105 protein-coding genes, 3 pseudogenes and 1 riboswitch (1 of these 109 cut by a window edge) are annotated in these 112712 nt (G+C 70.6%); of the genes and pseudogenes, 48 read left to right on the forward strand and 60 right to left on the reverse strand.

Annotated features, from left to right (window positions below):
- The first annotated feature begins 117 nt into the window (after window positions 1–117).
- On the forward strand, window positions 118–1776 hold the full coding sequence (locus QF037_RS43025; protein ID WP_307034954.1) for a cellulase family glycosylhydrolase: 1659 nt from the start codon (window positions 118–120) through the stop codon (window positions 1774–1776).
- A 98-nt stretch (window positions 1777–1874) separates the two neighbouring features.
- Here the strand turns inward: QF037_RS43025 and QF037_RS43030 are convergent, their stop codons facing one another.
- Window positions 1875–2234 carry a winged helix-turn-helix transcriptional regulator gene (locus QF037_RS43030; RefSeq protein WP_307034955.1) on the reverse strand — a complete coding sequence of 120 codons (360 nt, stop codon included), beginning with the start codon at window positions 2232–2234 and terminating at the stop codon, window positions 1875–1877.
- A 68-nt stretch (window positions 2235–2302) separates the two neighbouring features.
- Here QF037_RS43030 and QF037_RS43035 point away from each other — a divergent pair, with 68 nt between their 5' ends.
- The 3 genes from QF037_RS43035 (at window position 2303) to QF037_RS43045 (ending at window position 5299) form a co-directional block, all read left to right on the forward strand.
- On the forward strand, window positions 2303–2884 hold the full coding sequence (locus QF037_RS43035; RefSeq protein ID WP_307034957.1) for a carboxymuconolactone decarboxylase family protein: 582 nt from the start codon (window positions 2303–2305) through the stop codon (window positions 2882–2884).
- A 190-nt stretch (window positions 2885–3074) separates the two neighbouring features.
- A complete protein-coding gene (locus QF037_RS43040) occupies window positions 3075–3683 on the forward strand; it encodes an ATP/GTP-binding protein (RefSeq protein WP_307034959.1) in 609 nt (202 codons plus the stop codon).
- A 95-nt stretch (window positions 3684–3778) separates the two neighbouring features.
- Window positions 3779–5299 carry a carboxylesterase/lipase family protein gene (locus QF037_RS43045; RefSeq protein WP_307034961.1) on the forward strand — a complete coding sequence of 507 codons (1521 nt, stop codon included), beginning with the start codon at window positions 3779–3781 and terminating at the stop codon, window positions 5297–5299.
- 15 nt (window positions 5300–5314) lie between these two features.
- Here the strand turns inward: QF037_RS43045 and ppk2 are convergent, their stop codons facing one another.
- Window positions 5315–6118, reverse strand: coding sequence for a polyphosphate kinase 2 (gene ppk2, locus QF037_RS43050; RefSeq protein WP_307034962.1), 804 nt, complete (start codon window positions 6116–6118; stop codon window positions 5315–5317).
- 184 nt (window positions 6119–6302) lie between these two features.
- Here ppk2 and QF037_RS43055 point away from each other — a divergent pair, with 184 nt between their 5' ends.
- Window positions 6303–7280 (forward strand): ABC transporter substrate-binding protein, encoded by a 978-nt coding sequence (locus tag QF037_RS43055; protein WP_307034964.1) that lies wholly within the window; start codon window positions 6303–6305, stop codon window positions 7278–7280.
- Here the strand turns inward: QF037_RS43055 and QF037_RS43060 are convergent.
- Window positions 7275–7502, reverse strand: coding sequence for a twin-arginine translocase TatA/TatE family subunit (locus QF037_RS43060; protein ID WP_307034966.1), 228 nt, complete (start codon window positions 7500–7502; stop codon window positions 7275–7277). The two genes, QF037_RS43055 and QF037_RS43060, sit on opposite strands and share 6 nt — an antisense overlap.
- A 148-nt stretch (window positions 7503–7650) precedes the next feature.
- Between QF037_RS43060 and QF037_RS43065 the strand changes: the two genes are divergently transcribed.
- Together QF037_RS43065 and QF037_RS43070 are read left to right on the forward strand one after the other, a co-directional pair.
- A complete protein-coding gene (locus QF037_RS43065) occupies window positions 7651–8067 on the forward strand; it encodes a BlaI/MecI/CopY family transcriptional regulator (protein WP_307034968.1) in 417 nt (138 codons plus the stop codon).
- Window positions 8068–8073: 6 nt separating this feature from the next.
- Complete coding sequence (locus QF037_RS43070; RefSeq protein ID WP_307034970.1) at window positions 8074–9006, forward strand: M56 family metallopeptidase; 933 nt, start codon at window positions 8074–8076, stop codon at window positions 9004–9006.
- Between the two features lie 20 nt (window positions 9007–9026).
- Here the strand turns inward: QF037_RS43070 and QF037_RS43075 are convergent, their stop codons facing one another.
- Window positions 9027–9482, reverse strand: coding sequence for a tellurite resistance TerB family protein (locus tag QF037_RS43075; RefSeq protein ID WP_307034972.1), 456 nt, complete (start codon window positions 9480–9482; stop codon window positions 9027–9029).
- Between the two features lie 283 nt (window positions 9483–9765).
- Here QF037_RS43075 and QF037_RS43080 point away from each other — a divergent pair, with 283 nt between their 5' ends.
- On the forward strand, window positions 9766–11091 hold the full coding sequence (locus tag QF037_RS43080) for a hemolysin family protein (protein ID WP_307034973.1): 1326 nt from the start codon (window positions 9766–9768) through the stop codon (window positions 11089–11091).
- Entirely contained in the window at window positions 11088–12101 is a 1014-nt protein-coding gene (locus QF037_RS43085; protein ID WP_307034975.1) for a hemolysin family protein, read from the forward strand. Before QF037_RS43080 ends, QF037_RS43085 begins: the two co-directional genes overlap by 4 nt.
- Before the next feature lie 14 nt (window positions 12102–12115).
- Here the strand turns inward: QF037_RS43085 and QF037_RS43090 are convergent, their stop codons facing one another.
- The 5 genes and pseudogenes from QF037_RS43090 to QF037_RS43110 all read right to left on the reverse strand — a co-directional run bounded on the left by QF037_RS43090 (window position 12116) and on the right by QF037_RS43110 (window position 16558).
- The gene (locus QF037_RS43090; RefSeq protein WP_307034978.1) at window positions 12116–13441 is read right to left on the reverse strand and encodes an alpha/beta fold hydrolase; all 1326 of its coding nucleotides are present in this window, start codon (window positions 13439–13441) and stop codon (window positions 12116–12118) included.
- A 300-nt stretch (window positions 13442–13741) separates the two neighbouring features.
- Window positions 13742–14278 (reverse strand): AAA family ATPase, encoded by a 537-nt coding sequence (locus tag QF037_RS43095; protein WP_307034980.1) that lies wholly within the window; start codon window positions 14276–14278, stop codon window positions 13742–13744.
- A gap of 10 nt (window positions 14279–14288) precedes the next feature.
- A pseudogene (locus QF037_RS43100) lies at window positions 14289–15139 on the reverse strand (SDR family oxidoreductase).
- 29 nt (window positions 15140–15168) lie between these two features.
- Window positions 15169–16041, reverse strand: a complete 873-nt coding sequence (locus tag QF037_RS43105; RefSeq protein ID WP_307034982.1) for a fructosamine kinase family protein — start codon at window positions 16039–16041, stop codon at window positions 15169–15171.
- Window positions 16042–16099: 58 nt separating this feature from the next.
- Window positions 16100–16558: a GNAT family N-acetyltransferase gene (locus tag QF037_RS43110; protein WP_307034984.1), complete on the reverse strand. Its 459-nt coding sequence runs from the start codon at window positions 16556–16558 to the stop codon at window positions 16100–16102.
- Window positions 16559–16582: 24 nt separating this feature from the next.
- On the opposite strand from QF037_RS43110, the gene QF037_RS43115 reads away from it, so the two are divergent.
- On the forward strand, window positions 16583–17155 hold the full coding sequence (locus QF037_RS43115) for a GNAT family N-acetyltransferase (RefSeq protein ID WP_307034986.1): 573 nt from the start codon (window positions 16583–16585) through the stop codon (window positions 17153–17155).
- 126 nt (window positions 17156–17281) lie between these two features.
- Window positions 17282–18232, forward strand: coding sequence for an expansin EXLX1 family cellulose-binding protein (locus QF037_RS43120; protein ID WP_307034988.1), 951 nt, complete (start codon window positions 17282–17284; stop codon window positions 18230–18232).
- 16 nt (window positions 18233–18248) lie between these two features.
- On the opposite strand, the gene QF037_RS43125 is transcribed toward QF037_RS43120, so the two are convergent.
- Window positions 18249–18836 carry a TetR/AcrR family transcriptional regulator gene (locus QF037_RS43125; protein WP_307034990.1) on the reverse strand — a complete coding sequence of 196 codons (588 nt, stop codon included), beginning with the start codon at window positions 18834–18836 and terminating at the stop codon, window positions 18249–18251.
- A 152-nt stretch (window positions 18837–18988) separates the two neighbouring features.
- Here QF037_RS43125 and QF037_RS43130 point away from each other — a divergent pair, with 152 nt between their 5' ends.
- From QF037_RS43130 to QF037_RS43150, 5 genes are all read left to right on the forward strand, one after another.
- Window positions 18989–20050, forward strand: coding sequence for an oxygenase MpaB family protein (locus QF037_RS43130; protein WP_307034992.1), 1062 nt, complete (start codon window positions 18989–18991; stop codon window positions 20048–20050).
- 238 nt (window positions 20051–20288) lie between these two features.
- Window positions 20289–21524, forward strand: coding sequence for a cation:proton antiporter (locus tag QF037_RS43135; RefSeq protein WP_307034994.1), 1236 nt, complete (start codon window positions 20289–20291; stop codon window positions 21522–21524).
- Between the two features lie 105 nt (window positions 21525–21629).
- On the forward strand, window positions 21630–21884 hold the full coding sequence (locus QF037_RS43140; RefSeq protein WP_307034996.1) for a DUF3040 domain-containing protein: 255 nt from the start codon (window positions 21630–21632) through the stop codon (window positions 21882–21884).
- Window positions 21885–21971: 87 nt separating this feature from the next.
- Window positions 21972–22856, forward strand: a complete 885-nt coding sequence (locus QF037_RS43145) for a PfkB family carbohydrate kinase (RefSeq protein WP_307037665.1) — start codon at window positions 21972–21974, stop codon at window positions 22854–22856.
- 178 nt (window positions 22857–23034) lie between these two features.
- Window positions 23035–24195: an MFS transporter gene (locus QF037_RS43150; protein WP_307034997.1), complete on the forward strand. Its 1161-nt coding sequence runs from the start codon at window positions 23035–23037 to the stop codon at window positions 24193–24195.
- 213 nt (window positions 24196–24408) lie between these two features.
- On the opposite strand, the pseudogene QF037_RS43155 reads toward QF037_RS43150, so the two are convergent.
- The 3 genes and pseudogenes from QF037_RS43155 to QF037_RS43165 form a co-directional block, all read right to left on the reverse strand.
- Window positions 24409–24995: pseudogene (locus QF037_RS43155) on the reverse strand (substrate-binding domain-containing protein); the annotation flags it as partial.
- Window positions 24996–25077: 82 nt separating this feature from the next.
- Window positions 25078–25626 (reverse strand): DUF1062 domain-containing protein, encoded by a 549-nt coding sequence (locus QF037_RS43160; RefSeq protein ID WP_307034999.1) that lies wholly within the window; start codon window positions 25624–25626, stop codon window positions 25078–25080.
- Between the two features lie 214 nt (window positions 25627–25840).
- Window positions 25841–27088: a MalY/PatB family protein gene (locus QF037_RS43165; protein ID WP_307035001.1), complete on the reverse strand. Its 1248-nt coding sequence runs from the start codon at window positions 27086–27088 to the stop codon at window positions 25841–25843.
- 93 nt (window positions 27089–27181) lie between these two features.
- Between QF037_RS43165 and QF037_RS43170 the strand changes: the two genes are divergently transcribed.
- A complete protein-coding gene (locus tag QF037_RS43170) occupies window positions 27182–28240 on the forward strand; it encodes a P1 family peptidase (protein ID WP_307037667.1) in 1059 nt (352 codons plus the stop codon).
- A 19-nt stretch (window positions 28241–28259) separates the two neighbouring features.
- On the opposite strand, the gene QF037_RS43175 is transcribed toward QF037_RS43170, so the two are convergent.
- Window positions 28260–28838, reverse strand: coding sequence for a hypothetical protein (locus tag QF037_RS43175; RefSeq protein ID WP_307035003.1), 579 nt, complete (start codon window positions 28836–28838; stop codon window positions 28260–28262).
- A gap of 239 nt (window positions 28839–29077) precedes the next feature.
- Here QF037_RS43175 and QF037_RS43180 point away from each other — a divergent pair, with 239 nt between their 5' ends.
- A complete protein-coding gene (locus QF037_RS43180; RefSeq protein ID WP_307035005.1) occupies window positions 29078–29614 on the forward strand; it encodes a hypothetical protein in 537 nt (178 codons plus the stop codon).
- A gap of 26 nt (window positions 29615–29640) precedes the next feature.
- Here QF037_RS43180 and QF037_RS43185 read toward each other — a convergent pair whose 3' ends face one another.
- Window positions 29641–30036, reverse strand: a complete 396-nt coding sequence (locus QF037_RS43185) for a GNAT family N-acetyltransferase (RefSeq protein WP_307035007.1) — start codon at window positions 30034–30036, stop codon at window positions 29641–29643.
- Between the two features lie 309 nt (window positions 30037–30345).
- On the opposite strand from QF037_RS43185, the gene QF037_RS43190 reads away from it, so the two are divergent.
- The 3 genes from QF037_RS43190 (at window position 30346) to gap (ending at window position 33752) form a co-directional block, all read left to right on the forward strand.
- Window positions 30346–31599: a sulfite oxidase gene (locus QF037_RS43190; protein ID WP_307035009.1), complete on the forward strand. Its 1254-nt coding sequence runs from the start codon at window positions 30346–30348 to the stop codon at window positions 31597–31599.
- Between the two features lie 88 nt (window positions 31600–31687).
- A complete protein-coding gene (locus QF037_RS43195; protein ID WP_307035011.1) occupies window positions 31688–32644 on the forward strand; it encodes a GlxA family transcriptional regulator in 957 nt (318 codons plus the stop codon).
- A gap of 109 nt (window positions 32645–32753) precedes the next feature.
- Window positions 32754–33752, forward strand: coding sequence for a type I glyceraldehyde-3-phosphate dehydrogenase (gene gap, locus QF037_RS43200; protein ID WP_307035013.1), 999 nt, complete (start codon window positions 32754–32756; stop codon window positions 33750–33752).
- A 108-nt stretch (window positions 33753–33860) separates the two neighbouring features.
- On the opposite strand, the gene QF037_RS43205 is transcribed toward gap, so the two are convergent.
- Entirely contained in the window at window positions 33861–34535 is a 675-nt protein-coding gene (locus tag QF037_RS43205; protein WP_307035014.1) for a hypothetical protein, read from the reverse strand.
- A gap of 388 nt (window positions 34536–34923) precedes the next feature.
- Here QF037_RS43205 and QF037_RS43210 point away from each other — a divergent pair, with 388 nt between their 5' ends.
- The gene (locus QF037_RS43210; RefSeq protein WP_307035016.1) at window positions 34924–36129 is read left to right on the forward strand and encodes an MFS transporter; all 1206 of its coding nucleotides are present in this window, start codon (window positions 34924–34926) and stop codon (window positions 36127–36129) included.
- A 14-nt stretch (window positions 36130–36143) separates the two neighbouring features.
- Here the strand turns inward: QF037_RS43210 and QF037_RS43215 are convergent, their stop codons facing one another.
- The 10 genes from QF037_RS43215 to QF037_RS43260 form a co-directional block, all read right to left on the reverse strand.
- The gene (locus QF037_RS43215) at window positions 36144–36611 is read right to left on the reverse strand and encodes a hypothetical protein (protein ID WP_307035018.1); all 468 of its coding nucleotides are present in this window, start codon (window positions 36609–36611) and stop codon (window positions 36144–36146) included.
- Window positions 36612–36658: 47 nt separating this feature from the next.
- Window positions 36659–37180 carry a hypothetical protein gene (locus QF037_RS43220; protein ID WP_307037839.1) on the reverse strand — a complete coding sequence of 174 codons (522 nt, stop codon included), beginning with the start codon at window positions 37178–37180 and terminating at the stop codon, window positions 36659–36661.
- 202 nt (window positions 37181–37382) lie between these two features.
- Window positions 37383–39053 (reverse strand): dipeptide ABC transporter ATP-binding protein, encoded by a 1671-nt coding sequence (locus QF037_RS43230; protein ID WP_307035020.1) that lies wholly within the window; start codon window positions 39051–39053, stop codon window positions 37383–37385.
- Entirely contained in the window at window positions 39050–39973 is a 924-nt protein-coding gene (locus tag QF037_RS43235; RefSeq protein WP_307035022.1) for an ABC transporter permease, read from the reverse strand. Before QF037_RS43235 ends, QF037_RS43230 begins: the two co-directional genes overlap by 4 nt.
- On the reverse strand, window positions 39970–40929 hold the full coding sequence (locus tag QF037_RS43240) for an ABC transporter permease (RefSeq protein WP_307035024.1): 960 nt from the start codon (window positions 40927–40929) through the stop codon (window positions 39970–39972). Before QF037_RS43240 ends, QF037_RS43235 begins: the two co-directional genes overlap by 4 nt.
- Before the next feature lie 3 nt (window positions 40930–40932).
- Window positions 40933–42552 (reverse strand): ABC transporter substrate-binding protein, encoded by a 1620-nt coding sequence (locus QF037_RS43245; RefSeq protein ID WP_307035026.1) that lies wholly within the window; start codon window positions 42550–42552, stop codon window positions 40933–40935.
- Between the two features lie 214 nt (window positions 42553–42766).
- The gene (locus QF037_RS51145; RefSeq protein ID WP_373463886.1) at window positions 42767–42883 is read right to left on the reverse strand and encodes a putative leader peptide; all 117 of its coding nucleotides are present in this window, start codon (window positions 42881–42883) and stop codon (window positions 42767–42769) included.
- Window positions 42884–42917: 34 nt separating this feature from the next.
- Window positions 42918–43030, reverse strand: a riboswitch (SAM riboswitch).
- A 77-nt stretch (window positions 43031–43107) separates the two neighbouring features.
- Window positions 43108–43833 (reverse strand): hypothetical protein, encoded by a 726-nt coding sequence (locus QF037_RS43250; protein WP_307035028.1) that lies wholly within the window; start codon window positions 43831–43833, stop codon window positions 43108–43110.
- A gap of 36 nt (window positions 43834–43869) precedes the next feature.
- Window positions 43870–44226 carry a hypothetical protein gene (locus QF037_RS43255; RefSeq protein ID WP_307035030.1) on the reverse strand — a complete coding sequence of 119 codons (357 nt, stop codon included), beginning with the start codon at window positions 44224–44226 and terminating at the stop codon, window positions 43870–43872.
- Window positions 44227–44283: 57 nt separating this feature from the next.
- Window positions 44284–45126, reverse strand: coding sequence for a helix-turn-helix domain-containing protein (locus tag QF037_RS43260; protein ID WP_307035031.1), 843 nt, complete (start codon window positions 45124–45126; stop codon window positions 44284–44286).
- Window positions 45127–45243: 117 nt separating this feature from the next.
- Between QF037_RS43260 and QF037_RS43265 the strand changes: the two genes are divergently transcribed.
- The 3 genes from QF037_RS43265 to QF037_RS43275 all read left to right on the forward strand — a co-directional run bounded on the left by QF037_RS43265 (window position 45244) and on the right by QF037_RS43275 (window position 47240).
- The gene (locus tag QF037_RS43265; RefSeq protein ID WP_307035033.1) at window positions 45244–45840 is read left to right on the forward strand and encodes an NADPH-dependent FMN reductase; all 597 of its coding nucleotides are present in this window, start codon (window positions 45244–45246) and stop codon (window positions 45838–45840) included.
- Between the two features lie 56 nt (window positions 45841–45896).
- The gene (locus tag QF037_RS43270) at window positions 45897–46331 is read left to right on the forward strand and encodes a VOC family protein (RefSeq protein ID WP_266897285.1); all 435 of its coding nucleotides are present in this window, start codon (window positions 45897–45899) and stop codon (window positions 46329–46331) included.
- A 387-nt stretch (window positions 46332–46718) separates the two neighbouring features.
- Entirely contained in the window at window positions 46719–47240 is a 522-nt protein-coding gene (locus QF037_RS43275) for a bifunctional DNA primase/polymerase (RefSeq protein WP_307035035.1), read from the forward strand.
- Between the two features lie 60 nt (window positions 47241–47300).
- Here QF037_RS43275 and QF037_RS43280 read toward each other — a convergent pair whose 3' ends face one another.
- From QF037_RS43280 to QF037_RS43325, 10 genes are all read right to left on the reverse strand, one after another.
- Window positions 47301–47597 (reverse strand): hypothetical protein, encoded by a 297-nt coding sequence (locus QF037_RS43280; RefSeq protein ID WP_307035036.1) that lies wholly within the window; start codon window positions 47595–47597, stop codon window positions 47301–47303.
- 205 nt (window positions 47598–47802) lie between these two features.
- Window positions 47803–48621: an enoyl-CoA hydratase/isomerase family protein gene (locus QF037_RS43285; protein ID WP_307035038.1), complete on the reverse strand. Its 819-nt coding sequence runs from the start codon at window positions 48619–48621 to the stop codon at window positions 47803–47805.
- The gene (locus QF037_RS43290; protein ID WP_307035040.1) at window positions 48618–49865 is read right to left on the reverse strand and encodes a cytochrome P450; all 1248 of its coding nucleotides are present in this window, start codon (window positions 49863–49865) and stop codon (window positions 48618–48620) included. The genes QF037_RS43285 and QF037_RS43290 overlap by 4 nt, the downstream gene beginning before the upstream one ends.
- 89 nt (window positions 49866–49954) lie before the next feature.
- Window positions 49955–51331, reverse strand: coding sequence for a cytochrome P450 (locus QF037_RS43295; RefSeq protein ID WP_307035043.1), 1377 nt, complete (start codon window positions 51329–51331; stop codon window positions 49955–49957).
- Window positions 51332–51340: 9 nt separating this feature from the next.
- Entirely contained in the window at window positions 51341–51901 is a 561-nt protein-coding gene (locus QF037_RS43300) for a GTP-binding protein (RefSeq protein ID WP_171145029.1), read from the reverse strand.
- 5 nt (window positions 51902–51906) lie between these two features.
- Entirely contained in the window at window positions 51907–52293 is a 387-nt protein-coding gene (locus QF037_RS43305; RefSeq protein WP_307035045.1) for a DUF742 domain-containing protein, read from the reverse strand.
- Window positions 52286–53110, reverse strand: coding sequence for a roadblock/LC7 domain-containing protein (locus QF037_RS43310; RefSeq protein ID WP_307037669.1), 825 nt, complete (start codon window positions 53108–53110; stop codon window positions 52286–52288). Before QF037_RS43310 ends, QF037_RS43305 begins: the two co-directional genes overlap by 8 nt.
- Before the next feature lie 20 nt (window positions 53111–53130).
- The gene (locus QF037_RS43315; RefSeq protein WP_307035047.1) at window positions 53131–54297 is read right to left on the reverse strand and encodes an ATP-binding protein; all 1167 of its coding nucleotides are present in this window, start codon (window positions 54295–54297) and stop codon (window positions 53131–53133) included.
- Between the two features lie 315 nt (window positions 54298–54612).
- Window positions 54613–55197 (reverse strand): dihydrofolate reductase family protein, encoded by a 585-nt coding sequence (locus QF037_RS43320; RefSeq protein WP_307035049.1) that lies wholly within the window; start codon window positions 55195–55197, stop codon window positions 54613–54615.
- 125 nt (window positions 55198–55322) lie between these two features.
- The gene (locus QF037_RS43325; protein WP_307035051.1) at window positions 55323–57017 is read right to left on the reverse strand and encodes an ABC-F family ATP-binding cassette domain-containing protein; all 1695 of its coding nucleotides are present in this window, start codon (window positions 57015–57017) and stop codon (window positions 55323–55325) included.
- Between the two features lie 435 nt (window positions 57018–57452).
- On the opposite strand from QF037_RS43325, the gene QF037_RS43330 reads away from it, so the two are divergent.
- Window positions 57453–57656, forward strand: a complete 204-nt coding sequence (locus QF037_RS43330) for a cold-shock protein (protein WP_037751662.1) — start codon at window positions 57453–57455, stop codon at window positions 57654–57656.
- Window positions 57657–57747: 91 nt separating this feature from the next.
- Here QF037_RS43330 and QF037_RS43335 read toward each other — a convergent pair whose 3' ends face one another.
- Both QF037_RS43335 and QF037_RS43340 read right to left on the reverse strand, forming a co-directional pair.
- Entirely contained in the window at window positions 57748–58665 is a 918-nt protein-coding gene (locus tag QF037_RS43335) for an NADP-dependent oxidoreductase (RefSeq protein WP_307035053.1), read from the reverse strand.
- A gap of 156 nt (window positions 58666–58821) precedes the next feature.
- Window positions 58822–59922: an LUD domain-containing protein gene (locus QF037_RS43340; RefSeq protein WP_307035056.1), complete on the reverse strand. Its 1101-nt coding sequence runs from the start codon at window positions 59920–59922 to the stop codon at window positions 58822–58824.
- Between the two features lie 149 nt (window positions 59923–60071).
- On the opposite strand from QF037_RS43340, the gene sigJ reads away from it, so the two are divergent.
- Entirely contained in the window at window positions 60072–61010 is a 939-nt protein-coding gene (gene sigJ, locus QF037_RS43345) for an RNA polymerase sigma factor SigJ (protein WP_307035059.1), read from the forward strand.
- An 86-nt stretch (window positions 61011–61096) separates the two neighbouring features.
- Complete coding sequence (locus tag QF037_RS43350; protein WP_307035061.1) at window positions 61097–61606, forward strand: hypothetical protein; 510 nt, start codon at window positions 61097–61099, stop codon at window positions 61604–61606.
- Here QF037_RS43350 and QF037_RS43355 read toward each other — a convergent pair.
- Window positions 61599–62213 (reverse strand): RICIN domain-containing protein, encoded by a 615-nt coding sequence (locus QF037_RS43355; protein WP_307037671.1) that lies wholly within the window; start codon window positions 62211–62213, stop codon window positions 61599–61601. The two genes, QF037_RS43350 and QF037_RS43355, sit on opposite strands and share 8 nt — an antisense overlap.
- Here QF037_RS43355 and QF037_RS43360 point away from each other — a divergent pair.
- Complete coding sequence (locus QF037_RS43360) at window positions 62127–62414, forward strand: FG-GAP repeat protein (protein WP_307037672.1); 288 nt, start codon at window positions 62127–62129, stop codon at window positions 62412–62414. The genes QF037_RS43355 and QF037_RS43360 overlap by 87 nt on opposite strands.
- A gap of 78 nt (window positions 62415–62492) precedes the next feature.
- On the opposite strand, the gene QF037_RS43365 is transcribed toward QF037_RS43360, so the two are convergent.
- Genes QF037_RS43365 through QF037_RS43375 form a run of 3 tightly spaced genes read right to left on the reverse strand, consistent with a single transcriptional unit; the run spans window position 62493 to window position 64940 of the window.
- Window positions 62493–63266, reverse strand: a complete 774-nt coding sequence (locus QF037_RS43365; RefSeq protein ID WP_307035063.1) for a class I SAM-dependent methyltransferase — start codon at window positions 63264–63266, stop codon at window positions 62493–62495.
- 10 nt (window positions 63267–63276) lie between these two features.
- A complete protein-coding gene (locus QF037_RS43370) occupies window positions 63277–64089 on the reverse strand; it encodes an LLM class flavin-dependent oxidoreductase (protein ID WP_307035065.1) in 813 nt (270 codons plus the stop codon).
- Window positions 64086–64940 (reverse strand): alpha/beta fold hydrolase, encoded by an 855-nt coding sequence (locus tag QF037_RS43375; protein ID WP_307035067.1) that lies wholly within the window; start codon window positions 64938–64940, stop codon window positions 64086–64088. Before QF037_RS43375 ends, QF037_RS43370 begins: the two co-directional genes overlap by 4 nt.
- Before the next feature lie 71 nt (window positions 64941–65011).
- Here QF037_RS43375 and QF037_RS43380 point away from each other — a divergent pair, with 71 nt between their 5' ends.
- Complete coding sequence (locus tag QF037_RS43380; RefSeq protein WP_307035069.1) at window positions 65012–65941, forward strand: LysR family transcriptional regulator; 930 nt, start codon at window positions 65012–65014, stop codon at window positions 65939–65941.
- A 543-nt stretch (window positions 65942–66484) separates the two neighbouring features.
- Here the strand turns inward: QF037_RS43380 and QF037_RS43385 are convergent.
- A complete protein-coding gene (locus QF037_RS43385; RefSeq protein WP_307035071.1) occupies window positions 66485–66985 on the reverse strand; it encodes a GNAT family N-acetyltransferase in 501 nt (166 codons plus the stop codon).
- Window positions 66986–67149: 164 nt separating this feature from the next.
- Here QF037_RS43385 and QF037_RS43390 point away from each other — a divergent pair, with 164 nt between their 5' ends.
- Complete coding sequence (locus QF037_RS43390) at window positions 67150–67803, forward strand: ATP-dependent endonuclease (RefSeq protein WP_307035073.1); 654 nt, start codon at window positions 67150–67152, stop codon at window positions 67801–67803.
- 37 nt (window positions 67804–67840) lie between these two features.
- Here QF037_RS43390 and QF037_RS43395 read toward each other — a convergent pair whose 3' ends face one another.
- On the reverse strand, window positions 67841–68200 hold the full coding sequence (locus tag QF037_RS43395) for an excisionase (protein ID WP_307035075.1): 360 nt from the start codon (window positions 68198–68200) through the stop codon (window positions 67841–67843).
- Between the two features lie 68 nt (window positions 68201–68268).
- Between QF037_RS43395 and QF037_RS43400 the strand changes: the two genes are divergently transcribed.
- The 4 genes and pseudogenes from QF037_RS43400 (at window position 68269) to QF037_RS43410 (ending at window position 71813) form a co-directional block, all read left to right on the forward strand.
- Window positions 68269–69243 carry a Clp protease N-terminal domain-containing protein gene (locus QF037_RS43400; RefSeq protein ID WP_307035077.1) on the forward strand — a complete coding sequence of 325 codons (975 nt, stop codon included), beginning with the start codon at window positions 68269–68271 and terminating at the stop codon, window positions 69241–69243.
- A 122-nt stretch (window positions 69244–69365) separates the two neighbouring features.
- Window positions 69366–71105, forward strand: a complete 1740-nt coding sequence (locus QF037_RS43405) for a hypothetical protein (protein ID WP_307035079.1) — start codon at window positions 69366–69368, stop codon at window positions 71103–71105.
- A gap of 44 nt (window positions 71106–71149) precedes the next feature.
- Window positions 71150–71290: pseudogene (locus QF037_RS51150) on the forward strand (S8 family serine peptidase); the annotation flags it as partial.
- A gap of 16 nt (window positions 71291–71306) precedes the next feature.
- Window positions 71307–71813, forward strand: a complete 507-nt coding sequence (locus tag QF037_RS43410; protein WP_307035081.1) for a hypothetical protein — start codon at window positions 71307–71309, stop codon at window positions 71811–71813.
- A gap of 55 nt (window positions 71814–71868) precedes the next feature.
- On the opposite strand, the gene QF037_RS43415 is transcribed toward QF037_RS43410, so the two are convergent.
- Window positions 71869–72510, reverse strand: coding sequence for a cutinase family protein (locus QF037_RS43415; RefSeq protein ID WP_307035083.1), 642 nt, complete (start codon window positions 72508–72510; stop codon window positions 71869–71871).
- 249 nt (window positions 72511–72759) lie between these two features.
- Between QF037_RS43415 and QF037_RS43420 the strand changes: the two genes are divergently transcribed.
- On the forward strand, window positions 72760–73326 hold the full coding sequence (locus tag QF037_RS43420) for a dihydrofolate reductase family protein (RefSeq protein WP_307035086.1): 567 nt from the start codon (window positions 72760–72762) through the stop codon (window positions 73324–73326).
- A 34-nt stretch (window positions 73327–73360) separates the two neighbouring features.
- Here QF037_RS43420 and QF037_RS43425 read toward each other — a convergent pair whose 3' ends face one another.
- From QF037_RS43425 to QF037_RS43465, 9 genes are all read right to left on the reverse strand, one after another.
- Window positions 73361–74587: a PucR family transcriptional regulator gene (locus tag QF037_RS43425; protein ID WP_307035088.1), complete on the reverse strand. Its 1227-nt coding sequence runs from the start codon at window positions 74585–74587 to the stop codon at window positions 73361–73363.
- Between the two features lie 122 nt (window positions 74588–74709).
- The gene (locus QF037_RS43430; RefSeq protein ID WP_307035090.1) at window positions 74710–75726 is read right to left on the reverse strand and encodes an alpha/beta hydrolase; all 1017 of its coding nucleotides are present in this window, start codon (window positions 75724–75726) and stop codon (window positions 74710–74712) included.
- 21 nt (window positions 75727–75747) lie between these two features.
- A complete protein-coding gene (locus QF037_RS43435; RefSeq protein ID WP_307035092.1) occupies window positions 75748–79938 on the reverse strand; it encodes a beta-ketoacyl synthase N-terminal-like domain-containing protein in 4191 nt (1396 codons plus the stop codon).
- On the reverse strand, window positions 79935–81683 hold the full coding sequence (locus tag QF037_RS43440) for a fatty acyl-AMP ligase (RefSeq protein WP_307035094.1): 1749 nt from the start codon (window positions 81681–81683) through the stop codon (window positions 79935–79937). Before QF037_RS43440 ends, QF037_RS43435 begins: the two co-directional genes overlap by 4 nt.
- Window positions 81684–81721: 38 nt before the next feature.
- The gene (locus tag QF037_RS43445; RefSeq protein WP_307035096.1) at window positions 81722–83332 is read right to left on the reverse strand and encodes an acyl-CoA carboxylase subunit beta; all 1611 of its coding nucleotides are present in this window, start codon (window positions 83330–83332) and stop codon (window positions 81722–81724) included.
- A 171-nt stretch (window positions 83333–83503) separates the two neighbouring features.
- Complete coding sequence (locus QF037_RS43450) at window positions 83504–84586, reverse strand: 3-deoxy-7-phosphoheptulonate synthase (protein WP_307035098.1); 1083 nt, start codon at window positions 84584–84586, stop codon at window positions 83504–83506.
- Between the two features lie 270 nt (window positions 84587–84856).
- Window positions 84857–85825: a tetratricopeptide repeat protein gene (locus tag QF037_RS43455; RefSeq protein WP_307035100.1), complete on the reverse strand. Its 969-nt coding sequence runs from the start codon at window positions 85823–85825 to the stop codon at window positions 84857–84859.
- 94 nt (window positions 85826–85919) lie between these two features.
- Window positions 85920–87959, reverse strand: coding sequence for a non-reducing end alpha-L-arabinofuranosidase family hydrolase (locus tag QF037_RS43460; protein ID WP_307035102.1), 2040 nt, complete (start codon window positions 87957–87959; stop codon window positions 85920–85922).
- A 53-nt stretch (window positions 87960–88012) separates the two neighbouring features.
- Window positions 88013–89617: a glycoside hydrolase family 43 protein gene (locus QF037_RS43465; protein ID WP_307037674.1), complete on the reverse strand. Its 1605-nt coding sequence runs from the start codon at window positions 89615–89617 to the stop codon at window positions 88013–88015.
- Between the two features lie 424 nt (window positions 89618–90041).
- Here QF037_RS43465 and QF037_RS43470 point away from each other — a divergent pair, with 424 nt between their 5' ends.
- On the forward strand, window positions 90042–91688 hold the full coding sequence (locus QF037_RS43470) for a glycoside hydrolase family 27 protein (protein WP_307035104.1): 1647 nt from the start codon (window positions 90042–90044) through the stop codon (window positions 91686–91688).
- A gap of 44 nt (window positions 91689–91732) precedes the next feature.
- On the opposite strand, the gene QF037_RS43475 is transcribed toward QF037_RS43470, so the two are convergent.
- The gene (locus tag QF037_RS43475; protein ID WP_307035106.1) at window positions 91733–92866 is read right to left on the reverse strand and encodes a GH12 family glycosyl hydrolase domain-containing protein; all 1134 of its coding nucleotides are present in this window, start codon (window positions 92864–92866) and stop codon (window positions 91733–91735) included.
- Window positions 92867–93096: 230 nt separating this feature from the next.
- Window positions 93097–94119: a LacI family DNA-binding transcriptional regulator gene (locus tag QF037_RS43480; protein ID WP_307035109.1), complete on the reverse strand. Its 1023-nt coding sequence runs from the start codon at window positions 94117–94119 to the stop codon at window positions 93097–93099.
- Window positions 94120–94339: 220 nt separating this feature from the next.
- Between QF037_RS43480 and QF037_RS43485 the strand changes: the two genes are divergently transcribed.
- The 3 genes from QF037_RS43485 (at window position 94340) to QF037_RS43495 (ending at window position 96645) form a co-directional block, all read left to right on the forward strand.
- On the forward strand, window positions 94340–94663 hold the full coding sequence (locus QF037_RS43485) for a hypothetical protein (protein ID WP_307035110.1): 324 nt from the start codon (window positions 94340–94342) through the stop codon (window positions 94661–94663).
- Between the two features lie 431 nt (window positions 94664–95094).
- Window positions 95095–95514, forward strand: a complete 420-nt coding sequence (locus tag QF037_RS43490) for a hypothetical protein (protein WP_307035112.1) — start codon at window positions 95095–95097, stop codon at window positions 95512–95514.
- 165 nt (window positions 95515–95679) lie between these two features.
- Window positions 95680–96645, forward strand: coding sequence for a YihY/virulence factor BrkB family protein (locus QF037_RS43495; RefSeq protein ID WP_307035113.1), 966 nt, complete (start codon window positions 95680–95682; stop codon window positions 96643–96645).
- A 16-nt stretch (window positions 96646–96661) separates the two neighbouring features.
- On the opposite strand, the gene QF037_RS43500 is transcribed toward QF037_RS43495, so the two are convergent.
- Window positions 96662–97312: a uridine kinase family protein gene (locus QF037_RS43500; protein WP_307035115.1), complete on the reverse strand. Its 651-nt coding sequence runs from the start codon at window positions 97310–97312 to the stop codon at window positions 96662–96664.
- A 58-nt stretch (window positions 97313–97370) separates the two neighbouring features.
- Window positions 97371–97805 (reverse strand): ATP-binding protein, encoded by a 435-nt coding sequence (locus QF037_RS43505; protein ID WP_307035117.1) that lies wholly within the window; start codon window positions 97803–97805, stop codon window positions 97371–97373.
- Between the two features lie 206 nt (window positions 97806–98011).
- Here QF037_RS43505 and QF037_RS43510 point away from each other — a divergent pair, with 206 nt between their 5' ends.
- The 3 genes from QF037_RS43510 to QF037_RS43520 all read left to right on the forward strand — a co-directional run bounded on the left by QF037_RS43510 (window position 98012) and on the right by QF037_RS43520 (window position 105476).
- Window positions 98012–98377, forward strand: a complete 366-nt coding sequence (locus QF037_RS43510; RefSeq protein ID WP_307035118.1) for an STAS domain-containing protein — start codon at window positions 98012–98014, stop codon at window positions 98375–98377.
- Window positions 98378–98638: 261 nt separating this feature from the next.
- Window positions 98639–102892: a HAMP domain-containing protein gene (locus tag QF037_RS43515; RefSeq protein WP_307035120.1), complete on the forward strand. Its 4254-nt coding sequence runs from the start codon at window positions 98639–98641 to the stop codon at window positions 102890–102892.
- Between the two features lie 79 nt (window positions 102893–102971).
- Window positions 102972–105476: a SpoIIE family protein phosphatase gene (locus QF037_RS43520; protein WP_373463887.1), complete on the forward strand. Its 2505-nt coding sequence runs from the start codon at window positions 102972–102974 to the stop codon at window positions 105474–105476.
- Window positions 105477–105486: 10 nt separating this feature from the next.
- On the opposite strand, the gene QF037_RS43525 is transcribed toward QF037_RS43520, so the two are convergent.
- On the reverse strand, window positions 105487–106890 hold the full coding sequence (locus QF037_RS43525) for an MFS transporter (RefSeq protein WP_307035122.1): 1404 nt from the start codon (window positions 106888–106890) through the stop codon (window positions 105487–105489).
- A gap of 94 nt (window positions 106891–106984) precedes the next feature.
- Between QF037_RS43525 and QF037_RS43530 the strand changes: the two genes are divergently transcribed.
- Together QF037_RS43530 and QF037_RS43535 are read left to right on the forward strand one after the other, a co-directional pair.
- Window positions 106985–107563: a helix-turn-helix transcriptional regulator gene (locus tag QF037_RS43530; RefSeq protein WP_307035124.1), complete on the forward strand. Its 579-nt coding sequence runs from the start codon at window positions 106985–106987 to the stop codon at window positions 107561–107563.
- A 152-nt stretch (window positions 107564–107715) separates the two neighbouring features.
- Window positions 107716–108147, forward strand: coding sequence for an ATP-binding protein (locus QF037_RS43535; protein ID WP_307035126.1), 432 nt, complete (start codon window positions 107716–107718; stop codon window positions 108145–108147).
- A gap of 5 nt (window positions 108148–108152) precedes the next feature.
- Here QF037_RS43535 and QF037_RS43540 read toward each other — a convergent pair whose 3' ends face one another.
- Window positions 108153–108590 carry an ATP-binding protein gene (locus tag QF037_RS43540; protein WP_307035128.1) on the reverse strand — a complete coding sequence of 146 codons (438 nt, stop codon included), beginning with the start codon at window positions 108588–108590 and terminating at the stop codon, window positions 108153–108155.
- 378 nt (window positions 108591–108968) lie between these two features.
- Here QF037_RS43540 and QF037_RS43545 point away from each other — a divergent pair, with 378 nt between their 5' ends.
- The 3 genes in view from QF037_RS43545 to QF037_RS43555 are tightly spaced (each overlapping or abutting the next) and all read left to right on the forward strand, a layout consistent with a single transcriptional unit that may run on beyond the window.
- Complete coding sequence (locus tag QF037_RS43545; protein WP_307035130.1) at window positions 108969–110738, forward strand: fatty acyl-AMP ligase; 1770 nt, start codon at window positions 108969–108971, stop codon at window positions 110736–110738.
- Window positions 110735–112450: an acyl-CoA dehydrogenase family protein gene (locus QF037_RS43550; protein WP_307035132.1), complete on the forward strand. Its 1716-nt coding sequence runs from the start codon at window positions 110735–110737 to the stop codon at window positions 112448–112450. Before QF037_RS43545 ends, QF037_RS43550 begins: the two co-directional genes overlap by 4 nt.
- Window positions 112447–112712 carry the 5' portion of an acyl-CoA dehydrogenase gene (locus QF037_RS43555; protein ID WP_307035134.1) on the forward strand. It continues 1441 nt past the right edge of the window, so 266 of the gene's 1707 nt are visible here — the first part of the coding sequence; it begins with the start codon at window positions 112447–112449; the stop codon falls past the right edge of the window. The genes QF037_RS43550 and QF037_RS43555 overlap by 4 nt, the downstream gene beginning before the upstream one ends.

Below are 112712 nucleotides of genomic sequence, written 5' to 3' on the forward strand. Positions count from 1 at the left end.
TTACAGCCGAGTATGCGCTTTCTATTGACGTGTACTTGGCATGATGGCTACATGGGAGCGCTCCCATACCCCTCTTCCCGAGCCTGAGTTTCTTGGCGCTCACTCCCTGGAGTCGCAGTGAGAAGAACAAGAAGCACGACTAGAAAGAGCCTCCTGGCCCGCCTGGTGACTGTCCTCCTCGGACTCGTCGTCGTAGGCGCCCTGTGCCCCGCTGCCGCCCTGGCCCAGGCCGAACCGCCGGGCACCCAGGCCACCGGCCTGCACATCAGCAACGGCAGGCTGCTCGAAGGCAACGGCAACGACTTCGTGATGCGCGGCGTCAACCACGCCCACACCTGGTACCCGAACGAGACGCAGTCACTGGCCGACGTGAAGGCGCTCGGCGCCAACACCGTCCGCGTCGTCCTCGCCGACGGTCACCGCTGGACCGCGAACAGCGCCTCGGACGTTGCCAACGTTGTCACCCAGTGCAAGGCCAACAAGCTCATCTGCGTCCTGGAGGTGCACGACACCACCGGATACGGCGAGGAGGCCGCGGCCGGCACCCTCGACCAGGCGGCCGACTACTGGATCGGCCTCAAGAACGTGCTCGCGGGCCAAGAGAACTACATCATCATCAACATCGGCAACGAGCCCTGGGGCAACACCGACCCCGCCGGCTGGACCGCCCCCACCACCGCCGCGATCAAGAAGCTGCGCGCCGCCGGCTTCGAGCACACGATCATGGTGGACGCGCCCAACTGGGGCCAGGACTGGCAGGGCGTCATGCGCGCCAACGCCCAGTCCGTGTACGCCGCCGACACCACCGGCAACCTGATCTTCTCGATCCACATGTACAGCGTCTTCGACACGGCGGCGGAGATCACCGACTACCTCAACGCCTTCGTCACCGCCAAACTCCCCCTCGTCATCGGCGAGTTCGGCGGCCCCGCCGACCAGTGGGGCGACCCGGACGAGGACACCATGCTGGCCACCGCCGAGCAGCTCGACCTCGGCTATCTCGCCTGGTCCTGGAGCGGCAACACCGACCCGATCCTCGACCTGTCGATCGGCTTCGACCCCACGCAGTTGAGCGCCTGGGGCCAGCGCATCTTCAACGGCGTCAACGGCATCGCCCAGACGTCGAAGGAAGCCACGATCTACGGCGGCGGCAACCCGGGCGACACCCAGGCGCCGACGACCCCCGGCACCCCCACCGCCTCCGCGGTCACCGCCACCTCCGCGACCCTGTCCTGGACCGCCTCGACCGACAACGTGGGCGTCGCCGGATACGACGTCGTGCGGGTGAGCGGCGGCACGGAGACGAAGGTCGCCGCCTCCACCGCCAACTCCGCCACGGTCTCGGGCCTCACGGCCAAGACGGCGTACACCTTCGCCGTCTACGCCCGTGACGCGGCCGGCAACCGCTCGTCGCGTTCGGCCACCGTGAACGTGACGACCGGCGACACACCCGCCGGAAACTGCTCCGTCGGCTACCGCGTCGTCGGGGAGTGGCAGGGCGGATTCCAGGGCGAGATCACCATCCGCAACACCGGGACGGCCGCCGTCAACGGCTGGACCCTCGGCTTCTCCTTCGCCAACGGCCAGACCGTCTCCAACATGTGGGGAGGCACACCCACCCAGACCGGTGCCGCGGTGAGCGTCACCCCCGCCTCCTACACCTCCACCATCCCCGCCGCCGGCTCGGTCACCGTCGGCTTCATCGGCACCAAGGGCGCGGTCAACACGGCCCCGACCGCGTTCACCCTCAGCGGGAGCGCCTGCACGACCACCTGACCGGACACCTGAAACGACCGGCGGGGGCGCCGCCCTCGCCGGTCGACGTGTGCGATGACGCGGACCGGACCGGTGGCCGCAGAAGCCGTCTGCCGCGCTCACCCCGCCGCCTCGCCTCCCGTCTCTCCGGCCCACCGCGCACTCCACGCGTTCAGCGGACTCAGCGCCTCGACGAGATCCTCGCCGAGCGGGGTGAGGTGATACGCGTCGTCGCGCAGGTCGAGGAGACGGGCCCCGGTCAGTTCGCCGAGGCGGGTGCTGAGCACGCTGGAGGACATGCGCTCGCACCGCCGCTGAAGCTCGCGGAAGCCCGCGGGGCTCTGGTGCAGCTCCCAGAGGATGCGCAGTGCCCAGCGTCGGCCGAGCAGATCCAGCACCGCCATGACGGGGCGGCCCGACGTGGATCCGCGTACCGGCACGCCTGGCCGCGGCGTCGTGGACTCCGCGTCTGACTCCATGGCCGCTCCTTGTGCTTCGGTTTTGAAAGCAGCATACTGATTCGAAAATCGAAGCAGGAGGGTGCCGTATGCCGCGCATAGAACCGCTCCACCCGCCCTACCCCGCCGCCGTCGACCAGTCACTGCGCCGCTGGATGCCCCCGGACGCACCGCACGAGCCGCTCACCCTGTTCCGTGTCCTGCACCGCAACCCGGACCTGACCTCCCGGATGTTCGTCCTGGGCTCCGGACTCCTCGGCCACGGACTGCTCCCAGCGATGGACCGCGAGATCGTCATCGCCCGCGTCACCGCACGCGCCGGCTGCGCCTACGAGTGGGGCGTGCACGCCGCCTCACTGGTCCGGCAGGCGGGACTCACCGAGGAGCAGATCCGGGCGACGACGGAGACCGACCCCACCGCGACGACCTCCTGGCTGCCCCGCCACACCGCGCTCCTCGCCGCCGTCGACGAACTGCACGACACCGCGCGCCTCTCGCAGCCCGCCTGGGACGCCCTGCGCGTCCACTACGAGGACGACCAGCTCCTCGAGTTCCTCGTGCTGACCGGCTGGTACCGCACGATCAGCCACCTGGCCAACGGACTCCAACTGGAGGAGGAAGCCTGGGGCACCCCGTTCCCGGCCACGCCGGTCGGCCGGCCCGGCGACTGAACCGCTCCACCGCCTCCCGCAGCGCGGCTCGCGTGGTCACCTACACTGCGGCCGGCGGCACGAGTGACGCGGGAGAACTGGACCCGCTGCGTACCCTGGGCCTGACGGGCGTCTCCGGCATCCGAGCCGTCGAGGAACCGCCTCCGTCGCCGCCCCACCCCTTCCACCACGCACGAGAGGCCTCCGAATCATGCGCCGTTACGTTCTCACCGGCACGCCGGGCGCGGGCAAGACGTCGATCCTGCACGGCCTCGCCGCGCTCGGCCACGCGGTCGTCGAGGAGGCGGCGACCGCGGTCATCGCCGGGGCCCAGGCCCGCGGCGAGGACGAGCCGTGGACCCGGGCATCCTTCATCGAGGAGGTCGTCGAGCTGCAGCGGCGACGGCAGTTGGCGGCCGCCGCGACCGACTCCGTCCAGGTCTACGACCGTTCGCCGGTGTGCACCCATGCCCTCGCCCGGTACCTGGGGCGGCCGGTGCCGGTGACGCTGACCGCGGAGCTCGAACGGATCACGACCCAGGCGATCTATGAACCGCAGGTGTTCTTCGTCCGTAACCTGGGCTTCTGCGAACCCACCGGCGCCCGCCGGATCAGCTTCGCGGAGTCGCTGGAGTTCGAGAAGGTCCACGAGGAGAGCTACCGCGCCTTCGGCTACGAGCTCGTCGACATCCCCGCCGCCGGCCTGGAGCGACGCGTCGCCACGGTCAGCGCGGCGATCTCGGCTGCGCGACCTTCTGCATCAAGCCGCATCAGTTCATCGACGATGGGGGAGGAGTGGCAGCGTTCTGCCGTGAGGTGATCCGCCGGGTGGAGGCCTTTTCCGGGTGAGGGGTGTCCCCGGTTCGTCAGGTGGATTAGTTTTCACCAATGCATGGATCCGGTGAGGAGTCGTCGATGAGCACAAGCGAGTATCCGGAGGCCGCTACGGCGGCGGGCGCGGTACGCGGTCGTCGGGAGGGTGCCCTGACGGTGTTCCGCGGAATCCCGTACGCGCGGCCTCCCGTGGGCGAGGCCCGCTTCGCGGCTCCGCGGCGGGTGGAGCGCTGGGACGGCGTACGGGAGGCCTTCGCGTTCGGTCCGCCTCCGCCGCAGGAACCGTTCGGCCCCGAGGCTCCCGGGACCCTTCCGGCCGGTGACGACTGGCTCACCGTGAACGTCTGGACCCCGGACGCGGACCCGGTGGCACGCCGCCCGGTGATGGTGTGGATCTACGGCGGCGCCTACAAGTTCGGCTCCTCCGACGACCCCGCGTACGACGGCGGCCGGCTCTCGCGCGAGGGTGGGATCGTCGTGGTCACCCTGAACTACCGGGTCGGCATCGAGGGCTTCCTGAGGATCGAGGGCGCTCCCGCGAACCGCGGTCTGCTCGACCAGGTGGCGGCGCTGGAGTGGGTGCGCGAGAACATCGCCGCCTTCGGAGGCGATCCGGAGCAGGTCACCGTCTTCGGTGAGTCGGCGGGTGCGGGGTCCATCGCCGCGCTGATGGCGATGCCGGGGGCGCGCGGGCTGTTCCGGCGGGCCATCGCGCAGAGCGTGCCGGGCACGTACTTCTCGGACGCGCTCGCCGCCGACATCGCGGAGACTCTGGCCGCCGGGATCGGGCTGCGGCCCACCGTGGCCGACCTCGCCGGGGTGGACCCGCGCAAGCTGCCCGAGGCGGGGGCCGCGCTGAGCGGCCGTATGCGTGAACACGTGCCTCGCTGGGGCGCCGTCGCCCTCACTCCCACCCCCTTCTCGCCCGTCGTCGACGGCGAGGTCCTGCCCACCGCACCCTGGGAGGCCCTCGCGGACGGCGCTGCCCGTGACGTGGAGCTGATCACCGGACACAACAGGGACGAGTACCGCCTCTTCCTCCTGCTCGGCGGGCTGCTCGGCCGGGTGGACGACGGACTGGCCGCACTGGCCCTGAGCCTGTTCGGCCCGACGCCGGACGCCGAGCAGGCCTACCGGGCGGCCTTCCCCGACGCCTCCACGGAGTACCTGTTCGAACTCGTGCAGTCCGACTGGCTGTTCCGCATGCCCTCACTGCGTCTGGCCCAGGCGCACGTGGCCGGCGGCGGCCGGGCGCACGTCTACGACCTCACCTGGTCCGCCCCCGCGAACGGCGGCGCACTCGGCGCCTGCCACGGGCTGGACGTACCCCTGACCTTCGGGGTGTTCGACGGCAACGGGCTGGGCACTATGCTGATCGGACCCACCCCCTCGCCCGAGACCGAGACCCTCTCCGCCCACATCCGCTCCTCCTGGACCGCGTTCGCCACGACGGGCGACCCGGGCTGGCCCGCCTACGATCCCGAGCGCCGCCTCGTCCGGCTCCTCGACACCGAACCCACGGTCACCGCCTACCCGGAGGAGATCTCACGCCGGCTGTGGGAGCGGCACACCTTCACCGCGCTGCCCCTGACGACGGTGTAGCCCGCCCGGCGTGTGTCACAGGCGTGCCGCGTGATCGGGGACGTAGGTCTGCAGATCGCGCGGTGTGCGCTGATAGCCGGTCGACTCCGGGCGGTCGGGCAGCTCCAGGACCGGTGGTGGCACCTCGTGGTACGGCATCGAGCTCAGCAGATGGGCGATCGTGTTGAGCCGGGCACGGCGCTTGTCGTCGCTCTCCACCACGTACCACGGGGAATCCGTGATGTCGGTGTGCACCATCATCTCGTCCTTGGCCCGCGAGTACGCCTCCCAGTGGGTGATCGACTCCAGGTCCATCGGCGACAGCTTCCAGCGCCGCAGCGGATCCTCCAGCCGGCGCCGGAAGCGTTCCTGCTGCTCGGTGTCGCTCACCGAGAACCAGTACTTGCGCAGCAGGATCCCGTCCTCCACGAGCATCCGCTCGAAGACGGGGCACTGGCGCAGGAAGAGCTGGTGCTCCTCCTTGGTGCAGAAGCCCATCACGTGCTCGACCCCGGCCCGGTTGTACCAGGACCGGTCGAACAGCACGATCTCGCCGGCGGCCGGTAGATGCTCGACGTAGCGCTGGAAGTACCACTGACTGCGCTCGCGCTCGGTCGGCTTGGGCAGTGCCGCGATCCGTGCCACACGCGGGTTGAGATGCTCGGAGACCCGTTTGATGGTGCCGCCCTTGCCCGCCGCGTCCCGCCCCTCGAAGACGACGACCAGCCGGGTCCCCGTGGCCCGCACCCACTCCTGGAGCTTCACCAACTCCGTCTGCAGGCGCAGCAGTTCCTTCTCGTACACCTTGCGCGGCAGTTTCTCCGCCTTCTTGCCGACCATGCCTGCACCGTACTGTCCGGGCGGTGACCGCGCATCGTGGACGGAGCCTTGTCCGGAGTACTGACAGTGTGAAGTGTGGCGTGTAGATTGCGGCCGTCGCGAAAATGCACAAACAAGCCGGGCTGTCGAGCCGCACCAGGGCAGCCGTGGTCTCTTCCCCCACCCCTTCCCCCAGGAGGAGCCCATGCGAAGGCGCATACTCGGGTTCGGCGCAGCGCTGATCACCTTCGTCGCCGTGGCCGGATGCGGATCCTCGGACTCGGACGCCGGTGACTCGTCATCCTCGGGAGGCGGCAAGACCACGACGGTCAAGGTCGGCATCATTCCGATCGTCGACGTCGCCCCGCTCTATCTGGGGCAGGAGAAGGGCTTCTTCAGCAGCCGTGGCATCAAGCTGGAGATGGTCCCCGCCCAGGGCGGCGCAGCGATCGTGCCCGGTGTGGTGAGCGGGCAGTTCAAGTTCGGGTTCAGCAACACGACCTCGCTGATGGTCGCCCAGGTCAAGGGAGTTCCGGTCAAGTCCGTGGTCAACGGGGCGGCCTCCAACGGCAAGGTCGGCGGCGACGTCACCGCCGTGATGGTGAAGAAGGACAGCCCCGTCAAGACGGCCAAGGACCTCGCCGGACGGACGGTGGCCGTGAACACCTTGCAGAACATCGGCGACACCACTGTGCGCGAGTCGGTGCGCAAGGCCGGCGGCGACCCCTCCGAGGTCAAGTTCGTCGAGATCCCGTTCGACCAGATGCCCGCCGCCGTGGACGACGGCCGGGTGGACGCCGCCTGGATGGGCGAGCCCGCGCAGACGGTCGCCAAGGCGCAGGGCGCCCGCGTCGTGGCCTCACCGTTCGCCGAGACGGACCCCAAGCTCACCGTGGCGACGTACTTCACCTCGGCACAGTTCGCGCAGCAGAACCCGGACCTGGTGAAGAAGTTCACCGAAGCCATGACGGAGTCGCTCGAGTACGCCTCCGCCCACCCGGACGAGGCCCGCCAGACCCTCACGACCTACACCAAGATCAGCGGCGATGTCCTGAAGAACCTCATCCTCCCCAGCTGGCCGGCCGACGTCGACATGGCCTCCCTGGAGAAGCTGGCCGCACTCAGCGAGAAGGACGGCCTGTTCGGCGACAAGAAGCCGGACCTGAACGCCCTGTTCTCATGACCGGGCCGTGTCGTCGTCCTGGGGGCGAGGCGTGACGACCTCGCCCTGAATCACCTCGGGGTTCGCCCGTCCCTCGGCCGGGCCGTCGTCCATGGCGTCTTTCTCCGCCTTGAGAATGCGCGCCGACTTGCCCGCCGAGCGGGTCAGTTCGGGGAGCTTCTTCGCCGCCAGGACGGCGATGACGACGATGAGAAGGATGGCGAGCTCGCTCAGTCCGAACATGGGGATCCCTCCGGATCAGACGGGGACGCCGAAGTCGGAGGCGATCTCGGCCAGGCGGGCAGCGTACCCCTGCCCGACCGTGCGGAGCTGCCGGTGTCCTTACCATGGACCGCCTGTGACGTGCGTGGCAGCGGAAGGGAGACAGGACGTGACGGATCACCGAAAGCCCCGGCGACGGGGGCAGGGCGAGCTGGAGGCGCAGGTTCTGTCGGCCCTGCGCGAGGCCGACGGTCCGGCGACGGCGGGCTGGGTGCAGGAGCGGCTCGGCGCGGGCCTCGCCTATACGACGGTGATCACGATCCTGACCCGGCTGCTGGCCAAGGCCGCGGTGACCCGGGAGCGCTCGGGCCGGTCCTTCGTCTGGACCCCGGTGTCGGACCAGGCCGGGCTGGCGGCCCACAAGATGCGCAAGCTCCTGGACGGCGAGAGCGACCGCGAGGCGGTCCTCGCCAGCTTCGTCACCTCGCTCGATCCGGATGACGAGAAGCTGCTGCGCGACCTGCTGGGACAGGCGGAGGGCGAAGGCGACGTGGGCGAAGCGGCCGAGGGCGAAAGGGACCACTGACTTCTCATGGGGGTGTTCGTCTTCCTTCCGCTGGTGCTGCCCTTGACGGCCTGGCCGATCGCGAGACTCGCCGAACAGCGTCTGCATCCACGTATCGCCACCCGCCTGCTGACGGGCGTGGCCGGAGTGATGGCGCTGTGCAGCACGGTCTGTCTGGGGCTGCTGATGGTGGTCGGCACGGCGCAGCTGCCGGGCAACCCCCTGCCCGACGGCTGGTCCGACCCCGAGGTGCGCGAGGCCGTCCCCTACGACGAGGTGGCCGGCAAGGCCGCCATCCCGGCCCTGCTGGCCGTCGCCGTGCTGTGCGGACGGGCGCTGTGGCGGCACGCGCAGGTACGACGGCGCGCCCACCGGGCGCTGGCCGGACTGCCCGCCACGGAGGTCGCGATCCTGCCCGACGGCGAGCCGTACGCGTACGCCCTGCCCGGCGGGACCCGTGGCCGCATCGTGGTGACCACGGCCCTGCTGTCCGCTCTCAGGCCCGCCGAGCGGCGCGCCCTGTTCGCCCATGAGCGCGTGCATCTGGCCGCCCGGCACCACCGGTTCCTGCTCGTCGCCCAGCTGGCGGCGTGCGCCAACCCCTTTCTGCGTCCGCTGCGTACGGCGGTCGTCTACACGACGGAGCGCTGGGCGGACGAGGAGGCGGCCCGGGTCGTCGGCGACCGCCACACCGTGGCACGCGCGATCGCCAGGGCGGCGCTCGTCTCCCGCCGCACTCCCGTGCCGGCACTCGCGGGCTTCGCCCTGCCCGGACCGGTGCCCCGGCGGGTGGCGGCCCTGTTGGCGCCCGCTCCCGGCGGTCGCGGCTGGCCCTCGATGTTCACCGCGGTCGGGATGGCGGCCTGGGCGGCCGCCGCGGGTACGGCGCTCTCCGCGCTGTCGTCCGCCAACTCCGCGGTGACGATGATCGTCATCCTGCGCGCGGCGACGCCCTTGTGACGGCGCCGCCGCGCCGTCCTTCAGAGGTCGAACTCGTGCGGCGGCAGGTCGAGTGCGAAACACGCCTCACGTACGACGGCCTGCTCGCTCTTGTCGAAGTCACCGTCGGCCCCGCCGATGACGATGCCGATCTGCACCACGGCACGCGCCTCGGCCGGCTTCTTCTTCGCCTTGCCGATCTCCTGGAGCACGCTCACCTTGCCGAAGGCGAAGTCCGTGGTCAGCTTGTTGATGTTGTCGTCGAAGCGGCGCTGGAGGTCCATGGCGTCGAAGTTCTGCAGCACCTCGTTGGTGGCGATCAGCTGGGCCACCCGCTGCCGCTCGGAGGGATCGACACTGCCGTCCGCAGCGGCGACCAGCGCGCACATGGCCATGCTCGCGTCGCGGAAGGCGCCGCTCTTGAGGTCGTTCTTCTTCGCCACGAGCTGCATCTGCATCGTCGACGCGGACTCCTTGAACCGGTCCCACAGGGCCATGACTGCTCCAAACGGTCGGTCGGGGCCCGGCCCGCTCCGACGGCGATCCGGCACCCCTTAATATCTACAGCAACGTAGAAACTCGCGGCCGGACCGATAAGTTCCACCGATCCGGAAGGAACTCCCCTCCTGCCGCGTTCGTTCACGCACCGCACACCGACTCAAAGGAGCAAGACGTGTCCGCCACCATGACGGACTCCCCGGGGCGCCGTCCCCGACCACCCCGCCAGGTCCTTCCTGGGCACGGCACGCGACGGGGCGCCCACTCTCGATCGACGCGCCGATGAGTGTCGTGAACGCCCTGCTCGGTCTGCTGGCCGTCTTCGTCCTCACCGCCGGCACCGGCTACTTCGTGGCCCAGGAGTTCGCCTACGTCTCCGCGGACCGGCTCGCCCTCGCCCGTGAGGCCGAGGCGGGCGACCGGCAGGCCGCCCGCGCCCTGACGGTCCTGGAGCGGCTGTCGTTCATGCTGTCCGGCGCCCAGCTCGGCATCACCGTCACCGGCCTGGTCGTCGGCTTCATCGCCGAGCCGTCCGTCTCCGCGCTGCTCGAGCCCGCGCTGACCGGAATCGGCATCCCCGAGGGCGCCGTGGGGGGCATCTCCGTCGTCCTCGCCTTTGTCCTGGCCACCGTTGTCCAGATGGTGCTGGGCGAGCTCGCCCCCAAGAACCTCGCCATCGCCGTCCCGGAGCGCCTGGCCAAGTCCCTGGCCTCCTCCACACTGGCGTACCTCAAGGTCGTCGGCCCGCTCGTGCGGATCTTCGACGGCGCCGCCAACCGGCTGCTGCGCAAGGCCGGCATCGAGCCCGTCGAGGAACTCCACCACGGTGCCACCCTGGAGGAACTCGGCCACCTCATCGGCGAGTCCCACGAACAGGGTGAACTGCCCAAGGAGACCGCCGAACTCATCGACCACGCCCTGGAGTTCTCCGAGCGCACCCTCGACGAGGTGATGGTCCCGCGCGTGGACGCCGTCTTCGTCCGCAAGGACGCCACCGCGGCCGAGGCTGTCGACCTGATCGCCAAGCACGGCCACTCCACCTACCCCGTCCTCGGCGACCACCCCGACGACGTCCCCGGTGTCGTCGGCGTACGCGAGCTGATGCGCCTGCCCGCCGCGGCCCTGGCCACCACCGCGGGCGCGGTGGCCCGCCGCCCGCTGCTGCTGCCCGACACCCTCCCGCTGCCGGACGCCGTCGAGCAGATGCGCGAGCGGGACGACGAGTTCGCGGTCGTCCTGGACGAGCACGGCGGTCTCGCCGGCATCGTCACCTACGAGGACATCGCGGAGGAACTGGTCGGAGACATCGCCGACGAGACCGACACCGTCATCGAGGTCGCCGTCCCCGACGGCGACGGCTGGCTGGTGGACGCCGGCCGCCGCCTCGACGAGATCGCCGACGCCACGGGCATCGAACTGCCCGAGGAGGACGACTACGACACCGTGGCAGGCCTGATCGTGGACCGCCTGGGCCGCTTCCCGGCCATCGGCGACCGCCTCACCGTCGAACTCCTCGACGGAGGAAGCGCGTTGATCGACGTACGCACGCTCGACCGGCACGTGCCGGACCGAGCCCGGATCCAGAAGGTCGAGGAGGAGCGGTCATGAGCTTCCCGATGGCGCTCTTCGTCACCGTGCTGCTGCTGATCGGCAGCGGATTCTTCGTCGCCGCCGAGTTCGCCCTGGTCGCCGCCAAACGGCACCGCATGGAGAAGGCCGTCGCGCAGGGACAGCGCGGCGCCAAGGCGGCCCTGGCCGGCATGCGCGAACTGTCGCTGATGCTGGCCGGCGCCCAACTCGGCATCACCGTCTGCACCCTGGGCCTCGGTTCGGTCTCCAAGCCCGCCATCTCCCACGAACTCGACCCGCTCCTGCACGACCTGGGCCTGCCCACTGCCCTCAGCTACGGCATCGCGTTCGTCTTCGCCATGGTCGTCGTGGTGTTCCTGCACATGGTGCTCGGCGAGATGGCCCCCAAGTCCTGGGCCATCGCCCATCCCGAACGCTCCGCGATGCTCCTCGCCCCGCCCTTCCGCGCCGTGGTGAAGGCGGTCCGCCCGCTGATCGCGGTGCTCAACCGGATGAGCAACGCGCTCGTACGGCTGTGCCGGGTCACCCCGCGCGACGAACTCGCCTCGGTCCACAATCGCGAACAACTCACCCACCTGGTCGAGGAGTCCGAACGCCTCGGCCTGATCAGCGAGAGCGACTCGGAGCTGCTCACCCGCTCGCTCGTCGAGCCCGAGACGCCCGTCGGAGAACTCCAGATCCCGGCCGGGGAGATCACCTCGGTCGACGGTGACGCGGGCATCGACGACATCCTGCGCCTGGCCACCGCCCATGACCGCACGCGCCTGCTGGTGCGGGACGCGGGCAGCGTCCTCGGCTCCGTCCATGCCCGCGACGCCCTGGTGGCCCGGGCCCGATCCAGGACCGCCACCGCCCGCGCCCTGGCCCGACCGGTACCGGAGGTGACGCAGGAGACCACGGTCGCGGACGCGATCGAGCTCCTGCGCCGCAACCGTGCCTCCCTGGCGGTCGTCCGGGACGAGACGGGCAGCCTCACGGGCATGGTGACGCTGGACGACCTGCTGGCCCGCTATCTGCAGCCGGCCTGAGTTCTGCCGGCCGGTCAGAGCTGTGCGGGCATGCTCCAGCAGTTGGAGGCGGCCTTCTTGCCCGACAGCCGGTCCGTCAGCCAGGCGATGGCGTCGCCCTGGTCGGTGAGCAGTGGGGCGAAGTGGTTGAGCAGCGCGCTGCCGACATCGGGCAGGACGACGCCCTTGTACGTGACGTCGGCGCCCTTCTTGCACCAGTCGAGGGCGAGTTGGCGCGCCTGCCGGTGCGGGACGAGGTTGTCGCTGACGCCCGTCGCCAGACGCACGGGGCCGGACGGTTTGAGCGTCCCGATGCGCTGGCTGTCCAGGAACGCCTGCAGTGCGGGCGTCGCCGCGATGATGTCGCTGATGGACCGGCTGTCGGTCGTCCACTTGGTGCTCTTCGCGTAGCCATAGCCGAAGAGGGCGTCCCCGACGCACATGGTCGACAGGTCGGTGAGGGCTGCCTTGCCCGCCGCGTTGAGATGCGCCTCGGCGATGGGCTTCAGGGACGGGTCGGACTGGAGGAAGCCGTTGAGCGACCAGCCCAGCGCGCCGGCGAGTTCGCTGCCGTCGATGGCCTTGGTGACCGAGGCCAGATCGGCGGGCGGTGCGCCCGCGTAGGTCCCGGCGAGCGTGACGTCGGGGGCGTAGGAGGACTGGAGTTCGGCCGCCGAGGCGGTCGCTCCGCCACCCTGGCTGTATCCGAACAGCCCCACTCGGGAGGCGGAGGTGATGGAGGCCCCGCCGACCGAGCGGGCGGCGCGGACGGCGTCCAGCACCGCGTGCCCCTCGTCGACCCGGTTGACGTAGGTGTGCAGCCGGTCGGTCGCGCCGAGGCCGGCGTAGTCGGTGACGACCACGGCGATGCCCTTCGCGAGGAGGCGGTAGATCGCCAGATCCTCGTAACCGACGGACACCGTCTGGCCGTTGAGGTTCAGCGGGTGCTCCAGGCCCATGGACGCTGCGCACTGGTCGCCCTGTCCCATCGTGCCGGGTGCCACCGCGACCAGGGGGCGTGGTCCGTCGCCTGGCCAAGCCGCGGCGGGTTCGATGTAGGCGCCGGTGACGGCCACCGGTCGGCCGTTCGAGTCGGTGGACTTGTACATCAGGCGGGTCGCGGTGCCGGGGAGCGGTCCGTCAAGGCCGGGCAGGCTGAGGGCCAGTGGCAGTGGCTCGGTGCGGATGAGGGTGCCGTTGGCGGCGGGCAGGGTGGCGGGCGGGTTGTAGAACGCCGGGATGGTGACGCCTCGGGAGACGACCTCGTCCGCTGCCATGGCGGCGGTGACCGAGAGGGACTGGGCGCCGAGGCAGGCGGCAGCGGTGACTGCTGCGGCCATGAGCCGTCTGCGTGCGGGCATGGCGAACCTCCTGTGGAAGCGGCTGGCAGAGAGGTGCACAGGTGAAACCGGCACGGGAACGCGGCCGTCCCACGGGCCGGTCCATGCCGCACTGAAGTGGTTCGCCAGGACCTTACCTACGAGTAAGTTACTCGTGGTAGCACTATGCAGGTTACGGTTCGGTAATTTGACAGGATGTCTAATTGTGCACCGTGGCGGCTACACGGTGTCACGGCGCGGAGGTTCCGCTGAGGTTGCGGGACGGCCGGCTGACCCGGCGCAGCGGTTGCTCGGGGCGCCGGCCCGGGGCACTTCGCGGCCTCACTGCGGCGTCGGAGGCGCACGCCTGACGCCGAGGGCGCTCATCACCTGCCCGACCGTCGCGTCCAGCGTGCTGCTCGCCGGGATCACCGTCTCGACACCGCCGGGCAGCAGGTCCAACGGCCGGTACCACGAACGGAGTTCGTCCTTGCCGACGGTGTCGGCGATGGGCTTGGTGGCGTGCCTGGACAGGGTCTCCTCGAAGGGGACGTCCAGGTAGTAGCAGTGGGCGCGGTCAGCGTAGTCGGCGAGCAGGCCGGCGAGCATGTCGCCGTAGTGGGCGACGTACAGGATGCCTTCCAGCACTGTGTGAAAGCCGTGTTCCAGGGCGTGCCGCACGGTCAGGTCGATCAGGCCGATGTTCGCGGCGCCGGGGACGTCACGCTCGCGCAGCACATCGCGGCGCAGGGTGTCCTGACTGACCAGGGCGATGCCCCTGCCGTAACGCTCGCGCAGCCCGGCGGCCACCGAACTCTTGCCGCTCGCACTGTTTCCGCGCAGCACGATCAGCCTGGTGGGTGAGGGGACCGTCGTCACCCGGGGGACCCTACCCTCGGTCGCCGGAATGCCGGCCGCGCCCCGCGTGAAGGAACTCGCGGGCGCCGCGCAGGCGCGTGGCGATGCGCCCCTGTGTGGCAGCGCTGTCGAGGCGGACGTCGAGGGCGCCGGGTACGCGGCTGTCGGCTCGGCGTCCGGCGGGCAGCCGGGTCGGGTCGAGGCCGTCGCGGCGGGCGATGAGGACACCGAGGTCGTGGCGGCTGAGGGCGTCCGGTCCCGCGAGGTGGAACATTCCGGGCCGGTCGGACGCCGCGAGTTCGAGGAGAGCGCAGGCGAGATCCTCGACGTGCACCGGGCAGCGGATGGTGTCGGTGAACAGGACGCCGTCGTCGGTGCCCGTCGCCAGGTTGTGCACCATGCGTTCGTGCGCGGATCCGCCGTTCCCGATGATCAACGAGGTGCGAGCGACCGCGGCGGCCGGCGCCAGGAGCCGCACCGCGCTCTCGGCGGCGGCTTTGGCCGCGCCGTACGGGGTGACCGGATCGGGCAGGCAGCTCTCGCCGTAGTGAATCCGGGACCCGGAGAACACCGCGTCGCTGGAGACGTGCACCAGATGGCAGTCGCGACGCGCGGCGGCCATCGCCAGGCGGATCGAGCCGTCGGCCGTGACCGCCCAGTCGTCCTGTCCACTCGTCGCGTTGATGACGGCGTCGGGGGCGACCGAGGCCAGAACCTCGTCGATCCGCCGGGGCCACGAAGGTCGACGTGGTGCCACGTGACTCCGGGGGTGCTTGCGGGGCGGGAATGGTACGTCGCCGCCGTCTCCCAGCCCGAGGCCGTCGCCCGACGCACGAGCTCCGTTCCCAGAAACCCGCTCCCGCCGATGATCAGCACTCTCATGGCGCCCCACCGTAAGGCACACCGACAGCTCAGTGGCCGGCTTCGGCCAGGAGCCGCCGTGCCGTGCCGAGGGCCTGTTCGGCGTAGGGGCGGCCGAAGAGTACGGCGTGGACCAGGAGCGGGAAGAGCTGGTGCAGGCCGACGCGCTGCCGCCAGCCGGCGGCGAGGGGCGTGGTGTCCTGGTAGCCGTCCAGCACCTCCGTGAGATGGGGGCAGCCGAAGAGCTGGAGCATGGCGAGGTCGGTTTCGCGATGCCCGCCGTGTGCCGCCGGATCGATCAACCACACATGGCCGTCGGCGCCCCACAGCACATTGCCGCTCCACAGATCCCCGTGCAGCCGCGCCGGTACCTCACTCGGCCCGGCGAGGTCGGCCAGGCGCTCGCAGACCCGCTCCACCACGACCGTCTCGTCGCGCAGCACGATGCCACGGTCGACAGCCTGACGCAGATAGGGCAGCACCCGGTGTTCGGCGTACCAGCGGGGCCAGTCGCTCCCCGGCACATTCCGCATCGGGGCGAGCCCGATGTACGCCTCGGCGGCACCGTCGGGCGGAGGCGCTCCGAACGCCGGCGCACCAGCGGCATGCAGCCCGGCGAGTTCACGACCGAACCGCACCGCGGCCGCAGCGCTCGGCGGCCCCTCCGGAACACAACCGGTCACCAACCACCGCTGGTCAAGGCCGTGCACGACCGGCACCCGCACCGCCCTCGCATCGGCCAGCCACCCCAGCCCGGCGGCCTCGGCTCGTGCCGCCCTCGCGCTCCCGGCCTCCTTGACGATCACCGGCCCACCGTCCAGCGCGACTTCGGTGACCTCACCGGTCAACCGCCGCTGTGACACCACCGCCCGCCCGGTCAGCCGTGCGGCCACAGCCCCGGGCCCTTCACCCTCCTCGCGCATCATGCCTCCGCCGGTCCGGTCATCCTGGCCTCCGTCCGCCGTGCCGACCCTGGCGGGATCAACCGTCGCCCAGGCCGTATGCCGGCTTGCGCACCATGAACACGTCGATCGGGTCCTCCGACTCGGTGGTGAACCCGTGCCGCTCGTACAGCCGTCGGGCCGCGCTGCCCTGGAGCACGTTCAACCGGACCAGCAGACCGTCGCGGTCACACCGCTCCAGCAACTCCCGCAGAACGCCCGAGCCGACCCCGCCCCCCTGAAGGTGCGGCGCCACGAAGAAGTGTTCCAGCCGGCGGGCGTCCTCGGCGGGCCGCAGCGCCACGCAACCGGCGAACGCACCGCCCACCTCGATGACCCAGGCGTACTCGGGGACGAAGCTGTCCCGCAGCCGCTGCCGTACCCGCTGCTCGTCGAACCGCCCGAGCCGCACCAGGTCCGGCCGCATCACCACGGCACGCAGTTCGACGATCGCCTCGATGTCGGCCGTCGACGCCGGCCGTAGTTCCCAGTGCGCCATGATCACCACGCTAGGGTAAATCGCATGCCCATCGAGGTACGCCCGGCTTCGGTCTTCGAGGACGTCCGTGCGGTGCTCGGACCGAAGTCGCCCACCGCGAACGTCTGCTGGTGCCTGAGCTACCGGATTCCCTCCAAGCTCAACAACGAGCTGCGCGGCCCCGCCCGCGGGGAGTATGTCGCCGCGCTGTGCCGCGCACGGCCTTCTCCGGGAGTGCTCGCCTACGACGGCGACGAACCCGTCGGCTGGGCCGCTGTGGCGCCGCGCTCGGAGACTGCCTTCGCCCGCAACCGGAAGATCCCCCACCTCGACGACCTGCCGGTGTGGTCGCTGTGGTGCGTTCGCGTGCGCCCCGGACATCGCAAGCAGGGGATCTCGCACGCCCTGATCACCGGAGCCGTCGAATTCGCCCGCTCGCACGGCGCACCGGTGATCGAGGCGTACCCCTTGGACAACGGCGACGCCCGGGTCGATCTGACGATGGCGTACGCGGGTATCCGAAGGAACTTCGAGCGTGCCGGATTCGCGCACGTCGCCGACACGACCTCCGTGCTCGCCGGCCATCCGCGGATCCTGATGCGATTCGATCTGTGCTGACGGCGTATTTCTTCGAAACAGGCGGCAACCTTTTCGGTTCCGGCGGCCACTGAGGGGTCGGAGGCTCTCTTCACCGGGCCTCGCACACAGCACGCGTGCCCCCGAACCACGTAAAGGACCTCATCCGTGGCGTCGTCCTCCTCGCACCGCCGTCGTCCCCCTCGGCGGGGCACCTGGGTGCTCTCCGCGATCGTCGTGGCGACCGTCGCGCTCGTCGCCGCCCTGATCGTGGCCTTCGTCCCCGACGACGGGCACGAGGCCACCGCATCCGCATCCGCCGTGGACGGCAAGGCGAGCGCGGCGCCCACGACACCGGTGCCGACACCGTCCTCGGCATCGCCGAAGGCCTCGGCGACGCCCACGAAGGCCAAGCCCTCCGGCACTCCGTCGCCGACCGCGAGCACCCCGAAGGCCCGGCCCTCGACCGCCACCCCGCGGCAGACGTCCGCCACGGTGGGATCACAGGTCGGACGGATCCGCCCCGGGACCACCTACGAAGGGGTGGCCACCTTCTACGACACCGGCAGCGGTGACGGCGCCTGCTCCTACGGTCCCACCAGCGACACCATGACCGCGGCGATGAACCACACCGACTACGAGACCTCCCAGGCCTGCGGAGCGTATGTGCTCGTGCGCGCCGGTGGTGCCTCCGTGACGGTCCGGATCACCAACGAGTGCCCGCTGCCCTGCGCACCCGGTCAACTCGACCTCAGCCCCCAGGCCTTCGCCAAGCTCGCCGCCCCCTCGCGCGGCCAGATCCCGGTCACCTGGACCCTGCTCAGCCCCGCCACGTCCGAGAAGATCTCGATCCGCTACAAGACCGGCTCCACCCGCTACTGGTGCGGGATCCAGGCCATCGGCCACCGCAATCCGCTGGCCCGTCTGGAGGTGCGCACGGGCAGTGGCTGGACTCGCCTGGCCCGTACCGGGTACAACTACTTCCTCTCCGAGCAGGGCAGCGGGTGCGGCGGATCGATCAGGATCACCGACATCTACGGCGAGCAGCTGACGATCGACGGGATCGCACTGCGTGCGGAGGCCGTGCAGCCGACCGGAGTCCAGTTCGCCGCGCACTGAGGACGAGCCACGGCTGTCAGGGCGTCGGCCACAACGCGCCGAGGATCACCCGCACTTGGCCCGTCAGCCGTGGCAGGTCGAACTTCTCGGGTTCGGTGAGCGCGACGCGGCCGAAGTGTTCCGCACAGGCGACGAGGGCGTGGGCGAGGACCTGCGCATCGAGCCCTGGATCACTCCGGCCGGCCAGGGCGAGGGAGAGCCACTTCTCGACCAGCAGCCGGAACCGCTCGCGGTCCGCCTCGATACGGTCGCGGACGACGACCGGCATGTTGCCCGGCGGCAGCAGGATCAACCGCCAGGTGTCCGGGTCCTGGTGGAGCATGTCGGCCATCCGGCGCACCGCTTCGGAGGCGAACGCCGCCGGGTCGCGCAGCTCGTCGGCGTCGGGAACGGTCCTGAGCAGCCGTTCGAAGGCGCGGGCCTGCTGCCGGTCGAGCAGCGCGGTGAGCAGGGCGTCGAGGTTCTCGAAGGCGCCGTAGACCACCGACCGGGCGACCCCGGCGCGCTTGGCGATGGCATCGATGGAGACCCGGTCGTAGCCGTCGCTGACGATGACGGCCAGGGCCGCGTCGAGCAGTTGCTCGCGGCGTTCCTCGATCGGCACGCGCGGGGCGTAGGGCCGCCGCCTGCGCGGCCTGTCCGGTGAATTCGTGGACGCTGACACCTTGGCAGTTTACGACACCCGTGTCTTAATTTACGACAGCAGTGTCGTAATCGAGGCGCGGTCCACGCCGCGGACGCACAGGGAGCGGCTCCATGGCGAGGTTCAAGCGCAGCGAGGTCCAACCGCACGAGGACTACGGCTTCTTCGGCCCCGGCTCGGTCGTGTGGAAGGTCTGGAGCTATCCGACCGCGCCGACCGTGGGATTCCAGCGGGCTTCAGTCGTGGAGGAGCTCGACCCGCCGCTGGTGGCCGCCGTGCACGGCACCCAGGGCATCTACCAGCGCGCCCGCACGCGCTACGACCGGACCCTGCGGTACTTCGCCATGGTCGCCTTCGCCGGTTCGCGCGAGGTGTCCAAGGCCGCGGACATCCTGGTCAAGGTCCATTCCAAGGCGATCGGCGAACTGCCGTACGGCGGCGGGACATACGACGCCAACGACCCGGCCTCCCAGCTGTGGATCCAGCTCACCGGCTGGCACTCGATCCTCTACGCGTACGAGAAGTACGGCCCCGGCAAGCTCACCGCGCGGGAGGAGAAGGAGTACTGGGAGGCATGTGCGCTCGCCGCGGAGCTCCAGACGTGCTCCCCGGACGACGTCCCCCGCACCCGTGACGGGATCCGGGCGTACTTCGCGCAGATGCGCCCCCGGCTGTCCGCCAGCCCGATCGCGCGCCAGGCCATGAACCACTTGCTGCGGACCGAGCTGGTACTGCCGCCGGTGCCGCTGTGGGCGAAGCCCGTGAGCCTGGCCGTCGCGAAGGCGCAGCGGATCGCCACGATCGCCACCATGCCGCGCTGGATGCGTGAGATGGCGGGGATCAGGCAGTCCCGCCTGCTCGACCTCCTCATCGTGCCCGTCATGAAGGTGTCCTTCGCCCTCGCCCACCTCAACCCCGAGGTCGAACTGCGCCTGTTGGGCCTGCTGTCGCCCTCCACGGTTCCGGTGGTCGCCCCGATCAAGCTGGGCATCCCTCCCCGGAAGGAGGAAGTGCTGACCCCGGCGGAAGCCCGGGCTCGCTACGGCTACGCCAAGCCCGCCGAAGCCCACCTCGAGTTCCGGGCCCGCCAGTCCGCCCGCGTCTTCGGCGACGGCAAGGCCCCCAGCGACCAGGGGCTCATCGAGTCCCAGGACGTACTGGGCCCGCTGGCCTGATCAGCCGTCAGGAGCTGACGTGACGGGCGTCGGCATCTGCCGAAATGAGTGCTGACACCGATGGTCGCGGGTGTGGGGACCGTGTCAGCGTGGAGACGACGCCGATCGAGCCGGTGGTGACACCCGGCCGTGGCGCAGCCCTGAAGACGTCGGCAGCCACGCACCACAAGGAGTACTTGTATCCATCCCCGTCAGATGAAGCGACGCCGTTCTCTCGCGCAGCCGAAGGAGGTGACCCGTGGGACACGCTGACGCCCTCTTGGCCATGGGCGGCGCCTTCCTCGCGGCCGCCCTCCTCGCCCGCCTCGGCGGCAGGATCGGACTTCCGACCATCCCCCTGTTCATGCTGGCCGGGATCCTGCTCGGCCCGCACACACCCGGCATCGTCCTGGTCCAGGACGCCCATGACTTCGAGATGCTCTCCGCACTGGGCCTGGTCCTGTTGCTGTTCTACCTGGGCCTGGAGTTCCACCTCGACGACCTCCGGAGCGGCGGCAAGCGGCTCCTGGCGGCAGGCGGCATCTACCTGGTGCTGAACGTCGGTGCGGGGCTGGGCTTCGGGTTCGCCCTGGGGTGGGGCGCCCGGGAGGCGCTGGTGCTGGCCGGCGTGCTGGGCATCTCCTCGTCCGCGATCGTCACCAAGATCCTCATCGACCTGGGGCGTCTCGGCCGCCCCGAGACACGCCTCATCCTGGGTGTCATCGTGGTGGAGGACATCTTCCTCGCCCTGTATCTCGCGGCACTCCAACCGGTCATCGGCGGCGCTCAGGGCCTCGGGGACGTGCTGTGGCAGGCGGGCAAGGCGTTCGGCTTCCTGCTGGCCCTGGCCGCCGCGGCCCGTTACGGAACCCGGCTGGTCGCACGTCTGATCGCGGTACGCGACAACGAACTGCTCGTGATCAGCTTCCTCGGTGCGGCGGTTCTGGTGGCGGGGGTCTCCGAGGTCCTGGGCGTCGCCGACGCCATCGGCGCCTTCATGGTCGGACTCATCCTCGCCGGCACCCCTTCCGCCGCGCGGATCCGCCGACTCGTACACCCCCTGCGAGACGCCTTCGCGGCCATCTTCTTCTTCGCCTTCGGACTGGCCATCGACCCCGCCGTCGTCGCGAGCGTGGCCGGACCGGTGGCCGCGGCGGCAGCGGTGACGGTGGTCATGAACGTCGTCGCAGGGCTTCTCGTGGCACGCCTGTACGGCTACGGCCCCGAGCGCGCCGCGGAGATCGCCACCACCCTTGTCGCCCGCGGGGAGTTCGCCCTGATCCTGGCCGCGATGGCGACCAGCGCGGGCCTCGACGACCGCCTCGCCCCGTTCATCGCCGGATACGTCCTGGTGCTCGCGGTCCTGGGCCCGGTCGTCGCCGGACGCGCCGAACTACTGGCCCGTGCCCTGGCGTTCACGGGTTCACGGGGGCCGGGCCGCCAACCTGTGGCCGACACTTGTTTGCAGGGGCCACCTGTTAGGGAGAATGCATAGAGAGCCGGGCAGCGCGAGCCGGGACGTATCTCCGACCACGCTCATCGTGAGTCCGGCCAACCGCTCTCCCCAGCCCCGCACAGCGCATGGCGCGAAGGAGAAGGCATGTCCCGATCCGAGGACGAGCGTCTGGTCGCGCTCGAAGCACGCTGCGCGTGTGACGATCCCCTGTTCGCCAGGGCGATGAGCATCGGACGCCCGCGCCGCCCCCGTGAGTTCCGACGCACGGGGGCCTGGTGGGCCCTGGCCGTCACGACGGCCGTCCTGATCGGCGGGGTGATCGTGGCGAACGGGCTGCTCATCGCCACGGGCCTGGTAGGGGTCGGCCTGGCCGCCCAGTTGCTCGATCCGCCGACCTGACGCTCGACGCAACGCTCGACGGCTCCTCTCCCTTCGTACACTGACCCCACGCACCGTCGGCAGGAGTCGCGCGTGAGGGAACCGGTTATGCCCCGACGCCCCGAGGGTCTGTTCATCGGTCTGTGCACCCTCGACGTCATCCAACTCGTCGACCACGCGCCCGCTTCCAACGAGAAGCTGACGTCTCGCCGCCAGACCATCGCCGCGGGCGGCCCCGCGGCGAACGCGGCCGTGGCCTTCAGTCACCTGGGCGGCGCGGCTCGCCTGGTCACCGCGATCGGCTCCCATCCACTGGGCCTCGGCGCCACAGCCGACCTGCACCGACTCGGCGTCACCGTGGCGGACCTGACGCCCGACTCGACCGAGCCCCCGGCCGTCTCCTCCATCATGGTCACGGCGTCCACCGGAGAACGCGCCGTCGCCTCGACCAACGCGACGGGCCACCGCGTCACCCCACCCGACGACCTCGACGCACTCGTGGCAGCCTGCGACATCGTGCAATTCGACGGCCACCACATGGAACTCGCCGTCTCCGCCGCCCACATCGCACGAGCCGTCGGCCGCCCGACCGTCCTCGACGCAGGCAGCTGGAAGGACGGCATGGAGAACCTGCTGCCGTCGATCGACGTGACCGTCTGCTCGGCGGACTTCCACCCACCGGGCACGAACACACCCACCGAAACACTGCGCTTCCTCCATGAGCACGGGGTCCGCTGGTCGGCAGTCACCCAAGGAGCGGAGCCCATCGTCTGGAGGGGCCCCGACGACGGCGGCACGGTGGACGTTCCGACGGTCCCCGTGACGGACACGCTCGGTGCGGGAGACTTCCTGCACGGAGCCCTCACCCACCACCTCGCACTGCGGGGCCACTTGACCTCACAGCACTTCACCGAGGCCCTGCGCGCCGCGGCCGCGGTGGCATCGCGAGCCTGCACCTCGTTCGGAACCCGCGCCTGGCTGCAAGGAGAGTAGGGCCGCACCGCGCCAGCGCCGCACTTTCATCCAAGTGCCGTAGATCTTTGTCCATGGACGGATCAGCCGCCACGCGCAAGGGTCGACGCATGCGCGAATCCGGCAAGGCGACGACGGACAGATGAGAGCCACCGACCCCCGCCCCGTTCTGCACAGTCGCTCCCTCGAACGCCGACGCATGCCAAGTGGGCTCATCGCGCTGGCACTCGGCGGCTTCGGCATCGGACTGACCGAGTTCCTGATCGCCGGACTGCTGCCCCAGGTCGCGTCGAGTCTCGCCGTATCGGAAGCGGCGGCGGGCTGGCTGATCTCCGGATACGCGTTGAGCGTCGCGATCGGTGCCATCGCGCTGACCGCGGCCACGACACGGCTGCCCCGCAAACAGGTCCTGGTCGGCCTGGTGGCATTGTTCGTCATCGGCAACCTGCTGTCCGCGCTCGCACCGAACTATCAGGTGATGCTGCTCGGCAGGGTCGTGGCGGCGTTGTGCCACGGTTCGTTCTTCGGAATCGGCTCCCTGGTCGCGCGCGGTCTGGTGGCACCGGAACGCAAGTCCCGCGCGGTGGCGGTGATGTTCGCCGGGCTCACCCTGGCGAACGTGCTGGGCGTACCGTTCGGCGCGCTCGTCGGTGAACGCTGGGGCTGGCGGGCGGCCTTCTGGGCGGTCACCGCGATCGGCGTACTGGCCCTGGCGGGGATCGCGGCCCTCGTCCCCGCCCGGCCGACGGAGGCAGGCCCCGCTCCGACACCGGCAGCGGACCTGCGCGCCCAGTTCCGCGCCTTCCGCTCCTGGCAGGTCTGGCTGACCCTGACGGCCACCGGACTCGGCTACGGCGGCATGTTCGGCGCGTTCAGCTACATCGCCTACACCTTCACCGAGGTCGGCGGCTTCTCCTCGGCCGATGTCGCCTGGCTGCTGATGGTGTACGGCGTCGGCCTGGTCGCCGGGAACCTGATCGGCGGCCGAGCGGCCGACCAGGACCGGGACCGCGCCCTGGTCCTCGCCCTGCTCGGACTCACCGTCACCCTGGCCGTGTTCGGCCTCCTCGCGGCCAGCCCCACCGCGTCGGTGTTCCTGGTGTTCCTGATGGGACTGTTCGGATTCGCCGCCGTCCCCGGCATGATCACCCGCGTCACCGACGTGGCCCACGGCGCGGCACTGGCCGCCAGCGCCAACGTCTCCGCGTCCAACGTCGGCAACGCCCTCGGCGCCTGGCTCGGCGGCCTGGCCATCAGCGCGGGCCTCGGCTACACCGCACCGCTCTACGTCGGCGCCGGAATCACCCTGATCGCCGTACTGGTCATGGCCGTCGCCGCACACCAGGCACGTCGACACTGAGCGCCTCCCCGCGAGCCCAGTCGAACCACACCACGCGGCGCACATGCTCCGGCCCACGCAACTCGGCCGGCGTCCGCACCACGTCCCAGACCGGCGTCCAGTGGGTCCCCATCCCGGCAACTGCGCTGCGGCTACGCCTGCCGGACATATCGGTCTCCTCCGAGTCGGCGGCCACCGGCTCGGCCCAGGTGATCCACGTCGTTCCGTACGGGTCACGGTGCCTTCCTGGACGGACTTGACGGCGTCCTCGTTGAGGTCGAAGGTGGCGATCCTGGCCTTGCTGCCGGCATCGGACAGGGACTGCACCGCGGTCAGCGCGATGGGCGCGCCGAGGGTGACGACCTAGCGCAGCGGGCTTCCAGGGCGACCTGGCACTGTTCCTGGATGACGCACAGGGCGTGCCTGGCGCCGAGTTGGTCGAGGCGTTCACCGAAGGCCTGACCGGCGATGTTCTCGTCCTGCCTGAAGTACTCGAGCACGCCGAGGTCTTTCCAGTCGTCGACGCCGGAGTTGGAGCCGACGACGGGGATGCCGGCCGTCTTGGCCTTGGCGATGACGTCCTTGAGGGCGTCGGGCTTGGCCGCGGTGATGGCGATGCCGTCGACCTTCTGGTCGATGGCGTTCTGGACGAGGTTGGCCTGGGTTCCGGCGCTGGGGTCGCTGGAGTACACGAGCTTGATGTTGTCCTTGGCGGCCGCGGCCGTGTCGCCTTCCGCGGACTTCTTGCCACCGGAACTGCTGGAGCAGCCGGCCGCGAAGTGGGCGCCGACGAGAAGCGTGGCGGTGAGAGTGGCGGCCTGTGAGGGTGGCCACGCGAGGGCCCGCCCGGCGGATCTTGCCGGACGGGCCCCAGGTCCCGAGGAAGCCTCGGGTCAGCGTGTCTCAGTGCTTCAGCGTGAAGGTGAAGTCGCCGGAGAGCTTGCCGCCCAGCCGGACCGCCGACACGACCCTCCCCTCCGCGATCAGCCGCTCGACCTCGGCCCGCGAAAGACCGCATCCCTCGGCGATGAGGCGCACCGGCCGCACAGGGATCCGCGCCGCGAAGCGCACCGAGACGTCGAGCACCTCGGTGTCCAGGTGATCCGATCCGCCGGTGTCGAGGCGCCAGGCACCGTCCCAGTCGAGGGCGATGCGATTGCGGCGCTGGACGACCGGATCCTGGAGCAGTTCGGCCGTCAGACCGAGGTCGTTGTCATGGAGCCGGTCCAGCAGTTCAGGTCGTACGGAGCGCACATTGACCCGCTCCAGGACCGTGAGTTTCGCGGTGTCCCCGCAGGAGGTGCAGAGCACCAGGAGCCAGGCGTCGATGTTCTTGTGGTGGGCGTTGACGCGAAACTTGCCGTTCGCCCGGAAGCTCTCGGACGCGCACGTGTGGCAACGGCGGAGAACGAGCGGCAGGCAGGTGGGCATGACCACCCAGTTATTGAGCACAGAAGTACACCGGTTTCAGTGAGAAGTCCGCAGCAAAAAGAAGCGCGGCGCACATGCGCGACGCGCGATAGATCAGCTCTCGGGAGGTCTCACACGGTGTACAACGGCACGTCCTTGCCCAGACGACTCGGTTCGCCAGCACCGTAATGACGCAACTCGGCGCTGTGCCACTGGTTTTCGAGCGCCCCACCGCCGGGTCCGGGCGGTCGTGTACCTAGAGGTCGCGTACCGCCTGTCCCATGCGGGTCAGTGCTTCGCGCAGGATGGCAGGCGGCGTCGCGAAGTTGAGGCGTACGTGTCCCTCGCCGCCGGAGCCGAAGACGTGTCCCGAGCTGAGGGCGACCCTGGCCTTGTCGAGGAACATCCTCGCGGGGCCGGCGACGTCGCTCACCACACCGGGCCCATCGGTGCCGTGATCATCGTGCAGTCCCAGCCGGCGGCAGTCCAGCCAGGCCAGATAGGTGCCCTCGGGGCGGCGACAGCCCACCTCGGGGAGGTGTTCTGCGATCAGTTCGCCCAGCAGACGGCGGTTGGCGTCGAGCCCGAGCAGCAGTTCGTCGAGCCAGTCCCCGCCCTCGCGGAAGGCCGCGGTGTGGGCGATGACCCCAAGATGGCTGGGGCCGTGGCCGACCTCTTCCGGCAGGAGCCGGAGCTCGTCGGCGGCCTCGGGACCGGCGACGGCCACGGCGGCCTTGAGCCCGGCGAGGTTCCACGCCTTGGAGGCCGAGGCCAGCATGAACGCGTTCTCGGCACCGGGCACGCTCAGGAACGGGGTGAAGATGGCACCCGGCAACACCAGAGGAGCATGGATCTCGTCGGACACCACCCGCACACCGTGCCTGCGGGCCAGAGCCGCGACGGCCTCCAGCTCCCCGCGGGTGTGGACCACGCCGGTCGGATTGTGCGGGTTGCTCATCAGGAACGCGGCCCGACGGCCCCCGCGCCGAGCCCGTACGAAGGCATCCTCCAGCGCCCGCGGATCGATCCGCAGATCGGGACCGAGGCGGGCCTCGACGACCTCACGGGCGTCATGGCCGACGAACGCGTAGAAGGGCGGATAGACCGGTGAGCACACCACGACCGCGTCGCCGGGATCGGTGATCAGCCGCAGCACTTCGACGATGCCCAGCATCACGTCGGGCACGATCGCGGTGTGTTCGACGCGCAGCCCGTCCCATCCCCACCGTTCCTGGGCGAAAGCGGCAAGTGCCTCGGCGTAGGCCGTCCCGAAGGGATATCCGGTGTCGCCGAGGTCGAGCGCCGAGTGCAACGCCTCGACGACGGGTGCGGCGAGCGGCACATCCATCTCCGCCACCCACAACGGAAGTACGTCCTCGGGATGGGTACGCCACTTCATGCTGGTGCGCCGCCGCAGCTGCTCCAGGGTGAGACGGGTCAGGGGATCCGTCCGGTGGGGCTCGGCGGCGGAGGGGTTGTGTCGCGTGGGCTCGGGCTCGGTCATGACGCGCTCGGATGTCCGGGGACGCCGGGGCCGCAGCCGGATGAACGGCTACCCACGTCATACGATGCTTTGGCTAGTGTGCCGATCATGCGCATGCCCGATCCACCTCTGTCCTCGCCCTCACCCGAAGCCCCTCGCCGGGCCCGCGAACTCGGTCTGGGCGTCGGTGAGGGGCCTACGGGACCGCACAACACTTTCACGGACGTGCCCGGCATTCGCGTAGGGCACACCACACTGGTCGATGCGCCGCGTGTGCACAGCGGTGTCACCGCGATCGTCCCTGACGGCGTGGGCCCCGCAAGCCCGCTGCCGGCCGGCGTGTTCGCGGGCAACGGCTACGGCAAGCTGCTGGGCAGCACCCAACTCGCCGAACTCGGCGCGCTGGAGACCCCCGTCCTGCTCACCTCGACGCTGTCCGCGTTCCGGGTCGCGGACGCCCTGGTCGGCTGGATGCTGGAACAGCGCGGGACAGCCGGTGCACGGAGCCTGAACCCGGTGGTGGGGGAGTGCAACGACGGCCTTTTGTCCGACATCCGCTCGCGCCCGGTCCACGAGGAACACGTCCGCTCCGCACTTGAGACCGCCCACAGTGGCCCGGTGCCCGAGGGCTGCGTCGGTGGCGGCACCGGGCTCACCGCGCTCGGTTTCAAGTCCGGCATCGGCACCTCCTCGCGCCGTCTCCCGCTGGCGGGCCGAGAGGTGACCCTCGGCGTCCTCGTCCAGGCCAACTTCGGCGGCACGCTGCGCATCCTCGGCCGCACGATCACCCCCGCCGACGTCGGCCTGCCCACCGCGGCCCCCGTCCCCGACACCGGTTCCTGCATGATCGTGACCGCGACCGACGCACCCCTGGACGCCCGTCAGCTGACCCGGCTCGCCCGACGCGCCGTGTACGCCCTGGCCAGGGTCGGCGCGGCCTACAGCCACGGCAGCGGCGACTACGGCCTGGCCTTCGGTACCCGCCCCCTGGGCACACCCGCCGGCCCCGCCGTGGTCCCCGACGACACCCTCGACCCCCTCTTCAGTGCCCTCCTGGACGCAGTGGAGGAAGCCGCCCTGAACTCCCTCCTCACCGCCACCACGACCACGGGCCCCTACGGCGACACACGCCACCCTCTGCCCGCGGCACCGCTGCTCGCTGTGCTCGGGTGACGAGCCCGGGGCGCACGGGTCAGCGCATCCGCGGATTGAGGGCGGCCAGGCCTTCCCGGAAGCCGGGGTCGGGCCGGTTGGGCTCCACCTCGCCGGTGTCCGGGTCGAGGTACTCCCACGCGCCCTGCCGTCCCGCCCCGCACACCATCAACGTCAGTGTCCGGCCCGGCACCTGAATGTGCGTCACCTCGTGAAAAGAGCTGAGGGGCATGTGATTCGTCCCGCCCGCCTCATGCACCCGGGTCTCGGTGACGACCTGGCCGTCGACCAGCTCGTAGCGCTGCTCGGTGTACCCGCCGGCGAGGATGTGCGCGGTGAACTCCCACGGATGGTTGTGGGGCTGCGGCTTCGCACCGTCGCGCAGGTCGGGCGCCATCCACAGGTTCACCTTGACCGTGCGGTCCTCCTCCCGGCGCAGCACCAACTCGGCCTTGTACCCGAGGCCGTCGGGGTCGGGCACGAGCAGCCACCGATCCTCGGAGGTGAAGTCCTCCCAGGTGAGCGACTCGGACGGCGCGTACTGTTCGAGCCCATGGACGGTGGCATCGAAGAGCTCTTCGTCCACGATCAGGCCGGGCACGACCTGAACTGTCTGCATGTTTCCTCCCCGTCAGACGCGCTACTGGTGAGCGTGTGCTGCTTCGCGGCAGGATATCCGGCTGACTGACACGACTGTTCGAGCAGCGCCCGCTTTCGGCCCCTCGAGTACCCAGGCCGTCCGCGCAGACCGACCCGGCGGCGGGGACCGGGCAGGGCGCACCGCATCGACCGCCCTTCTTCGCTGGGTTACCGTACTGGCACGCTGCGTTGCCCCCCGTGGGGCCGAGGAGGAATCCTGTGTCATCGCCCTGCGATCCCCAGTACGCTCCCGCCGGCGATGTGGGCGCAGCGCTCATGATGATCGACTCCCGGCTGAAGGCCATGTACGGCGACGGGGCCGAGACCGATCCCGTACAGCGGCAGCTGACCGAGCAGTTCACCGCGTCGCTGGCCCCCAAGGAAGCCGATGACCTGGTGGACGGCGCCTGCACGCTCATCTACATGTTCATGCGCTGGCTGCGGATGGCCTACGAGGACCATGACAAGGACGTCATCGAGTACGTGGTGCCCGGCCTCGTGGCCTCGCTGCGCATGATGCCCAAGAGCATCCGTCCCGAGGTCATCCCCACCATGGCCGGTCTGGTCGTCGCCGCAGGCACCGGACTCAGCCCCAGCCTGTGGCGCAAGCAGTACGGAGACTGGACGAAGGACGAGATGAACTCCCTGGAAGCGACAGCCCTGTTGCTCGCGGAACACATCAACCGGCTCACGGACAACCGCGACTTCGCCGCCCGCATGATCGCCGAAGCCATGTCCCGCGCGACCGAAGGCTGACGCACGGCGGGACGGGAGACACAGGGTCAGAGGGCGATCAGCCCTGCCGCAGTCTCCCTGAAGCCGCAGGCATCGAAGTAGAACGACCGCAGATGATCCTCGAAGTCGACGTGCAGCCACTCACACCCCGCAGCACGGCTTCCGTCGGCAGCTGCCCTGACCAGCGCGGCTCCGACCCCGTGCGAACGATTGCGGTGAGCCACGACCGTATCCAGGACGAACGCGTGGACTCCGCCGTCCCAGGCGACGTTGACGAAGCCGACCAGCCGATCGTCTTCCCGGGCGCAGACCCAACCGAGGCTGTGACGGTGAAGTCTGGCGCGCCAGTCCGTCTGCCCGACCGGACAACCGAACCCTTCAGCGTGCAGTTCGTTGAGGGCCCAGTTGTCGATGTCGCCTCGCCACACATAGGTGATCGTCATGGTCCGAACTTAGAGGCCATCAGGACCGGGCCCACCTTTTCCGGGCCTCCGCATCTGTCGGACGGCTCGCCTTTCCTCGTACGATGGCCCGCATGATCCTCAGCCGACGCCGCCCCGCCGTCCAGCGGTCCTGCGTGCTCGCCTCGTGCGGCTGTTGTTGACCTTCCTCGCTTGACTCCCCGGCCCGACAAGCCGGTTGACATCTTTCGTAGCCCTGGGCGCCTTGCTTTCTTCGCCGCTGTGCGGTGCTTCGTCGCACCCGGCCGCCGCCCCTCGCTCTTGGCCGCTCCCATGAAAGGTCAGCCACTCATGCGTACCGACGAATCCGCCTACGACCGTCGCAGACTCCGGCAGTGGCTGGCCGGCGAGGCCCGTGCGGACGGGGTCTCACGGCGTGACATGCTCCGCCTGCTCGCCGCGGCGGGCGGCGCACTCGCCGTGCCCGCGGGCCTCAACACCCCGGCAGCGGCGGCTACTTCGGCGGGGATCGTGAAGCCGCTTCCCGACGACTGGTTCACGGTGCGCGGCACGAACGCCGAGACCCGGTTCGACGCGCTTGCGGCCACCCGCTATCACACCCCCGTGGACCGCTTCTTCGTCCGCAACCACACCTCCACCCCGGTCATCGACGCCGCCGACTGGACTCTCACCGTGCACGGGGACGGGCTGGTTCACGGCGGGAGCGTGGAGTTCACCCTCGCTGACCTCAAGAAGCTGCCCGCGGTCAGCCGTTCGGCATTCGTGGAGTGCGCCGGCAACGGCCGCAGCCTCTTCAGCACCCAGCAGGGACAGACCGTCACCGGCACCGCCTGGACACTCGGAGCGATCGGCACGGCCCGGTGGCGCGGCGTGAGCCTTGCCGACGTCCTCAAGCGCGCCGGACTCAGCCGCGCCGCGGTGGACGTGCTGCCGCGCGGCCTGGACCCCGACTATGTGACCTCCGACGGAACCAACCTCGGCCGGGTCCGCCGACCCCTGCCGCTGTCCAAGGCGCTGGACGACGTGCTGCTGGCGTACGAGATGAACGGCGAGCCCCTGCCGTACGACCACGGCCATCCCGTGCGCGTTCTCGTGCCCTCCTGGGTCGGCATCGCCTCGATCAAGTGGGTCGGCGACATCGAGGTGTCGGCCCAGCCTCTGTACTCGCCCTGGAACACCGACTTCTACCGGCTCTTCGGGGACTCCTACCCGCCGGGCGGCAGCGCCCCGCTGACCCGTCAGTCGGTCAAGAGCGCCTGGGAGCTCGCCTGGGGCGCGAGCCTGGACGCCGGCCGCGCGCACCGGCTGACAGGGCGTTCCTGGTCCGGAGCCGGCGGCATCGTCCGCGTGGACGTCAGCACGGACGGCGGGCAGCGCTGGCACCGGGCCCGGTTGCACGATGCCGCGCGCCGCGACGGCTGGGTCCGCTGGTCCACCGACTGGCGTCCACCGGCCCCCGGTACGTACAGCCTGCTCGCCCGCGCCACGGACAGCGCCGGCCGAACTCAGCCGGACACGACCGTGCCGAACACCCAGGGCTATCTCTTCGACGCCGTGGTCCGTCATCCGGTGCGGGCCGTGTGAGGCATCGGCCAAGCGGAAGCAGGTTCTGTCGTCCGCCCGGTCCACTCGGTGCGCGGCTCGACGTCACACCCCACGTAACCTCTCTCCCGTGCCGACCTCCCGCCTCCATCGCGTCGCTGTCCTTGTGCTCGAAGGCGCGAAGCCGCTCGATGTCGGCATTCCCGCGCAGGTCTTCACGACGCGCGCGAGCATGCCGTACGACGTGCGGGTGTGCGGGGCCACGCCCGGCCTCGTGACCGGCGGCGACGGTCTGTCGTACTACGTCGATCACGGCCTCGACGCACTTGAGTGGGCCGACATCGTCTTCGTCCCCGGCTACCGGTTCCCGGACCGTGACGATCCGCCGAAGGGGGTCGTCGACGCTCTGATCGCCGCCCACGCCCGGGGCGCGCGGCTCGCCGCCATCTCGACGGGTGCTTTCGCGCTCGCCGCGACGGGCCTGCTCGACGGCAGGCGGGCCACGACGCACTGGCACTACACGCGGGCACTCATGGCCAGGCATCCGCTCGTCCAGGTCGACGAGAACGTCCTGTTCGTCGACGAGGGCAGCGTGCTCACCTCGGCCGGTGCCGCCTCCGGCATCGACCTGTGTCTGCACATCCTGCGCGGCGACCTCGGGGTGGCCGCGTCGAACCACGCTGCCCGCCGACTGGTCGCGGCCCCCTACCGCAGCGGCGGCCAGGCCCAGTACGTGCCGCGCAGCGTCCCCGAGCCGCTCGGCGAGCGCTTCGGCGCCACCCGCGAGTGGGCGCTGCATCGGCTCGGTGAGCCGCTCACCCTCGAGATACTGGCGCGGGAGGCCGGGGTGTCGGCTCGCACGTTCTCCCGGCGCTTCGTCGAGGAGACCGGCTACACGCCGATGCAGTGGGTGATGCGCGCCCGCATCGACCTGGCCCGCGAACTGCTCGAACGGTCGCAGCGCAGCGTCGAACAGATCGCCACCGACGTCGGCCTCGGCACCGGCGCGAACCTGCGCCTGCACTTCCAGCGCATCCTCGGCACCACACCGAGCGAGTACCGGCGCACCTTCACTCGGGGTGAGTAGTCTCGCGGCGCAATGGCGGGATCCTTTTGAACCATGGCGATCTCGCCACTGTCAGCGGCAGGCGCCGCGAGCGAGCCTGGTGGTGAAGTGAAGGGAAGGGACACCACTCATGACTCGCATCGCCATCAACGGATTCGGCCGCATCGGACGCAATGTGCTGCGCGCACTGCTCGAACGCGACAGCTCCCTCGAGATCGTCGCCGTCAACGACCTCACGGAGCCCGCCACGCTGGCCCGGCTGCTCGCCTACGACAGCACCGCCGGCCGGCTCGGCCGACCGGTGACCGTCGACGGGGACGCCCTCGTCGTCGACGGCCGGCGCATCACGGTGACGGCCGAGCGTGAACCGGCACAGCTGCCGTGGGCCGAACTCGGCGTCGACATCGTGCTGGAGGCCACCGGCCGCTTCACCTCGGCCAAGGCCGCCCGCGCGCACCTCGACGCCGGTGCGAAGAAGGTGCTCGTCAGCGCGCCGTCGGACGGCGCCGACGTGACGCTCGCGTTCGGGGTCAACACCGACTCGTACGATCCGGCCGTGCACACGATCGTCTCGAACGCCTCCTGCACCACCAATGCCCTCGCGCCGCTGGCCAAGGTGCTCGACGACCTCGCCGGTATCGAGCACGGGTTCATGACGACGGTGCACGCCTACACGCAGGAGCAGAACCTCCAGGACGGCCCGCACCGCGACGCCCGTCGCGCCCGGGCCGCCGGCGTCAACATCGTGCCCACCACGACCGGCGCCGCCAAGGCGATCGGCCTGGTGCTGCCGAACCTCGAAGGCAAGCTGTCGGGCGACTCGATCCGCGTACCGGTGCCGGTGGGCTCGATCGTCGAACTCAACACGACCGTCGCCCGCGACGTGACGCGCGACGACGTGCTGGCGGCGTACCGCGCCGCGGCGGAGGGGCCGCTCGCCGGCGTCCTCGAGTACTCGGAGGACCCGCTGGTGTCGACGGACATCGTGGGCAATCCCGCCTCGTCGATCTTCGACTCGGCCCTCACCCGCGTCGACGGCCGCCACGTCAAGGTGGTCGCCTGGTACGACAACGAGTGGGGCTTCTCCAACCGCGTGATCGACACACTGGAGCTCCTCGCCGCCGGCTGACCGGTTCGTGGAGACACTCCGCAGCGAGGCCCGGGTGGCCGCGGCTCCCTCCGCGGTGTCCGGGCCTCGCATTCGTCTGCCACGACCGGGCCCTCGTCCTCTGCGACTTCAGCGGTCCCTGGGGAGCAGCTCGTCGAGTTGTGTGCCCTCTGCCCAGCGTTCCAACGCGGGGTTGTCCAGCAGGAACGTGTTGCCTTCGCGCTGTGCCCACCGGATGTCCCGGGCCTGGAAAGTGCCTCGGTGTACGACCAGGTGGAGAAGTGCGTGCGGATTCTCGCGGTGGGCGTGGGAGTGGGGAAGGGCCTCGTCGGGTAACGGCTCCGCGACCGGGCGGAAGGCCACGTCGAGTCGGCGGCCGTCCGGATGCCGGGCGCACAGGCGCGGCCGGTCCGGTGCGGGTAACAGCCGAACCCTCCAGTGGTCGCGGCGCAGCATCCGCGCCACCGCGAGGGCCAGGCCCTGGATGTCGAGGTCGAACAGTTCCTGCGGGGTGTAGTGGCCGCGGCGGCGTCGGGCGCCCGGGCGGCGGCGCCTGATCCCGATGGCGAGGACGACCGCCAGGAGGAGTACGCCGGTGACCGGGACGACGACCCCGGCGGCGCGGGAACCCACGACAAGGCCGGCGACGACCGCGCACACCGCCACCGCCAGGACGGCGAAGGCGGGCAGGACATCGCGGAATCTGGGTCCATAGCGGCCCTGGGCGCGCAGTCGGCGTACCGTGTCCCGTTTTCGGTGGCGCTGTTCCTCGGCCGGCTCGGACGTCCACGACGGGCGTGCCACAGTGTCAGCCCCCCTGCATCTGCTTACGCCGATTCCGGAGGACTACCCCGCGAGCCGAACGAATGCTCGATCAGCGGGCGGGAACCGGCCAAGCGGCCGGGCGCACGGATGCACTGGGTGGCGCAAGGCCCGGGTGGTGGTGGCCCAGTGCGCCGTGTGGTGCCTCGTCGGCCAAGGGCGCAGGACCGCCGTACCGATGTGACATGGATCATGAAGAGGGGTGCGGGATCTTGGAATTCCCGGCTCCGCGCCGCTGCTGCACTCGTTGTGGGCTCACCATGCCCTGGGGGCGCCGGGCAATGATGCCGGGCCCGGGAGCCGCACCGGTCGTGGTCCCGCTCCGCTCCCTCTTTTCTCCTGCACCGCCTCTGAAAGGTTCACCTGCGCCATGCCACTGGCTCTCCTGGCCCTGGCTGTTGTCGCTTTCGGCATCGGCACGACCGAGTTCGCCACGATGGGACTGCTGCCCCAGATCGCTGACGGGATCGGCGTGTCCGTACCGCAAGCGGGCAATATCGTCTCCGCCTACGCGCTCGGTGTCGTCGTCGGTGCCCCCGTACTGACGGGCATCGGCGCGCGCATACCCCACAAGCGGCTGCTGCTGCTCCTGTCCGGGCTGTTCGTCATCGGCAACGTGGCGTCCGCGCTCGCCCCCGACTTCGGCCTGCTGTTCGCCGCACGTTTCCTGGCCGGTCTGCCCCACGGAGCGCTGTTCGGTGTGGGCGCCGTCGTGGCGTCCCGGCTGGTCGCGCCCGACCGGGCCGCACGCGCGGTGTCGAAGATGTTCCTCGGACTGACCGTCGCCAACATCGTCGGCGTCCCCGCCGGTACGGCGCTCGGTCAGCAGCTCGGCTGGCGGTCCGCCTACGTCGCGGTGGCCGTCATCGGACTCGTCGCTCTCGCCGCGCTGGCCGTCTTCGTCCCCCACCAGCCCCGCGGCGAGCAGTCTGGCGTCCGGCACGAACTGCGCGCGATGGGCAACAAGCAGGTGGTCATCGGCCTGGCCACCGCGGTCGTGGGATTCGGCGGGTTCTTCGCCGTCTACAGCTACCTGGTGCCGATGCTGACCAACGTGACGGGCCTGTCCGACTCCTCCACCACCTTGGTCCTCGCGCTCTACGGGGTCGGCATGACGCTCGGCACACTGGTCGCGGGCCCGCTCACGGACCGCGCTCTGCGGCCGACGCTGTACGCGGGGCTCGCCCTGCTGACCTCGGCACTCGTGGTGTTCTACTTCGCCGTCCACAGCACCGTGCCCGCCCTGGTGACGATCACCTTCATCGGCGCGATGGGTGCCCTCATCACCACGCCCGTCCAGATGCTGCTGATGGCCAAGGCGAAGGACGCTCCGACCATGGCCGCGGCCTCCAACCACTCCGCCTTCAACCTGGCCAACGCGGGCGGCGCGTGGCTCGGCGGTCTCGCCATCTCCGCGGGCTGGGGCTGGACCTCGCCCGCTCTGGTCGGCGCGGCCCTTGGCGTGGCCGGGCTGGGGCTGGCGTTCATGGGCGGCGCCATGGACCGGGGCGGCCGACGCTCCGAGGTGATCACGTCGTCGAGTGCGCAGTCCGAGCAGGTCACCGCTGCTCGGTAGGCGGAGCGGGCGGCTCAGTCCCAGAGCGGATAGGACACGGTCTGCGCGTACCGCTCGGGCCGCCTGTCCGTGTACTCCAGCGTGATCCGGGAGTAGTGCGAGAGCTGGGGCCGCTTCTTCCAGGGCTGCGGGTGGTCGAGGCGTACGGTCACCGGGTAGGCGTGGAAGCGGCCTGCCGCGCAGTACGGCTTGCAGTCGTTGACCCAGTTCACGCCCTTGGCCCGCGCCGAATCCGTGCCCCACTGGGACCAGCGGAGCGAGGTCAGGCGACTGTTGCCGTCACCGCAGGCGAGCATGAAGTCGGCCGGACGTATGTGCGGGTGCCAGAAGCAGTCGACGAGGACCGGAAGCACGGTGGGCTGCTGCGCGGTCTGCGCGGCAGGTGCCGGGACGGACCGGGCCGCGGGCGGAGTGCCCGCCGCGGTGGCCAAGGAGGCGACCGCGCAGAGCGTGACCGCCGTCGTGAGTGCTCCCATACGCATAACCGCTCCCCGCTGTCGCCCGCCGACAGATAACCCCTGTTCCGACGCTACGACCGGGGGCCTGAACGCACCACTCGAACGGAGGAGTGCGCGGGGGCGGCGGGCTGCCGGCCCAGCTCGGGTGCGACGAGATGTCGTACGTCGTGCAGGATCTGCTCGGCGGTGCCCACGACGTCCGGGGCGAACAAGGTGCGCTTCGGGCCCTGCGGAGCGAGGGTGCGCTCGTGCCGGCTTGCCGCGTCGGCGCTGTCGAGGGGCACGATCACGCGGCCCAGGGCCACGCGTGCCGGGCGGTCGCCGGACCGTGTCCGGTGGTACTCGGCCAGCAGGTTCAGCTGGGCCGTGGTGAAGTCGTCGGTGTTCTCGCCGGTGACGATGTTGCCGGACAACAGGGCGAGGCCGTTCTCGGCGGCCCAGCGGACCGAGTGAAGACTGCCGCCGCCGTACCGGATCCGCCGCGCCAGGTCGGGGTCGTTCGGTTGCAGACGGGGTCGCTGGACGTTGCCCGGCGAGTGGATGACCGCGTCGGGGGCGCCGAGGTAGTCGCCGAGCAGCTCGGCGTGCGGCATCCCGGTGCTGAAGCCGATCTGCAGTCGGCCGCGGGACAGTACGTCGGCAGTGCGAGGTCCTCGGCCAGGCGGAGCAGGCTCTCGTAACCGATCGGGATGACCGCCGTGCCGAGCTCGATCCGCTCGGTGCGCCGGCCGGCCGTAGCGAGGAACACGGCCGCCGAACCGGAGGTGATGGTGGGAGCGCTATACGACCCTGTCCTCAGCTCGTGACGGTCTCTGCGGGGGAGGTGACCCGGCCGCCGGGGATCGCCGCGAGCAGCTCGCGGGTGTACGCGTGGCGGGGGCGGGTGAACAGCTCCTGCGGCGGGCCCGTCTCCACGACGCGACCGGCCCGCATGACGGCGACCTGGTGCGCGATCTGGCGTACGACGGCCAGGTCGTGCGAGATGAAGAGGTAGGCCACGCCCGTGTCGGTCTGCAACTCGGCGAGCAGGTCGAGGACTTGGGACTGCACGGACACGTCGAGCGCGGAGACCGGCTCGTCGCACACCACCAGGTCGGGGGAGAGGGCGAGAGCACGGGCGATGGCCACGCGTTGACGCTGCCCGCCGGACAGTTCCGCCGGCCGGCGTTCGAGCGTGGCGGCGGGCAGTGCCACCCGGTCGAGCAGTTCGCGGGCCCGGGCGAGCCGGGAGGCGCGGTCGCCGACCTTGAAGGCGCGCAACGGCTCCGTGATCACCTCGCCGATGGAGAAGCGCGGATCGAGGGACGCGTACGGGTTCTGGTAGACGAGCTGGGCGCGACGGCGCAGCTCTCTGGCCCGGGCGCCTCGGGCGGTGGTGACGTCGGCGCCGTCGAACAGGACGTGTCCGGCGGTGGCGTCGGCGAGGCGGAGCACCAGGCGCGCGGTGGTGGACTTGCCCGAGCCCGACTCGCCGACCAGGGCGAGGGTCCGGCCGCGGTGGAGGGTGAAGCTGACGTCGTCGACCGCGCGCAGGGTGCGTGGACCGTCCCCGGCGCGGGGCAGCCGGAACTCCTTGACCAGGTTGCGCACTTCGACCAGCGGCGCCGCGTCGGCCTTCGGCACGGGGGTGCGGGGCCGGACGGTGGCCAGGCTCGGGGCGCTGGCCAGCAGGTGCCGGGTGTACTCGTGCTGCGGGTCGGCCAGGATCTCGCGCGTCGGGCCCGCCTCCACCACCCGGCCCTGTGACATCACCACCAGACGCTGGGCCCGGTCGGCGGCGACCCCGAGGTCGTGGGTCACGAGCAGCACCGCGGTGCCCGACTCCTCGGTGAGAAGCCGGAGATGGTCGAGGATGACGCGCTGCACGGTGACGTCGAGCGCGCTGGTCGGCTCGTCGGCGATGATCAGCCGGGGCTTCGCGGCGATGGCGACGGCGATCAGGGCGCGTTGCCGCATGCCGCCGGACAGCTCGTGCGGGTACTGCCGGGCGCGGACGGCCGCGTCGGGCAGCCCGGCCCGGTCCAGCACGGCGATGGCCTCGGCGGCGGCCGTACGACGGGTCGCCAGGGAGTGGATGCGCAGCACCTCGGCCACCTGATCGCCGATGCGCTTGACCGGGTTGAGCGAGACTGTCGGATCCTGCGGGACCAGCCCGATCTGCGCCCCCCGTACGATGCGCAGCTCCGGCTCCGACAGGGTGGCGAGGTCGTGCCGGCCGAAGTGGATCGTGCCCGCGTCGATGGTGCCGTTGGCCGCCAGCAGGCGGGTGACGGCATGCGCGGTGGTGCTCTTGCCGGAGCCGGACTCGCCGACCACGGCGGTGACTTGCCCAGGCCATACGTCGAGGTCCACGCCGCGGACGGCCGGGACCGTGCCACCGCGCGTGCGGTACGACACGGACAGGCCGCGTATTTCCAGCAGGGGTGTGGTCACGTCCTCACCGCTCTCACGTCCAAGTGTCGTCATCGTCGGGACCATTCGCCGTCCAGCGCCCTGGCGATGCGGTTGGCGGCCAGCACGGTCGCGGCGATCGCCAGCCCGGGCAGCGCGGTCAACCACCACGCATTCGCCAGGTAGTTGCGGCCGTCGGAGATCAACGTCCCCCACTCCGGGGCCGGCGGAGGTGCGCCGTAGCCGAGGAAGCTGAGCGCCGAAACCGCCAGGATCGAGGCGCCGAAGTCCAGCGTGGCCAGGACGACGACCGGCCCGGCCGCGTTGGGCAGGACATGCCGTCCCAGCACCGAGTACCAGCGGGCCCCGCTCGCCCGCGACGCCTCCACGAACACCGCCTGCCGTACCCGCAGGACCTCGGCGCGCGCCACCCGGGCGAAGGAGGCGACGCTGGCGATGCCGACCGCGATCGCCACCTTCACCGTCCCGTACCCGAGCGCGGTGACGAGGGCCAGCGACAGGAACAGCGCGGGGATGGCGAGCAGGACGTCGACGAAGCGCATCAGCACGTCGTCGACCCAACGGCCCACGAACCCGGCGACCACACCGAGCAGACCACCGACCACGAACGCGACCAGGACCGCGATGATCGTCGCCTTGAGGGAGAGCTGGGCGCCGTGGACCACACGCGAGAACACATCGCGGCCCAGTTCGTCCGTGCCGAACCAGTGACTGCCGCTCGGAGCACGGAAGTTCTCGGACGGCACCCCCTTGAGGGGATCCTGCGAGGTGAACAGGTCCGGCCAGAACGAGGCCAGCACCACCAGCACGACGACGACGGCCGACACCAGCAGACCGGGGCGCCGTGACAGGAACCGCAGCACCTGCCGTACGTCGGCACGGCCCCGTCCCGGCTTCCCCCGGGGCCCCGGATCGACCGGGCGGCCGAGACCGAGAGCGGCCTCGGCCTGGTCGTCGACAAGGCTCTGACTCATACGAAGCTCGCCCTCCTGTCCGAAGCCACCACGATCCGCGGGTCGAGGAGCGGATAGACGAGGTCGACGAGCAGATTCGTCGCCACGAAGATCAGCGCCCCGAACACCACCACTCCCTGGACCAGCGGGATGTCCTGAGAGGTGACCGCCGCCGCGGTCACCCGGCCCAGACCGTCGCGCGAGAACACCGTCTCGACGACCACCGAACCGGCGATCAGCTGCCCGACCAGCAGGCCTACGACGGTCAGCGCGGGCAGCGACGCGTTGCGCAGCGCGTGCCGCAGATGCACCCGGCAGCGGCCGGCGCCCTTGGCGCGCGCGGTCTCCACGTAGGCCTGGTCGAGTGCGGTGAGCAGGCTCTTGGCCAGTACCTGAGCGACCTGTGCGCCGGTCGGTATCGCCAGCGTGAGGGCCGGCAGCACCAGCCCTTTCAGGCCGTCGTTGCCGAACGCCGGGAACCAGCGCAGCCGGAAGGAGAACGCCTCGACGAGCAGCAGCCCCACCCAGAACGTCGGGACCGACACCCCGAGTGGGGGCAGCGACAGCAGCAGCTGCCGCAGCCACCGCCGCGAGGTGTATGTCGCCACCACCGCGAGACCGCCACCGAGCAGCACCGCCAACAGCAGTGCGGCACCGGTGAGTTGCAGTGTCTGCGGCAGCGCGTCGGCCAGCGTGGCGGTCACCGGGCGGCCCGTGGAGACCGCGTCGCCGAAGTCCCCGCGCACTGCCCGGCCCAGATAGTCGGCGTACTGCACCAGCACCGGCTTGTCGAAGCCGTACTCGTGCCGCAACGCGGCCAGCCGGGCCGGATCGACGTCTCCCGAGTCCATCCCGGCACCGGCCATCGCGGTGACCGGGTCACCGGGCAGGAAGTCCAGCACCAGGAACGACACCGTGTACGCCGCCCACAGCACCCCGACCGCCTGCGCCACCCGCTTGATCACATAGCGGCGCACGCGCTAGCCGATCCAGGTGTCGTGCAGCTGGATGCGGCTGCCGGAGTCGAAGGCGAGGCCGTGCACCTTCTGCGACACGCCCAGCTGGGTCTGGAGCTCCACCACGGGCACGTTGTACGCGTTCCGCACGATCAGCTTCTGCGCGTCGTCCACCAGCTGCCTGCGCTTCGCGGTGTCCGTCGTCGCGGCCTGTCCGGACAGTGCCGTGTCCAGCGAACTGGCGGGCAGGCGGTAGAAGTTGGCCAGCTGCGTGGAGAAGGAGCTGCGCAGGATGTCCGGGTCCGAGCGGGTCACGTTGCCCCACACCAGGTCGAAGTCGCCGCCCTGGAGCGTGGTGGCGAACTGGCTGACCTGGCCCTGCTTGAGCGCCACGTCGACCCCGACGTCCTTCAGCTGCTGCTGGACCAGCTCCAGTGCGGGCTGGTTGGTGGCCGCGTTGGGGAACCAGCTGATGGCCAGGCTCAGCTTCTTGCCGTCCTTGACGCGGACGCCGTCACCGTCGGCCTTCCAACCGGCCTCGTCCAGCAGGGACTTGGCCTTGGCCGCATCGAAGGCGAGGTCCGAGGAGAGGTCGGTGTAGTCGGGCGTGGTGTGCGCCAGGACGCTGGTCGCCGGTTTGGTGCCGGTCGGGAACACCGTGTCGGCGATCTGCTTGCGGTCGACGGCGGCGAGGATCGCCCGGCGCACCTTCGCGTCCTTGAGGACGGGCCGTGAGTTGTTGATACCCAGCCCGAACACCACGCCGGGGTTGGCCCGGCGCAGGAGGGTGACCTGGCCGCCCTTGAGGGCCGCCTCGTTGGCCTTGCCGACGCTGCTGATCGCGTCCACCTGGCCGGACTGGAGGCTTCCGGCCCGCACCCCCGCCTCGGGCACGACCTTGAACACCAGCTTGTCCAGGTAAGCCTCGCCCTTCTTGGACCACAGCGAGGAGCCCCAGCCGTACCCGGTGCGCTTGGCCAAGGTGATCGACTGGTTCTGCACGTACTGCTTCAGCACGAACGGTCCCGACCCGACCACACCGTCACTGCACTTCTGCTGCGGAGTCTTCTTCACGCTCGCCGACGACTCGATGCCCAGCGAATGGGTCGAAGTCGCCTGGAGAAACTGCGCGTTGGGCTCCTTGAAGGTCACCTTGACGGTGAGCGGGTCCACCGCGGCGGTGCTCTTGACGCTGCTCAGATAGCCCTGGGCGAGGACGCCCAACGCACCGAGCTTCGGTACCGCGTCGAAGTTGTCCTTGACCACCTGCGCGGTCAGCTCGGAGCCGTCGCTGAAGGTGACACCCGAGCGCAGATGGAACGTGAACTCCGTCGCGTCGGCGTTGATGTCCCAGCTCTTGGCCAGCCACGGCACGATCTTGCCGGTCTCGGGGTCCTGATCGGTGAGGGAGTCCACGGTCTGACGTACCGAGTAGATGCTTTCGTTGCTGCCGACCTGCTGCGGGTCCACGCAGCCGGCGTCGGAACCCACCGCGAAGGTCAAGGTGCCGCCGGACTGGGGCCGGCTGTTCCCGCTGCCCGAGCCGGTGCTGCCCGACCCGCAGGCGGTCAGCAGAACACTGGTGGTCAGGAGGGCGGCGAGGGGCGCCCATCGGGAGGCTCTGAAATCCGGAAGTGCTGTCACGGAGGGGTCTCTCCTACTCGTGTCACCAGGCAAGGGGGTGCCGTACCAGGCACGGCCGTGCATGGGTGTGCGGGCCCCGGCCGGCGTGACGCCGGTGGCGGGGGAGCGCTGTGCAGACGGGGACAGGCGGGGCGACACCGGGAGCGCCGGTGGCCGGGATGAGCGCGGGGAAGCGGGGCAGGCGGCGGAGGTCAGCCGGCCGCGGACGAGCTCGTCAGGCCTGACAGAAGCAGCTGGTCGAGCGCTTCAGATCGATATGGCGTCGACGCGCGAGGCGGGAGAACACCGTGGCGACGGCGAAGGAGGCGCTGAGTTCACCACCGTGCCGCATACCGGTCCTCCCCGTCTCCGGCCCCGGAAACGGGGCCACGCGCTTGCGGGATCCTCAGTGATCCCGCCGGGCTTTCACCTGGAGCACCCCACCGCGCGGGAGGGTTGCCGGTCAGCAAGCCAGGGCTGGACGCTGACACTCAATGCCGATCGTGATCGTACGGAGCGGTCTTGTCGTACGTCAATGCCGGAACGTCGGCTCAGCTCAGGGGTGCGGGTCTGCAATCAGTTCATGAGCGCCCGCACTTGGCGGTGACCGGCCTCTCCGCGAGACCAGATGTGCGTCAGGCGGCGCGGGTTCTCGCGGTCCCAGGTGTCGTGGTCCATGACGGCGACAGCGTCCGACAGCCGCCACCGCGAGGAACTCCATGAGGCGTGGGGGACTTCCACCAGGCCGTCGAGGAGTGCGATGGCCGCTGTCGCGAGCGTGCCCACGGGCCAGGGCTTCCATGTCGCGACGGTGTCGGTGAGGGCGTGTGATTCGATCAGATGCAGGAGGGACGGTGCGACGGGGAGGTAGGGACTGCTGCCGTCGACGTCGGTGCCCACACTGCCGTCGGTGTGGATCAGGTCCCGGCACGGCTTCGACACCCGCTCCCCGGTCCATGCGAAGTACCAGCCGTCTCTTCCGGGGTCCTGCCATGCTCGCGTCTTCATGCCGAGGTGGTCGTACTCCCACCTTCGGACGGACTCGTACCGCTCCCCGGCCACCACCCGGCTGCGGCGTACCTCGTACCGCAGGCCCGCGAACTTCTGCTCGAAACCCTCGCATCGGATGAGGAGCTCCAGCGGGGCGGGCACGAGCTTCCCCGCATGATCGTGCACCTGCCAGAGCTCCATCGGCAGCCCGAACCGGACGGGGCGCTCACGCCGGCCCGTCCGGTGAAGGAAATCCCGTGCGCGCGGCGAGAGCTCGGACGGGTCTTCCAGGAGGTGCATGCTGGACTTCATTTCCCAGGAAGGTACGGCTGGCGGGCGAGGAGGCGGTCAGTTGAAGGCGTCGGTCATGCAGTCCCTCCGGCAGTCCGCGGCCTCGAAGCGTCGGCGGAGGGCCGCGGCTGCCTCTTCGCGTCCCACGGAGTCGTATCCGTAGTGCCGGCACGCCGTCCTGCGCACGTCACCGACGGTGACGATGGCAGGCTCGCCCTGTGCGGCCTGGCGGCGCGCCTCGGCGATCGCCATGTCCGCGGCACGCAGCAGGTTCCGGGAACGGTCCCGGGTCACGGCCGCCCGGGCCCGCTCCGCGGAGAGGGGGCGGAGGACCCGCCCGCGCCAGAGGGAACCTGCGACGACGAGAACGAGGCCGAGTGCTATGAACAGGACTCCGCCGGGGTCGTGGGGCATAGGGGCAGTCTCCACCATCTCACGCCCGGTCCGGCAGCGGGTCTCGCTCAGTACGGGTCAGGAGATGGCCCGGAGGGCGCTGTGGTGTCGGCGTCGGTGACGGAGTTGTTCGACGGCCGCGGCGGTCTCGTCGTCCGCGGGGAGAAGGATGGTCAACTGCTGGTCGTCCGCAGGGAGTTCGAGGGTTTCCCGCAGCAGCCGAAGCTCGTGTCCGGCTGGGTGGTTGACCCGGAGGATCCCGCGTTGCGGAACGACGTGCCGGTTCAGACGGCGGGTCAGTTCGGGGCCGGCGAGAGGCGCGAGTTGCGTGGTGAACCACTCGGAGCTCGCCGCGGAGGGGGCGAGCCACAGGTCGAAGGCCTGCTCGTCGGCGATGTCGTCCCAGTCGGCGAAGAACGTGCGGGCGCGGGAGTCGGTGAAGACGTAACGGGTGAGGTTCGGGGCTTCGCCGTCGAGCAGTCCGCTGCCCTTCGTCACCGACTCGTACGCGGGGGTGTGGGCGAGGATGTCACCCAGCCGGTTGGTCACCACGGCGATGCCCGGTTCGAGGAGACGGAGTGTCTGCTGCACGGCGTCTCGCACGTGCCGGGGCGGGGGTGCGGGTGGCGCGTGCACGATGCATTCTCCGCCGGAGATCTTTGTGAGATAGCGCAGGTGGGCGCGCTCGGAGGGGGAGAGGCTGAGGGCGTCGGCGAGCGCGTTGACCACCGCCACCGAGGGATTGCGGTCACGGCCCTGCTCGATGCGGGTCAGATATTCGACGCTGATGCCCGCACGCGACGCGAGATCCGTGCGGCGCAGTCCCGGTGAGCGGCGGCGGCCCCGATCCGGCAGCCCGAGTGTCCCGGGCTGGACACTGTCACGCTTGCTCCGGATGAAGTCCCCCAACGGCGTACCCATGCCTTGAGGATAGGGCGGGGCGGGGCGGACAGGACGCGGAGAGCTGAGGGTGGCCCTGCGGGGGCCAGCCTGAGCTCGGCCTGGCTGTCGCTGAGGGCCGCCCCGATGGTGGTGGGCATGGACAACAACACGCACAAGCTGGTGGTCATCGTCGCGAGCGTCCGCGAGGGGCGGTTCGGCCCGGTGGTGGCCTCCTGGTTCGCCGAACAGGCGGACCTGCACGGCGGTTTCGACGTCGATGTCGTCGATCTGGCCGACGTCGAGATCCCGCTGTCCCTGCCCGCGGCATCGCCGAAGTACGCCGGTGACGACTACCCTCGCCCGGCCGGGATGCGGCCACTGACCTCGGCGCTGGAGAGCGCGGACGCGTTCGTCCTCGTCACCCCCGAGTACAACCACAGCTACCCCGCCTCCCTGAAGGCGGCCATCGACTGGCACTTCACCCAGTGGACGGCCAAGCCTGTCGCCTTCGTCAGCTACGGCGGCGCGGCGGGCGGCCGCCACGCGGTCCTGCACCTGGAGAACGTGCTCACCGAACTGCACGCGGTGACGATCCGCGACGGACTCGCCTTCCCCAACTACTTCACGGCATGGCACGACGACCGCCCGCTCGACCCCGAGACCCCCGGCTACGCCAAGACACTGCTCGACCAGCTGGCCTGGTGGGCGGGCGCCCTCAAGTCGGCACGCGAGGTGACCCCCTACCCGGCATGAGCAGGCGGATCCGCTCCGGGAAATGAGAGTCCCGGACCCCCTGCTATCGTGCGCCGATGTCAGCGATCAAGAAGTTCCAAGTCACCTTCGACTGTGCCGAACCCGAGCGTGTGGCTCGCTTCTGGTGTGAGGTGTTGGGATACGTCGTGCCGCCGCCACCGGAGGGGTTCGCCACGTGGGGCGACTTCGATCGGTCTCTGCCGCCGGAGCGGCAGGGCGCGTCGTTCGCCTGCGGTGATCCCTCGGGTGTGGGCCCGCGGCTGTACTTCCAGCGCGTCCCCGAAGGCAAGGTCGTCAAGAACCGGGTGCATCTCGATGTGCGAGTCGGCACCGGGCTCGTGGGCGAAGAACGCCTCGCCACCCTCGAAGCCGAGTGCACACGACTCCTTGCGCTCGGCGCGACTCGCGTGCAACTGCTGCGTGCCGATGGCGTCAACGAGTCATGCATCGTGATGCAGGACGTCGAGGGCAACGAGTTCTGTCTCGACTGAGCATCCTGGGCTCTGCTCAGCGCGGGGCATCGCCGCGGTCGGACACGGCGTCGGTGCAGCACTCGTCTGCTTGTAGGCCGACGCCGTATTGAAGCCGTCGTGCGGTTTGCACGAGGGGCGCCAGCGGATCCTTCTTGAAGGGGTGCTTGCTCCGCCAGGTCTGGCGGAGTCGTACCCAGGACGCCAGAACGCTCATGGTCCCGAGGTGTTGCCCCGACGTGGGAGAACACCCGTTCCAGAAGTGAACATGGCGAAGGTAATCGCCACGGTTCGCCACCCCTTCCGCTCAGTAGAAATATCTACCAGCATGAATGTGCCGGGTCCGGCCATCCCGGATGTGGGGGAGTACGTCCCGCTTGCGCGGGCAAATGGATCCCGGAGGACAGCATGCGAACCGTCTCTCGGCAGGCCATCGAATGGCTGTCGGCAGCAGCGACCGACCCGCGGGAGTGCAAGAGGCAGTGGCACAGTGAGGGCGGGACCGCGGTGTTGGGCTGTGGCCGGTTCTGGGACGTGCTGAGCGTGCCGGAGGAGTTGGCCGTGCCGGCCCTGGACGCTCTGCTGGGCATCCCGCAACCGCCCGGGCCGGCGCTGGTGGACACCGCCGCCCGCCGGGTGGCCTTCTTCCTGCCACCGGACCCGGAGGGCCGCTGGATCGGCTCGGGCATCCGCTATGCGGGCAAGGGCGCATGGGTCGCGGTGCCCGCCCCGCACCGAGCGGCCGGACGGCTGCGCTGGCTGGTGCCGCCCGACGGCAGCGGTGCACTGTTCGTTCCCGTGGCGGTGGAACTGGCCCTGCAACTGGCACTTGGACGGCTGGCCGCCCAGGAACGGACCAAGCGGCGCTGTCCCACCTGCGGGGCACGGGTCCCCGGACCACCCGGCCGGGACGGCGGTCGGACCGTGTGACACCGACTCGTTGCCGCGGGGAACCCGGTGCGGCGATCCGCTCACCATCGTGCGCCGCCGTCAGTGTGCGGACGCCCGGTCGGCACCGGACGCGCCGGTCAGGACACCTGCGCGCTCCCAGCGGGCCGGGCCGGGCGGCGTGCTGAGCTGTGCCGTGACAGCGGGGCTCAGGGCCGTCAGCAGCATCCACTGCGGATCCCGCGTACCCGGAAGCGTCCGGCCTCCGGCCCGCCACTCCCTGACGAGCGCGGCATAGATGGGCGGGTCCGCATGAGGCGGCGGGGCCGGATCGGCGTGCGGGGCGTGCCGAGCCTGGTCTTCGAGGCCGAGGCGGCCGGTGGTGGCGGTGCGATTCATGTCCGTGCAACGTGCCCGCGTACGCGGGTGGTACGGGCTGGTCCCGCTGTGGCTCGATCGGGTGAGGCCGGGTCCGTCGTTCGGGGCCATGTGGTAGTCGTACCAGATCACTGGCGGGGGTGTGAGGGCTGGACTGCTCCCCGTTCACAGTGAGTTCGCAGCGCTGGGTGCCGAACTCACTGTGAACGGGGGGTCTGAGGGTCGGTCAGCGGGGCTGGGCCAGTTGGGCGGCGAGGAGATGGGAGTCCAGCAGAGTGGTGTCGGCGGTACGGGCGGCTCTGGCGTAGCCGGTGAGCATCCGTTTGGTCAGCACGAGGGCCTGGGGGGAGCGACGGGCGAGGGGTTTGGTCCAGGTGGTGATGGTGTCGTCCAGTTCGTCGAGCGGGGCGACCTTGTGCAGGAGGCCGAGGCGATGGGCGGTGTGGGCGTCGAAGTCGTCGCAGGTGAGCATGAGTTCACGGATCCGGGCGGCGCCGGCCTCGGTGATCAGACGGCCCATGGCGCCGCCCCAGGCGGGTGCGAGTCCGAGGCCGACCTCCGGCATGCGGAAGTGGCTGGTGTCCGCGCCCGCGCGGAGGTCGCAGTAGGCGGCGAGCGCGAGGCCGGCGCCGATCACCTTGCCGTGGAGCCGGGCGATGGTGATGACGTGGGTGTCCTCCAGTGCCTGGCACACGCGGTGGGCCTTGTCCGCGATACGTCGCAGGGTGGCCCCGGTGGGGTCGGTGGCCAGGGCGTCCTGGTACTCCCGGCGGTCGGCTCCCAGGCAGAAGTCGTTGCCCAGGGAGGAGAGCACCAGGATGCGGATGTCGGGCTGGTCGTGGAGGTTGTCGAGGACGGCGATGAGGGCGTCCAGGACCGTGGCGCTCAGGATGTCGTCCTGTGCGGAGGGGTTGAGCCGGACGTGGAGGACGGGTCCGGTTCGACTGAGGGCCAGGGGAGCGGGTAGGGGGGAGGGGTCGGGGGTGTGCGCGGTTTCCCGGTCGGAGGCGGCGGACACGGGAGCGGGGGCGGTTGGCGGGTTCATGCCAGTGTTACATCCAGGTTCAGCAGGCGCCTGAACGCCACCCGGGGGGCCGACGCGGGGCGGCGGGCCAGGGTGAGTCTCGGCAGGCGGGTGATCATTCGGCGGAGCAGGGTCTGCGCTTCCAGCCGGGCCAGCGGTGCTCCGAGGCAGTAGTGGATGCCCCAGCTGAAGGCCAGGTGGCTCGGGTTGCGGTGCGGGTCGAACGAGTCGGGGTCGGTGAACCGGGCGGGGTCGCGGTGGGCGGCGCCCACGAGGAGGTGGACCATCTCGCCGGCCCCGACCTCGGTGCCGTCCAGGATGGTGTCCTGGGCGGCCACGCGGCTGATCACGTGGGTGGGAGGGTCGTAGCGCAAGGACTCCTCCACGAACGAGGGCACGAGGTCCGGCTGTTGGGCGAGCAGACTCCAGCGGTCGGGGTCCTCGACGAGCAGGAGAGTCATCGTCGACAGCAGGGTCGCGGTGGTTTCCAGGGCCGCCAGCAGGACGAACAGGGCGAGGAAGTAGACCGCCTCGTCGGCCTTGTCCTGGTCCGGTTCGAGTCCGTCCCAGGTGCGTATCCACTGGGAGACGGGGTCGTCGCCCGGACGTTTTCGCCGTTCGCGCACCAGGCCGAGGAAGTAGGTGCGCAGTTCGGCCATGGCGGCGTCGGAACGGGCCAGTTGGCTGGCGTTGGGGAGGAGCTCCTGGGTGAAGACCTGGTCGTGGGTCAGTTCACGCAGGCGGGGCCAGTCGGCGCTCGGCAGCCCGAGCCAGTCGCCGATGGTGGCGACGGGAAGTTCCTCGCTCACCAGCGCCGCGAAGTCGGCCTCCCCCGCCCGCAGGCGTTCGTCGAGCGTGTCGAGGAGCCGGTCGACCACATGACTCACCCGGCGACCGATCTGGTCGATGCTGCCGCGGTCGAAGGTGCCCGCCGACCGGCGTACTCGGGTGTGCTCCGGGGGGTTGAGGGCGGGCAGGGTGCGGCTGATCTCCCGGGAGGAGGGGGCGCTCCAGCGGGTGCGTGCGCCCTGCCGCTCTCGCCATGCGGTGTCCGGCTCGAGCCAGGTACCGCTGCGCAGCACCTGCTCACAGGTCGCGTAGCTGCTGACGAGTAAACCGCCCCAGGGCGCGGGGCTGACCTCGCCGCGCGCCCTGAGCTCCGCGTAGATGGGGAACGGGTCGGCCTGTCCTTCGGCCGTCCGAAGACGGGAGAACAGGGAAATGGTCGCCCGACGGTCCGAGGACGGAGTCGCGAGACTTCCCACGATGACGGCTCCTTTCTGCCAGCCGCCATCCGTACCCGTGGGATGCTTGAAGCATCCAATAACACAGTGTTCTCGTAGGGTTACTTACGTCACTCGCCATTCACCCAGGCCCGGAAACGGCTGAACAGACCGCCCTTGGGGCGCGGTGCGGCGTGGGACGCCCGGCCTGCCGAGACGGGCTGCGGGACGGGGCCGGTCGAGTGCGCCGCCTGAACCGAGGACGGTGCCGCGGGCCTGGTCCGGGCCGCGGGCGCCACGGTGCGGGGCGTGTACCGGATGGGCACGGTGACCAGCGAACGGCTCCACGGCGTCGCCACCCAGGCGAGCTCCTTGAAGGGAACGCGCATCTCGACATCGGGCAGCCGATTGAGGAGGGACTCCACGGCGGTGGCCGCGATCATGAACGCCGGGTCCTTGGCGGGGCACGCGTGGGGGCCGGCGCCGAAGGCGAGATGGGCCTTGGAGCTGAGCTGTTCACGGTGCTCGGTCAGTTTGGGATCGGTGTTGGCCGCCGCGAAGGAGATCAGGACCGGGTCGCCCGCCCGCAGGGTCCGGCCTCCCAACTCGACGTCCTGGGTGGGGTAGTGGGCCGCGTAGTTGGCGATCGGGGCGTAGTTCCACAGCGTCTTCACGACCGCGTCCTCGGCGGGCAGGCCGCTCGGCCAGTCGTCGCTGAGGTACAGCGCGGCGCTGGTGCCGATCGAGGCCGACAGGGGAGCGGTGCCGCCGGAGAGCAGGGTCACGAGCTGGTGCAGCACCTCCTCGTCGCTCAGCCGGGCGGAATGCACCATCAGCCGGGTGGTGAGGTCCTCACCGGGCTCCCGGCGCTTGAGGGCGATCAGTTCGGCGAGGGCGCCGCCCAGGATCTCGTCGGCACCCGGGGTGCCCTGGAAGATGCCGGTGATCCCGGCGATGACGCGGTCGCCGAGTTCCGGGGGGCAGCCGAACAGGTCGCCGAAGACCAGCAGGGGCAACGGCTGGGCGTAGGCCGCCATCAGCTCGGCCTGGCCGAGCGCCTCGGAGCTGAAACGGCTGATCAGATAGTCGGCCGACTGCTGGGTCAGCCTGACGAGCCGCCCCTGGTCGACGGTGGCGAGGCTGTCCGTGACCGCCTGCCGCAGCCGGGCGTGCGCGGCGCCGTCGCTGAACAGGGCGTTGGGACGGTAGCCCATCATGGGCAGGGCCGGGCTGTCCTGCGGTACCCGCCCTTCGTTGAGGGCGTTCCAGCGGCGCGAGTCCCGCACGAACAGGGTCGGGTTCTGCAGGATGTACAGGCTCGCGTCGTAACTGGTCACCAGCTCGACCTCGACGTCCGGCGCGATGTCGACGGGGGCGCTTGGGCCCGTGGAGCGCAGCTGGTCGTAGGTGCGCTCAGGGTCGGAGCCGAAGTCGGGCCCGTACATCGCGACGTTGCCGTGTGCGGGGCAACCGGCCGGTATCCCGGTCGGCTCGAAGGGCTGTTGCATGGTGGGCTCCTAGCCGAGTGAGGACAAGAGGTGCTTCACGAGCGTGATGAGGGCCTGCATCGAGGAGTCCTGGTCACGGACGTCGCAGTCGATGACCGGTGTCTCCTCGGAGATGTTGAGTGCCTCGCACACTTCGGACAGGGGGAAGTGGTTCTTGCCGTCGAAGGTGTTGACCCCGATGACGTAGGGCAGTCCGAAGGCTTCGACCAGGTCCAGGATCGGGAAGGTCTCCTCCAGCCGCTCGGGGTCCACCAGGACCAGCGCGCCCAGCGCTCCCCGCGACAGGCCCTCCCACATCTGCTTGAACCGTTCCTGCCCGGGGGTTCCGAAGATGTAGAGGACCAGGTCCTCGCTGAGGGTCAGCCGCCCGAAGTCCATCGCCACGGTCGTGGTCGTCTTGTCCGGGGTCTCGGAGAGGTCGTCGAGGCCTTCACTGGCCTCGGTTATCTCCTCTTCGGTCTGCAGCGGCTCGATCTCGGAGACGCTTCCGATGTATGTGGTCTTCCCGACCGCGAAGTGGCCCACGACCAGGACTTTCACGGAGCGGGAGACGTCGGGATCCAGATACAAGGTGGTTACGCTCCGGTTCGAATTCGCATCAGGCCGTCGAGCACGGCGGTGAGCAGGACGGGGTCATGGCGCTCGGCGTGCGGCACCGGGTTGCGCACATGAATCAGGCCGTCCTCGGCCATCTGAGCCAGCAGGATGCGCACGATGCCCAGGGGCAGTCGTGTGTGGGCGGCGACCTCGGCGACCGAGAGGTAGCCGTCCGCGATCAGGTCCATGACCATTCGGGATTCCGGAGCCAGGGTGCGGGCCGTGGCCGAGGCGCCCTCCTGGGCCGTGATCATCGTGGTGTGCTCGTACTCGCTGTCCCGGGGCAGGGCACGTCCCCCCGCGACGATGAAGAGGGGGACTAAGGGGGCCGTCAGCTCGAGCTCACCGGACGGGTCGTCATGCATCGCTGGCCCTCTCTCCCTGCGCGACCGTCCGCGAGAGCGCGGGCATCGCGTCACTCAGATGTGCGGTGAAGTCCTCGATGTCGCAGTCGTGCTCGGCCGCCGCCGCCAGGAAGTCGCCGTCGCCGGCCGCGATCAGGAAGATCCAGCCGTGCTGGAACTCGATGACCGTCTGGCTCCACTCGTCGTCGTGCGCCCCGCCCGCGAACGGCGCGGTGGCCCGGCTGTAGGCGTGGATGCCCGTCATGGCCGCCGAGATGGTGTCCGCGAGGTCCCTGCCGATCCCCGTGCTGGCCCCGCGCGGCAGACCGTTCGCACCGAGCAGCAGGGCGTGCAGGGCGCCCGGTACCGAAGCCACGGCCTTGTCCAGTTCGCCGAGCACGGTGACCGACCTGTCCGCCTCGTCGCGCAGGGCCTCGGCGTTCTCCCCGTACTGCTCGGCGTCCCGGGCGTTCACCCGCGGCGGGGCGGTGAGGTTGTTGCCCAGCCGGGCGACCAGCCGGTTCATACGGAAGCTGAGCTGCTCCATGTCCACGTCGGGCTCCGCGGCGGCAGCCAGGTAGGCACCCTGGCCGGCCCCGATCAGGAACACCCAGCCGTGCTGGAACTCGATCACGGTCTGGATCCACGCCCGGTCCTGCGAGGTCCCGGCGAAGTGGGCGGTGGCCCGGCTGAGCGACTGCATCCCGGCCATGGCCGCGGAGATGGTGCGCACGTCCTGGCCGGTCAGGCCGTCCGTGGCCCCGCGCGGAATGCCGTCCGCGGACAGCACCACGGCGTGCCGTGCCCTGGGCACGTTGTCCACGATGTCCTGGACCATCCACGACAGGTCTGTCGTACTCATGCGTTGTCAGACCCTCCGGGCGTCGGGGTGTCCAGAGCGGCCACATCGCGCGCGGTCTGCGTGCCGCGCTGCAGAGCGGCCAGGCTGCCGGCGCCGCGCCGGACGGGTCGCCTGGCGGGCTGCTCCGCCGCACCGGAGTTGCCGTTGGGCGACGTGCGGGCGCCGCGCTTCGGCAGGCCGCCCGCCGTACGAGCAGTCTCCACCGACACCGGCCGGATGCTGCTCACAGGCGCCTCGGTGGCCGGCGGCAGGGCCTCCTCCATGGTCCACAGCTCCTCGGGCAGCAGGACGACGGCGCGGACGCCGCCGTATCGGGAGACGCCGGTGACGTCCACCTTGAAGCCGTGCTGGCGGGCGATCAGACCGACCACCGGGAAGCCGAACTTCGGCTGGGTGCCCAGCTGGGACAGCCGGGGGATGTCGTCACCGGACAGCAGCGCGCTCGCCCGCTGACGCTCCTCATCGCCCATGCCGACACCGGCGTCGTCGATGACGATGCACAGGTTCTTCTGGGCCTGCCGGAACGTGACCTCGATCGGGGCGTCCGCCTGGGAGAAGCTGGCGGCGTTGTCGAGCAGTTCCGCGACGGCCAGGGCGACCGGCGCGACGGCGGAGGCCTTCAGTGCGATGCCGCTCGGCTGCATGATCTCGACCCGCTGGAAGTTGCGGATCTGGCTCTGTGCGCTGCGGACGACGTCGTAGACGCTGGCAGGCTGGTTGCGACGCCCCAGAGGGGCACCGCACATGACCGCGATACCCTGCGCCTTGCGGGCCATCTGTGCGTTGGCGTGGGTGATGTCCATCAGATCGGCCAGGACCGCGTGGCCGCCGTACTCGCGCTGGACCCCGTCCAGCAGCGTCGTCTGCTCGGCCGCCAGGCTCTGCAGGAAGCGCGCGGCGCCCTTGAGGACCGCCTTGGTGTTCTCCTCGGCAGCCTGCTCCGCCTCCCGGATGACACCGTCCTGCTCATTCCGCATCCTGGCCAACTCGCTTTGCGCGCGGCCCAGTTCATCCTGGCTGAACTGCAGCCGCGTCTCCAGAGCGGCCTCGGACTCCCTCTTCCTCCTCGTCAGGCCTCTGCTTCGGAGCACGAGTGCCACGACGGCGGCTATAGCTATCACCGCTATCGCAACCAGGCACCAAAGAAGCACGTCTTGAGTCATGGAAACCTTTCCCGGTGCGTGGCATGCAGGCGTCGACAAATACAGCTCGCAAGGGTCCGCGACCCGTCCAGGGGGACTGCACGGCTGATGTGGGCGAACTCGCCGCGTTCAGGTTCAAGGCCTGACCAAAAGTGGATCAAGGTCGCAGACGGCGGAATGCTATCACCGTCAATCGCACTGCCGGAGGCCACCCCTCCGGGTTGAATCGCGGTCAACAAGCCTGTCATGTATGGGCCGTTGACGAGGCGCCAGATACCGGAGGCCGGCCCGCCCGGTCCTGCCCGGTTCGGATGGGGGAGGGCCGGCCGGGTGGGCTCAGGCGTGCAGGGTGGGCCGGTAGATGAGCTCTTGGATGTGCCCGTCCAGGATCCGGCTCTCGATGAGTTCGAGGTCGAAGTCGGCCGCGCCCTGGAAGATCGGGCTTGCCCCGGTCCGACCGCTGATCACGGGAAAGAGCGTCACCTGGACCCGGTCGACGAGACCGGCGGCCATCAGTGCCCGGTTCATCGACAGGCTGCCGTGCGAGCGCAACGCCACCTCGGACTCCTCCTTGAGCCGGGCGACGACGTCGACGGCGTCACCGCTGACGAGGGTCGCGTCCGGCCAGTGAAGGGGTCCTTCGAGCGTCGTCGACACCACGGTGGTGGGCAGGTTCCTCATCCGGGTGTTCACAGGGTCACTCACCTCGGACTCCTCACTGCTCGGGCCCAGAATCTGCGCGAACAGCCGAAAGGTGTTCGCCCCGAGGACCAGCCGCTGCTCCTCGCTGTACAGGGCGAGACGGCGGTCGAGGAACTCGGCACCCTGCTTGCCCCAGTAGCCGCCCCAGCCGCCGTCGCTGTTGTAGGAGCCGTAGCCGTCGAGGGTGGAGAAGACGTCGACGGTGTAGGTGGCGGTCATGATGCTCTCCCTGAGTGCGCTTGGTCGGGTGTCGGAGTGGAGACCGCCGATCGGGGCGAGACTCATCGCTCCTCGGGCTGTCCCGTGGCATGCGGGGAACGTACGCAGGCGCCGATCCGGGCGGATCAGCACCTGCGGCCGCCGCGCAGCTCCAGCCGGTCGCCCGGGAAGCGCTCGCGGAAGCCGCGGTCGTGCGAGACCGCGACCACCGCTCCCGGGTACGACGCGAGCGCCGCCTCCAGATCCTCCACCAGGTCGAGCGCGACGTGGTTGGTCGGCTCGTCGAGCACGAGAAGATCCGCGGGCCGGGTCACCAACCGGGCGATCTGCAACCGGCGTTGCTGTCCCGCGGACAACGCCGCGACCGGCACTTCAAGATCCTCCTCGCGGAGCAGCCCCAGCGTCAGCAGCTCATCGGCGTACTCCTGCGGCAGCCCGGGCCTCCCGGCCGCGAAGGCGGCGAGCAGCGGGAGCGGGGTGGAGTGCGCGGGCAACTCCTGCGCCAGGTAGCCGATCCGAGCCGGACGGCGTGCCACGCCCGCATCCGGCTCCAGATCGCCCGCCAGGACACGCAGCAGCGTCGTCTTGCCCGCTCCGTTCTCGCCCGTGACCAACAGCCGCTGCCCGGGCTCGATCGCGACCTGTCCGTCCAGACTCAGCCGCGCCCCCACGCGTACGCCGTCGAGTTCGGCGAGGGGACGGCTCGCGGGTGAGGGTGGCGGAGCGCTCGGCGATGATCCCGCCACCGGACGCGCATCGCCTGCCGCTGCCAGGGTCGCGGTGAATCGCAGCGGCTCCGGCGGCGCTGCCACCGGGTTGCGCCGCAGGTGGCCGAGCCGCTCCCGGACGGATCGCACCTGCCCGCCGAGCTTCGCCTCGTGCGAGCGGCGGTGCTTCCCGAAACCTTGCCGCGGGTCCTTGCCGGTGGTGGCCAGCCGCTTCCCGGCGACTGCGAGCATTTCCTCGCCACGGGCCACTTCCTCGACCCAGTCCGCGTGTGCCTGCTCCGCGCGGCGCCGGGCGGCGGCCTTCGCGGCGCGGTGGCCGGCCCAGCCGTCGCCGTAGCGGCGCACCGTGCGCGTGTCCCGGTCGACCTCGAGGATCGTGGTGGCGACGCGTTCCAGGAAGCCGCGGTCGTGGGTGACCGCGACGACGGTGCCGCGGTGCGCGCGCAGGTGCTCCTCGAGCCAGCGCACGGCCGCCGCGTCAAGGTGGTTCGTCGGCTCGTCGAGGAGCAGCAACTCGGGGGCCGCGGCCAGGACACAGGCCAGCGCGAGCCGCGACTGCTCGCCGCTGGAGAGCGTGCCGAGCACGCGGTCGCGGGTGATCCCGGCGAGCCCGAGCCCGTGCAGTGCGGCGTCCACGCGGGTGTCGGCCTCGTATCCGCCGCGTTGCTCGTAGGCGAACAACAGCTCGCCGTATGCGGCGAGTCGGTCCTTCGACGCCTCACCCAGGAGCTCCTCCGCCGAGCGCAACCGGCGTTCCATGTCGCGCAGTTCGGCCAGAGCGAGGTCGACGGCGTCCTGGACCGTGCGGTCCGGGTCGAGGTCGAGGGTCTGGGCGAGGTGTCCGATGCCGCCGGGGAAGCCGACGGTGATCTCGCCGACGTCCGGCACCTCGGCCGCGGCCAGCAGCCGCAGCAGGGTGGACTTCCCGGATCCGTTCTCGCCGATGACGGCGGCCTTCTCACCCGGTCGGACGGTGAAGGAGACGTGGTCCAGAACGGTGCGGGTGCCGTAGGCCTTACGGACGTCCTTGACGGACAGCTGTGCCACGACGGTGTGGGTGGGTACGGCGGTGCGGGGGGCGCGCTTGCGCATGTGGCTTTCCCTGGTGGGACGAAGGGTCTACGGGCAGCAGAAACGGCGGCATCGGCCGTGCCCGGACTCAGACGAAGAAAAGGAAAGCCATGACCCCACCATAACAAGACGAACCGTCTCGCCTCAACCCGTGCGTGCCCGATGTTCGGCATTCCGGCGCCCGGCCGTCGATGACGCTCGACGCTCTTCGGGCTGTTCAGGCGGTTGGGGCGGGTCGGTCGGGATTTGGGTAGGCCTTCTCGCCGGTCTCGTGCGGTTCACCGTTGTTGCTCTCTGGTGATCGTCCTTTCCGCGGTGTAGCGTCACTGCCAGCTGTCGTGGTTCGCAGTACCTGCCCGCGCTTAGGCGCGGGCGCTTTGCTGTGCAGTACCGGACCAGGGCGATCACCTCCAGGACCGCGCGGTGCGGTTCTGACGTCTACTGAGAGGTACCAGCATGGCCAGCGGAACCGTCAAGTGGTTCAACGCGGAGAAGGGCTTCGGCTTCATCGCCCAGGACGGCGGCGGACCGGACGTCTTCGCTCACTACTCCAACATCAACGCCTCCGGCTTCCGTGAGCTCCAGGAAGGCCAGGCGGTGACGTTCGACATCACCCAGGGCCAGAAGGGCCCGCAGGCGGAGAACATCACCCCCGCCTAGTTCTGAAGGCCGGTCCCCGGGTCCGAGGACCGGCCTGCTTCCGTGTCGCCGCGGTGTTGTGTACGCCGCGGCGACACAGGCGCCCTTCCCGCTACGGGCGGAGCACGATCTTGCCGTGGGTGTGCCCTTGTTCCAGCTCGCGGAACGCGTCCCGCACCTCTTCCAGCGGGTAGCCGCGGGCGATCGGCACCTCCAGTTCCCCCCGCGCGGCAAGCCGGGCCAGCTCGCCCAGCACGACGGCGCACGCCGCCGCTCCTTCGCCGTAGGTCCGCGCCCCGATCCTGGCCGCGGCCTGCCAGTCGCGGATGGTGTTGATCCGCTCGGGCCGCACCCCCAGCTCCACCGCCAGCTCCACATACCCGTCGCCGAACGTGTCGATGAACGCGTCGACGTCTCCGCCGCAGGCCTCCCGGATCCGTTCGGCCACGCCCTCCCCGTACGCGACCGGGACGACACCGCGCTCCTTCAGCCAGGCATGGTTCCGCTCGCTCGCCAGCCCGATCACGGTGGCGCCGCGGTGCCGCGCGAGCTGCACGGCAAGAGATCCGACGCCGCCCGCCGCACCGGACACCACGACCGTGTCCGTCGGCCCGGGATCCACCGCGAACACGCAGGCGTACGCGGTCGTGCCGGCCACGTACAACGACCCGGCCACGTCCCAGGACAGTCCCTGTGGCCGCGAGACCACGTCCACGTCGTCGACCACGACGAACTCCGCATGGCTCGCCCTGCCATGGGTGAAGCCCAGCACCTCGTCGCCCACCGCGAAGCCGCGTACCTGCGCCCCGACCTCCACCACGACACCGGCCAGATCGCTGCCCTGCCCGGAGGGGAACGCGGCCGGCCAGCGTCCGTGCCGCGCGCCTTCGCGGATCATCACCTCGCCGGGCTGGATCCCGGCCGCGCGGACCTCGACCAGCACCTGTCCGGGGCCTGGCGCCGGCCGCTCCACGTCCTCCACCCGCAGCACATCGATCCCGCCGTACTCGTGGAACCGCACCGCTTTCATCGCGTGATCACCGCTCTCGCTCGCTCGGACAAGCCCGGGACGGCCGCCCGCCGAACGCCACACAGGGACCGCGCCGTCGCACTCAACGGTTCAGCGACGGCGTTGTCTTCCCGGCACGGCCGGTCTCAGCCCGAGCCGAACGGACCCTGGACCGGGTCAGTATCCGATGGCCTCTCGCAGAAGCAGTACCGTGCCGCGCCCCGGGTGGGGTTCCGCGTTGAGGATGAGCAGGCGGTTGACCGCGCTGGGCACCCCGTACACCTTCTGGGCGCGGGCGTTCTCGAGCGGGAGGGCGTGCTCCTCGACGCGGCGCAGGGCCGTGCCCAGGTCGGGCACCACCTTCTGCGCGCCGACGATCCAGACCGCGTGGGCCGCGCCGCCCGCGTTGGCGGGGAGCTGGCTGCCGCTGCCCGAGGCGAGAACGAGGGAGCCGGTCTCGGTGACGGCAGCGACGCTGTTGACGACGAAGTCGGGGCCGGCGACCAGCGTGCGGATCTCGTCGGCGCCGGTGGCCCGGTCGATGGCCAGGACGCGCGGCCTGACGGCGTCGTACCGGTCGCCGGTATTGATGTCGTCGTCGATGCCGGAGAGCCGCAGGGTCTCGCTGGCGCCGGTCAGCACGCTCGCGCCCTCGGGGATCAGGTCCTTGATGCGGGCGCGCGCTTCTGCGGCGTCGTCGAGGATCTCGGCGGCGAAGCCGCCCGCACGCAGCGCGGCGGCCACCCCCTCCAGTTGTTCGGCCGTCGCCGGGTCGGTGAAGGACGCGGCCGGAGCCGGGGCGGCCGCGGCGTGTGCCGGATCGGTCCTGGAGCCCTGCGCAGCCTGGGGTGCCGTGCCCGCCAGCGGGGAGGTGTCGAGGTACCTGACCTCGTACACCCGCTCGGCGAACTTCCAGCCTTCCTCCGTGCGCTGGTAACGGTCGTGGTAGACGGCGTAGTTCAGCCCCTGGCGTCCGTCGAGGGTGCGTGCGAGCTCCTGGATGTAGGCGCGGCCGGTCGCGGTGTCACCGTCGAGCAGGATCGTGCCGGGGTGGGTGTTCTGTACGAAGAAGTCCCACTGGCTCTGCAGTTGTTCGCCCCCGGCGAGGATCTCCTCGCGGCCGATCTGCTCGACGGGGATGTTGGGCATGCGCAGGGCGCCGTCCGGTGTGAACAGCGCCGCCAGGCGGGGCCGGTCGCGCATCATCACCGCGTCGGTGAACTCGCCGCGCAGCGCCTCGATCTCGACGCGGTCCGCGATGGCCTGGAAGTCGTTCATGGGGTGACCTCTCCGTGGTGTTGTCGTCCTCACCGTTACGACAACGCAGCCCCCCGGAATGTGAGGTGGCGCGTCGGCCTCACATTCCGGAGGGCTGTCCTGTCGTAACGGGTAGAGGCACCAAGGCGAGCGAGGGAGACGGCCAGACCATGACCACGAGAACCGAGCCCGGCGAAGACCAGAGCGATCCGGGCCTCAGCGCGATCATGAGTGAGCGGCGTCGGCTGATCAACCTCGGCTATCGGCTCCTGGGGTCCCTTGCCGACGCCGAGGACGTCGTGCAGGAGACCTACACCCGCTGGTATGCCATGTCGGCACGGGAACAGCAGGCCGTGGAGTCGCCCGGCGCGTGGCTGGTGACGGTCGCGAGCCGTATCTGTCTGAACATGCTCGGCTCGGCGCGGGCCAGGCGGGAGACGTACGTGGGCGACTGGATCCCGGAACCGCTGCCCGAGCCCACGGAGTGGATCACCGGGCGCTCCGGCGCCGGCGGGGTCGACCCGGCCGACCGGGTCACCCTCGACGAGTCGGTGACGATGGCCTTCCTGGTCGTCCTCGACGCGATGACCCCGGCCGAGCGCGTCGCGTTCGTCCTGCACGACGTCTTTCGCTACCCCTTCGGCGAGGTCGCCGAGATCGTCGGCCGCTCTCCGGCGGCGTGCCGCCAACTGGCCTCGTCCGCCCGCCGACGCATCCCCGGCGCGCAGAGCCCGGCGGGCCCGGGTGCCGGACAGGCCGGCATCGTCAGGCAGTTCAGAACGGCGTGGGAGGCCAAGGACATCGACGCCCTGATCGGCCTGCTCGACCCTGACGCCGTCGCGACCGCCGACGGCGGCGGGCTGGCCGTCACCCACCTGCACCCGATCGTGGGCGGTGAGCGGATCGCACGCGCCTACGCCGAGATCGCCCGTGTGTCGGGCGACCGCACCACGTTCCTGGAGTGCACGGTCAACGGCCTGCCCGGCTTGGTGACACGGCAGGACGGCAACCTCTCGACCGTGTTCGCGTTCGAGATCGTGGGCGACCGGATCAGGCAAATCTGGGCGGTCCGAAACCCCGAGAAGCTCCGCCCCTGGCGGATCGACTGAGGGCAACGGCAAGGTGCAGGACAGACTTGGACAGTCGGGGAACCGGTCCGCTCGACTCAGAGCCCGGTGGAAGGGGGCAGTCCGCAATGGACTCGGAGATAGTCGTCGCGGCGTGTGCCGTGGTGATCGCCGTGGCGTCGCTCGCCGTCTCGGTGTACGAGGTACGCGCGACGCGGCAGCACAACCGCTACTCGGTGCGCCCCATACTCCAGTTGCAACGGACGATGTCCGAGGGACACAAGGCGGGGATCAGGCTCATCAACTCCGGGCTCGGCCCAGCCGTCATCGTCAGCAGCACCCTGACGGTCGACGGCGAGGTCGTGGGCGCGTGGAACAAGGCCGGCGCGGACAGAGCCCGCGACGGCCTCGCCGTATGGCCCTACGCGGTGACGTTCCTCGAGACGCAGAGCATCGCCACCGACTATGAGGAGTTCCTGCTGAGCGTGGACCCCTATGATCCACAGGCTCACGCCGAGTTCCTGGGGCTGATAACCCGACGCCTGCACCTGGAGATCCGCTACGAGTCCCTCTACGGCGGGGAGAACTATCGCGCGACTCTGCGCCCCCGTACACAGGGTCCTCGTCAGGTCAGTTGACGCGGACGATCTTCCAGAGCTGGTCGTCGACGGCGAGGCTGCTGTTCACATTGCGGAGCTTGTAGTAGCCGTTGCCCGGGTCGGCGAGCGTCCACTTCTGCGAGGGGGTCCAGGCTCCGCCGCCGGCGGACTGGAAGGCGAACAGCTGGCAGAGGCAGGCGGAGTTCTGGTACTGCTGGGCGGCCGTGCCGGTGGCGGTGGAGGCGCCCGGGATATCGAGGTTCTTGCCGGTGATGCGGTTGGTGAGGGTGTAGCCGCCGGGAGGGTGCGGGGCGACGGCCCATTCGTGGTCGAGAGTGCCGTTGTCGTCCCACTGGAGGATCTTGGCGCCGTCGGCGGTGGACTGGTTCTGCACGCCGAGGACCTTGCCGCCGGCGACGTTGAAGATCTTGAAGTAGCCGGAGGTCTGCTGGACGAAGCGCCACTGCTGGTCGGTGGCGTTGTCGGCGTTCTGCTGGGTGGCGGCCGTGCCGTGCCGTCGGTGGGCAGCCAGGTGACGAATGGCGCCCCGCTGGGGATCATGCCGTCGGTCGCCCGTATTCGCCGACCGTCCGTCAAGACTCCGTGCAATGCCACCGCCGAGGCGGGCGACGGATGGGGCGCCCAGGTGCGGCTGGTGGACACGGACGGCGACGGCAGGGCCGAGCTCGTGGCTGCCGCGCCCGAGGAGAACGCCGGCGACGGCGCGGTGTGGATCCTGCCCGCAAGCGGGAACGGGCTGCTCGCCGACGGTTCCAGGTCCTACGGAGCTGCCGCTCTCGGCGGCAACGCTCACGGCGCCCACTTCGGTTCGGTGATCGACGAGTAGGGGTTCGCCGACGTACGCGGGCCGCGCCGCATGCCGAGGAAGCAGGCGACGCACCACATGTGGAGAGCGGCACGGTCGTCAGCGTCGGCGTGCGGTGACCAGCCAGGCGCGGGAGTCGAACCAGACGCCGTCGCCGGTGTCGTGCGCGTCGAGAGTCGTGCGAAGCCGGTCGAGTGCGCGCTCGGTGGACGGGGCATCCAGATCGGTGAGCCATTCCTTCGCCATCCGGAGCTGGAGTACGCCGGCCAGCGCGCGCTCGGGGTCGGGGCCGTAGTACACGGGCTCGCGTACGTCGACGACGTCGACCGCCGTGAAGCCGGCCGTGGTCAGGGTGTCGGCCACGACGTGCGGATCGGCCAGTGCGAACGCGTCGTCGGCCCTTGGGACCGGCATCGAGGGCGCAGGACCGGGAGAGAGCGCTGCCCGGATCGCGGCCTGCCACTCCTGAAGGTCGGCGGCCTGCCAGACCAACTGCACCAAGCGCGCACCCGGACGCAGCGCCTTCCCGATGTTGGCGAACGCGAGAGCCGGATCGGAGAAGAACATCGTGCCGAACCGGCTCAGGGCCAGACTGAACTCCTCCGGCGGGAACGCATGGGTCTGGGCGTCGGCCTGCACGAAACCGGTATTGCGGAGCCCTTCCCGCTCGGCCAGTCGACGGGCCCGGGCCAGCATCGGGCCCGAGACGTCGATGCCCAGCACAGCGCCCGGCGAGGCGGCTCCGGCCGCGTCCCTGGTGGTCTGGCCGGTGCCGCAGCCGATGTCGAGGACACGATCACCGGGGCGGATGTCGAGGGCCTGCCGCAGCCGCTCGTGATAGCGGGCCAGCTCCGAGTCGTAGTCGAACAACACGACTGCCTCCTCATGACGCGGGGCCGTCGCGGAGCACGCCCCGCACGGCGTCGAGCCGTACACCCGGGTCGAACTCCGGCAGCCACCACGTCGCGCCGGCCTTCGCGTACGGCTCGGGGTCGACACCGAGCGGGAGACTGACGGCGATGTCGTACGAGGCCATCTCACCATGGCGTAGCGCGGTGAGGGTGGCGACGGCCTCGGCGAGCTGGTCCGGGTGCTCGAGGTTGGCCGGGAAGAACCCGTCGAGCCGGGCGGCCCGGCGGACCGGTTTGAGGTTGCCCGGGAACCCTGCGGCCCATACCGGTACGCCGGGCCGCTGGACCGGGCGCGGAAGGAACGCGATGTCCTCGACCGTGTAGTGCTCGCCGCGGTGCTGCACCGGCTCGCCGGACCAGGCGGCGGCAAGGACAGCCAGGGACTCGTCGAGCATCCTGCCGCGCAGCCGGTCGTCGAGTTGCTCCCCGGTCCTGGACAGTTCGCCTGCGAACCGGTCGCTGCCCAGGCCGACGCCGAGGGTGAGGCGGCCGTCGCTGAGCCGGTCCAGCGTCGCGGTCTCCCGGGCGACCTTGGTCGGCCGGCGGCGGGCGAGCGGTGACACCATCGGGCCGAGCCGCAGCCGTTCGGTGGCGGTCGCGATCGCCGCCAGCGCGATCCAGGGGTCGGCGACCTGTCGGACCGGCGCCCGCCAGCACAGCTGATCCCACACGAAGCAGCCGTCCCACCCGGCTTCCTCCGCTTCGGCGGCAAGGCGTGCGACCACCCGCGGGTCGGCGAGGTCCTCGAAGAGCGGCAGCCAGAGTGCCGAGCGCAGCCGCTTCATGGCCGGTCTCCCCGGGTGTGCCGCACCAGGGCCGACACGAAGTCACCCCACACGGCCTTCGGCAGGTCATGTCCGGCCCCCTCCAGGACCAGCAGCTCCGCGCCGGGAATCGCGTCACGCAGCGCCTTGCCGTGCGGCAGCGGCAGCAGGGGGTCGTGGTCGCCGTGCACCACGAGCGTCGGCGCCGCGATGTCGCCGAAGCCTCCTCGCACCGGCCCGTCGAGCTCGATGACGAAGTGGTTGACCAGGGTCGAGGCATAGTTCCTGGCGCGCGCCACGTCCTGCGCGGCCAGGGCCCGGGTCGCGGCCTCGGTGAAGTGCGGTGAGCCACCGGCGTACGTCTTCGCACCGGCGACCACGTACGCGACGACCGCGGCCGCGTCGGAGATGTCCGGCTCGGCCGGCATGGCCAGATCGCTCGACGGCGGCGGCAGGTCGTCGGCGCCCGTGGAGCTCGAGACGAACGTCAGTGACGCGACCCGGTCGGGATGGTCCACCCCGAGGATGAGTCCGGTCCCGCCGAACATCGACTGGCAGACCACATGGGCGCGCTCGATGCCCAGAGCGTCCTGGATGCCGAGCACGTCCCGGGTCAGGTCGGTGAACGAGTACGGCGGCTTTCCCGGCGGGTAGCAGGTCGAGCGTCCGGTGTCCCGATGGTCGTACCGGACCACGAACCGGCCTCGGACGGCGATCCGTTCGCACAGCTCGGCGTCCCACCACAGCATCGAGGCGGCCGATCCGGCGACCAGCACGATCGCGGGGTCCGCGCGGTCGCCGAACGTCTCGACACACAACTCGGCGCCGTTGATGTCGAGGAGTCGTTCGCCGTGAGATCGATGCGAGGTCATGTCCAAAACGCTAGGTCTCAGAAAGCATTGTGAAAAGCGATGGTTTTCGATCGACTCAATCGCGTAAAGCGATGGCTTTCCTTACGGTGGAACGCGTGATGAACGTCGAACTGCGCCATCTGGCGGCGATGGCCGCCATCGTCGAAGAGGGCTCGTTCGGGAGGGCGGCCGCCCGCCTCGGGTACACCCAGTCGACGGTGAGCCAGCAGGTGGCCGCGTTGGAGAAGGCCGTGGGCGGTCCGGTGTTCGACCGGCCGGGCGGTCCCAAGCCGGTGCGGCTGACTCCGTTGGGTTCCGTGGTCCTGGACCAGGGCCGCGAACTGCTGGCGAAGGCGGACGCGTTGTCCGATGCCGTGGACCGGTTCAAGGCGGGAGGGGGCCGGATCGACATCGGCACGTTCCAGAGCGTGTCCAATGTGATCCTGCCGTCGGTCGTACGACGGCTGCGCGACGACTACCCCGGCTGCGACATCAGGTTGTCCGAGGAGGAGCCGGAGCAGCCGCAGATCGGCGACCTCGATCTGCTGTTCTACGACGGCCGCATCGACGGCGACGTCGAGCGACTCAAGCTGCTCGACGACCCGTACCTGCTGGTGGCAGGCGTCGGCACCTTCCCCGAGGGGCCGGTCCCGCTGGAGCGGCTCGACGGGGAGCCGATGGTGGCCTGGCCGCTGACGTGCGACCAGCCCGAGATGGAGCAGGCGGTCGCCCGAAGCGGCGCCCGTCCGCGCGTAGTCTTCCGCACCGCGGTCAACGACACCCTGTTGTCGATGGTGCGAGCCGGCCTGGGATCGGCGGTGCTGCCCTGGCTCGCCATCCGCGGTGCCGACGTGTCATCCGACGACAGACTCCGCGTCCATGAGCTGGAGCCGTCGCTGCCGCCGCGGGAGATCCACCTGCACTGGCGGGCCGGACGTACCCACTCACCGCTTGCCGCCCGAGCCGTCGAGATCGCGGTCGAGGTCGCGGTGGAACTCGCGCCGCCGCCGACCAGTACCTGATGCGGTTTTCCCGTGAGTTCAGGGGAAGTTGGGGCACTCCTCGGCGAAGCCCTGCGAGACGGGCTGCCACGCGCCGTGGTCCTCCCGACCGCGAAGAGATCGGACAGGGTCCAGCCCAACGGACCGGCTACGGCGGACAGTTGCTGTCGACGGTGCGGACTCGGGTCGTAGCGCCACACCATTCCGTACAGGGTGCTGAGGGCCAGTCCCATGAACGGCAGTTCGCGGATGCCGAAGCCGCGATTGCGGATCAGCGCACCGAGCACGGTGGCCAACCTGGTCCCGGCGGGACGGCGGCCCAGCCACGTCGGCTGTACGAACGGTCCCGGGGCGGTGACGCGAGCCTCCAGCGCGGCGAGCCGGAAGGAGTTCCGACGGTACCGGGTGGCCCGCGACAACGAGAAGGTCGGCGGCCGGTATGCCGAGTTCGGCGGCAAGTTCGATAAGTCGCCGAGGGGGGGGGCAGTTCCACTCGCGGCGAGGCTGTGTAGCGGGCGGGTTGAAGGCGGTACGAGATCGGCGACTGGTGAGTGCACCGGCATGTCACACGGCGCGCTGCATGCACACCAGCTGATCCCGCTCGTCCCATGACTCGGTGAAGGTGAAGCCGAACCGCTCGTACAGGGCGATGGCCCCGGTCCGCCATTTCCACACCGACAGTCGCAGGGTGTCCACGCCGCTCTCGGCGGCGTGCGCGAGCGCGGCGTCGAGCAGGCCGGACGCGATGCCCCGGCCCCGGAATGCCGGGTCCGTCCACAGTCTCTTGACCTCCGACCGCCCCTCGGCGGGGGCGGTCACCACCAGACAGCCCACAGGGGTGTCCCCGCTGAGGGCGATCAGCACGTCATCGTTGCCGAACGCGGTCCCCGGGTGGGAGATCTCCGCCCGGTAGCGTTCCGGCAGCCCGTCCACATCGGCAACGGGCTCGCCCTTCTCGGCCTCCGTCCGCAGGTGGTAGGAGGCCAGCAACGCGGCCAGGCCGTCCTCGACGGAAGCGGCCCGGTCCCGGTGGCGGACGACGGCAATCTCGCCTTGATCGGTCATGGTGTCAGCATCACACGAGGGTCGGAGCCATCTGCTCTGCCGCCACGATGCGCTCCACCGCGGCCATCACCAGTTGCCCAGGCTCTGCTTCCGTGAATACGTCGGAAAGCCGTGTGCGGGCCGGATCTCGTCCGTGTCACGATGGCGGCGGGAAGCGAGGTCTCGTGGACGAGTTGGGGCGATTCCGTCGGGCCGCGGTCGCGTGGGCGGCCGGTGGGGCGGGGGCGGATGAGGCCGCCGTAGTGGCCAGGGAACTGGCCGGCGGTGTGCGGACGATCGTGCTCGTCGAGGGGAACAGCGATCAGGTCGCGCTGGCAGCGCTGGCCGCGCGCCACGGCCGCGATCTGGACGCGGAGGGCGTCGCGGTCGTACCGCTGGGAGGTGCGACCAACATCGGGCGCTTCCTTGACGTGTGCGGGCCCACGGGGCTCGGGCTGCCGCTGGCCGGTCTCTGCGACATCGGCGAGGAACGGCACTTCCGGCGCCATCTGGGACGTGTCGGGCTCGGCTCCGGTCTCTCGCGGGCCGGACTGGAGGCACTCGGGTTCCACGTGTGCGTCGCCGACCTGGAGGACGAGTTGATCCGTGCGCTCGGGGCCGAGGGTGTGCGTCAAGTCATCGAGGCCCAGGGCGAGATGCGCCCCTTCCACACCTTCCAGGGGCAGCCGGCGCAGCGGGAACGGCCCGTGGAGCATCAGCTACGGCGTTTCATGGGCACGCACAGCGGCCGCAAGGCCCTCTACGCGCAGGCACTTGTCGCGCACCTGGACCTCGAACGGGTCCCCCGGCCGCTGGACCGCCTTCTCTCGCACGTCTGATCCGGCCGGCCCCGTCCGGTGATGGCGCTCGCGCCGGTCACTTCCGCTCCAGCGCGGCCAGCCGCAGCTCAAGGTGGTCGACCCGGTGCCGAAGCAGGGTGACCTGGGCTTCCAGGCTGACTTCCCGTTCCGCCCTGCGCTGGATGCGCGGTGACGCGGCGGCGCGCTCGATCACCGCGTCCAACCGGACCAGGCGCTGCGGCCCGTTGGGGCCGTCCACCAGCCGCGACTGGATCTCGCCGTTGCGGTACCAGGACCGCAGGGCCGAGCGGGAGACCCCGGTCTCGCTCTCCGCCTTGGCCAGCGTGACCCAGGGCGTCTCGTCCAGTCGCTCGAAGAGCTCCAGCTCGTTCTGCCAGCTCGCGAGCCGGTCCTCCCAGTTCGACGGCGTCTCCATGACACCCTCCCTTCGCCACGGTGACCCTATCAATAGCAGTGTATTGACAGGGTTGAGACCCTGTAAGCATGACTTTCGAACGGTTCTCAGTGAAAGCCCGCAAGGTCGTCGTCACGGCTCAGGAGGAGGCGAGGCTGCTCAAGCACGGCCACATCGGCACGGAGCACATCCTGTTGGGGCTGCTCGACGTGCCGGACAGCACGGCCGCGAAAGTCCTGGACCAGCTCGGGTACGACAAGGAGACCGCGCGGGCCGACATCGCCGCGGCGGCCGAGCCCGGTACAGAGGAACTGAGCGGCCACATCCCGTTCGCGCCGAGCGCGAAGAAGACCCTGGACCTCGCGCTGCGCGAGGCGCATCAGCTGCGCCACACCTACATCGGCACCGAACACATCCTGCTCGCCCTGGTCGCCGCGGAAGGTGGGGGCGCCGGCGCGAAGGTGCTCGCGCAGCGGATCAATCCGATCAGCAAGGTCCGTACCGCGGTGCTGGCGTCACTGGAGGGATCGCAGGACGTCGCGCCCAGCCCGTGGCCGACCGGCACACCGGCCACCGAGGACACCGTGTCCGTCGCCAGCGCACTGGCCGGTGGCGCACCGGTCGGCAGTCATCACCTGCTCGAGGCGATGCTGCGGGCGGAGAACAGCATGGCGGCCAGGGTGCTGCGCGAACTCGGAGTCGACCCGGCCACGGTCGCCGCGAAGATCGACGAACTCGATCCGGAGACGACCACGGACGCGAACCCCGAGGAGGCCGCCGCGCGCCGGATGGAAGTGCGGCTGTCCGACGGTGAGGTGCACCTGATCCTGCGGGACCCGGCAACAGTCACGCTCGCCGAGAAGGTCACCGAACTGTCCGGCGGCCCGGTCCAGGGCGTGGGACCCGTCGCAGGCATGTTCGTCCCGCTCTGGCGGTCGACCAACCAACTGCTGCTGGAGATCCAACGCGTGCTCGAGCCGGAATCCGACGGCGGCGACGGATCCGCCGCGAGCAACGTGGCCAAGGCGGTGCGCACGGTGCTCGCGCCCCGGCTCCGCCGGTGAACCGACTGATGGCCATCACTGCGGCACGGGGAGTTGGTGCCTCGTGACAAAGGCGTCGGCCGGTGCTGCGATGTTGTGAGCAAGGGCCGGTGGGACCGGTTTCGCGGTCCTACCGTCCCAGCATGAACACGAGTCGCAGCAGAGGAATGACCCTTGGGGCACCGCGGAGTGTCGCGCTGGCGGTGCTGCTGACCGTCGGGGCGTTCACCGGGGCCGCCCCGGATGCCCGGGGCGAGGAGGCGCGGACCGAGACGCCCGTGGTGTCGACGAACCCGGTCGGCGGTGTGACCGAGACGTTGGTGCGGGTGAGGGCGCCGCTGCCGGCGTCGTTCGGGGCGCGGCCGGCGGCGTGCGACTGGCTGTCGTATCTGCGCTACCGGGCCGCCGGCGGACCGGCGGACTCGGCCGACGCCGACCGGATCCTCGTCGCCCAGCCGGGAATCCTGGAAGGCGCCGGAGCCTTCGACAGCGTCGCCCGCAACACCGTGTCCCGCGCCGCCGCACAGGGGCAGCACATCGAGTTCTGGGCGCTGGACCGTCGCTCCAACTGTCTGGAGGACCGCACCGGAGTGGCCTCCGGCGACCAGCACACGGCCGTCGACTACTACTACCGGGACAAGCAGGTCGACGGCCGCACCTTCGACGGTTACATCGGCAACGGCGACCTGGGGTGGATGGCGAAACTCGGTATCGAGCGGACCGTCCGCGACCAGTACGACCTGCTCACCGCCGAGCTGCCCGACCAACAGCTGCGCAAGCAGAAGGTGTTGTGCGGCGGACACTCGCTGGGCGGTGTGATCACCGGGTACTTCGCAACGGCCGACTTCGACGGCGACCGGGCCACCACGGCGGACGCCGGACACAACCAGTGCGCCGGCTACTTCGCGCTCGACACCACCGTCTCCACCTCGCTCGCCGATCTGAGCGGCAGCATCCCGGACGACACCAACCTGCCGGACGTGGGCCTCGGTTACGGCGTGGTCCAGGCCGGGCTCGACAGCGGAGTGCTGTCCCGCACCCTGTCCGCGCCGGTGCTGCTCAACCCGGAGACGATGACCCTGCTGGCCATCACCGGGCTGGGCGCGTTGCAGGACCCGGACGGCGAGACCGACCTGCCGCGCTACCTGCCCGACAACACCAACATCGAGGTCACCAACCGCTTCCTGTTCTCCGAGGACACCGCCACCTTCCTCAGCGGATCCCCCGCGGTGAAGGACTTCCGGCTCACCAACGAGGCGATCCTCGGCGCGCTGATGGACGATCACTCCGTACCGCTGGCGTTCCTGCAGAGCAGCGTGGGCTTCTTCGACGGCGGGCCCGTCGTCGACAAGAACTTCCCCGTCGCCAACGGAAGCGAGGAGCAACCGGCGCTGTTCGGCAGCGAGTACAAGGCCATCCCCGGTCAGCCGGGCGGGCCGCTCTACACCTGGCGGAACTACGACCGCGTCGGCGACCCCGACGACCCCGGGTACCGGTCGGCCGACGGGACACCCTTCACCGACGCGGGCAAGGAGGTCACCGACATCCAGGAACTGGCCCGCAGCATGGCCGAGCAGCCATTGGACTTCACCGAGCAGTACTTCCCGACCAAGCTGGTCACCGACATCCAGATGTCCACCTCCCCGCAGATCAAGCGGCTCGTGGTGCATGCGGACGGGCTCACCGCCAATCCGACGCTCACGGTGCTCGCGGGCGACGGACTGCTGGCGGGCCGCGTCCCGGCGGACCTGGACCCTGTGGTCGCCGACGGCTACCAGCACCTCGACGTACTGACCGCCGCGCCCACCCAGAACAACGGCCGTCCCGAACCCGTCTCCACGAACCTGACGGAGTTCGCGCGGGACCCCGGCCAGGGAACCTAGTCGGTCGGTCGCGGTCAAGGGGTGGATCATGCGAGGCCGTTGCCCCAGGCCGCCGTTGCCGTTCCGGCATCGGCGGCCTGGGGCCGTGGACCGGTTTCGCCGAGCTGAGCGGTACCTCGATGGCCACCCCGAATGTCGCGGTCGCCGCCGCCCTCCTGACGCAGCAGCACCCACCGACGACCAGCCGGTCGAAGCGCTCGCTTGGACGGCAAGCCCGCCCCCGGGGGCATGTTCGAGATCCCCTCGCGCCAGGTCACCGTTCCGGCGGGCGGTACGGCGGGCACCACGGTGACCGGCGATACCCGCGTCGGCGGCGAGAGAAAGCCGGCCGGCAACGGCTGGACGAGGATCAACGGGCGGGGCCGTGACCACACCGCGGACGTCGGCGACTCGGACGGAGAGGTCACCGTGCGCCTGCCCAAGGGCAGTTACGCGCTCACCGGGATCCTCAACGGTGAAGCCGAGCCGGCCGCCGACTCGTACTTCTGCGCTCGGCGCGTTCACCACCGACGTCCCGCGCAAGGACCTCGCCAAAATCAACTTCACGGTGGGGACACTCCGCGGAACAGTGGACGGCGCTGTCCTCGCTGCTGCGCCGGTGGACCTGCGTTCCGGGCTCGCTCCGTCTCGCTGCGGGCCGAGCTGAACGACCGTGACGGCAACACCCTGGTCCGGACCGTCGAGCGGGCCTACCTCGCCGTCCGGTAGGGCAAGAGCGCCACGGCGTGTCCGGGAGCTGTCTCCCGGGCACGCCGTGCGGAGGTCAGACCTTGGTCGCGGCGAAGGCGGCCGCCGCGTCTGCGTTCGCGGTGTAGCCGAGGTGGGCGCCCACGTCGCCCCCGCCGTTCTCGCAGACCGGGTCGCCGGCCGCGCAGAAGTCGATGGTGCGGTTCTGGTACGTGCCGGTGACGCTCTTGCCGATGGCGCGGATCGGGTTGCCGAACAGCAGCACCGCGGCGACCTTGGGTTCGAGCGCGGTGGGAATCGTCGCCACGATCGGGCTGCCGACGACCGCGCCGGCGCTGCTGATGCCGATGGAGTTGTCGACGACGTTCGCGCCCTGCGAATAGCCGACGAGAATAAAACGCTGGTTCGGACAGGAAGCGGCCTGGCTCCTGACATGGTTCACCAGGTCCGTGTTGCCCTGTGCGGCCGAGGTGAGGGAAAGGTCGGCGGGATAGTTCACCTTGTAGCTGGACAGTGATTTGCCGGTGATTTTCTTCTGCAGGGCGGAATACACCGGGTCGCCGACGATGAAGCCGAGTGTGCCGGGCTCGAACGTGCCGCGCGCCGCGACGACGTCGATGTCCGTGCAGGCTGCGGCTGTTGCCGTGGGGGCCGAGACGGTGGCCAGTCCCGCTCCGGCGATCAGCGAGAGCGCGGCGAAACACAAGCGGATACGCATGGGGATCCTTTGAGGGTGGGGCGCGTGCAGCGCCTGTGGAAAGGACGTCCCGAACGTATTCGCGTCGACGGACCGGGTGTGATGGACGGGAATTAAGGAATTCCTCGTCTTTTTGTGCCGAGGTGAGTAAGGGTATTTCTCACTGACGTGATCTGGCGGGGTGACTCGACCCGGGCAATCCCGCGAGTGGCGATGAGTTTGGCGGCCTCCGGCAGTCGTACGGTGAAACCCTGCTTCCGAGGAGGACATGTGACGCGCAGCGTGACCTATTCGATGAACGTCTCACTCGACGGCTACATCGTCGGGCCCGACGGCGGCTTCGACTGGTCGGTGCCCGACCCGGACGTCTTCCGCTTCTGGATCGACGAGATCCGGGAGGTCGGCGTTCACCTGATGGGGCGGCGGCTGTACGAGACGATGCTGTACTGGGAGACCGCCGGCCAGGACGGGCCGCTCGACGAGGCCGAGCTCGAGTGGGTCGCGCTCTGGAATCCGCTGCCCAAGGTGGTGTTCTCCACCACGCTGTCGGCGGTGCGGGGCCATGCCCGACTGGCCTCCGGCGGCGTCGCGGAGGAGATCGAGCGGTTGCGCGCCGAGCCGGGGGAGGGCGACATCGCCATCGGCGGGGCGACGCTCGCCGCCGAAGCGGCCGCGGCGGGTCTGATCGACGAGTACCGGGCCGTGGTCTACCCGGTGCTGGTCGGCGGAGGCATCCCGTTCTTTCCCCGGGACGAGCGCCGGGTGGATCTCGAACTCGTCGAGACCCGCACCTTCAACTCGAAATTCGTCTACCTCCGCCATCGCGTGACGCGTTAGCCGACTCGTCGCCGAGAAGGCGCCGTCGGCTTCCCTATGGGGTGAAGGTGCCGTCGTCCCGCAATGCCTCCGCGCGCAGGGCGAGGATCAGGTCCAGGCGGGCGCCCGGGTCGTGCAGGGCGTCGCCGAAGAGCTTCTCCAACTGGCGCAGGCGGTAACGCACCGTCTGCGGGTGGACGTGGAGGCGGGCGGCGACGTCGGGCACGTTGCTGCCGCTCAGCAGCCACGCCAGGAGCGTCTCGGCGAGCCGTCCGCGCGGCCCCTCCGCGACCGCGTCCAGCGGGCCCAGCACCCGCGACTGGAGCTGGGCGAGCATCGGTTCGTCGGCGTGCAGCAGCAGCGTCGACAGATGGTCGGCGCAGCGCACCACGCCCTGCCGGGGCAGGATGCCGCGCCCCATCAGGCCGAGCGCCCGGGTGGCCCAGTGCAGCGAGCGGGCGGCCTCGTCGAGCGGGACCGTCGGTCCGATCGCGGCGGGCCGGCCGCGCAGCGCGAGCGTGAACGCCCGGCCGCCGAAACGGCCGGAACCGTCCGGGTCGGGCACCAGCATCCGCGGCGGCCGGGAGTCCATGTCCACCAGCGCCCCCGCGGCCGCCAACGGCCGGTCCGCCTCCCGCTGGTCCGGGGCCGACGCGAGCGCGACCACCGCGACCTGTCTCGGCACCGACCACCGGGCACCGTGCGCCAGATCCTGCACCGCCTCCGGTGCCACCGGCCCCTCGCCCAGCAGCAGACCGAGCAGCCGCCGGCGACGCCGCTCCAGTTCGTCCGTGCTGCGCAGCCGCGCCTCCGCGTATCCGGCGGCGGCCGCCTCGGCGACCTCGTGCACCGTCTGGAAAGCGAGTTCGCCCAGCGTGGAGACCACCGAGGAGTCCAGTCCGAGTTCCTCCGCGGTACGGCCCATCAGCCGCCAGGCGTGCAGACCGCCGATCCGTAACGCGGACTGCAAGGCGTCCAGACCACGCCCTTCCATGGCCTCGCCGCGCCCGAGTTCGTAGTACGTGGCGGTGATGGCGGCGCCCTGGCCGTGCGGATCCGCGATGTGGTCGACGAACAGGGTCAGTGCCTGTACGACCCCGGATCTCAGGTGCGTTCCGTACGTTCCCGGCCGGGCGTACTCGGGGACCTGTCTGCGTACCTCCTCCTCGACCTCGTCGGCGACGGACTCCAACTGGTCGCGCAGCAGCTTGGCCAACTCGGGGGGCACCGGGGCGGCGTGCGGGCCGTCCGGTACGCCGGGCGGTGGTGTGGGGGCAGCCACGGCGGACCCTCCTTTCACCCGGAAGCGGCTCACCCGCGGGCTGGTGCCCGTGGGGCGAGGGACAAGTCCTGGGTTGGACGTACGTCCCCTGCGCTCCGTTCCGTGCCCCGACGGCACCGGCCTCACGCCGGCACCCCCAGGGCACCGGCGAGCATCGGCCACGACGCGGCGAACTCCTGCTTCCAGTAGGCCCAGCTGTGCCCCCCTCCCGCGTAGTAGTGAGTCGTCACCGGTACGCGCAGCCGGGCGAGCGTGTCGGTGAAGGCGTGCGCTGACGGCCACAGCGCGCTCTCCAGCGCCTCCGGCAGCCAGTCGCCGCTCCCGCCCACCACCCCGCTGCCGCTGGACACGTACAGCGCGGTGCCGCGCAGCCCTGCCGCGCGCGCCCGCGGGTTGAAGTCCCGCCAGGTGAGCAGGTCCAGGATCGGGTTGCCCCACAGGGACAGTGGCGCCAGGTTCTCGCGGGCCACGATGGCGTCCATCAGGTTGGGCACGCCGGGGGCCGTGGTGTCGAGGATGCCGCTGTACGAGGCCGCCGCCGCGAACGTTCCCGGATGCCGCGCGGCGTGGGCCATCGCCCCGTAGCCGCCGGTGGAGACCCCGGCGACGACCCGGACCGCGGACGCCCGGTAGTCCCGGGCGAGCAGCGCGGGGACCTCGGTGAGCTGGAAGGTCTCGTAGTCGGGGCCGCTGCGCCAGGCGGTGGGGATGCCGGTGGGCCCGGCGTCCGGCATCGCCACGATCAGCTCCCGTCCCTCCGTGAACGCCACGATGTCCGTCTCCCGGGTCCAGGACGTGTAGTCGTCGTGGGCACCGTGGAGGAGGTACAGCACGGGGTACGTGCGGCCGGGCTGTGTGGCGAAGGAGGAGGGCAGCACCAGCCGCACCGGGGCGCTGCGGCCCAGTGCGGCGGAGGGCAGGGAGACATCGAGGGTGCGGGGGCCGAGCCGGGTGACGCTGGGAGTGGCGGTGGCCGCCCGGCGGGTGGTCGCCCCGGCGGTGCCGGTCGCCGTGGCGCCGAAGAGGGCGGCGAGGCCGGTGGCGGCGGCCGCTCTGGTGACGGCGCGTCGGGACATTCCGGCGGTGCCGGCGGGTACTGCGGCGGTACCCCGGGACGATGCGGTGGTGCGGTCGGGCATGGCGGCTCTCCTCGGTCGGATTCAGCGGCGGTCCTTCGCGAGCTCCCGCCGCAGATGGGCGGCGATCTCATCGACGTGCGGCGGGTCGAGGAGCGACAGATGGTGGCCCGTGACCCGGACGACGGACAGATCCGGGCACACCTCGTCCCAGCCGAGCGATGCGTCGTCGCGTTCGTACGCCGGGTCGCGCACGGTGTGCGGGGCCGGGTCGGTGGCCCGGTAGAGGACCACGGGCCCGTCGTGACGGCCCGGCCGATGGGCCTCGCCGATCCGCAGGTCCAGATAGGAGGACCGCTGGTGCTCGAGGGCGGCGCGCGGCAGGTCGGCCGCCTCGCTCAGGGCCCGCAGTACGGTGTCGATGCGCTCGCCGTCGTCCTGTGTCGCGACCAACTCGTCGTACGGCAGCCGCAGTTGGACGCCGTACGTCTCGGCGACATGGCGGGCGAAGCCGGTGAAGTGGGAGCGGATGCGGTCGGCCTCCGTGCCTTCCGTTCGAGGCAGCGGTCGTACGGAGTCGATGAGCACCACCAGCCGCACGTCCCGCCCGGCTGCCGTGAGCTGGCGCGCCGTCTCCTGTGCGACGAATCCGCCGAACGACCAACCGCCCAGCAGGCAGGGCCCGTCGGGGTGCGCGGCGGTCACCGCCTCGGCGTAGTGACGCGCCTTCTCGCCGACCGTACGGGCCTCTGCGAGCCGCTCAAGGCCGTACACCGGCCGCTGTCCGCCGAGGCGTTCGACGAGGTTGCGGTAGACGTCGGTCGTGCCACCGGCGGCGTGGACGAGGAAGAGCGGGGGGTGGGAGCCCGCGAGGTGGAGGGCGTGGAGCGGGGGAGGAGGGTCGGACGTGAGCAGTGGCGGGATCGGGGGTTGTTCGCTGGTCGGCTTCGCCGGCGGCGCCTGGATGACCTCGGCCGCCGACGCGTTCCCCGGCAGTGCCTGCCGGATGCGGGTCGCCGTGTCCTCGATGGTGGTGGCGCCCAGCAGGTCGCGCAGGGGCAGTTCGATGGCGAATTCGCGTTCCACGGCGGTGCGGATGCGGACGGCCATCAGGGAGTCCAGGCCCAGTTCGGCGAATGCCGTGGTGGGGGTGATGCGAGTCGGCGGGTGTCCGGTGACGGCGGCGATGTGATGGCAGAGACGGTCCGAGACCGAGGCGCCCTCCGCCACGCGTCCGCTTTCCGGCAGGTGCCCGCCCGCCGCAGGCACCGCGCGGCCCGCCATGGAGAGCGGGCCCCGTGCCGACCACGCCCTCGGCAGACCCGTTGCCGACCCCTCCGTGCGCCCGTCCGTCCACCAGTGCCGCACGTGCCGCCAGCGAGGCAGGGGCAGGTCGGTGATCCGGCCGGGCGGCAGCGGCAGGCGCGACCCGGCGGTGTGGAGGGTGCCGAGTTGGGTGAGGAAGTCGGCGGAGGTGTCTGCGCCGCGGTGGAGGGTGCCGAGGGCGAGGGCACCGGGCGCGGTGTCGGTGATGGCCCGGGTGAGGACGGGGTGGGGGGACAGCTCGACGAAGGCGGTGTGGCCGTCGGCGGCTGCCGCGGCGACGGCCCGGTCGAGGCGTACGGGCCGTCGCAGGTTCGCGACCCAATGCGCCGCGTCGAAGACGCAGTCGCCCCGCGGGTCGTCCAGCACGGTGGAGTAGACGGGGATACGGGGACGGCCACCTCGGATGTCCGCGAGCGCGTCGGCCAACTCCGCCAGCAGCGGCTCCACTTGAGGGGAGTGCCCCGCCCCGACCACTCGCATCGCACGCGCGGCCCGTCCTTTTTGCTCGAGTCGACGCACGAGCCGGGCCACCGCGGCCTCCTCCCCGGTGACCACCTTCTGGCGGGGCGAGGAATGCACGGCGACATGGACACCGGGAAAGTCCCGTTCCAGAGAGTCGAGTTCACCGTCGTCGAGGTCCACCACCGCCATCGACCCACCGCGCAATCCGCTGAGCAGCCGGGCCCGTACGGCGACGACGCGCGCCGCGTCCGACACCTCCAGCGCGCCCGCGCACACCGCGGCGGCCACCTCGCCCAGGGAGTGCCCGATCACGGCGACCGGCTCGACGCCGTGCGCCCGCCACAGCTCGGCGAGAGCCAACTGGAAGCCGAAGAGCACGGGTTGAGCGACCTCCAGCCGGTCGAGGCCGCCGCCGGAAGCCAGGTGGTCGCAGAGGGAGAACCCGCACTCGGGGGCCAGTTGCGCGTCCACCTTCTCCACGGCAGCGGCGAAGTCGGGTTCCTCGTCCAACAGCCGCCGTCCCATGCCGGCCCACTGGCTCCCGTACCCGGAGAAGACCCACACCGGGCCGCGCCCGACGAGATCCAGGTCGCCCGTCATGACCCGCGCGTGCGGTCGCCCTGCCGCCAACGCACCGAGCCCGTCCGCCAGTTCGGCTCGGTCACCGGCGACGATCGCGGCTCGCGCAGGCCCCCGCCCCGTCCGCCCGGCGAGCGTACGGGCCACATCGGCGAGGTGCGTGGCACCTGCCGCGGGCGTGCCGAGCCAGGCCGCCAGCCGGCCGGCGGTGTCACGGACGCGCACGGCGTCGGCGTCGGACAGGAGGTGGAGGCGGGCGGGGGGTTCGTCGGCAGGGGGCGGGAGGAGGGCGCCGGGCCGCCATTCCTCCAGTACGGCGTGGGCGTTGGTGCCGCCGAACCCGAATCCGGAGACCCCGGCCGTGGCAGTACCGCCGTACCGGGGCCAGGGCTCGGCCTCCGTCACGACCCGCAGTCGTACGTCGTCGTCCAGGGCGCTGCCTTCGGCACAGTGCAGCGAGGGCGGGATCAGGTCGTGGTGGAGGGCGAGCACCGTCTTCACCAGGCCGGCGATGCCCGCGGCGGACTCCAGGTGGCCGAGGTTGCCCTTGACCGAGCCCAGGAGCAGCGGCTGGTCGGGGTCGCGGCCCGTGCCGAGCACGGCGCCGAGCGCGCCCGCCTCGATGGGGTCGCCGAGCGGGGTGCCGGTGCCGTGCGCCTCGACGTGGTCGATGCGTGCGGGGGCGAGCCCGGCTCGCACGTATGCGGTCGTCAAGAGGGCTTGCTGGGCAGCCGGGTTGGGGGCGAGGAGGCCGTTGGAGCGTCCGTCGGAGTTGACGGCGGTGGCGCGGATGACGGCGAGGACGCGGTCGCCGTCCCGCTCGGCGTCGGACAGCCGCTTCAGCAGCACCGCCGCGCAGCCCTCACCGCGGCCGATGCCGTCCGCCGCCGCCGAGAACGGCTTGCAGCGCCCGTCCGGCGCGAGCGCGCCCGCCCGCCGGAACGCGACGGTGACCGTGGGCGAGAGCAGCAGATTGACCCCCGCGGCGATCGCCAGGTCGCTCTCGCCCGTGCGCAGGCTGACGCACGCGTGGTGCACGGCGACCAGCGACGACGAGCACGCGGTGTCGACGGCCATGCTCGGCCCGCGCGTGTCCAGGGCGTACGACAGCCGGCCCGCCGCCACGCTCAGCGCCCCGCCCGCGGGGGCCCACGGATCGACGGCCTCGGGGTCGGCACCGGTGAGCTGGCCGTACTCGGGGGCCGAGACCCCGACGAAGACACCGGTAGCGGTGCCGGCGAGGGACGCGGCCGGGACGGCGGCGTGGTCGAGGGTCTCCTGGACGACCTCCAGCAGGATCCGCTGCTGCGGGTCCATCACCGCGGCCTCGCGCGGCGTGATGCGGAAGAAGTCCGCGTCGAACCCGGCGACGTCGTCCAGGTAGCCGCCGTACGGGAGCGCGTCGGCGGGCGGGTACGGCGTGAAGTCCCGCCACCGGTCCTCCGGGACCCGCCGGATCGCGTCGACACCCTCACGCAGCAACCGCCAGTACGCGTCCGGGCCGTGCACACCCCCGGGCAGTCGGCAGCCGATCCCGACGACCGCGATCGGCTCGCCGGGCTCGGGTGCGGGAGCCGTGGGCCGATGAGCCGCGCTCTCCGCCGGAGCGATGTCCGCCGCGGCACCGCACACCCGCTCCACCAGCGCGTCCCCCGTGGCCGCCTCCCACAGCAGCGTCGCCGGCAGGTCGAGGCCCGTGGCCCGGGACAACTCCCCGGCCAGCGCGACCGCGTCCCGCGAGGACATCCCGAGATCCGCGAGCGGCTGGTCCATCGGCACGTCCCCGACCGCGATCCCGCTCCAGGCGGCCACCTTCTCGGCGATCAGCCGACGCAACGCGGCTTCTTCGCCCTCCCCTTCGGCGACCAGGCGGTGCAGGTTGCCTTCTCGCCCGCTCGCGCCCCTCATCCCGCGACCTCCGCCGCGTAGGCACCCGCCAGATAGCGCTCGCGGGTCAGCGCCCGGGACACCTTCCCGCTGGAGGTACGGGGCACCGTGCCCGGCGGGACGAGAACCACGTCGGAGAGCCGCAGCCCGTGCCGGGCGGAGACGGCCGCGCGTACGGTCCGCACGAGGGCCGGTACGTCGATGTCGGCGAGCGGCACGGCCCGTGCGTGCTCCGCGACGACGATCACCCGTTCCCCGGAGCTGCCCGGTACGCCGAACGCGGCGAGCCGGTCGCGTCGTACGGTCGGATGGGCGTCCTGGGCCGTGGCCTCGACGTCCTGCGGGTAGTGGTTGCGTCCGTCGACGACGATGAGGTCCTTCAGCCGCCCGGTGACGATCAACTGCCCGTCCAGGACCGTCCCCAGATCGCCGGTGCGCAGCCACTTGCCCGGCCCGGCCGCGACATCGGCGAGTTCGGCCCCGAAGACGCGCAGGGTCTGGGGCTCCTGGTTCCGGTATCCCCGCCCCACGTTGGGGCCCTGCACCCAGATCTCGCCGACCTCGCCCTCGGCCAGTGCCTCCCGCGACACCGGGTCGGCGATCCGCACACGCTGGCCCGCCGGAGCCCCGCAGCCGGCCAGCAGCACGGCCCTCGGGTCGTCGGGCCGCGCGGGCAGGGCCTTCCCGGTGGCCAGGGCGTCACGGTCGAGCGCGAATCTGCGCAACGGCTGCCAAGGGCGGGCGGCACTGACGAACACGGTCGCCTCGGCCAGCCCGTACGACGGACAGTGCGTCTCCGGGGGGAGTCCCTGGGCGCCGAACGCGGCGTGGAAACGGTCGGCCGTGCCGGCGCGGACCGGCTCGCTTCCGTTGATCAGGGCGAAGACGCCGTCCAGCCGCAGGTCGGCTTTCTGCGCCTCGGTGACCGTCGACGCGCAGTAGTCGTAGGCGAAGTTGGGCGCCGCGCTCAGCGCGCGCGGGTGCGCGGCCAGCAGCCGCAGCCAGCGCACCGGTTCGTGCAGGAAGGCCACCGGATCCATGAGCACGGACAACAGCCCCCGCACCACCGGCGCCGCGACACTGAGCACGAGTCCCATGTCGTGGTACAGCGGCAGCCAGCCCACACAGGTCACCGGATGCACGTCGGCACCGTAGGCGGTCAGCGCCTGGCGGGCGTTGGCGACGACATTGGCATGGGTGATCTCCACACCCGCCGGGGTGCGGGTCGAGCCGGAGGTGTACTGGAGGTACCCGACCGCCTCGGCGTCGAGGGTGCGGGGCTGCCAGTCACCGGCGGTGGCGTCGGACACTTGGTCCCCGGCGACGACCTTCACGTCCCGGCCCTCGCACAACTCGCGTACCTCCGCGAGAGCCTGACCTGTCGTCACGACGACCGCCGGGCGCGCGTCCGCCAGCACCGCCGACAGCCGGTCGCCCTGCCCGGGCAGCCCGGGTGGATACAGCGGTACGGCGACCAGGCCGGCGGCCAGCGCCCCGAGAAAGGCGGTGATGTAGTCCGTCCCCTGCGGACACAGCACCGCGACACGCTCCCCGGGCTCCGCCTCGGCGGCGAGCCGGGCGGCCATGGCCCGCATCCGCAGGTCCAGTCGGCGCCAGGTCAGCGTGCGATGGACGCCGCGCGAATGCGGCGCCGGATGGTCGACGAAGGTGAACGCCCGGCGGTCGGGGGTGGTCTCGGCCCAGTGCCGCACGTACTCCGGCAGACTCCGGAACACGGGCGCGAGCGGGGGGCGGCGGCTGTCCATCGGGCATGGGCTCCTCACGTCGCGGGGACGGCTAGCGGTCAGAGCGGGATGTTGCCGTGGCGGCGCTCCGGCATCGGTGCCCGCTTGCCGCGCAGGGCGCGCAGGGCACGGCAGATGTGGGCGCGGGTGTCGCGGGGGGCGATGACGGCGTCGATGTAACCGCGCTCGGCGGCGAGGTACGGGGTCCCGTACGTGCTCTCGTACGCGGTGAGGAGACGGGCGCGCAATGCCTCGGGGTCGGCCGCGGCGGCCAGTTCACGGCGATGCAGGACGCCCACCGCACCCTCGGCACCCATGACGGCGATGCGGGCGGTCGGCCAGGCGAGGTTGATGTCGGCGCCCAGGTGCTTTGAGCCCATCACCGCGTACCCGCCGCCGTACGCCTTGCGCACCACCACGGTGACCTTGGGGACGGTCGCCTCGGCGTACGCGTACAGGAGTTTGGCGCCGCGCCGGATGATGCCGGCCTGCTCCTGGCGGACTCCGGAGAGATAGCCCGGCACATCGGCGAAGGTCAGCAGGGGGATGCCGAACGCATCGCAGAACCGTACGAATCGTGCGGCCTTCTCGGACGCGTCGATGTCGAGGACCCCGGCGGCGTGCAGCGGCTGGTTGGCGACGACTCCGACGGCACCGCCCTCGACGAGGGCCAGTGCGCAGATGATGTTCGGCGCGAACAGCTCCTGCACTTCCAGGAGTTCGCCGTCGTCGACGACCGCGCGCAGGATGTCGCGCATGTCGTAGGCCTGACCGAGCCGGTCCGGAACCACCGTGTCGAGACATCGCCCGGCGGGCGCGGCCCCCGGCGCGTACTGCGGGGGCCGCTCCAGGTTGTTGGCGGGCAGGTACGACAGCAGGTCGCGGACGGTGTCGAGGGCGTTCACCTCGTCGGCGGCCAGGAAGTGGGCGTTGCCGTTGACGGTGTTGCTGGTGCGGGCGCCGCCCAGTTCCTCGGCGCTGGTGCGCTCGCCGGTGACCGTCTCGATGACGTCGGGACCGGTGACGAACATGTGCGAGGCACCGTCCACCATCACGGTGAAGTCGGTGATGGCCGGTGAGTACGCGGCCCCGCCGGCGCACGGGCCCAGGACGACCGAGATCTGCGGGATCACCCCGGACGCCTGCACGTTGCGGCGCACCAGCTCGGCGTAGAGGGCGAGCGAGGTGACGCCCTCCTGGATACGGGCGCCACCGCCGTCGTTGAGGCCGATGACGGGGCAGCCGGTCTTCAGGGCGAGGTCCATCAGCGCGAGCGTCTTGTGCCCGAAGGCCTCGCCCATGCTGCCGCCGAAGACCGTGGAGTCCTGGGCGAAGACACAGACGGCCCGGTTGTCGATCGTGCCGTACCCGGTGACCACCCCGTCGCCGTACGGGCGCCCGGCGCCGTCACCGGTGGGCCGGGCGCGTACGAACAGACCCGTCTCGGTGAACGAACCCGCGTCCAGCAGCAGATCGATCCGCTCCCGGGCGCCGTACTCCCCCCGTCTCCTGGGCCCGTGCGCGGTGACCGCCCGCGTCCGGCGGCTCTCCAGTGCGCTGATGCGATCGAGGGTTCGGTCCACGGATCGTTCGGCGATCGGGTCGGGTACCCGGCCGGCCTCCCTCTCCGCCACCGGCCTCGCCCTGGATGTCTCCACCTCAAGTGTCATGGCCACCTCCGAAGTGGCTACCGAATATGGCAGCGCCGCAGGGGCGGACCGGCTCGATCGGCCTTCTGTTTGGGGGAGATGAGTCCCCGGGGGCCGTGGTTAGTCCGTGGGTGACAAGGGCCGGGGCGGGACGGGGGCGTCCCGCGGAACATCGAGGCGACGGCGTGCGGGTCAGTTGCGGCCTGCGCGTCGGCGGCGTACGGCGGCCGCCAGCTCGTCGAGGAGGCGCTCGGTCTCGCCCCAGCCGACACAGGCGTCGGTGACGCTCTGTCCGTAGACGAGTGTCTCCAGCGGGCCCGGTTCCTGCCGCCCCTCGGTGAGGAAGCTCTCCACCATCAGACCGGCGATCCCTGGTTCCCCCGCGGCGACACGTGCGGCGATCTCACGGACGACGGCGGCCTGACGGACGTGGTCCTTACCGCTGTTGGCGTGGCTGGCGTCGATCACCAGGCGGGGTTCCCGTCCCGACTTCGCGAGGAGGGCGATGGCGTCGCGGACGTCCTCGGGGCCGTGATTCGGGCCGCCGCGTCCGCCCCGCAGGATGACGTGACAGTCGGGATTTCCGCTGGTCGAGACGGTGGAGGCGTGCCCTTCGTCGTCGATGCCGAAGAACACGTGGTCGCCGGCCGAGGCCCGGCAGCCGTCGATCGCCGCCGTCACGTCCCCGTCCGTCGCGTTCTTGAACCCGACGGGCATCGACAGACCCGAGGCGAGCTGACGGTGCACCTGGCTCTCCGGTGTGCGCGCGCCGATGGCACCCCACGTCACCGCGTCGGAGATGTACTGCGGGCTGGTCGGCTCCAGGAACTCACACCCCACCGGCAGGCCCGCGTCGAGCACGTCGAGCAGGACCTGACGGGCCATGCGCAACCCCAACTGCACGTCATGGGTGCCGTCCAGGTGCGGGTCGTTGATCAGGCCTTTCCAACCGACGGTCGTCCGAGGCTTCTCGAAGTACACGCGCATCACCACGCAGAGCTCGTCACTGAGCGGGGCGACCGCTGCCGCCAGACGGTGCGCGTAGTCCCTGGCGGCTGCCGCGTCGTGCACCGAGCACGGGCCGACGACCAGGAGGAGCCGATCGTCCTCACCGGTCAGCACCGCGTTGACGGCGCGGCGACTGTCCGCCACCGAGGCCGCGCGGGTCGAACCCAGCGGAAGCTCGTCGCGGAGGGCGGCTGGGGAGATGAGGGGCTGGAAGCCGGTGACGCGAAGGTCGTTGGTCCGGGGTGAGGCGCCGGTCGGTGTGGTCATGGGGGAGGTTCCCGTCCTTTTCGTAAGGCGGGTCCGGTTCGGTACGTGTCTTCCACACCCGGGCCGGCCCGCCGTAAACGACGAAGGGCAGAGACGGACCGTCTCTGCCCTGCTGGCTCCGGGTGAAGGGTTGGTCAGCGCACCTGACCCCCGGCTCCACCCGGAGCCGGCGGAAAGCGCCAATACCAACGATTCACCGTAGACACACGCGCACAGTAGCGCCCCTTCGTGAGCGGCGTGTACTGCTTTTCCTCCGTGGCGGTGCCGTGTTCAGGACTCGCGGGTGCGGCGGGCCTCGGCCACGAGTGTGCCGGGCAGTCCCGGCCCCGCGCACGCGTAGTCGATCAGGAGGTCGCGGTACGAGGTGTTCGTGAGTTCCGGCGCGAGGGCGATCAGGTCCCGCAGGTTGTCGGACGAGCCGGTCAGACGGGCGCGGTAGGCGGCGCGTGCCGCGCGTAGGGAGACTTCGTCCGAAGCGTGTGCCAGGCCCTGTTCGGCGTGGCTCACGGCCGCGGCGAAGTCGCCCTGTTCGGCACGCAGGTCCGCGAGGTCCAGGTGGAGCGACCAGTTGTCGGGCTCCAGGGCCAGGGCACGGATGAAGGCGGTCGCAGCCTGGTCCAGGTCACCCATCGCCCGCCAGGTGCCCGCTCGGGTGACCTCGGTCCACATGACCCGGTCGACGGCGTCGGCACGATCGCACAGCGCGAACGCCAGGTCATGGCGACCGCAGGCCCGAGGCAGCCGGGCCATGGAGGCCAGCGACTCCGGCACGGGACTGCGCTCGGACACGACGTCGAGGGCATGGAACCAGGGCGCGAACCGCTCACGCATCTCGTCGGAGTCCAGGACACGGCCGTAGTCCAAGGTCCGCAGACACGCCTCGGCCAGCGCCTGAGCACTCACCGCGCCGAGAAGGCCGGCATCGCCGAACCACGGGGCAGCGCCCCAGGCCACGTCCGGCCGCACCCCCGTGACCGAGCCGAGGGTCATCACCGCGTCGTCCATGTCCCCGTCGAGGAACAGGAAGTAGGCCTGCGCCGGCACAGTACTCAAGGAGCCGTCCCCTTCGAGACCCTCCTTCAGCTCGGAGCGCCGCTCACGCCACAACTCGGCGAGCGCCGCATAGGGCTCCGGGGCCGCCGGCGCGGAGGCTATCGCACCCACCAGATACTCCACGGCGCGCACCGGGCTTCCGCCGCAGTGCGCCATCACGCCGGCGAGCGCGACTCCCGCTGTCACTGAACGATTCGACACCGCCAGAGAATATCCATGGCCCGCTGACCGGGCAGGACGTGGACCTCGCACGAGCGGCGGGGCCCACGTCGTCAGCCGGTCAGCAGGTCGAGCTGGTCTGGGTGAGCAGGCCCAGTCGCCACGGCAGGCTGTTGTAGTCGCCGCCCGCGCTGGGGTTCATGCCTTGGTACAGGTACTGGAGCCTGCACGAGGGGATGGTCAGTGTCTGGTCGTAGCCGGCACGGATCATCTCGCCGTGGCTGATGTCCCTGGTCCAGGAGCCGGAGGGGAAGGCCACATTGCTCGCCTTGGCGAACGGGTTGCTCTCGGAGGCGGCCAGCGGTGTCCACGAACCGGCGAGGCTGCTCGTCGTCCAGGAGCGGAAGTAGCGCCGGCCGTCCGAGCCGATGGCCTCGACCAGGAGCAGGTACTGGTTGGAGCCCTGCACCTTGTAGACGTTGCTCGCTTCCCACAGGGCGTACTTGTTGGAGTCCTGGGCCACGATGACGGTATTGGTGAACCCGTTCGGGAACTGGCCGACGGTCGTCTGGGAGCGGTAGAGGTGCCCGTTGTCGTCGGAGGAGAACAGATAGCAGTTGGCGCTGTCGCAGATCACCCACATGTCGACCCAGTGGCCGTTGCCGATGTTCTGCCTGATGATGTCCGGCATCGACGCGTAGAAGTTGCGCGGTGCGCTCCACCCGTTGGGGTTGCTGATGTCGGGATTGGTCGAGTACGACGCGTTGCCGGTCTGGTAGACGAGGTACCACAGGCGCTGCGAGGTGTTGTAGAAGACCTGGGGCGCGGCCCGGTACCCGGTACCGATGGCGGTGCGGTCCAGGTAGTGGTGCGTGGCGGAGCCCGCCTGCGACCAGTCGGTGAAGCTCAAATACACGAGGTTGTACCCAGCGGAGCTCGCGGTGCTCGCGAACACGTGGTACTTGCCGTTGTAGTAGACGACCGACGGGTCCTTGACCGCCGCGATGTTGTGGGTCGAGTCCGGCTTCGGCCCGATCAGGGCCCCGCTGGAACTCCACGAGAAGCGGGAGGGGAGGGCGGCGGTGGACTTGGCCGACAGGGCGGTCGTGCTCTTTGCGGCGGCCGTGTTCTGTGCGGCGGCCGTGCCGCCCATCGCGGTGAGCGCCGCCTGGTACGCCGCCTTCTTGTTGCCGTTCCGGTCGAACAGCAGCGGGTTCTCGCCACTGCGCCAGGAGTCGCTGTCCCGGATGCCCCAGACGGTGATGCCGGTGCAGCGCGACACGTTCATGCAGGCCCGCACCGAGTTCGCGTACGCGGAGGCCGGTGCCTGGGCGATGTCCAGTTCGGTGATCTGTACGTCCACGCCGAGGGCGGCGAAGTTCGACAGCGTGCTCTGGAAGCTGGAGGGCGGGCCGCCGGTGCCGAAGTGCGCCTGGAAGCCGACGCAGTCGATGGGCACCCCGCGCGACTTGAAGTCGCGCACCATGCGGTAGACGCCCTGGGTCTTCGCGGCACTCCAGTTCTCGATGTTGTAGTCGTTGTAGCAGAGCTTGGCCGCCGGGTCGGCCGACCGTGCGGTGCGGAAGGCCTGTTCGATGAAGCCGTCGCCGAGCAGGTTCTGGAACACCGAGGGGCGGTGCTGGCCGCTGCCGCCGTCGGCGAAGGCCTCGTTGACGACGTCCCACGAGTGGATCCGGCCCTTGTAGTGGTTCGCCACGGTGGTGATGTGGTTGTTCATCACACTGCGCAGGGTGTTCGCATCGGTGATGGAGCTGACCCAGCCGGGCAGTTGGGAGTGCCACACCAGGGTGTGGCCGCGCACGCGCTGCCCGCGGGCCGTCGCGCGGTTGACGATCTGGTCGGCGGGGCCGAAGTTGAACGAGCCGCGGGATCGCTCGGTGGTGTCCCACTTCATCTCGTTCTCGGGTGTGACCTGGTTGAACTCGCGGTCCAGGATCCCGGTGTACGTGCCGTCGCCGAGCTTTCCGGCGGCCACCGCGGTGCCGAAGTACCGTCCGGACTGGGCGGCTTGGGCGCCGAGTGTGGAGGCCTGGACGGCATCGGGCGCGGCGGTTGCCGCCTCTGGCGTCACCAGGGCGGCGATGGCCAGCAGGGATAAGACGGAGGCTCGGCGACGGCCGAGCCGTTTCAGCGGGTTCACGGTTCTCCTCGTGCGGTGGGGGTGGGGGGTGGGCTGTGCGGTCCTCCGTTCGTTCAGGGCGTGGCCAGCTCGAACCGCGGGATGCGGACCGCGCCGCCGAGTGCCTGGGTGGCGTGGTGGAAGAGGGCGAATCGGTAGCCCATGAAGAACCGCCAGTCGTTGCCCATGGAGAAGGTCGGGCCCAGGCGGATGAAGTTGGTGCCGTCGGTGCTGTAGGAGAAGGTTCCGGGGCGTGCCGCGCCGGGGCGGATGTCCGCGCTCGCGCGCAGCCAGATGCGGCTGCCGGACACGGCCGCGCTCGCTGCTTCCGTGCCGGTGCCGGTGGTGTTCCAGTTGCCGTCCATGGTCAGCCCGTTGACCATCACCACCCGTGTCGCGCCGCCGTCGCGCTTGACGCCGATCCAGGCGGAGGAGTCACGCAGCAGCGCCAGTCCGGCCCGGTCGCCGTCGCGCATCGCCGAGAAGTCGAGCTGGACCGTGGCGGTCGAGGTGGGGCCCTGGATGCGATGGGTGAGCGTGTTGCGGGCCCAGTACAGGTCGTTGGTGACGGTGGCGGTCCGCAGCGTGAGTCCGTTGTTCACCGACCACTTGGTGTTGTCCGGGTTGTGGTTCCACTCCCACCTCGGCTTGAGGCTCGTGCCGTCGAACGTGTCGACGCCGGTCATCGGGGTGACCTGGCGCGGTGGAGTGGGCACGGACGGGCTGGGATACGAGGTGCCCCACGCGCCGTTCACGAGTTGCACGACGGGCCAGCCGTCCGCGGTCCAGGTGACCGGCGCCAGGGCGGGCACCCGGCCGCCGGGGTAGGCGTCCACGAACGCCATGTAGTACCAGGCACCGCTCTGTGTCTGCACCAACCCGCCCTGGTGCGGGACGCCACCGCCGGCGATCGGCCCGCGCAGGTCGAGGAGGACCTGCCGCATCGTGTAGGGACCGAAGGGGCCGCCCGACGACTTGAGGATGTACTGCCCGTTCGCGGGGCGGGTCAGGAAGATGTAGTACTGCCCGTTGATCTTGTAGAAGCGGGCACCCTCGAGGGTGCCGACACTCGACGGCGTGGTGAACACCTGTTGCGTGCGTACCTGGTTGCGGCCGTCGGGCGACAGCTGGGCCACGCTGATCGTGGTGTTCCCGTACGCCACGTACAGGGTGTCGTCGGTGTCGACGAGCAATCCCGCGTCGTAGTACGGCGTGCTGATGGTCGTCAGCCTGTTCCACGGCCCCTCGGCGGCGGTGGCCGTGTAGATGTACGTCCTGGCGAAGTCGATCTGGCCGAGCCAGTAGAAGGTCCTGCTGCTCGGCCGGTAGGCCAGCGACGACGCCCAGATGCCCCGGACATAGCCACGGGCACCGTTCAGGTCGTACTTGGTGCCGAAGTCGAGCACGGGCACCGAGTGACCGGCGATCTCCCAGTTCACCAGGTCGTACGAGCGCAGGACGGGCGCCCCGGGCGAGTAGTGCATTGTCGAGGCCGAGGCGTAGTAGGTGGCGCCGACGCGGATGATGTCGATGTCCGCGAAGTCCTGCCAGATCACCGGGTTCGTGAACGTGGCGGCGGCAGCGTGGGCGGGGATGGCCGGAAGGAGGGCACCGGTGACCAGGCCGGTGGCGGTGGCCAGCACTCGGCGACGTCCCAGAGGTTGATCAGAGCATGACATGTCCATGTGTCGATCTCTCTGTGAGGGAGCGCTGTGGGGGTGGATCGGTCCCGCGAGGTTCGGTATGACGAACGCCAATCGACTCATCGAGCAACGGGATGATTGCGAGGCTTATAGCTCCCGTCAATACACCTCGCATGATTCGATGATGAAGTCGAAAGATTTCGAACCCGGTTGTGCTCGAACGTCGACGAACCGGGCCGCGCGTCTCGGTGCCTGCAACCGAGGCGCGTGAGGGAATCGTTTGACCGGCCGATTGGTGTTGACATGCCGGGAACTCCCTCTAGTCTCCCTGGGGTTGGCGATCCGAAAGCAGGCCGAAATTTCGGACGTCGATGCGGGTGTCATAGACATGACACCCGCCTCCTTCGCGCGTCGGTCATCCCTTGTCCGGCGCCCTCGCTGCGCTGAAAAGGAGCCCAGAGTGTTCAGACCATCGGGCAGACGACTTCTCCACCTGTTCGCGGCCACCGCACTGACGCTCACCGCGTCCCTCACGGCCTCGGTCCACTCCACCGCCTCCGCCGCGCCGGGCAGTCCGGCGCTCACTCCGCCGCTGGGCTGGAACAGCTGGAACAGCTTCGGATGCGGGGTCACGGAGGCGCGGGTCCGCGAGGCCGCCGACGCGATGGTGTCCTCGGGCATGCGGGACGCCGGTTACCGGTACGTGGTGGTCGACGACTGCTGGTTCGACCCGCAGCGCGACACGGCGGGCAACCTGCGGGCCGACCCGGCCAAGTTCCCGAGCGGGATGAAGGCCCTCGGGGACTACATCCACGGCAAGGGGCTGAAGTTCGGCATCTACCAGGTGCCGGGCGAACGCACCTGCGCGCAGGCCACAGGCGGCTACCCGGGGTCCACGGGCAGCAGGGGACACGAGGTCCAGGACGCCACCACGTTCGCCTCCTGGGGCGTCGACTACCTCAAGTACGACTGGTGCTCCTCCAGCGGCACCCGTGACGAGCAGGTCGCGCGGTTCACGCTCATGCGCGACGCCCTGCGTGCCACCGGACGGCCCATCGTCTACAGCATCAACCCGAACAGCCTGCACGCCATCACCGGCTCCACCTACAACTGGGGCGAGGTCGCCGACCTGTGGCGGACGACCGAGGACCTGCTCGACATCTGGCAGAACGGCAACACCAACAGCTACCCGATGGGTGTCGGCAACGTCCTGGACGTCACCGCGCCGCTGGCGGCACAGTCGGGCCCGGGCCACTGGAACGACCCCGACATGCTCGTCGTCGGCCGCCCCGGCCTGTCCCTGACCGAGTCCCGATCCCACTTCGCCCTGTGGGCCCTCCTCTCCGCCCCGCTCATGGCCGGCAACGACATCCGCACCATGTCCGCCGACGTGAGCGCGATCCTGCGCAACCCGCGTCTGCTGGCGGTCAACCAGGACGCGCTCGGCGCGGGCGGGCGCCGGGTCCGCGACGACGGCAGCACCGAGGTGTTCGCCAAGCCCCTGTCCGACGGATCGGTGGCGGTGGGCCTGTTCAACCGGGGCGGCGGCGCCGCGACGGTCAGCACGACAGCGGCTCAAGTCGGTCTGACCGGCGGATCGTTCACCCTCACCGACCTGTGGTCGGGCGGCACGTCGAGCACGTCCGGACAGATCTCGGCGAGCGTCCCCGCGCACGGTGTGGCCGTGTTCCGGGTGAGCGGCGGCAGTCCGCTGGCCGCCACCACCTCGCGGCTGCGCGGCAGCGGCTCCGGCCGCTGCGTGGACGTGGACAACGCCTCCACAGCCGCCGGGGCCACCGTACTGCTCTGGGACTGTCACACGGCCGCCAACCAGCTGTGGACCACGTGGGCGGGCGGCGAGATCCGCGTCTTCGGCGACAAGTGCCTCGACGCCTACAACCAGGGCACCGCCAACGGCACCCGGGTCATCACCTGGACCTGCAACGGCCAGAACAACCAGAAGTGGACCATCGGCTCCGACGGGTCGGTCCGCAACGTCCACTCCGGACTCTGCCTCGACACCGACCGGGCCGGCACCGCCAACGGCACCGCACTGGTCCTGTGGACCTGCGACGGCAGGGCCGGCCAGAAGTGGAGCCGGTTGTGAGCGCGGCGATGATCCGACAGCGGGCTCCTGAGGGGGAGCGTGGGTCACGCGGTGGTGCAGGCGGTGCCGTTCAGGGTGAAGCCGGAGGGCTTGGTGAAAGTGCCGCTGGAGGTGCCCTGGAGTCCGAAGGTCGCCTGGCCGCCGGCCGTCAGCTCGCCGTTGTGGGACACGTTGCTCGCTGTGACCGCTCCCGAGGACCCGGAGAGGTTCGCGTTCCAGGCACTGGTGATCTGCTGCCCGGAGGGGAGGGTGAAACCGAGCTTCCAGCCGCTGACGGCGGAGGCGCCGGTGTTGGTGATGGTGACGTCGGCGGTGAAGCCGCCCTGCCAGGCGTTCGCCGCGTACGCCACCTTGCAGGCCGTGGAGCCCCCGGGGGTGCCCGGGTCACCGGAGGAGCCGCCCTTGTTGACGGTGGAGGAGAACGAGTTCACGGCGAGACCGGCGCCGTTCTGCCAGGGCTCGAAGCCCGCCTGAACGCTCGTCAGATACCAGTTGTTCTGGGCGAGTCCGCGGGAGACGGCCTGCCGGGCGAAGTCCATGACGTCGAAGTTCCAGCTGCTGATCGCCGACGGAGCGACGAACGACAGCACGTCGTTCCCGCCGTTGTTGCCGGACCACACCTGCCAGTCGCGCCCGCCCACGTTGGCGTTGCCGACCGGGGAGCCGATGGGCTGGATGGAGCCGACCTTGTTGAACCAGATCATGATCTCGGTCCGGTTCACGCCGTCGGTGCGGGGCGTGGGGTCGAGCCAGATGTCGTACGAGGCGTTGTACACCGCGTTGCTGACGAAGCCGTAGGAGATGCTGCTGGGTGCGCTGGAGATGGTGCTGAGCTGCGCGGGAAGGTTGGTGCCGGGCGAACAGTTGGTGTAGTGGCAGCCGTTGTAGACGGATGGATACGACTTCGGGGCACCGTTCGTGGGGACGGAGCCGTCGGCCTGGGCGATCCTGAATCCCGAGTCGGTCGCCGTGACGCACTGCGTGGCGCTGGTGCCCCAGCGGTTGTTCTGGACCACGTAGCGACCCTGGATGGTCGTCGTGCCGAAGGGTTGGCAGATCGTGGTGTCGGCCTGTGCGACCGGGGCGGTGGTCAGCAGCGCGGCGAGCGAGACGAGCGAGGTGAGCAGCGCGCCGAGCAGGCCACGCGCGCGGCGGGCATGGAGCGGTGATGGACGCATGCGGATCCTCTTCAGCGGGAGGGGGGAACGGGGAAGTGTTCCCGCGACCTTGTGTGAATGGGAGCGCTCCCAATCCTGGGTTCGGGCAGGACTGTAGGGATGGTTCAGGTCCATGACAAGGCTGTCGACAGGAACGCGTAGAACCGATTCGGGAGACACAGGTCAGGCAGGTCTCGCCAGACACGGTGCGCCGGTTCCGGGAGCGCGCCCATGGCTTGTGCGGGCGACGATCAGGTCGACTCGCGGACCACCAGCTCGGTACGGAGGATGACGTGACGCCAGGCCACGGCGCCCTCCTCCATCTCCTCCAGGAGGAGTCGGATCATGGCCCGCCCGATCTCATCGATGGGCTGACGAACCGTCGTCAGACGTGGTTCCGTCCGCTGTGCCAGCGGAAAGTCGTCGAAGCCGATCACGGCGACGTCCTCGGGCACCCGGCGTCCGGCCGCGCGCAGGGCCTCCAGTGCTCCCGCCGCCGTGGTGTCCGACGCGGCGAGGACGCCGTCGATGTCCGGATGCCGTTCGATGAGCTCGGCCATGGCACGACGTCCGCTCTCCGCCGTGAAGTCGCTTTCGGCGGCACGGGTCTTGTCGACCTTCAGGCCTGCCAGCGCCAGGGCTTCTTCGTAGCCGCGCAGTCGGCACTGGGCGGCGTGCAGGTCGAGCGGCCCGGTGATGGTGGCGATGACCCTGCGGCCCCGCCGCAGCAGGTGGGAGACGGCGCTGCGGGCTCCGCCGACATTGTCCACGTCGACGTAACTGACGTACTCGTCACCGGAGCGGCGCCCCAGCAGTACGGTCGGCAACCTGGCCTCGGCGAGCATGTCCGGCAGCGGATCACCGGCGTGCACGGACATCAGCAGGACGCCGTCGACCCGGCCGCCGCGCGCGTACTCGAGGAAGCGCTGCCGTTCGGCGTCCGAGCGGACCAGGGTCAGCAGGAGTTGCATTCCTGTGTCTGTCAGCGCGTCCCCGAGGGAGCTGACGATCTCGGAGAAGAAGGGCTCCGCGAACTGCCGCCAGTCCGGCTCGGTCATGACCAGGGCGAGGGCGTCGGCCCGGTGTCCGGCCAGGGAACGTGCCGCGAGATTGGGCACGTAGCCCAGTTCGTCGATGGCTTGCTGCACGGCCCGACGTGTCGACTCCTTCACGCCCGCGGCGTTGTTGATGACGCGGGAGACCGTGCCCCGTCCCACCTGCGCGTGGGCAGCCACCTCCTCCAGCGTCGGTGCCCCCGGACGCCGTCTGCCCATGCCACCTCCCCCAAGAGATCACCGATCTTACCGGCCGGAGCGGATCGAGCACACGACTTCACCAGGGGCGGAGTCCGAGAGGAACCGTCCTGCCCGCAACGGTTGGGAGCGCTCCCGTTCTGCGGAGAGAATGCGGCGGGGGACGCGCCACAACGCGCCTGACGTCTGCGGGCCGAGGGGTCGATAGTGTCGAACTACCGCAAGTGACTAGGCAGTTCTCATGTCGGCCAGCTGGGCATTGCTGATACCCGTCGCCGCTCTCGCGTTGATCGTGCTCGGTGGAATGGCCGTGCTGAGGCTCCAAAAGACCTCGCCCGGGCCGGACGGGCTCAGATCTTCGAGGGCACCGGGCTGCGCGGCTCCGGCCGGGTCCCAGGATGCGGTGCGGGAGAGCCGTGAGGAGTTTGTGCGAAGGCACTGGCAGCGCCCCGGCGTGGTGGCCAACGGTGCGACGCTGGTCGATCTCTACGACCGTATCCGGGCCCTTGAGGAACGCGTCGGCAGAGCCGAGCGGCAGGCCGCGTCACCACCACCGCACGACTGAGCCAGGCACCTGTGTGCCGCAGGGCTCCGTTCCTTGCAGTCGTTGTCGGCAGGGGTGAGGCGGCCGGGTCGGGGTAACCGCGTCCGTACGAACTCCTTGTCACCGAGGAGTTGTCGCCGACCGAGTGAGGAGGACAGTCGTGCCAGGCATGTTGGCCAAGATCAAGCAGTTCAGCAGGAGTCCGCAGGGGCGGCGTGCCGCGGAGCAGGTGAGGCGTGCGTCTGCCGATCCACGCCGCCGGGCCCAGGCTCAGCGGCTGCTCGGCAGGCTGCGGGGACGGCGCCACTGAAACGGTGGTGCGGGGACCGGGGCGATCGGGCCGCGGTGCCGCATTGTCAGTGGCAGGCGCCAGAATGCGGACCAGCAAGATCAACATTGGACCTGAACGAGGCGAACGGTGTCCGTTCCTCCGCCCTGGAAAGGCTGCACCGATGCCCCCGACTCCCTCCCACGCCCCGCACCGCAGCGAGAGCGCCCTTCCCCAACGGACGGCCCGTACGGACTTCACCCGCCTGAGAGCAGCCTCGCTTCTGCGCCCGCCCAGATCCACGACGCCGCCCGACGCTCCCGCGGCCGACGTGCTGCGCATCGTGTCCGACTCCCGCACGCCCGTCTTCGTCACCGTCCACGCCGGCGGACGGATCCGTTACGGCTACTGGCGCCCCGTCGACTCCGCCAGTGGCAGGGGCGGTTGCTACGTCGCCCTGCCGACGGACGTGTGCGAGGAACTGCGCTCGGGCGGGCGTATCGCATGGGGCGAACCCGTCACCGATCCGTCGAAGACCACCTGTCGGGTGACGCTGGCCCACACGCCGGCGAGGGCGGGACGCGAAGAGGGAAGCGCCGCGTGAGTGGCTGAGGCCCAGCCGTCATCACCGTGATCGCGAGCCCGTCCCACCGTCGCCTGCTCGCGTCGATCCGGTCCGGTACTCGAGCCCCGTCGAGTGCGAGGTGGGAGCCAGGGGCTACGGTGCGCTGGCACGCAGAGCCGCCGTACGACGAGGAGCGTCCACGCCATGGGTACCGCTGTCCATGTCCCGCAGACCCGGGACATGATCGGGGAGGAGCTCTCCGGCGACGAGGCGTTCACCGCCCTGCGTCACTACGGGAGCCTGCGGCTGCTGACGGACTCCGTCGCCCGGTTCCGCTACGCCGACGGCTTCAGCAACGCGCGGGCCCTCGCCTTTCAGGTGGTGCTCGGGCTGGTTCCGTGCACCGTGGCGCTGGTCGGGCTGGCCACGACGGTGCACACGGAGAGCCTCGGCCGGGTCATCGAGCTCACACTCGGGCGGATCGTGCCCGGCGCCAGCGCCGAGATCGTCGAGGACGCCCTCGACGGGGCACGGCGTACCGCGCACGGCGATGTCTGGAGCACCCTCGCCCTGTGGCTCGGCACGGGCTTCGCGTTGTTGAACCTCGCCTCGGCCATGGGCCAGATCGAGCGTGGCGCGAACCGTATCTACGGCATCGAGAGGGACCGCCCCTTCCTGCACAAGTACGCGCGGGCGATCGCTCTCGCGTTCGCCGCCGGCCTGCCCCTGATGCTGGGTTTCGTCGTCCTGGTCACCGGCCGGGCGGTGGGCGAAGCGGTGGCGGACACCGCCGGTTGGGACGGCAGTGGGGCGCGCTGGTGGGGCGCGCTCTGCATCCCGGTGGGGCTCGTACTGGCCTGGGTGGCCTCCGCCGTGATCTTCCGCTGGTCGCCACGCCGACGCCAACCCGGCTACACCTGGCTGGCGTTCGGGTCCGCCGTGCACCTCCTGCTGTGGGTGTCGGCCACCTGGCTGCTCGCCCTGTACGTCGAAGGAAGCGGTGCCTTCGGAGCGGTGTACGGTCCGCTCACCGCGTTCATCGCCCTGCTGCTGTGGGCCAACCTCACCGCTGTCGCGCTGTTCCTGGGCATCGCGTTCGCCGCCCAGCTGGAAGCGGCCCGGGCCGGCATCGAAGCGGCCGTCCATCCGGACCCGGGACCAGGGCCGTGAGCGCACTGTCGCCGCCCTAGGGCCTGGTCGGCGGGGCGATGACCAACTCGGTGTCCGGGTCGTGGTCGAGCCGTGGAGGGCCGCCGACGATCAAGGTGGCTCGGGCCCAGGGCTGTTCGCGCACCAGGAACGGCAGTTCCTCCAGCAGCCAGGCCGCCACATGTTCCCGCTGCCCGGCGGAGTCGCCGTCGCGGACGGCCAACAAGCGCCCCTGTTCGTCGAGGTCACCCTGCATCCACACCGAGGCGTCCAGCCATGGGGCCAGCTCTTCGCGGATGATGCCGGTGCCCTCGACCCAGACGAAGTCCGCACCGGCGGGGACGGTGATCGATCCGGGCCGGTCGTGGGCGACCCAGGCATCAGGGCGGAAGTCCACCGCCTCCCCCCGGTGCAAGGGCCGCAGGATGTTCTCGACGAGTACGGCACCCCAGTCGAAGCAGGCGTGGTTCCAGGCGATGTCGTCGGTGTGCACGACGGCGGAGCAGGGCGCGACCCTGCGCAGCCGCTCGGCCAGGGTCGTCTTGCCGGCGCCGCCCCGGCCGTCGATCGCGATCACCCGCGGACGTCCGGTGACGGCGGGTGACGCGTCCCGCAGCTGCCGGACGGCATCGAGCAGGGGCACCACCCGCCAGCCGACGGCCTCGGTCTCGCCTGGATGCAGATGCATCGCCGACCCTCTCCGGAGCCGAGGGAGCGCGTCCGTCCGTGTCGGTGTGAGAGTCGTTTCAGCCGTCGAAGTCCAGCAGTGGATCGTCGAGCAGCGCGAGCCGACCGGTGATCCGCTTGCCGACGGGCTCGCGGTGCGCCTCGAAGCCCTGGACCACGGCCATCACGATCTCCAAACCGTGCTGGCCCACCCGTCCGGCGTCGGCGCTCCGGGCCGTCGGGAGGGTCGGGTCGGTGTCCCACACGGTGATCTCCACCGAGCCGCCGGTGATGCGCAACTGCAGCATCACCGGCCCGGGCGCGTACTTGAGCGCGTTGGTGACCAGCTCGCTGACCACCAGCTGCGTCAGGTCCATGGCGCGTGCCGACACCGGTAGGCCGTGTTCGCGCTGGGCCCGTGTCAGGAACTCGGACGCGCTGGACCTCGCGTCGGCGATACAGCCGACGGCCCCGTCAAGAGCCACGGTCATCTCGGCAGGTGCGTCATCCGGCATCCGGGAACACTCCTCGCGCGGGACAGGTTCCCTGCCGACGATCTCCAATACCCCGTTCATGAGCGCGCGAATACCCCGTAAATCCCGTATCACTCCTGTGTCGCGATCCTATGAATGGCTGATCTGCGCGCATCGCGGGCAGGGGAGCGGGGCAACGTTGGCAAAACGGAGACGTGGCTCAGCCCCCGAGCGTGCAGAGGATACGAGTGGCAGACAACCAGGAAGCAGTGGGCCAGGGCCGGCTGTCCGTGGTCCGGTCTGACGTCGAGGGCGTCACCGTCCTCAGCCTCCACGGTGAGGTGGACTACCAGAGTGTGACGGCTCTCACCCGCTTCGTACCTCCGGAGGGCGCGGCTGCCGGGCAGCGGGTCGTCGTCGATCTGAGCCGGGTGACGTTCATGGACTCCAGTGGGGTCAATGCCCTGGTCGCCACGTACCAGGCCACGCAGGCCGCGCGGGGATGGCTACGGCTGGTGGGGGTGCGGGGTGCCGTGCTGCGCACGGTGCAGCTCGTCGGGCTCGACACCCTCGTCGCCTGTTATCCGACCGTTCGGGATGCCCTCGCGCAATGATGGTCGTCGTCGGAGCCGAACCTTTTCGAGTGCCCCGAGGCGGCTGTGTCATGCCACTTCCGTACGGCTTTTTCGAGTGGGCGGCCGGCTCGCGCCAGGCTTTGGTTGTCGCCCGACAACTGCGTTAGCCTTCACCGGATTTCCTCATCGTGCGCCGTCCGTGAACAGCGGAAACGCGGGCGATGGGCAGGGCCTTTCACGGCCTGGCGCGGTTCCGAGTCCTCGGGGTGAGGGCTCTTGGGGAGCGGAACGAGGGTGCGCATGACCGGCAAGACGATCGAGGCCGCGGAACGGGCCCCGGGCGAGCAGGAGCTACGGCAGCTGCTGGCCGGCCTGACCGCTGTCCGTGACGGTGACTTCGGAACCCGGCTGCCGTCCGACGGCGAGGGCCTGCTCGGTGACATCGCCACGGTCTTCAACGGCATGGTCGATCAGCTGTCCCTCTTCACGTCCGAGGTCACGCGCGTGGCGCGCGAGGTGGGCACCGAGGGCACCCTGGGCGGCCAGGCGGAGGTTCCGGGAGTCTCGGGGACCTGGGCCGACCTGACCGACTCGGTCAACGCCATGGCCGGCAATCTGACCACGCAGGTGCGCGACATCGCCCAGGTGGCGACCGCGGTGGCCAAGGGTGACCTGTCGCAGAAGATCGACGTGCCCGCGCGCGGCGAGATCCTGCAACTGAAGGAGACCGTCAACACGATGGTCGACCAGTTGTCCGCGTTCGCGGACGAGGTCACCCGGGTCGCCCGTGAGGTCGGCAGCGAGGGGCGCCTCGGTGGTCAGGCCCAGGTCCCCGGTGTCGGCGGTGTCTGGCGCGACCTGACCGATTCCGTGAACTTCATGGCGGGCAACCTGACGTCCCAGGTCCGCAATGTCGCCCAGGTGACGACCGCGGTGGCGCAGGGGGATCTGTCGCAGAAGATCACCGTGGATGCCCGGGGCGAGATTCTTGAGCTGAAGAACACCATCAACACGATGGTCGATCAGCTGTCCGCGTTCGCCGACGAGGTCACCCGGGTCGCCCGCGAGGTCGGCACCGAGGGCCGCCTGGGCGGGCAGGCGGACGTGAAGGGCGTCAAGGGCACCTGGCGCGATCTCACGGACTCCGTGAACTTCATGGCGGGCAACCTGACGTCCCAGGTCCGCAATGTCGCCCAGGTGGCCACCGCGGTGGCGCAGGGGGATCTGTCGCAGAAGATCACCGTGGATGCCCGGGGCGAGATTCTTGAGCTGAAGAACACCATCAACACGATGGTCGACCAGTTGTCCGCGTTCGCCGACGAGGCCACCCGGGTCGCCCGCGAGGTCGGCACCGAGGGCAATCTCGGGGGCCAGGCGATCGTCCGGGGTGTGTCGGGGACCTGGAAGGACCTGACGGACAACGTCAACGTGATGGCGTCCAACCTGACCGGTCAGGTCCGCTCGATCGCCCAGGTGGCCGCCGCCGTCGCGCGCGGAGACCTGTCGCAGAAGATCACCGTCGAGGCCAAGGGCGAGGTCGCCGCCCTGGCCGACGTCATCAACACCATGGTCGACACGCTGTCCGCGTTCGCCGACGAGGTCACCCGGGTCGCCCGCGAGGTCGGTACGGAGGGGCGGCTCGGGGGGCAGGCGCACGTGCCGAACGTGGCGGGCACGTGGAAGGACCTGACGGACAACGTCAACTCCATGGCCAACAACCTCACCGGCCAGGTCCGCAACATCGCCCTGGTGACGACGGCGGTGGCCAACGGCGATCTGTCGAAGAAGATCGACGTCGACGCCCGGGGCGAGATCCTGGAGCTGAAGACCACCATCAACACGATGGTCGACCAGCTGTCGTCGTTCGCCGCCGAGGTCACCCGGGTCGCCCGCGAGGTCGGCAGCGAGGGCCGGCTCGGCGGACAGGCCGAGGTGGAGGGCGTCGAGGGCACCTGGAAGCGGCTGACGGAGAACGTCAACGAACTGGCCGGGAACCTCACCCGGCAGGTCCGCGCGATCGCCGAGGTCACCAGCGCCGTCGCCGAGGGCGACCTGACCCGCTCGATCACCGTGGAGGCCTCCGGCGAGGTCGCCGACCTCAAGGACAACATCAACTCCATGGTGGAGTCCCTGCGCGAGACCACCCGGGCCAACCAGGAGCAGGACTGGCTCAAGACCAACCTCGCCCGGATCTCCAGCCTGATGCAGGGCCACCGGGAGCTGCCCGTGGTCGCCGAGCTGATCATGGACGAGCTCGCGCCGCTCGTCACCGCCCAGTACGGCGCCTTCTACCTGGCCGAGGACACCGAGCGCGGTCACGAGCTGCGGCTGGTGGGCTCGTACGGCTATCCCGACGACGCGGAGCGGCCCGTCCGCATCCCCGTGGGGCGCTCGCTGGTCGGGCAGGCCGCCCGCAACCAACGCGCCATCACCGTGGAGGAGCTGCCGCCGGGCTATGTCACCATCTCCTCCGGCCTCGGACAGACGGTGCCCAGTGCCTTGGTGGTGCTGCCGATCGTGGTCGAGGACCAGGTCCTCGGAGTCATCGAGCTGGCCTCCGTCACCCGCTTCACTCAGATCCACCAGGACTTCCTGACCCAGTTGATGCCGACCATCGCCGTCAACCTCAACACCATCGTGGCCAACGCCCGTACCGACGAGCTGCTGGACGAGTCCCAGCGTCTGACCGGCGAACTCCAGTCCCGCTCCCAGGAGTTGCAGATCCAGCAGGAGGAACTGCAGCGCTCCAACGCCGAGCTGGAGGAGAAGGCCTCGCTGCTGGCCTCACAGAACCGTGACATCGAGGCCAAGAACCTGGAGATCGAGCAGGCACGACAGGAACTGGAGACCCGCGCCCAGCAGCTGGCGCTGGCGTCCAAGTACAAGTCGGAGTTCCTGGCGAACATGAGCCACGAACTGCGCACCCCGCTCAACAGCCTGCTGATCCTGGCCCAGTTGCTCGCCCAGAACCCCTCGCGCAACCTCACCCACAAGCAGGTCGAGTACGCGGGCATCATCCACTCGGCGGGCTCGGACCTGCTGCAGCTGATCAACGACATCCTCGACCTGTCGAAGGTCGAGGCCGGCAAGATGGATGTCGCCCCCGAACGCGTCCCGCTGCGCAAACTGCTGGAGTACGTCGAGGCGACCTTCCGGCCGATGACGACGCAGAAGAGCCTGGACTTCGCCGTGGCCACCGCCCCGGGCACCCCCGCCGACCTGCTCACCGACGACTCCCGGCTGCGTCAGATCCTGCGCAACCTGCTGTCGAACGCGGTGAAGTTCACCGAGCAGGGCGGCGTGGAACTGCGTATCGAACCCGCCGCGGACCGGGAGGTGCCCCCCGGGGTCCATCGCGGTGGCCCGGTCGTGGCCTTCCGGGTGAAGGACACCGGCATCGGAATTCCGCAGCAGCAGCTGGAGACGATCTTCGGGGCGTTCCAGCAGGCGGACGGGACCACCAGCCGCAAGTACGGCGGCACCGGGCTGGGGCTGTCGATCACCAGGGAGATCGCCCATCTGCTCGGCGGAGCCGTCACCGTCGACAGCACCCCCGGCCAGGGCAGCACCTTCACGCTCTATCTGCCCGTCGCCCGCGCCGACTTCAAGGAGGTGCTCGGCGGCGGCCGGCCGCTGGAACAGCCGCACGACGATGCCATCTCGGGGACACCGCTCGCGTCCCCCGCGGCGCCCGAGCGGCGCAGACGCCGCCTGCTCGTGGTCGAGGAGCGGCTGCGCGGTCTGCTCACCCTTGTCGCCGAGCGTGCCGTCGCCGACCTCGCGCCGGACCCGGACGACCCGCGCGCGACGATCGACATCATCACCGCCGTCGGGGCCCAGGAGGCGGCCGGCACGCTGGCCGCCGAACCCTGCCACTGCGTCGTGCTGGAGCTCGGCATGCCGGACGAGGAGGGGGTGCAGCTGCTGGAAGCCATGCAGGGCGACCCGGCGCTGGCCAGCGTGCCCGTGCTCGTCCACACCAGTCACCGGCTGGACCTGACACAGGAACAGATGCTGCGCTCCCGTGCGGGCGGCCGTCCGCTGGACTTCCTGTCCAGCCTGGACGAGCTGCGCGAACACATCACGCTGCACCTGTCCGCCGAGGAACCGGGCGAGGTCCTGGCCCTCGTCCACGCGGAGGAGTCCCCGCAGCCGGCCCAGCCGGTGGTGGACGACTCCTTCCGGGGCCGTACCGTCCTCGTGGTCGACGACGACGCGCGCAACCTCTTCGCGCTGAGCGGGGTGCTGGAGCTGCACGGCTTCCAGGTCCTGCACGCCGACAACGGCCGCAAGGGCATCGAGATGCTGCTCGCTCACCCGGAGATCTCACTGATCCTGATGGACGTGATGATGCCGGAGCTGGACGGGTACGCCGCCACCGCGGAGATCCGCCGGATGCCCCAGTACGCGAACCTGCCCATCATCGCCGTCACCGCCAAGGCCATGCCGGGCGACCAGGAGAAGAGCCTCGCCTCGGGCGCGGACGACTACGTCACCAAGCCCGTCGACGCCAACGACCTCATCGACCGCGTACGACGCCGGCTGCTCGCATGACGGAAGGTCATGCCGCCGCGCCTGCCCGCCGACCCAGTGTCGTCGTCCCTGGACGTTCGAACCGAGGAACAGCCTCATCGTGAGCCGACTTCACCAGCCGCCCGATCCGGCAGGCGCCGACGACCCGGCGACCGGCGCTGAGCCGTCCCCTGGGCCGGGTTCCGCCTCGTTGCCCGGAGCCCGCAGCGGCGCGGACCCGACGGGGGCCGGGATCGGCGGCGAGGACATGGCTGCCCGGCAGACGCCTGTCGGCCGGCTCGCGGCGACGGTGGAGCGGCTGCGGCAGGAGGTGCGCGCGGCACAGGCGGAGGCGGACGGACGCGCCCTGATCGAACTGGCCAAGGGCATCCTCGTCGAGCGTCTGGGGTGCGGGCCGGCACAGGCCGCCCGGCAGCTGGCCGAGCTGACCGGACAGGCGGGTGTGACACCGCTCGAGTTCGCCGTCGAGGTGATCAACCAGGCCTCGCGGGACCGGCTCTCCGAAGTGACGACCGCCTTTCTCGCGGCCGCGGCGGGCGGGACCGTCGCGCTCGGCACGCCGGACCAGGGCGCGGCGGCCGTGGAACTGCGCTCCGCGGAGAGTGCCGCACTGGCCGCTCCGGACGCGCAGAGCGTCGCCGACTCCCTGCTGGCCCATGCGCTGACCCCGTTGGGCGCGGTGGCCGTGGCCATCTGGGCCCTGGGCTCCGAGGGTTCGCTCACCCTTGCGGGCAGCGCCGGTTTCTCCCCCGCGGAAGCAGGACGCTGGCGGTACGTGCCGCCGGGTGTGGCGACCGTGGCGCGCCGGGGTCTTTCGGAACGCACGGGCCAGTGGATCGGCCGACTGTCCGACACCGGTCTGCCCTCCATCGGCCGGCATCAGCACCCCGACGGCGGCCGGGTCGCGGTGCCGGCCGGCACCGCGGGCCGCATCCACGGTGTCCTGGAGATCGTCTGGCCGGCCCGGCTGGAGCCCCAGCCCCCGCAGATCGTCCGGCAGATCGAGGCTCTGGCGGAGCTGTGCTCCCACACTCTGGAGTCGTACGACCCGCGGGACGGCGGCGACGGCACCCTGGGGGCCCGGGTCCTGCTCGACGCCGCCGAGCTGATGGACCTGGCCGACGGGCTCCACGACCCCGCCCTGGTCCTCGTCCCGCACGTCGATGCCGCGGGGGAACTCGTCGACTTCCGCATCCAGCATGTCAACGCCCGCTTCCTGGACCCCGCAGGCCGGCCGCGGGGCGTGGTGGGCGGGGCCCTCCTGCTGGAGGCGTATCCGATGGCCGCCGGTGAGAACGGGCTGTTCGAGCAGGTCGAACGCGTCCATGCCACGGGGGAGCCTTTCCGCGCCCGCCGTATGCGGCTCACCGAGTTGCTGGACGACGTGCCGCTGGCGGCGGTCGCCGACGTCAGCATCAGCCGGCACGGCGGCAGTGTGCTGCTCATCTGGCGGATAGAGGACGAGACGGCGCGCCTGGCGAACCTGCTCCAGCACGCCCAGCGGCTGGGTCGCATCGGTGGTTTCGAGGAGAACCGGCTGACCGGTGAGATCACCTGGAACAGCCAGCTCTTCCACCTCTACGGCCAGCCCCTGTCCAGTGGACCCATCTCGCTGGAGGATCTGCCCGCCCACGCCCACCCGGACGACGCGGTCGCCATCGGCCGGTTCCTGCGCACCCTCCTGCACCACCACCGGCCGGCCTCCACCGCCTTCCGGTTGCTGCGGCCCGACGGCGTGACCCGGCATCTGCGGGTGGCGGCCGAGCCGGTCCTCGACTCCGACAGCCGTCTGCATCTCGTACGGGGCGCCTATCAGGACATCTCCGCCCACCACTGGACGGAGGTGGCGCTGGCGGCCACCCGCGACCAGCTCGCCCACACCGAGCAGCGGGCCAGTGAACGCCACCGTCTGACCCTCCAGCTGCAGCACGCCATCATGCCGCCGGCGCAGGCACCGCTCGAGGCACCCGGGCTGCGCGTGGCGGTGCGCTACCGGCCCGCCGAGACGGAGCAGTTGGTCGGCGGCGACTGGTACGACGCCGTCGTGTTGCCCTCCGGGCTGGTGCTGCTGTGCGTGGGGGACGTCGCCGGACACGGCATCGAGGCGGCCACCAGCATGGTCGTCCTGCGCAACGCGCTGCGCGGGCTCGCCGTCACCGGTGCCGGGCCGGGTCAGCTGCTGTCCTGGCTGAACATGGTGGCCCACCATCTGAGCGGGGCCGTCACCGCCACGGCGGTCTGCGGTCTCTACGATCCCGACCGCCGCAACCTGCGCTGGGCCAGGGCGGGCCATCTGCCGCCGGTCCTGGTGCGCGGCAGCGAGGCGACGACGCTGCCTCTGGTCAAGGGTCTGCTGCTCGGCGCCGTGCCGGAGGCGACGTATGAGGAACACGAGATGCAACTGGCCGCCGACGACACCCTGTTGATGTACACGGACGGCCTGATCGAACGCCGTGACCGTTCCATGGAGGAGTCACTGGCCCACCTGCTGACGACCGCGCGCACTGTGCAGCCCACCCTTGGACAGCAGTTGGACCGTCTGCTCACCCACAGCAGGTCCGACACGGACGACGACACGTGTGTCGTGGGCATCCGGGTCGCCTAGCGGTACCGGATCAGGGCGTCGGTGATGCCTTCTCGGAGGCGTGGGCGGCTCGCGCCACGATGAGGAGGAACAGTCCGCAGGCCGTCACGAGCAGCCATCCCGGACGGGTGGCATGGGCGAGGCCGGCGGGGCCGACGCCTGCGACCAGCCCCCCTGCGGCGGCGATACCGACCGCTGCGCCGACCTGGCGTGCGGTGGAGGTGATGGCCCCGGCCACGCCGGCACGGGACTGCGGCAGGCCGCTGACCGCGGTGTTGGTGAGGGGCGCGTTGGCGAAGCCGAATCCGATGCCGATGAGCAGGTGGGACAGCAGAATCAGCAGAACGCTGGTGTCCTGACCGACATTCACCATGCACAGACCACCGGCGGCGGTGAACCCGCCCGCGAGGACGAGCGGACGTCGTGGGCCGAGGAGCGCCACCAAGTTGCCGGACCATGGCGCGCACAGGGTGGCACCGAGCGCCATGGGCAGGGTCGCCATGCCGGACGCGAGCGGCGTCCATCCGCGGGCGTGCTGGAGAGAGAACGTGTTGAGCAGAAGAGTGATGTTCAGGGCCGCGAACACTGCCACGGCGCCCACGACCGACGAAGCGAACGGCGGCCGCCGGAAGAGCCCGAGATCCATCAAAGGCTCGCTCCGGTGCAGCTCGACCCATGTGAACCCGGCCGTGGCCATCACGATCAGGGCATAGCCGGCCGTCGCCGCAAGTGAGGTCCAACCGATGCGGGGCCCTTCGATGAGGACACCGACCGAGACGCACAGGGCCACCGCGAGGAGTACCTGGCCGGGCAGGTCCAGCCGCCGGGCGCGCTGTCCGTACGACTCCGGTACGAGCACGGCCACCAGGACGAGGGCGGCGACGATGATCGGTGCGTTGATCCAGAACACCGACCGCCAGCCGAACATGGCGATGAGCCATCCGCCGGTCACCGGGCCCGCCGCCATGCTGAGCCCGAAGACCGACGCCCATACGCCGATCGCCCGGGCCCGCTCCCGTGGATCGGGCATCGCGCTCACCACGATCGCCAGAGCCACGGGGCTCAGCATCGAGGCGCCGACGCCCTGGACGGCCCGTGCCGTGACGAGGAAGCCGAGCGACGGGGCGACGGCGCACGCCATTGACGCACCACCGAAGACGAGCAGTCCGCACTGGAACACCCGACGCCGGCCGAAGCGATCCGCGAGGGCGCCGGAGGAGATGAGGAGGCTGGCCAGGACCACGGTGTAGGCATCCACGACCCATTCCAGGCCGCGGGTGCCCACGCCCAGGCCGCGGCCGATCACGGGCAGGTCCACGTTGACGATGGTGGTGTCGAGGCCGACGAGGAACATGCTCAGCGCGCAGACGGCCAGGACCGTCCAACGCCGTCGGGCGCTCAAGACGGGTTGAGCAGCCAGGATTGTCGCGGTCATGGGTCCACCTCTGTTCGGGTCGTCTGACGGCCCATGTTCGGATCAGGCGACGGCACCCGCCCAGCAGATTTGCGGAGACTGCAAAATGGACCCCATGGACGCCGAACTCGTGGAGATACTCGACGGCATCGGGCCACGGCTGCGTGCATTGCGACGCGACCGGGGACTCACGCTCGAGGCCCTCGCGGAAGACACCGGGATCTCTCTGAGCACGCTGTCGCGCCTGGAGTCAGGCAAACGGCGCCCGACACTCGACCTGCTCATCCCGCTCGCACGAGCGCACCGCGTCGCGCTCGATCAGTTGGTGGCGGCTCCGGCCACCGGTGACCCACGCGTTCACCTGGAACCCCGTCGCAGGGACCGCGGAAGCGTCGTCGTGCCCCTGACGCAGTACCCGGGTCGGGTCCAGGTCTTCAAGCAGGTGCTCGCCCACCGTGAACCGAGACTCGTGACCCACGCCGGCTACGAGTGGCTCTACGTGCTCGCCGGCGAACTCCGTCTCATCCTGGGAGAACGCGAGTTCACCGTCCGCCCGGGCGAGGTGGCCGAGTTCGACACCAGCGAACCGCACTGGTTCGGCCCCGCCGAGGCGGACGCGGTGGAGATCCTGCACCTGTTCGGCCCCCACGGCGACCAAGCCGTCGTCCGCACGGGCCCGTCAGCCACGTCGTGACCTACCGCACCCGGGCAGTGGTCCGAATCCGCGGGCACGGTACGGCGGGCCGACCGCTCCCGGTATGCGTAGCCCTCACGCTCGTGGGAAGCCAAGAGACCACAGAGACCAGTGAGCCGGTCAGGTGCGCGGCTCCGAGCGGGGAAGGCGAGATGACAACCGAGCACAGTCGGGACCGAAGTGCGGGCTCCGAAACCGTCCGGGAGCGGGTCACACGCTACCCGGGCGATCTGCACGACGTCACGGACGCCCGCCTGGACGCGGAGCAGTTCCTCGACGGCCTCGCGCGGGTGACACCGCCGGCCGCGCCGGAACACTGGGACGACATCCTCCTGGTCGTCACGGAACTGGCCGCGAACGCGGTCCAGTACGCGCCGGGCCCCTTCGAGGTCCGGCTCCGCAGGACCTTCGACGGCGTGCATGTCGTCGTCCACGACACGAGCAGCACACCCCCGGCCCCGCGTCCCTTCCGACGCGACCGGGACGGCGGGGTCGGCTGGTATCTGATCCATACCCTGTGCAGCCAGGTCAGCGTCGTCGCGAAGGACGACGGGAAGGACATACATGTCTTTCTTCCCTGGTGAGGGCGTTATGGCCGGGCGTGCAGCGGAACCAGCACGCTGATCGACTTGCCGCCCCCGGGGCGCGGTTCGATGACGACCTCACGCGCCAGGCGGATGATGAGCGGCCAGCCGTACCCCTGCCCGTGGCCCCCCGAGGGGAGTTCGCCGCGGCCGTAGGCGACGTCGGGGACGGCGTCGCTGTTGTCGTGGACGGTGAGCCGTACGCCGTCCTCGGCGAGGGCGACCTCGAACGCCGCGAGTCCGTCACCGTGGCGGATGGCGTTGGTGACGAGTTCGGAGACGACGAGAAGCAGATCGACGACATCCTCCTCGCGTGCCGTGCGGGACGCCGAGTCCCAGCGCTGCCGTACGACCGACCGCGCGTAGTCCCGGGCCGCGGCCGCGGTCGTCACCGGGGGCGCAGTCGTTGCCCTGTCGGCCGTATGACCATGCTGTGCGGTCATGTGGTCAAAGCACCCTTTCTACGCCTTTGCTGAACGGCCCTGTCCCGACCAGGTCAGAACCTGTGCCGTGCTCATTTCAGCGGATACCCGGCTCGCCTTGTCGCATTCTGCCCACCCTTTTGCCGAGGAGTACCGAACGGCCCTCTTATCGAACGATCCGCCGTGGCTTGAGCCTCAACTCACCCACAAGTCTTGCCAATTACTCATCCGGCGGCGCCGGAATGACCTTTAGGGTGGGGCAATGGCCAGCCCCATCCGTCCCTTCCGTCACATGGGTTCCTCTCGCAGGCCGGTAGGAGAGGGAGCCGCCCCCGGGTGACGCCCGGTCGCCCAACGTCCCGCCGTCGAGACCATCCCGCCGATGGAGGCTGACACCGCATGCACCAGCACAGGACCTTCGTCGAACTCATGCGAGCGAGGGCGGACGAGCACGGTGACCGGACGGCCCTGACCTTCAGCGCGGACCCGCTCCGCGCCGAGGCTGACGAGACCCTGACGTACGGCGAACTCGACCGGGCCGCCCGCCGGGTCGCCGCGCTGCTGCAGGAACGGTTCGCTGGCGGCGACCGCCTGCTGGTGCTGCACCCCTCCGGGCCGGGGTTCGCGAAGTCCCTGTTGGGCTGCGTGTACGCGGGCATGGTCCCGGTGCCCGCACCGCCGCCCGACGGCTCGCAGCGGAAGCAGACCGACCGGCTCGCCGCGATCGCCCGGGACGCGGGAGCGGTCGGTGCCCTGGCCGAGGGGACGGACCTGGAAGCGCTCGCGTCCTGGGCCAAGGAACAGGATCTCCGCTGCATGACCGTGCTCGCACCCGACCGCGCGGACGAGCTGACCGCGGCGAGCAGGTGGCGGCCGCCACCGGCCGACCCGCACGCTCTGGCCTTCCTCCAGTACACCTCGGGGTCCACCGCCGCCCCCAAGGGCGTCATGGTCGACCACGCCAACCTGCTGGCCAACGCCGAGATCCTCGCGGCGATCTCCGGGATGAGCGCCGACCGCCCGGTGGGCGGCTGGCTGCCGCTCTACCACGACTTCGGGCTGATCGGGCTACTCCTCACACCCCTCGTCCTGGGCGGTCGCAGCGTGCTGATGCCGCCGCTGGCCTTCCTCAAACGCCCGCACACCTGGCTGACGCTGATCGACCGGCACGGCATCGACTTCTCGCCCGCTCCGAACTTCGCCTACGACCTGTGCGTCCAGCGGATCACCGACGAGGAACTGGCCCGCCTGGACCTCTCGCGCTGGCGGTGCGCGGTCAACGGCGCCGAGCCCGTCCAGGCCGCCACCGTCGAGGCGTTCACCCGGCGGTTCGCCGCCGCCGGGCTGCGACCCGAGGCGATGCTCCCCGGCTACGGCATGGCCGAGACGACCCTGGTCGTCTGCGGCGACCGGCCTGCCCGCCGCGCCGTGATCACCGAGGTGGACGCCGCCGCGTTCGAGCGCGGCGAGCTGCTGGCCCCGGCCACCGGCGCCGCCGTGCACCGCATCGTCAGCAGCGGTCCCGCCGAGTACCTCGACGTCCGGATCATCGACGCCGACGCGGGCCGGGTGCTGCCGGACGGCCGGGTCGGCGAGATCTGGGTGCGCGGTCCGAACGTGGCCCGGGGCTACTGGGGACGGCCCGAGGAGACCCGGCGCGTCTTCGACGCCGTCACGCCCGACGGGGAGAGCGGCTTCCTGCGCACCGGCGACCTGGGAATCCTGCACGAGGGCGAGCTGTACGTCACGGGCCGCAGCAAGGAGCTGATCATCGTCCGCGGCCGCAACCTCTACCCGCAGGACCTGGAGGCGGCGACGCGGCAGGCCCACCCGGCTCTGGAAGGCGGGGTCGGTGCGGCCTTCTCGGTGCCGGTGCCCGAGGAGGAGGTCGTGGTCGTCCGCGAGTACCGGGCCCGCCGGGTGGAGCCGGACGAGCTGGCCCGCGCCGTCGCGAGTGTCCGCGACCGCCTCACCCGGGAGGTCGGGGTGCCCGCCCACAACGTCGTGCTCGTGCCGCCCGGCACGGTGTCGCGGACCACCAGCGGCAAGATCCAGCGCCGACTGCTGCGTCGGCGGTTTCTCGGCGGCGAGCTGGAGATCCTGCACGCGGAACTGTCGCCGGCCGTCCGCGCCCGGCTCGGCGACCCGGCGGGCGGTGACGCCTCGTGACGGTGACCGACCTGCTGACCGACACCGGCCGGTTCGACCTCGACGGCTTCGACCGCGCGCTCGGTGATCCGACCGACCCCGCATCCCTCCTCTCCTACGCCCGCAACGCCGAGCTGGACCGCGCCGAGCGGTTCCCCGCCGACAGCTGCCGGGAACTCGACCGGATGGGCCTGCCGCGCCTGTACGTGCCCGCCGAGTTCGGCGGCGTGCTGACCCGCTACGACGAACTCGTCGCGGCGCTGCGGGCGGTGGCGCGCCGCGACCTGACCGTCGCGATCGGACACGGCAAGACGTTCCTCGGAGGCGTCTGCATGTGGCTGGCGGGCCGTCCGGAGCAGGCGCGCGCACTCGGCGCCGACATCATCGCGGGGGCGCCGGTGTCATGGGGCCTGACCGAGCGCGGCCACGGCAGCGACCTGCTCGCCGGCGAGATGACCGCCACACCGGAACCCGGCGGCTTCCGCGTGCACGGCGAGAAATGGCTGATCAACAACGCCACCCGCGGCACGCTGCTCTGCCTTCTCGTACGCACCCGGCCGGAGGGCGGGCCGCGCGGCTTCAGCCTGCTGCTGGCCGACAAACGGCGGCTCCCGGCGGACCGCTGGCGGCCGCTGCCCAAGGTGCCCACGCACGGCATCCGGGGCGCCGACATCAGCGGGATCGCCCTGGACGACTGCCCCTTCCCGGCCGACGCGCTGATCGGCGAGCAGGGCGCGGGGCTGGAGATCGTGCTCAAGGCGTTGCAGCTCACCCGGACCGCCTGTACGGCCCTGTCGCTCGGCGCCGCCGACCAGGCGGTGCGGCTGGCCGAGGAGTTCGCCGCGGGGCGCGAGCTGTACGGCCGTCGGCTGATCGACTTGCCGCATGTACGCCGCGTGCTCGGAGAGGCGTACGCCGCGCTCCACGCCGCCGAGATCGTGAGCGTGCTGGCGGCCCGCAGTGTGCACACCCTGCCGCAGGAGATGACCGTCATCTCCGCGGTGGCCAAGTCGTACGTCCCGACCCGCGTCGACGAGCTGATCACCGCCTGCGGCGAACTGCTGGGCGCCCGCGCGTTCCTCACCGAGGTCCACGAGCACGGCGCGTTCCAGAAGCTCGAACGCGACCACCGCGTCGTCGGCATCTTCGACGGCAGCACTTTCGTCAACCAACACGTCCTGATCAACCACTTCCCGGTGCTGGCCCGCGGTCATCGGGAGGGCACCGCCGACGAGGAAGGCGTCGCCCGCGCCGCCGACCTGTCGGTCCCGCCGCCCCCGGCCCGGCTCGACCGGCTGAGCCTGCTGGCGCGCGGCGGGTGCAGCTTCACACAGAGCCTGCGCACCGCGAGCGGTGAACTGCGTGCGCTGGCCTCCGCAGGCCAGGTTCCCGCAGGCGTGGCCGACCTCGCCGAGGAGCTCACCGACAGCTGCGACCGGCTCCACGACGAGCTGGCGCTGAGCCCTCCCGCCTCCCAGGACGCACTGCCGGAGGCCTTCGCGCTGGCGCGCCGCTACGAGCAGTGCTTCGCGGGTGCGGCCGCCCTCAGAGTGTGGCTGCACAACCGCACCCCCGGCGAGGACCTGCTGTGGCTGGAAGCGGTCCTCACCCACGTGCTGCGTTCGGTACGCCCGTCGGGACGGCCGACCGACGGCGAGGTGTTCGACCGGCTCTTCGACGCTCGTGCGGCCGGTCGTCCCTCCGCTCCTCCGACCTCGGTGGTCACCTCGTGATCGACAAGACCGTCGACGACCTTGAGAGCCGGTTCGGCGACCCCTGGGATCCGGGCAATCCGACCGGTCACGCCGCGGTGCTGGCGGCCGACGAGGCGGGCGAGATGCTCGCCGCGGGCGAACGGCTGCTGGACGACTACCGGTTGAACGCCGAATTCGTCCCGCCCGAACTGGGCGGACGGCTGACCCGGCTCGACCACCTCATCGAGGTGATGCGGACGGTCTTCCGCCACGACCCCTGCCTGGGCCTCGGATACGGAGC

The organism is Streptomyces canus (assembly GCF_030815415.1).
GTDB classification, from domain to species: Bacteria; Actinomycetota; Actinomycetes; order Streptomycetales; family Streptomycetaceae; genus Streptomyces; species Streptomyces canus_F.

What these genes read in the sequence shown, in the direction of transcription:
- QF037_RS43030 (WP_307034955.1), bottom strand. Translation starts at nt 2,234, where the DNA reads ATGGAGTCAGACGCGGAGTCCACGACGCCGCGGCCAGGCGTGCCGGTA.
- QF037_RS43035 (WP_307034957.1), top strand. Translation starts at nt 2,303, where the DNA reads ATGCCGCGCATAGAACCGCTCCACCCGCCCTACCCCGCCGCCGTCGAC.
- QF037_RS43040 (WP_307034959.1), top strand. Translation starts at nt 3,075, where the DNA reads ATGCGCCGTTACGTTCTCACCGGCACGCCGGGCGCGGGCAAGACGTCG.
- QF037_RS43045 (WP_307034961.1), top strand. Translation starts at nt 3,779, where the DNA reads ATGAGCACAAGCGAGTATCCGGAGGCCGCTACGGCGGCGGGCGCGGTA.
- ppk2 (WP_307034962.1), bottom strand. Translation starts at nt 6,118, where the DNA reads ATGGTCGGCAAGAAGGCGGAGAAACTGCCGCGCAAGGTGTACGAGAAG.
- QF037_RS43055 (WP_307034964.1), top strand. Translation starts at nt 6,303, where the DNA reads ATGCGAAGGCGCATACTCGGGTTCGGCGCAGCGCTGATCACCTTCGTC.
- QF037_RS43060 (WP_307034966.1), bottom strand. Translation starts at nt 7,502, where the DNA reads ATGTTCGGACTGAGCGAGCTCGCCATCCTTCTCATCGTCGTCATCGCC.
- QF037_RS43070 (WP_307034970.1), top strand. Translation starts at nt 8,074, where the DNA reads ATGGGGGTGTTCGTCTTCCTTCCGCTGGTGCTGCCCTTGACGGCCTGG.
- QF037_RS43075 (WP_307034972.1), bottom strand. Translation starts at nt 9,482, where the DNA reads ATGGCCCTGTGGGACCGGTTCAAGGAGTCCGCGTCGACGATGCAGATG.
- QF037_RS43080 (WP_307034973.1), top strand. Translation starts at nt 9,766, where the DNA reads ATGAGTGTCGTGAACGCCCTGCTCGGTCTGCTGGCCGTCTTCGTCCTC.
- QF037_RS43085 (WP_307034975.1), top strand. Translation starts at nt 11,088, where the DNA reads ATGAGCTTCCCGATGGCGCTCTTCGTCACCGTGCTGCTGCTGATCGGC.
- QF037_RS43090 (WP_307034978.1), bottom strand. Translation starts at nt 13,441, where the DNA reads ATGCCCGCACGCAGACGGCTCATGGCCGCAGCAGTCACCGCTGCCGCC.
- QF037_RS43105 (WP_307034982.1), bottom strand. Translation starts at nt 16,041, where the DNA reads ATGCGCGAGGAGGGTGAAGGGCCCGGGGCTGTGGCCGCACGGCTGACC.
- QF037_RS43110 (WP_307034984.1), bottom strand. Translation starts at nt 16,558, where the DNA reads ATGGCGCACTGGGAACTACGGCCGGCGTCGACGGCCGACATCGAGGCG.
- QF037_RS43115 (WP_307034986.1), top strand. Translation starts at nt 16,583, where the DNA reads ATGCCCATCGAGGTACGCCCGGCTTCGGTCTTCGAGGACGTCCGTGCG.
- QF037_RS43130 (WP_307034992.1), top strand. Translation starts at nt 18,989, where the DNA reads ATGGCGAGGTTCAAGCGCAGCGAGGTCCAACCGCACGAGGACTACGGC.
- QF037_RS43140 (WP_307034996.1), top strand. Translation starts at nt 21,630, where the DNA reads ATGTCCCGATCCGAGGACGAGCGTCTGGTCGCGCTCGAAGCACGCTGC.
- QF037_RS43145 (WP_307037665.1), top strand. Translation starts at nt 21,972, where the DNA reads ATGCCCCGACGCCCCGAGGGTCTGTTCATCGGTCTGTGCACCCTCGAC.
- QF037_RS43150 (WP_307034997.1), top strand. Translation starts at nt 23,035, where the DNA reads ATGCCAAGTGGGCTCATCGCGCTGGCACTCGGCGGCTTCGGCATCGGA.
- QF037_RS43165 (WP_307035001.1), bottom strand. Translation starts at nt 27,088, where the DNA reads ATGACCGAGCCCGAGCCCACGCGACACAACCCCTCCGCCGCCGAGCCC.
- QF037_RS43170 (WP_307037667.1), top strand. Translation starts at nt 27,182, where the DNA reads ATGCCCGATCCACCTCTGTCCTCGCCCTCACCCGAAGCCCCTCGCCGG.
- QF037_RS43175 (WP_307035003.1), bottom strand. Translation starts at nt 28,838, where the DNA reads ATGCAGACAGTTCAGGTCGTGCCCGGCCTGATCGTGGACGAAGAGCTC.
- QF037_RS43185 (WP_307035007.1), bottom strand. Translation starts at nt 30,036, where the DNA reads ATGACGATCACCTATGTGTGGCGAGGCGACATCGACAACTGGGCCCTC.
- QF037_RS43190 (WP_307035009.1), top strand. Translation starts at nt 30,346, where the DNA reads ATGCGTACCGACGAATCCGCCTACGACCGTCGCAGACTCCGGCAGTGG.
- gap (WP_307035013.1), top strand. Translation starts at nt 32,754, where the DNA reads ATGACTCGCATCGCCATCAACGGATTCGGCCGCATCGGACGCAATGTG.
- QF037_RS43210 (WP_307035016.1), top strand. Translation starts at nt 34,924, where the DNA reads ATGCCACTGGCTCTCCTGGCCCTGGCTGTTGTCGCTTTCGGCATCGGC.
- QF037_RS43215 (WP_307035018.1), bottom strand. Translation starts at nt 36,611, where the DNA reads ATGCGTATGGGAGCACTCACGACGGCGGTCACGCTCTGCGCGGTCGCC.
- QF037_RS43220 (WP_307037839.1), bottom strand. Translation starts at nt 37,180, where the DNA reads ATGCCGCACGCCGAGCTGCTCGGCGACTACCTCGGCGCCCCCGACGCG.
- QF037_RS43230 (WP_307035020.1), bottom strand. Translation starts at nt 39,053, where the DNA reads ATGACGACACTTGGACGTGAGAGCGGTGAGGACGTGACCACACCCCTG.
- QF037_RS43235 (WP_307035022.1), bottom strand. Translation starts at nt 39,973, where the DNA reads ATGAGTCAGAGCCTTGTCGACGACCAGGCCGAGGCCGCTCTCGGTCTC.
- QF037_RS51145 (WP_373463886.1), bottom strand. Translation starts at nt 42,883, where the DNA reads ATGCGGCACGGTGGTGAACTCAGCGCCTCCTTCGCCGTCGCCACGGTG.
- QF037_RS43250 (WP_307035028.1), bottom strand. Translation starts at nt 43,833, where the DNA reads ATGAAGTCCAGCATGCACCTCCTGGAAGACCCGTCCGAGCTCTCGCCG.
- QF037_RS43255 (WP_307035030.1), bottom strand. Translation starts at nt 44,226, where the DNA reads ATGCCCCACGACCCCGGCGGAGTCCTGTTCATAGCACTCGGCCTCGTT.
- QF037_RS43260 (WP_307035031.1), bottom strand. Translation starts at nt 45,126, where the DNA reads ATGGGTACGCCGTTGGGGGACTTCATCCGGAGCAAGCGTGACAGTGTC.
- QF037_RS43265 (WP_307035033.1), top strand. Translation starts at nt 45,244, where the DNA reads ATGGACAACAACACGCACAAGCTGGTGGTCATCGTCGCGAGCGTCCGC.
- QF037_RS43270 (WP_266897285.1), top strand. Translation starts at nt 45,897, where the DNA reads ATGTCAGCGATCAAGAAGTTCCAAGTCACCTTCGACTGTGCCGAACCC.
- QF037_RS43275 (WP_307035035.1), top strand. Translation starts at nt 46,719, where the DNA reads ATGCGAACCGTCTCTCGGCAGGCCATCGAATGGCTGTCGGCAGCAGCG.
- QF037_RS43280 (WP_307035036.1), bottom strand. Translation starts at nt 47,597, where the DNA reads ATGAATCGCACCGCCACCACCGGCCGCCTCGGCCTCGAAGACCAGGCT.
- QF037_RS43285 (WP_307035038.1), bottom strand. Translation starts at nt 48,621, where the DNA reads ATGAACCCGCCAACCGCCCCCGCTCCCGTGTCCGCCGCCTCCGACCGG.
- QF037_RS43295 (WP_307035043.1), bottom strand. Translation starts at nt 51,331, where the DNA reads ATGCAACAGCCCTTCGAGCCGACCGGGATACCGGCCGGTTGCCCCGCA.
- QF037_RS43305 (WP_307035045.1), bottom strand. Translation starts at nt 52,293, where the DNA reads ATGCATGACGACCCGTCCGGTGAGCTCGAGCTGACGGCCCCCTTAGTC.
- QF037_RS43310 (WP_307037669.1), bottom strand. Translation starts at nt 53,110, where the DNA reads ATGGTCCAGGACATCGTGGACAACGTGCCCAGGGCACGGCACGCCGTG.
- QF037_RS43315 (WP_307035047.1), bottom strand. Translation starts at nt 54,297, where the DNA reads ATGACTCAAGACGTGCTTCTTTGGTGCCTGGTTGCGATAGCGGTGATA.
- QF037_RS43320 (WP_307035049.1), bottom strand. Translation starts at nt 55,197, where the DNA reads ATGACCGCCACCTACACCGTCGACGTCTTCTCCACCCTCGACGGCTAC.
- QF037_RS43325 (WP_307035051.1), bottom strand. Translation starts at nt 57,017, where the DNA reads ATGCGCAAGCGCGCCCCCCGCACCGCCGTACCCACCCACACCGTCGTG.
- QF037_RS43330 (WP_037751662.1), top strand. Translation starts at nt 57,453, where the DNA reads ATGGCCAGCGGAACCGTCAAGTGGTTCAACGCGGAGAAGGGCTTCGGC.
- QF037_RS43335 (WP_307035053.1), bottom strand. Translation starts at nt 58,665, where the DNA reads ATGAAAGCGGTGCGGTTCCACGAGTACGGCGGGATCGATGTGCTGCGG.
- QF037_RS43340 (WP_307035056.1), bottom strand. Translation starts at nt 59,922, where the DNA reads ATGAACGACTTCCAGGCCATCGCGGACCGCGTCGAGATCGAGGCGCTG.
- sigJ (WP_307035059.1), top strand. Translation starts at nt 60,072, where the DNA reads ATGACCACGAGAACCGAGCCCGGCGAAGACCAGAGCGATCCGGGCCTC.
- QF037_RS43350 (WP_307035061.1), top strand. Translation starts at nt 61,097, where the DNA reads ATGGACTCGGAGATAGTCGTCGCGGCGTGTGCCGTGGTGATCGCCGTG.
- QF037_RS43360 (WP_307037672.1), top strand. Translation starts at nt 62,127, where the DNA reads ATGCCGTCGGTCGCCCGTATTCGCCGACCGTCCGTCAAGACTCCGTGC.
- QF037_RS43370 (WP_307035065.1), bottom strand. Translation starts at nt 64,089, where the DNA reads ATGAAGCGGCTGCGCTCGGCACTCTGGCTGCCGCTCTTCGAGGACCTC.
- QF037_RS43375 (WP_307035067.1), bottom strand. Translation starts at nt 64,940, where the DNA reads ATGACCTCGCATCGATCTCACGGCGAACGACTCCTCGACATCAACGGC.
- QF037_RS43380 (WP_307035069.1), top strand. Translation starts at nt 65,012, where the DNA reads ATGGCTTTCCTTACGGTGGAACGCGTGATGAACGTCGAACTGCGCCAT.
- QF037_RS43385 (WP_307035071.1), bottom strand. Translation starts at nt 66,985, where the DNA reads ATGACCGATCAAGGCGAGATTGCCGTCGTCCGCCACCGGGACCGGGCC.
- QF037_RS43395 (WP_307035075.1), bottom strand. Translation starts at nt 68,200, where the DNA reads ATGGAGACGCCGTCGAACTGGGAGGACCGGCTCGCGAGCTGGCAGAAC.
- QF037_RS43400 (WP_307035077.1), top strand. Translation starts at nt 68,269, where the DNA reads ATGACTTTCGAACGGTTCTCAGTGAAAGCCCGCAAGGTCGTCGTCACG.
- QF037_RS43405 (WP_307035079.1), top strand. Translation starts at nt 69,366, where the DNA reads ATGAACACGAGTCGCAGCAGAGGAATGACCCTTGGGGCACCGCGGAGT.
- QF037_RS43415 (WP_307035083.1), bottom strand. Translation starts at nt 72,510, where the DNA reads ATGCGTATCCGCTTGTGTTTCGCCGCGCTCTCGCTGATCGCCGGAGCG.
- QF037_RS43430 (WP_307035090.1), bottom strand. Translation starts at nt 75,726, where the DNA reads ATGCCCGACCGCACCACCGCATCGTCCCGGGGTACCGCCGCAGTACCC.
- QF037_RS43435 (WP_307035092.1), bottom strand. Translation starts at nt 79,938, where the DNA reads ATGAGGGGCGCGAGCGGGCGAGAAGGCAACCTGCACCGCCTGGTCGCC.
- QF037_RS43440 (WP_307035094.1), bottom strand. Translation starts at nt 81,683, where the DNA reads ATGGACAGCCGCCGCCCCCCGCTCGCGCCCGTGTTCCGGAGTCTGCCG.
- QF037_RS43445 (WP_307035096.1), bottom strand. Translation starts at nt 83,332, where the DNA reads ATGACACTTGAGGTGGAGACATCCAGGGCGAGGCCGGTGGCGGAGAGG.
- QF037_RS43450 (WP_307035098.1), bottom strand. Translation starts at nt 84,586, where the DNA reads ATGACCACACCGACCGGCGCCTCACCCCGGACCAACGACCTTCGCGTC.
- QF037_RS43465 (WP_307037674.1), bottom strand. Translation starts at nt 89,617, where the DNA reads ATGTCATGCTCTGATCAACCTCTGGGACGTCGCCGAGTGCTGGCCACC.
- QF037_RS43475 (WP_307035106.1), bottom strand. Translation starts at nt 92,866, where the DNA reads ATGCGTCCATCACCGCTCCATGCCCGCCGCGCGCGTGGCCTGCTCGGC.
- QF037_RS43480 (WP_307035109.1), bottom strand. Translation starts at nt 94,119, where the DNA reads ATGGGCAGACGGCGTCCGGGGGCACCGACGCTGGAGGAGGTGGCTGCC.
- QF037_RS43485 (WP_307035110.1), top strand. Translation starts at nt 94,340, where the DNA reads ATGTCGGCCAGCTGGGCATTGCTGATACCCGTCGCCGCTCTCGCGTTG.
- QF037_RS43490 (WP_307035112.1), top strand. Translation starts at nt 95,095, where the DNA reads ATGCCCCCGACTCCCTCCCACGCCCCGCACCGCAGCGAGAGCGCCCTT.
- QF037_RS43495 (WP_307035113.1), top strand. Translation starts at nt 95,680, where the DNA reads ATGGGTACCGCTGTCCATGTCCCGCAGACCCGGGACATGATCGGGGAG.
- QF037_RS43500 (WP_307035115.1), bottom strand. Translation starts at nt 97,312, where the DNA reads ATGCATCTGCATCCAGGCGAGACCGAGGCCGTCGGCTGGCGGGTGGTG.
- QF037_RS43505 (WP_307035117.1), bottom strand. Translation starts at nt 97,805, where the DNA reads ATGCCGGATGACGCACCTGCCGAGATGACCGTGGCTCTTGACGGGGCC.
- QF037_RS43515 (WP_307035120.1), top strand. Translation starts at nt 98,639, where the DNA reads ATGACCGGCAAGACGATCGAGGCCGCGGAACGGGCCCCGGGCGAGCAG.
- QF037_RS43525 (WP_307035122.1), bottom strand. Translation starts at nt 106,890, where the DNA reads ATGACCGCGACAATCCTGGCTGCTCAACCCGTCTTGAGCGCCCGACGG.
- QF037_RS43530 (WP_307035124.1), top strand. Translation starts at nt 106,985, where the DNA reads ATGGACGCCGAACTCGTGGAGATACTCGACGGCATCGGGCCACGGCTG.
- QF037_RS43535 (WP_307035126.1), top strand. Translation starts at nt 107,716, where the DNA reads ATGACAACCGAGCACAGTCGGGACCGAAGTGCGGGCTCCGAAACCGTC.
- QF037_RS43540 (WP_307035128.1), bottom strand. Translation starts at nt 108,590, where the DNA reads ATGACCGCACAGCATGGTCATACGGCCGACAGGGCAACGACTGCGCCC.
- QF037_RS43545 (WP_307035130.1), top strand. Translation starts at nt 108,969, where the DNA reads ATGCACCAGCACAGGACCTTCGTCGAACTCATGCGAGCGAGGGCGGAC.